Consider the following 115,343-nt stretch of genomic DNA (forward strand, 5'->3'; position numbering starts at 1 on the left):
TTCAGGCTTTCTTCGCCAGCGCTTCGTTCAAAGAGCGCACCTCTTCCCGTTCTTCAGGGCTGAGGCCGTGCGTGCGTGCGCGGGCGATCAATTGTTCCAGGCGTTGCTCCAGGATGGAGTCATAAAGGCTGGCCAGCGTGTCAACGAAAGTTGGCTGCACCATATCCTCAACAACCATGTGGTTCCACATTGCCAAAGTTTCAAGCTGCTGCGCGTATTTATTATCGCGATAGCGCTCAAGTAACTGGCCGGTGGTCAGCCCCGGATGCGCCAGGCACACTTCCACCAGTTCAATAAATAAAGGCAACCCCGGCAAGGAGTGCTCCCGTAACGCCTCAAGCGCGGGCACTTCACTCGCCAACTGCGGATTTTGCACCAGTAATCCTATCAGTATACGCATTGTCGTGCGTTTTAGCTGGGGCGCCTGATAACTATTGCCGCTTTCTGCCTGTGCTGGCATTAGCTTTTCGAGCTGGCTGTCATCTAAAATTCCCAGCTTCTGGCCGAGGGACTGGCGCAAATACAGCCGCAGCGTCTCTCCCGGCACCTGATTTATCAACGGCAGCGACAGGGCGCTGAGTTTGGTGCGGCCATCCGGCGTGCTCAGATCCACCCGCGGCATCAGGGTGTCGAACAAAAACGCCGACAGCGGCTGGGCCTGTTCAACCCGTTGCTCAAACGCTTCGCGCCCTTCTTTACGCACCAGCGTATCAGGGTCTTCGCCGTCAGGCAGAAACATAAAGCGCAACTGACGGCCGTCCGTTAAATAGGGTAGTGCAGTTTCCAGCGCGCGCCAGGCTGCTTCCCGGCCTGCGTTGTCCCCGTCGTAGCAACAAATCACGTTGTCGGTGGCGCGGAACATCAGCTGAATGTGTTCCGCCGTGGTGGACGTGCCCAGCGACGCGACGGCATAATCAATGTCGAACTGCGCCAGCGCCACCACATCCATATAGCCTTCGACCACCAACAGGCGTTCAAGCTGCGCATGTTTCTGCTGAGCTTCATACAGGCCGAACAGCTGGCGGCCTTTATGGAAAATTTCGGTTTCCGGCGAGTTGAGATATTTGGGCGTCCCGTCGCCCAGTACTCTGCCGCCGAAGGCGATAACCCGGCCGCGTTTGTCGCGGATGGGAAACATCACCCGGTCACGAAAACGGTCGTAGGTCCGGCCGTTGTCGTTGGTTACCAGCATCCCCGCATCGTTCAGCGCCGTACGCCCGGCGGGATTAGCGCCAAAACGCCTGAGCGCGTTGTCCCATCCCTCCGGCGCGTAGCCGATGGCGAAATGGTCGGTGACATCCTGGCTCAGCCCGCGCCGTTCCAGATACTGCCGGGCCTTTTGGCTGCCCGGCTGGCGCAGCGCCTGCTGATAAAACTGACTTAACTCGCCCATCAACTGATACAGGCTCTGGCGCTGATGGCGCTCGATCTGGCTGGGACCGCTCCCTTGTTCATAAGGGATCTCCAGCCCCGCCATGGCGGAAAGTTCCTCGATGCTTTCGACAAACTCCAGCCGATCGAAGTTCATTAAAAAATCGATGGCGTTACCGTGCGCGCCGCAACCGAAGCAGTGATAAAACTGCTTGTCGCCGTTAACGGTAAATGAAGGGGTTTTCTCATTATGGAACGGACAGCAGGCGTGATAGTTCTTACCCTGCTTTTTCAGCTTCACGCGCGCATCAATCAGATCAACGATGTCGATCCGGGCCAGAAGGTCATTAATAAATACGCGGGGAATTCGTCCAGCCATAAACCCTTACATTGGTTTGTGTTCGCCGCGCCGCGGAAAATCCGGGCAGGCAAACAGCTTTTCAGCCTGATGAACGAGAACAAGCCGCGCATTCCTTTCGGAAGGCACGGCCTTCGTATGCAATTGTCTAATTCTGATAATAAAACTGCTTTTACAACCAGTCGAGCAACAACTACATAATCTGTGGACTACTTCCCCGGAGACGAATCTCCGGGAGAAGATTAGTACAGACGGGTGCGGCGTGCGTTTTCGCGAGCCAGTTTCTTGGCGTGACGCTTAACAGCAGACGCTTTAGCGCGCTTACGCTCGGTCGTCGGTTTTTCATAGAACTCACGACGACGAACTTCAGCCAGAACACCTGCTTTTTCGCAGGAACGCTTGAAGCGACGCAGAGCAACGTCGAACGGCTCGTTTTCACGTACTTTAATTACCGGCATGTGCCTCTCACCTCGATAAAATCGGTCTTTACGCTGACCCAGAGTCAGCTTTATTCAAAAATGGTGCGGAATTTTAATCCAAACAACCCGGCTTTGTAAAGCGCAGTTTGCCGTTTTAGGCCGCCCGGCCCGCATACGGGGCGGTAACATTTTTCTTCCGCTCAGCGGAGCGCGTCAGTATAGCGAGATGTGCTATCATGCGCCACTTTGTTTCTGTTTTAACCATCAGTGGAGCCGTTAATGCGCATTCTTGGCATTGAAACATCCTGTGACGAAACCGGCATCGCCATCTATGACGATGAGCGAGGATTACTGGCGAATCAGCTCTACAGCCAGATAAAGCTGCATGCCGACTACGGTGGGGTGGTGCCGGAGCTGGCCTCGCGCGATCACGTGCGTAAAACCGTGCCGCTGATTCAGGCGGCCATGAAGGACGCTGGCCTGAATGCGGGCGATCTGGACGGCATCGCCTATACGGCGGGGCCGGGGCTGGTTGGCGCGCTGCTGGTCGGCGCGACCGTAGGGCGCGCGCTGGCGTTTGCCTGGAACGTGCCGGCGGTGCCGGTACACCATATGGAAGGGCACCTGCTGGCGCCCATGCTGGAGGACAACCCGCCGGCGTTTCCGTTCGTCGCCCTGCTGGTGTCCGGCGGGCATACCCAGCTTATCAGCGTGACCGGCATCGGCGAATATACTCTGCTCGGCGAATCTATTGACGACGCCGCCGGCGAAGCCTTTGATAAAACAGCCAAGCTGCTGGGGCTGGATTACCCCGGCGGCCCGATGCTTTCCAAACTGGCGCAGCAGGGAACGGAAGGGCGCTTTACGTTTCCGCGCCCGATGACCGATCGCCCGGGCCTGGACTTCAGCTTCTCCGGCCTGAAAACCTTCGCCGCCAACACCATTCACGGTAACGGCAATGACGATCAGACCCGTGCCGATATCGCGCGGGCCTTTGAAGATGCGGTGGTGGATACGCTGGCAATTAAATGTAAACGCGCGCTGGAGCAGACCGGATTCAAACGTCTGGTGATGGCCGGCGGCGTCAGCGCTAACCGCACGCTGCGCGCGCGTCTGGCGGAGATGATGCAGAAACGCGGCGGGGAGGTGTTTTATGCCCGTCCGGAATTTTGTACTGACAACGGCGCGATGATTGCGTATGCGGGAATGGTGCGGCTGAAAGGGGGAACGTCCGGCGAGCTGGGAATTACGGTACGTCCGCGTTGGCCGCTGGCGGAGTTGCCGCCGGTCGCCTGAATGCGATTAACCGGGGCGGCCCGCCGCCCTGTTACTCTTCTTTATTTTCGTCTGCCGTCGTTTTGTTCTTCCGGAGTTTTTTCCAGATCTTGCCTTCCTGGCCGCGCCACAGGCGCTGGATATTGTCATGATGACGCATCAGGATCAGGCAGGAAAGCATGGCGACCGGGAAAGTGAACTGCGGCTTGAACCACCAGACGTAAAACGGCGCGATGAGCGCGCTGACGATGGCGCCGAGGGAAGAGTAGCCGCTGAGCAGCACGGTAAGCAGCCAGGTGCCGGTCATCAGGCCGGTGAGATCCCAGCCGATCGGGGCAATGGCGCCGAAAGCCGTGGCGACGCCTTTACCGCCGCGGAAGTGAAAGAAAACCGGATAGATGTGGCCGAGGCAGGCGGCGATGGCGGTTAATCCCAGGTACAGCGGCGGCAGGTCGAGTTTGTACGCGAGCCAGACGGGGATCATGCCCTTGAGCACGTCAAACACCAGCACTGTCAGCGCCGCGCCGCGTCCGCCGATGCGCAGCACGTTGGTTGCCCCCGGATTGCCGGAACCATTTTCGCGCGGATCGGGCAGCCCGGCGATCCGGCACACCAAAATTGCGCTGGAAATGGAGCCGCACAGATACGCGAAAATAATCATGCCTAGCGCTGTAGCACTCATACGCAGTTCCGTCTATAAAGAGTCGTGTTCACAGGGACATCAGTGGATAATACGCATATTTCAGAGGAAGTGATACCTAACTTAACGCAAAATCGGGGATCTGATTATGGATATCGTGTTTATTGAGGAGCTGACCGTCATCACGACCATTGGCGTATATGATTGGGAACAAACAATTCGGCAGAAGCTGGTGTTCGATATCGAACTTGGTTGGGATAACCGCAAAGCGGCGCTGAGCGACGACGTTGCGGATTGTCTGAGCTATGCCGACGTCAGTGAAGCGGTGATCCACCACGTTGAGCCTAATCGTTTCGCTCTGGTTGAACGGGTGGCGGAAGAGGTGGCCATGATGCTGATGGATAAATTCAACAGCCCCTGGATACGCCTGAAAGTCAGTAAGCCGGGTGCAGTGGCGCACGCGGCCAGGGTTGGCGTGGTGATTGAGCGCGGAAAGCGTCTCGGTAACGTCTGATAATGTGGTTAACCGGATAAATTTGTCATCCCGTTGAAACTCCGGGCGGTTATACTGGTCGTAACAAGCAATTATTAACGGCATGGTTGATAAGATCGTGCCGTTTTTTTGTGCGGTTCAGCGAATGGCCGCAGGATTTTGTGGGTTGAGGGTACAGATATATGGATCTGCATACGCTGATTAATGCGTTCATTTTAGGCGTCGTTGAAGGATTAACGGAGTTTTTACCCGTTTCATCCACGGGGCATATGATTATCGTGGGGCACTGGCTGGGGTTTGAAGGCGACAAGGCGAAAACCTTTGAAGTCATCATCCAGCTGGGCTCGATTCTGGCCGTTGTGGTGATGTTCTGGCGCCGTTTGTTCGGTTTGATCGGTATCCATTTTGGCAAGCCGGTAGAACATGAAGGGCAAACCGGCGGTCATTTGACCCTGGGTCATATCCTGCTGGCGATGATCCCGGCCGTGGTGCTGGGACTGGTATTCCATGATTCGATTAAATCCCTGTTCCAGCCGCGCACCGTGGTTTATGCCCTGGTGGTGGGCGGCCTGCTGCTGCTGGCGGCGGAATGGCTGAAGCCAAAGACACCGCGCGCGGTCGGGCTGGATGACATCACTTACCGCCAGGCGTTCATGATCGGCTGTTTCCAGTGCCTGGCGCTGTGGCCGGGATTTTCACGTTCCGGTTCTACAATTTCCGGCGGGATGCTGATGGGCGTGAGTCGCTACGCGGCTTCCGAGTTCTCGTTTATTCTCGCGGTGCCGATGATGATCGGCGCCAGCGGGCTGGATCTGTACAAAAGCCTGTCGTTCCTGACCGTGGCGGACATTCCGATGTTTGCGGTAGGGTTTATCACGGCGTTCGTCGTGGCGTTGGTCGCGATTAAAACCTTCCTCACGCTGATTAAGAAGATCTCGTTCATTCCGTTCGCCATCTACCGTTTCGTGGTGGCAGCGGTCGTTTACGTGGTTTTTCTGTCGTAAGACGTTTGCGGAGTCCGCCCTGCGGCGGACTCCCGTCAGTTTTCCTGCTGTGCTTTCCAGTCGCTCAGCGCATTGAGCCGGCGTGCCTGAAGTTCGTCCCGGATCGCCTGCCCCTGAAATCCTTCCTCCACCACCTGACGTACGGAAACCGCATTCGCCACGTTCCAGGCAGCACGCAGATAGTCGCCCTGCGGATAAGGATTTTCTTCCCAGCCCGCGCGTCCGCGCGCGTCAGCTTCGCTGGTCAGAATAATTTGCTCCAGGCGCTCTGGCTTGCGCCAGACGTCAATGGCATCGAACATTTTCAACAGCGTCACCGGGCGCAGTTTCTCCACGGTATGAATCTGGTCATGATATTCCGCCACCAGCTTCGCCAGATCGCGTATCGGATTAGGAATGCGTAAACGCCGGCACATCTCGTCCACCAGCTTAACCCCCAGCGGGCCGTGCCCGTGGTGGTGCGGCCAAAGGTCCGGCGGCGTCAGTCCTTTACCGATGTCGTGGGTCAGCGCGGCGAAGCGTACGTCGATTTCCGGGCTGAGGCGGGCGGCGATCGCCAGCGTCATCAGGGTATGCACGCCGGTGTCGATTTCCGGATGCCATTTCTCCGGCGCAGGCACGCCGAACAGGCGATCAATTTCCGGAAACAGGATCGCCAGCGCCCCGCAGTCGCGCAGAACCTGAAAATAGACCTGCGGGCTTTGGCTGCCCAGCGCCTTCTCCGTTTCGCGCCACACCCGCTCCGGGGTCAGGTTTTCCAGCTCGCCGCTGGCCGCCATCCGGCTCATCAGGGCCATTGTTTCCTCCGCCACCTGAAAGCCGAGATGGGCGAAGCGGGCGGCGAAGCGGGCAACGCGCAGTACGCGCAGCGGATCTTCGCCGAATGCATCGGAAACGTGGCGTAAAATACGCTGATTAAGATCGTTCATGCCGTGATAGGGATCGACCAGCGTCCCATCGGCGCTTTCCGCCATGGCGTTGATTGTCAGGTCGCGGCGCAGTAAATCCTGCTCCAGCGTGACATCCGGGGAGAAATAGGTGGTAAACCCGGTGTAGCCGTGGCCTGATTTCCGCTCGGTACGCGCCAGCGCATATTCTTCTTTCGACTGAGGATGCAGAAATACCGGGAAATCCTTACCGACCTGCTGAAAGCCCTGCGCCAGCAACTCTTCCTGCGTGGCGCCTTCAACCACCCAATCCCGGTCGGTCACCGGCAAACCCAGATATTTGTCACGGACGGCGCCACCGACCAGATAAATTTTCAAAACACGCTCCTGACGAAAAAATCCGCCGCGCCGGGGGCACGGCAATATGAGACTCTGCGGCATAGCCCGCAAAAAATTCCTGTTTCCCCCATTATAAGCCACGCGCCGCGCCTTGCGGCCATAAAAAAACGCCGCAGAGCGACGTTCTTTCTTTTATCCGGCAGGTTCCGCTCAGTTCATCCAGCGGTCTTTCTTGCGGCGCGGAATCAGATGCGGCAACAGCAGCCCGAGGAGCAGACCGCCCCCGGCGACGCCGCCGCCGTATAAAAACCACTGCATGATAATGCCGCGCTTTTTATCATCTAACTGCGTATTTACCGCGTTCACGGTTTTTTGCGCGTTAACCAACTGATCTTTCAGCTTCTGATTTTCTTCTTTCAGGCTATCAATCACGCTGTCGCTGGAAGAGACTTTACGCTGCATTTCCGCCGTGCGCTGGTTCCAGCTGTCATCAATGTTGGCCAGCTTGTCCGTCAGGTTTTTCACCTGCAGCTCCAGCTCCGGTACGCGGGTGCGCAGGCTGGGGACTTTGCTGAGCTGATCAAGCGGCAGCCAGACGGTGCGCCCTTTGGCGTCCCGGACCTGCCCGTAGTTGGTGCCGTCGTTCACGCTGAGCAGCGTTACTTCCTCACCCGCATTCACGGTGCCGACAATCCGGTACTGGTTGCCCGGACCGCTGTGAACGTATGCATTCAGCTCATCAGAGATGTAACGCTTCTCTTCAGCATGCGCATTCAGCATAAAACATGCGGCAAACAGGGTAAGACAAATTAAGCGGAGTCTAGGCATCTGATTATCATGTATAAGTATATGGATGGGATAAGATAGTACGGGGAACAGTGTGGCGAAGCAATGAAAAAACCGATATGAGAACAGTCTGACTTGCACGGCCGGCGCGGCTTGCGGCGCGGAAGCGGCGTTTGAGACAGTGAATTTCACTGCGTTTGCGCCCGTTGGTTGCGGTAAGCTGGCGAAAAAGAGTATCACCCCTCACAGGCAGAAGGCGGCAAATCAGGTTATGACCGTTGAAATTGAACTGAAATTCATCGCGACGCCGGAAGCGGCGGCGCATTTGCCGGGCGCGCTGGGCGCCTGGCCTCATCAGCATACGCCGGCGCGCTTGCTGAGCAATACATATTATGAAACGGCGGAAAATACGCTGCGCGGTTACGATATGGGGCTGCGCATCCGTGGCGAAGACGGGCGTTATGAAATGACGCTCAAAACCAAAGGGCAAACCGTCGGCGGGCTGCATCAGCGCCCGGAGTACAATGTTCCCCTGGCCGGGCCGGCGCTGGATATCAGCCTCTTCCCCTCCGGTGTGTGGCCGGCCGGTTGCAACACGGCGGAATTACAGCAGGCGTTGCGGCCTCTGTTCAGCACCCATTTTCAGCGTGAAAAGTGGGTAGTCACTTACCGGCAGAGCCAGATTGAAGTCGCGCTGGATCAGGGCGAAGTCAAAGCGGGCGAGCTGGCGGAGCCATTGTGTGAAATTGAGCTGGAGCTTAAGCAGGGAGAACGCGACGATCTGCTGGCCTTTGCCGGGGTGCTGAGCGAGGACGGCGGATTGCGCCTGGGCAGCCTGAGTAAGGCCGCACGGGGTTACTATCTGGCGCAGGGGCGCCCTGCACAGGCGGTGCGGCCGGTTCCGGTTCTGCGGATGGCGGGGAAACCCAGCGTAGAGCAGGGCATGCAGGCGGCATTCATGCTGGGCCTGAATCACTGGCAATACCATGAAGAGCTGTGGCTGCGTGGCGAATCAAAGGCGCGGGCCGCGGTTGGCGAGGCCATTGCGTTGCTGCGCCAGGTTTTCACCCTGTTTGGCGGCCTGGTGCCGCGCAAGGCCAGCACGGATTTGCGCGCGGGCCTGACTTTACTGGAAGAGCGGCTGGCTGCGGACGATGCCGATGCCCGCACACTCTGCTTCAGTGCTGCTTATCTGCAAACCCAGTTAGCGCTTACTCGCTGGCTGGTGCTGGAAGAATGGCGCGCCTTCGTGGATGACAAAGCGCAAAGTAAGCTGTCCGGCTCTTTTAAACGATTCGCCGATATCATGCTGGGCCGTACCGGTGCGGAGCTGAAAGAGATGTTTTCCCATATTCATCAGGGGAGCGAATATCAGGACAAACTTACGCGCCTGTGTCATCTCTTACTGACCCTCCATTTGCTTGCCGGAGCGTATTCCGGCGAAGGTCCGCAGCACTATATTGGGTCATGGCGCGACCTGGCGCAGGCCATCGCCGATCCGGAACATGCATCGCCGGAAAGCGCCAGCCACCGGGCGCTGGCCCAGCCGGCATTCTGGCTGAACGGTTCACACTAATTCGCGTCCCGGCGCGCAGGCGCCGGATTAAAGGGAGTGTTTATGTCGCTATCATTACCTTTCCCCCTCTCGCCCGAACTGAAGGCTCAGGCCGCGCGGGCGGCGGAACGCCTCGGGCTGGCAGAGGCCGGTCTGTACGATGAGGCCCGCGCCGCGCTGGCGCTGAGCGATTTCATCAGCGATAACCTTGCGGCCTGCCCGGAATGGTGGCAACAGCTGAGCGCGACGCCGCCCGATCCGCAGGAGTGGCGCCATTATTCCGCGTGGCTGGCGCAAAAGCTGGAGCCGGTCACGGACGAAGCCGGACTGATGCGCGAACTGCGTCTGTTTCGCCGCCACATGCTGGTGCGCATCGCCTGGATGCAGGCGCTGGCGTTGAGCACCACCGGCGAATCGCTGGAATTACTCAGCCAACTGGCGGAAACGCTTATCGTGGCGGCGCGCGACAGCCTGTACCAAACCTGCTGCAACGAATGGGGAACGCCGTGCAATGCGCAGGGCGAGGCCCAGCCGTTGCTGATTTTGGGAATGGGGAAGCTGGGCGGCGGCGAACTGAATTTCTCCTCAGACATCGATCTGATCTTCGCTTACCCGGAAAGCGGCGTGACGCAGGGCGGGCGGCGCGAGCTGGACAACGCACAGTTTTTTACCCGTCTCGGCCAGCGGCTGATCAAAGTGCTCGATCAACCGACGGTCGACGGCTTCGTTTACCGGGTGGACATGCGTTTGCGCCCCTTCGGCGACAGCGGCCCGCTGGTGCTGAGCTTCGCCGCGCTGGAAGACTATTATCAGGAGCAGGGGCGCGACTGGGAACGCTACGCCATGGTAAAGGCGCGGGTGATGGGCGGTGAGGAAGGCGTATACGGCCAGGAACTGCGCAGTATGCTGCGTCCGTTTATTTTTCGCCGCTATATCGACTTCAGCGTGATTCAGTCGCTGCGTAACATGAAGGGCATGATTGCCCGTGAAGTGCGCCGTCGTGGCCTGAAGGACAACATCAAACTGGGCGCGGGCGGTATCCGTGAAATTGAGTTTATTACGCAGGTATTTCAGCTCATCCGCGGTGGGCGCGAGCCGTCGCTGCAACACCGCGCCTTACTGCCATCGCTGGAGGCGATTGGCCGTCTCGGTCTGCTAACGCCGGAGCAGGTAGAGACGCTGAGCACGGCCTACCTGTTTTTGCGTCGTCTGGAGAACCTGTTACAGGCTATCAACGACGAACAGACTCAAACGTTGCCGCAGGACGCACTGAATCAGGCGCGTCTGGCCTGGGGCATGGGCTTTCCCGATTGGGACGGACTGTTGCAGATGCTGGAACGGCATATGGACGGGGTGCGCCGGATTTTTAACGACCTGATTGGCGACGATGAAAGCGAATCCGCTGAAGATGACGATGATCGGGAGCGTTTCGCCGCGCTTTGGCAGGACGATCTGGATGAACGGGATCTGGCGCCGTTTTCACCGACCCTGGATGAAGAAGCGCGCAGGCAACTGGCGCGTATTATCCGCGACTTCCGCCACGATCTGGACAAACGTACCATCGGCCCGCGCGGGCGCGACGTGCTGGATCAACTGATGCCGACGCTGCTGGGCGAGGTCAGCGTCCGGGAAGACGCCGTGCGGCTGCTGCAACGCCTGACGCCGCTGTTGCTGAACATCGTAACGCGCACGACGTATCTGGAGCTGCTGGCGGAATACCGGGCGGCGCTGACGCAGTTGCTCCGCCTTTGCGCTGCGTCGCCGATGGTGGCGAATCAGCTGGCGCGCCACCCTATTCTGCTCGATGAGCTGCTTGATCCCGCCACGCTGTACCGTCCGATTGCGCAGGATGCCTATCGTGACGAACTGCGCCAGTACCTGATGCGGGTACCGGAGGATGACGAAGAGCAGCAGCTTGAGGCGCTGCGCCAGTTCAAGCAAACGCAGCAGTTACGTATCGCCGCTGGCGATATTTCCGGCGCGTTGCCGGTGATGAAAGTCAGCGATCACCTGACCTATCTGGCGGAAGCGATGATTGACGCTGTGGTGCAGCACGCCTGGGTACAGATGGTGGCGCGCTACGGCCAGCCCACACATTTGCAGGGGCGGGAAGAGCGCGGATTCGCGGTGGTAGGCTACGGCAAACTGGGCGGCTGGGAGCTGGGCTACAGTTCGGATCTCGATCTGGTCTTTTTGCTCGATTGCCCGCCGGACGTGATGACCGACGGCGAACGCAGCATCGACGGCCGTCAGTTTTACCTGCGCCTGGCCCAGAAAATCATGCATCTGTTCAGCACCCGTACTTCCTCCGGCATTTTGTATGAGGTCGATGCCCGCCTGCGGCCGTCCGGGGCGGCGGGAATGCTGGTCAGCACGATCGCGTCGTTCGCTGACTATCAGCGCGAAGAAGCGTGGACCTGGGAGCATCAGGCGCTGGTGCGCGCCCGCCCGGTGTATGGCGACGTTGCGTTGCACCAGAAATTCGACTCCATCCGGCGGGAAATTTTATGCCGGCCGCGTGAGGCGGACACGCTGAAAACCGAAGTACGCGAAATGCGTGAAAAGATGCGCCAGCATCTCGGCGGTAAGCAACGCGACAAGTTCGACATCAAAACCGACGCGGGCGGCATCACCGACATCGAGTTCATCGCCCAGTTCCTGGTGCTCAATTACGCCGCACAGGAGCCGCGTCTGACGCGTTGGTCGGATAACGTACGCATTTTCGAGCTGATGGCGAACTACGGCATCATGCCGGAAGAGGAAGCGATGGCGCTGACCCGCGCTTACGTTACCATGCGCGATGAAATCCATCGCCTGGCGTTGCAGGAGCAATCCGGTACGGTGGATCAAAGCGCGTTTGAAGCGGAACGCAGGCAGGTCACGGAGAGCTGGGCACGCTGGTTATCCTGAGCCGTGCCCGGCTGGGGGGTCAGTAACGTGAAGGCACGCCCTCAGGGCGGGTTTTGAAGCGCCGGTGCAGCCACATGTACTGCGTCGGCGCCAGCATGATCTCTTTTTCCACAACCTTATTCATGTAAGCGGCGGCGGCCACTTCGTCATCCAGCGGGAAGCCTTCAAGCATCGGCTGAATGTACAGGACGTAGCCGCTGTCGTCCGCCATGCGCACCGGGGTAAACGGCACGATAGACGGCTTGCTCATGCGCGCCAGAATATAGGTGCCCGTGGTGGTTGCGGCCTGTTCCACGGCAAATAAAGGGACGAAGACGCTGCTTTTCGGGCCGTAGTCGTGATCGGGGGCGTACCAGATGATTTCGCCCTGCTTCAGGGCGCGGATCATGCCTTTGACGTCTTTACGATCCAGCATGTACTTATTGGAGCGCAGGCGGCCCCAGGTTTGTATCCAGTCCATGACTTTGTTGTCGTTGGGACGATAGACGCCCACGCCGGGGTTTTTCATACCAAAAATCCGTGCGCCCAGCTCCAACGTCAGAAAGTGCAGGCCGATTAACAGTACGCCTTTGCCATCCTTACGCGCTGCAATCATGTTGTCGTAGCCTTCCACCCGGCACCAGCGCTCAATGCGCCAGTCCGGCCAGAACCAGGCCATGCCGGTCTCCAGCACGCCCATCCCGACGGATTCGAAGTTTTTCTCTACCCACTCCCGGCGTTCCTGCTCCGGCATATCGGGGAAACACAGCTCAAGGTTGCGGTGGGCGATTTTTACCCGGCGTTTCATAAAGCGCATAGCCAGCCGGCCCAGGCCTTTCCCCAGTTTATGCAGGCAAGGATAGGGTAACAGCACCACGGCATAGAGCACGCCCAGCCCCAGCCAGGTCAGCCAATAGCGCGGGCGCAGCATTGCGCGTTCGAATTCGGGGTAAACGTGGTTATCGGCCATAGCAGGTGGGCAGGTTCTCACAGGGATGATTTGGGAGGCCAGTGTAATAGATTTTGTAAGTTGTTCAAAATCACCGGTAGTAATGAAAGTTGGTATAAAATGCGTTTTTTCGCCTTCGCCGCTTTAATCGCCGTCGATTTGTGGACGGGGAGCGGCGAAGGAGTGTGATATTATCTGGCGCAATATAGACCTGTTGGGGAGTTTGGGGATGAAAGTAACCCTGCCTGATTTTCACCGTGCCAACGTTTTGGTGGTGGGCGACGTAATGCTGGACCGCTACTGGTACGGGCCGACCAGCCGTATCTCGCCGGAAGCGCCGGTGCCGGTAGTAAAAGTGGAAACCATCGAAGAACGTCCCGGCGGCGCGGCCAACGTGGCGATGAACATTGCCTCGCTGGGCGCCAATTCGCGCCTGGTCGGGCTGACCGGCATTGACGATGCGGCCCGTGCCCTGAGCGAGAAGCTCAGCAGCGTGAACGTGAAGTGCGACTTCGTTTCCGTTCCGTCACACCCTACCATCACCAAGCTGCGCGTGCTCTCCCGCAACCAGCAACTGATTCGCCTGGACTTCGAGGAAGGCTTCAGCAGCGTGGATCCGCAGCCGATCTTCGAGCGTATTCAGCAGGCGCTGCCAGCGCTGGGCGCGCTGATCCTGTCTGATTACGGCAAAGGCGCGCTGAATTCGGTGCAGCAGATGATTGCTCTGGCGCGCGGCGCCGGCGTACCGGTGCTGATCGATCCGAAAGGCACCGATTTTGAACGCTATCGCGGTGCGACCCTGCTGACGCCTAACCTGTCTGAATTTGAAGCCGTTGTGGGACGCTGCAAGGACGATGACGACCTCGTCGCGCGCGGCCTGAAGCTGATGAAAGACTTGGAGCTGACCGCCTTCCTGATCACCCGCTCTGAACAGGGGATGACGCTGTTGCAGCACGACAAGCCGCCGTTGCACATGCCGACGCAGGCGCAGGAAGTGTATGACGTCACCGGCGCCGGCGACACCGTTATCGGCGTGCTGGCGACCTCGCTGGCGGCGGGAACGTCGCTGGAGGAAGCCTGCTTCCTGGCTAATGCGGCGGCAGGCGTGGTGGTCGGCAAACTGGGCACCTCCACGGTGTCGCCGATCGAGCTGGAAAATGCCATCCGCGGCCGCAGTGAAACCGGCTTTGGCGTGATGAGCGAAGAAGAGCTGAAGGATGCCGTCGCCAAGGCGCGTCAACGCGGCGAGAAAGTGGTGATGACCAACGGGGTATTCGACATTCTGCACGCCGGTCATGTTTCTTACCTGGCTAACGCCCGCAAACTCGGCGATCGCCTGATTGTCGCAGTGAACAGCGATGCCTCCACCAAGCGCCTCAAGGGCGACGAACGGCCGGTAAACCCGCTGCCGCAGCGTATGGCGGTGCTGGCGGCGCTGGAGGCCGTAGACTGGGTGATCCCATTTGAAGAAGATACGCCGCAGCGGGTGATTTCCGAGATCCTGCCGGATCTGTTGGTCAAGGGCGGTGACTATAAACCGGAAGAGATCGCCGGCGGGGCGGAAGTGATCGCCGCGGGCGGGGAAGTCCGGGTGCTGAACTTTGAAGACGGGTGCTCAACCACCAACATTATCAAGACTATTCGCCAGGGACACTAACCCACGCCGGGAGGCGACGTGAACGGACTGAAACAAGAATTGGGGTTGGCGCAGGGCGTCGGACTGCTCTCTACTTCCCTGCTGGGAACCGGCGTGTTTGCGGTTCCCGCCCTTGCCGCGCTGGTGGCGGGCGACGACAGCCTGTGGGCATGGCCGGTATTGATTTTACTGGTGTTTCCCATTGCCATCGGCTTCGCCGCGCTGGGGCGACACTATCCCAGCGCCGGCGGCGCGGCGCACTTCGTGGGTATGGCGTTTGGGCCGCATATGGCCCGGGTGACCGGCTGGCTGTTTCTTTCCGTGATTCCCGTCGGGCTGCCGGCGGCATTACAAATCGCGACGGGCTTTTGGCAGGCGTTGTTCGGCTGGAGCGGCAGTGAACTGCTGTTGGTCGAGCTGGCGACGCTGCTGGTTATCTGGCTGCTCGGCACCCGCGGCGCCGGTTCCAGCGCCAATCTGCAAACTATCATTGCGGTGCTGATCGTCGCCCTGATCGTGGCGATCTGGTGGCGCGGCGGGATCGCGCCGACGGAGATTCCGTGGCCGTCTCCGGCGGAGGTGGATGCCGGCAACCTGTTCGACGCGCTGGCGGTGATGTTCTGGTGCTTCGTCGGCCTGGAGGCGTTCGCGCACCTGGCGTCGGAGTTTCGCGATCCGGAGCGGGACTTTCCGCGCGCGCTGTTGATCGGCCTGCTGGTGGCCGGCGCGGTTTACTGGGGCGGAACGGTCGCCGTGCTGCACTTCCACGCTTACGGCGAAGGCCGGGCTGCGGCGGCTTCTCTGCCGGGCATCGTGGTGGATCTGTTCGGCCAGCACGCGCTGTGGATCGCCTGCATCATCGGTTATCTGGCCTGTTTCGCCAGCGTCAATATTTACACGCAGAGCTTCGCCCGCCTGGTCTGGTCGCAGGCGCAGCAACTGCCGCAAAGCCGGCTGGGGCGCCTTTCTTCCCGCCAGGCGCCGGTCAACGCATTGAGCGCGGTGGTCGGGTGCTGCCTGCTATGCACGGTGGCGATCTATCTGCTTGATTTGCCGCTGGATGTGCTGATTGTTTATGCCAACGGCATTTTTATCCTTATCTATCTGCTGTGCATGCTGGCGGGATGCCGCCTGTTACAGGGGCGTTCGCGGCTGATGGCGATCGTTGGCTGCGTGTTGTGCCTGGGATTGCTGCTGATGGTGGGATGGAAAAGCCTGTACGCGCTCGGGATGCTGGCGGCGCTGTGGATATTGCTGCCAAAGCAGGCATTGGTAAGACAATAGAAACGAAAACGGGAGCCAGGCTCCCGTTTTTTACTGCTGTTCAGGTTCCTGCTTTATCGCCGGAACGTCACCGTTTTTGGCTTCCAGCGCACTCAGGCGTTGTTCCAGCAACGCCAGCTTTTCACGCGTACGCAGCAAAACCTGCGTTTGCACGTCAAAATCTTCGCGGTTAACCAGGTCAAGGCGGTTCAGCTGAGCCTGCAGGATCTGGCGGATTTTCTTCTCCAGATCATCGCCCAGCTCACGTAATCCTTTCGGCAGGGACTCATGCACCTGACGGGCAATTTGTTCAATTTTCTTCGGATCGATCATGGTGCGTTCCTTGATAACGGGGAAATTCGTTCGCGCATAGTGTAATACCTGAGAGGCGCGGGATAAACCTCCATACGCCGGGTAATGTGAGATGCGACCCCCGGCAGCGATATAACGCCGTCAATCACGCGGGACAGTAAAAAGAATAAAAATGATCGATGCGATCCAATTGCCCAAATCAATCATTAGCGTTATAGTCGTTGTGCTTATTCTCAGGGCGGGGTGAAAGTCCCCACCGGCGGTAAATCAGCAAGTTAGTGCTGAAAGCCCGCGAGCGCTCACGCCAGGTCCGGCGGGAGGTCAGCAGATCCGGTGTGATTCCGGAGCCGACGGTTAAAGTCCGGATGGGAGAGAGTAACGGTATCCTGCCGGGCTGAGTCCCGCTCGCGTTATTTACGGCAGTGCCGCCTTTCGACAGGCTGCTTTGCCGCTCCTCAAGCTTGCCCTGATTCTGGTAATCCATAAATTTAATGAGGTTTTTTTACCATGAATCAGACTTTACTTTCCGATTTCGGCACCCCGATGGAACGCGTTGAACGCGCCCTTGATGCTCTGCGCGCTGGTCGCGGCGTGATGGTGCTTGATGATGAAAACCGTGAAAACGAAGGCGATATGATCTTCGCCGCTGAGACGATGACCGAGGCGCAGATGGCGCTGACGATTCGCCACGGCAGCGGTATCGTATGCCTGTGCATTACCGAAGAGCGTCGTCAGCAGTTAGAGCTGCCGATGATGGTAAGCAACAACACCAGCCATTACGGCACGGCGTTTACGGTGACCATTGAAGCGGCCGAAGGCGTCACCACCGGCGTTTCTGCCCGCGATCGCGTGACGACCGTCCGTGCGGCGATTGCCGACGGCGCGAAGCCGTCCGATCTGCATCGCCCCGGTCACGTTTTCCCGCTGCGCGCCCAGCCGGGCGGCGTTCTGGCTCGTCGTGGTCATACAGAAGCAACGATTGACCTGGTTTCTCTGGCCGGTTTCCGTCCGGCTGGCGTACTGTGTGAACTGACCAACGATGACGGCACTATGGCGCGTGCGCCGGAAGTGATCGAATTCGCTAAGCAGCATGATATGCCGGTACTGACCATTGAGGATCTGGTGGCTTATCGTGAACAGCAGGCAAAAAAGGCCAGCTGATTGAATAAAAAACCCGGAGGCTTATCCTCCGGGTTTTCAGTTCCGGTCTGATATTCTTGTCATTATGACGTAGTAAGGGATTAAATCCCCCCCATCTGCAATAACGTTAAACTGAATCCCATCACCGCCATGCCGCATAATACGCCATAGCTCGGGTTGTTCTGCGGGTCGATCTCTTTCGCCAACGGCATCAGTTCATCAATGGAAAGCGCGACCATAATGCCCGCCACCGCGGCCATGACAGAAGCCATTAATACCGGTGAAATCATCGGCCCCAGCAGCAGGAACGCCAGCAGCCCGCCAAGAATTTCCGCGACGCCGGACAGCCCGGCCCAGAACAACGCCTTACGTTTCGAACCGCTTGCCGCATATACCGGACCGGCTACCGCCAGCCCCTCGGGAATGTTATGAATCGCCACCGCCAGCGCAATACCCAGACCCAGCTCCAGGTTGGTGCTGGCGGTGACGAAGGTGGCGATGCCTTCGGGAAAGTTATGCAGGCTCACGCCCAGCGTCAGTAATAACGCGGTACGGCGCAGATTACGCGGCTTGCGCTCCAGCGGAGGATGCATCAGATCGTGAGCGTGTTCGTGAGGGAGCAGACGGTCCAGCATGAAGTAGCCCACCAGCCCGATGATAAACATGCCATATCCCAATATCGGCGACATTCCTTCGGCAGCCAGCGCAGCCGGGAGCATTTCCATCAGGGAAATCAGCAGCATAATGCCGGCGGCAAACCCCAGGGCGAATGCCAGCATACGGTTTGACGGCTTTTGGCCGATGATGCCCAGCAAAGCGCCGATAAAGGTTGAGCCACCCGCCAGCAGCGTCAGAAGCAGAGGTACGGACATGTTAGCTCCATTTGATAATGATTCCTATTAATGATAATAACAAAGAAACGGAAAAATACGAGAGGGAAACAGCGATAGCATCCATTGTTAAAAGCAATATACGTAAAATGTTGTGCTGAGGCAGCAATAAGTAAACATGATCCGGGCAGAAGCATTCAAATTTCCTGAAGGACTTCATCACGTTTATCCGGCTGACTATCTGCGTCATTGGGCTTAATGTAGCGTCATACAAAGGCAACCGCCTTTTGCAATTACTCAAGGATAACGCTATGAACACAACCCGTATGCCAGCTTTGTTTTTGGGTCATGGCAGCCCGATGAACGTGCTGGAAGAAAATGACTATACCGCCGCGTGGCGTGAGCTGGGCAAGACCATGCCGCGTCCGAAGGCGATTCTGGCTATTTCCGCGCACTGGTTCACCCGGGGAACGGCGGTAACCGCGATGAAGAATCCCAAAACGATCCATGACTTCGGCGGCTTCCCGCAGGCGTTGTTCGACACCGAATATCCGGCGCCGGGTTCGCCCGAGCTGGCCCGTCAGGTGCAGCAACTGCTCGCGCCGGCGGAGGTTTATCTGGATGAAACCGAGTGGGGGCTTGATCACGGCGCCTGGGGCGTATTGATTAAAGTCTACCCCGATGCTGATATCCCGGTGGTACAGCTCAGCGTAGATGGCACCAAGCCCGCTTCGTATCACTATGCGTTAGGGAAAAAGCTGGCGGTGCTGCGCGATCAGGGCGTCATGATTGTTGCCAGCGGCAACGTGGTGCATAACCTGCGCATGGCGCAGTGGAAGGGCGATGCGGAGCCGTACCCGTGGGCGTTTAGCTTCGATAACTTTGTGCGCGAAAATCTGGCCTATAAAGGCGAAAACCATCCGCTGGTCAACTTTATGTCGCATGAGGGCGCCGATTTGTCTAACCCGACGCCGGAACACTTTCTGCCGTTGTTGTATGCATTGGGCGCCTGGGACGGGGAAGAATCCGTCACCGTACCGGTGGACGGTATCGTAATGGGCTCGCTGAGTATGCTGTCGGTGAAGGTAGGATAAGAAAGCAAAAAGCCGCCGGATTCCGGCGGCTTTTTTGATCCGGCGCGATCAGTCCAGGATGATGTGCGGATAGTAACGCGACAGATCCTGCGTTATCAGGCTGCGATCTTCACGCAGGCCGATCCCGGCAGGCTGATCGTTTACCAGCCAACTGCCAATCAGCGTGTAACTGTCGCCAAACATCGGCAGCGGATGGAACTGCTGGACGATCATGCCTTCTTCGCCGTACGGCCCGTCGGCGCTGGCAATCTCCTGCCCGTTATCCACGATGCGGATGTTCGCGCCCTCGCGGGAGAACAGCGGCTTAACCACAAAGCGATCGAGCGGCGGGTGATTATCCTCGGCAAAGTAGGACGGCAGCAGGTTCGGGTGGTTGGGGAACATTTTCCACAGCGTCGGCAACAGCGCCTTGTTGGAGATGATGCTCTTCCAGGCCGGTTCCAGCCAGCGCACGCCGGCATCTTCCAGCTTGGTGGAGAAGATGTCGCGCATCATGAATTCCCACGGATAGAGCTTGAACAGGTTACTGATGACCTGATCGTGCAGATCGGTAAACTGCCCCTTTTCGCCCAACCCGATATCTTCCATGAACAGGAACTCGTTCGGCAGACCCGCTTCCAGCGCGCAATCCTGTAAGTATTGCACGGTGCCGCGATCTTCCACGCTGTCCTGACAGCACGCCATATGCAGCAGGCCGAAGCCGTGGTTGTTTTTCAGCTCGGTGAAGCGATCGATCAGCTTCTCCTGCAGGCTGTTGAACTGATCCGCATTGGCGGGCAGCTTGCCGGCGTTGATCTGATCTTCCAACCACAACCACTGGAAAAACGCAGACTCATACAGCGACGTCGGCGTATCGGCGTTGTTCTCCAGCAGCTTGGCCGGGCTTTTGCCGTCGTAAGCCAGGTCCAGACGGGAATACAGCGACGGCTGGCGGGTGCGCCATGAAGTGCGTACGAACTCCCAGCAGTGCTTGGGAATGCGGAATTTCGCCAGCAGTTCCTCGTTTTCCACCACCAGATCCACCACCTGCAAGCACATTTGATGCAGTTCTGCGGTGGTCTCTTCCAGCTCTTCAATCTGCGCCAGAGTGAACTGGTAATACGCGTCCTCACACCAGTACGGCTCGCCGTACATGGTGTGGAACTGAAAACCAAACTCGGTTGCTTTTTCGCGCCAGTCAGGACGCTCGCTGATGGATTGACGGATCATGCGTGCGTATCAGCCCCCGAAACTGCGGCTGCTGCTGGAAGAGCGGGAAGAGGATGTCGCGCTGCTGCGCTGCATGGTGGCCTGCTTCGCTACGCTCTGGCCGAAGCCGCCGCGGGTAATGGTATTGGTGGTTGCCGGCTTGGGCGCCATGTCGGTTTTCGGCACGGTCATGGTGCGGCCGTAGCTGTTCGCGGAGCCAAAGCTTTTGCCTGATGCGTCAACGAATTTTCCGCGTGCCGGGCTGGCGGCGGATTTCGAGGTGAACAGCGGCTGTTGGGCATAGGCGCCGCCGCTCATCATGCGACCCATCATGTAACCGGCCATCAGCGGCATCCAGAAGCTGCCGCTCTGCTGTGCTTCGGCGTTGTTCGGCGCCATGCCGGCCTGTGCCGGAGACTGCGTGCACTGGCCTTCGCCGAATTCGGCGACGCAGTCTTCGCGCGAGGCGTATTTCGGCGCAGTTCTTTCAGCTTCCTTCAGGGCATTCTCATAGGTGGTTTTGCACTGCTCGCTCATCGACGGGTTAGCACGGCTGCAATCGTCGGCATTCTGATACAAGGAGACGGTTTCGTCCGCTTTTTCACAGGCAGAGAGCATAAAGACCGCGCTGATGGCGATAGCCAGATGCGCCGGGCGCAGCGACTTACGAAAAGCGGCGTGGTTGATGTTTTTAGTCCGTTTCATGAATTCAATTCCCCTTTTTTACCAACAGGCTTTGCCGGCTTCCTGCCGTGCGGCCCGATTCCTGATTCCCAGATAGGGCATAGGATAGGGGAAAAATGTCTAAAACTAAAGCAAATGCCGAGGGGGCGTGGACTTTTACGTTATCTGGGATCTCTGTCTGAAAATGGAATGTGCGGAATGTCTCTTTTTCTGGATCAGACGGTGCTGCGGCGTTTCATTATGAAACATTTTTGTGTTCTTTCTGTTTCATAATGAAACCTAATTACGCATTGCCCGTTGCTGTCTTTTTCGCCGTATAGTCAGTTCTCAGTGGCGGACGGACCGGCGCATCCCTTCCGGAATATCCGCATTTTGTTTCTTACTTTTACAGGAGTTTCATGATGCTGAAAGTGATTCAAGCCCCGTCTAAATATATCCAGGGTGCGGGCGCGCTGCGTTCCGTCGGCCAATACGCCGCGTTGCTGGGGCAAAACTGCCTGGTTATTGCCGATGATTTCGTGATGAAACTCACCTCCGACACGGTGGGCGCCAGCCTGGCTGAGCACGGCGTGAAAGGGCATTTTTCCCTGTTTGGCGGCGAATGTTGCCGTAAAGAGATTGACCGTCTCGGCGCCGAAGTCGGAAAACATGGCTGCCAGTGCGTTATCGGCATCGGCGGCGGTAAAACGCTGGATACCGCCAAAGCCGTGGCTTATTACCAGAAGCTGCCGGTCATCGTGGCACCGACCATCGCCTCCACCGATGCGCCGACCAGCGCGCTGTCGGTTATTTACAGCGAGCACGGCGAGTTTGAATCCTATCTGATTTATCCCACCAACCCGGACATGGTGCTGATGGACACCGAGATCATCGCCAAAGCGCCGGTGCGTCTGCTGGTGGCCGGGATGGGCGACGCGCTGGCCACCTACTTCGAGGCACAGGCCTGCTGGGATGCCCATGCGTCCAGCATGGCGGGCGGCGAATCGACCCTGGCCGCGCTGGCGTTAGCGCGCCTGTGCTACGAAACGCTGTTGGAAGAGGGTTACAAGGCCAAGCTGGCGGCGGAAGCCAAAGTGGTTACGCCGGCGGTAGAACGTATCGTCGAAGCGAATACTTATCTGAGCGGGCTGGGCTTTGAAAGCGGCGGGTTGGCCGCCGCGCATGCGGTGCATAACGGGCTGACGGTGCTGGAAGAGTGCCATCATATGTACCACGGCGAGAAGGTTGCCTTCGGTACGCTGGTTCAGCTGGTGCTGCAAAACAGCAGCTGTGAGCAGATTGAAACCGTGATGGATTTTTGCGTACAGGTCGGCCTGCCGATCACGCTGGCGCAACTGGGCGTGAAAGCGGGCGAAGGGCTGGAGAAAAAAATCATGGCGGTGGCCGAAGCCAGCTGCGCAGAAGGCGAAACCATTCACAACATGCCTTTCAACGTCACGCCGGAAGCGGTCTATGCCGCAATTTTGGCAGCGGATCGTCTGGGCCAGGCCTGGCTGAGCTAATCTCGATAACGGGGGACAATCGTTCCCCGTCTCATGTCTGAACGGAACGGAGAGGACAATGAAGAAGCTGATTAATCACGTTGAGAATGTCTTACAGGAACAGATCCTGGGGCTGACGCAGGCGTACCCGTCGCTGCGCCTGCACCGCGAGCCGGTATTCGTGACCCGCCATGACGCGCCGGTAGCGGGCAAGGTAGGTATTTTGTCCGGCGGCGGCAGCGGCCATGAGCCGATGCATGCGGGCTTCGTCGGTGAAGGTATGCTGGACGGCGCCTGCCCCGGCGAAATCTTCACCTCTCCTACGCCGGACCAAATGTATGAATGCGCCAGGACGATTGACGGCGGAGAAGGGGTGCTGTTGCTGATCAAGAACTACACCGGCGACGTTCTCAATTTTGAAACAGCCACGGAACTGCTGCACGGCGACGGTATTAAGGTTGGCGCCGTACTGGTGGACGACGACGTCGCGGTGAAAGACAGCCTGTACACCGCCGGCCGGCGCGGCGTAGCCAACACCGTGCTGATGGAGAAACTGCTGGGCGCCGCTGCGGCGCGCGGCGATGATCTGGATCGTCTGGTGGCGTTAGGGCACCGCCTGAATAACGACGGGCACTCCATCGGCATTGCGCTGCATGCCTGTACCGTCCCGGCTGCGGGCAAGCCGTCGTTTACGCTGGCGGAAAATGAGATGGAGTTCGGCGTGGGGATCCACGGCGAACCGGGCATTGAGCGCCGTTCGTTCAGTACGCTGGATGATACCGTAGACCAGATGTTCGACACCCTGATCGCGCACGGGCAGTATCAGCGCGTCATCCGGGCCTGGGATCGCGATGCCGGCGACTGGCAGGATCTGCATCAGGAAAAGCGGCCGCTGCAAAAAGGCGACCGGGTGATCGCCCTGGTTAACAACCTGGGCGCGACGCCGCTGTCGGAGCTGTACGGCGTTTATCATCGCCTGCAACAGCGTTGCGACGCGTTCGGGCTGGAGATTGCGCGCAGCCTGGTGGGATCTTACTGCACGTCGCTGGATATGCAGGGCGTTTCCATTACTCTGCTGAAGGCGGACGGGGAAATCCTCGCCCTGTGGGATGCGCCGGTGAATACGCCTGCGTTGCGCTGGGGGCGGTAGAGGAACACGACAATGACACTGAGCAAACAGCAAATCGTGGTGTGGTTGACGCGTTGCGGCGACGCCTTCAGCGCCCAAAAGGATTTCCTGACCCAACTGGACACCGAAATCGGCGATGCGGATCACGGGCTGAACATGAACCGTGGTTTCAGCAAAGTCATGGAGAAACTGCCCGCGGTGGCGGATAAAGACATCGGTTTCATCCTCAAAAATACCGGCATGACGCTGTTGTCCAGCGTCGGCGGCGCCAGCGGGCCGCTGTTCGGCACCTTCTTCATCCGCGCCGCTCAGAGTACGAATGCCAAACAGTGCCTGACGCTGGCGGAGCTGATTCAGATGCTGAAAGAAGGAACGGAAGGCATTGTGGCGCGCGGCAAGGCGGAGCCGGGCGATAAAACCATGTGCGACGTCTGGTGGCCGGCGATCGCCGCGCTGGAGGCGGCCGCAGATCGGGGAGACACCCTGCCGCAGGCGCTGGACGCCGCATTAGCGGAGGCGCAGCGCGCGCTGGAAGGAACAATCCCTATGCAGGCGCGCAAAGGCCGGGCAAGTTACCTGGGCGAGCGCAGCATCGGGCATCAGGACCCGGGCGCCACGTCGGCGATGCTGATGATTCAGGCATTGGCGGCCGCGGCCCGCGCCTGAAGGAGGGAAGATGGTAAATATCGTGGTGGTGTCGCACAGCGCCCGCCTGGCAGAAGGCGTGGCCGAACTGGCCGGGCAAATGCAGCATAGCGGTTGCCGCCTGCTGCTGGCCGCTGGCATTGAAGACCCAGACAATCCGATAGGAACGGACGCCATCCGGGTGATGCAGGCCATCGAAGAGGCATATACGCCGTCCGGCGTGTTGTTGCTGATGGACTTAGGCAGCGCCCTGCTGAGCGCCGAAACGGCGCTGGAGCTGATCGACCCCGGCATGCGGGCGAACGTCAGGCTGTGCGCCGCGCCGCTGGTGGAAGGCACGCTGGCGGCGGTAGTGGCGGCATCGGGCGGCGCGTCGCTGGCAGATACGGCAAAAGAGGCTGAACGGGCTTTACAGGCGAAACGGGCGCAGCTCGGCGAGCAGGATATGCCTGATGATGCAGATTCGGCTCCCGTTCTGGGCAACGATGCCGTGGAGGCCTGCTGGACGGTGCGCAACGCCGCCGGGCTGCATGCGCGTCCGGCAGCGCGTCTGGCCGCGGCGCTGGCGCCGTTCCATGCCGCGCTGGTGCTGCATAAAGGTGATAAGCATGCCGATCCGCGCAGCCTGAATCAGATTACGCTGTTGCAGGTTCGCCGGGGGGATGAAATACGGCTGCAGGCGCAGGGTGAAGATGCGCCGGCGGCGTTGCAGGCATTTGAGCAACTGGCGCAGGCGGACTTCGGCGATGAACCGACGCCGGAATCAGGCAGTACGCCCATACTGCGCGGGCGCGCCGTGGCCGTGCAGCGGATTACCGCGCCTGTATTCTGGATGCAGCGGGCGCATCCGGTGATTCCCGCCGGCCGTATTGCGCCGGAACAGATCGAGGTGGAGCAACAGCGCCTGCGTCAGGCCATCGCCGCCACCCTTAACGATCTCTCCCGGCTGGCCGAACGGACGCATCAGTTGCTGGGAAAACAGCACGCGGGTATTTTCGGCGCGCAGAGCATGCTGATAGACGATCCGGATCTGCAAACCGCGGCGTTTAACCTCATTACCCTGAAGCACTGTTGTGCGGCTGAGGCCTGGCGCACGGAGCTGGACGCAATGGCTCAGGCCTATCGCGAACTGGACGATCCCTATTTGCAGGCCAGGGAACTGGATGTCCGCGACTTGCTGTGGCGTACGCTGACGCATCTGACAAACGGGGGGCCGGAGGTCGCACAGCCGCCCGCGCCGTCGGTGTTGCTGGGCGATGAACTGTTTCCTTCCGAAGTGATGATGCTTGACCGTCGGTTAACCAAAGGCGTGGTGCTCAGTGCGGGAAGCCCGGTGTCGCACAGTGCGATACTGGCATCGGCGCTGGGAATACCGATGGTTGTTGAAACGGGCGACGGACTGAAAAGCCTGAAGGAGGGAGAGCGCATCACGCTGGATGCCGCACGGGGGGAAATTCTGCGCGCTAACGGATGAAACGTGACGCCACCGTTGGTACGGTGGCGTTAATCGTTAAGGGATCAGAAAACGTACTTCACGCCAAGCAGGCCGGAGGTGTTGTAATACCCCTGGTTGCCCACCTGATGAGAGACTTCGCCCCATACGGAAAGATTACGGCTTAGCTGCCCCTGCAGGCCGACTTTGGCCTCGCCGATATCTTTCGTACCCTGAAGCCGGAAGTCGCCGTTCTGTGCCGGAGTGGCGTACTGAACGCCGAAGTCGCTGGTGTTATGAATCCAGTTGACCTCCATGAACGGCTGGAAGATTTGCGCCCGGTTTACCGGCGAGCTGCCCCGCAGGTAGGTACGCAGGCCGAGGCGGGTCATGATGTTATCATCATCCGACTGGCTGACGCGCTGGCCCTGGGCATCGTTGAAATCATCCGCCTTGATGCCGCTCCAGACCACCTGAGCCTTGGGCTGGATAAACCACTCCTTGTTTTCCCCTTTATACATACTGAAGGTATAGCCGGATTCCAGCGAGGCGGTAAAGCCGTCGGAGTCGTAGGTTTCCCGCTCCAGGTAGTCGCCTTTAACCTCGTTGCTGAACCAGGAATACTGGAGCCAGGAATCGACGTACAGCCCGGTTTGTTCCAGCGCATTATTGTACCAGGTGCCGTAGACGCCGACGTTGTAGCCGTCTACGTTGCCTTTCGCGTTGTAATCGCTGAGGCGCGAGTGCGAATTGGTCCATGCCCGGCCCGCTCCGCCCATGATCCCCAGATGAAGACGATCGTTGTCTTCCCCGGTCCATTGCGCGATATCACCGCCCAACTGCACGACGGCGGTATTGGTTTGCAGCCTCAGCTGGCTGCCGGCGGCTCTGGCCTTGGTGTGATCGCCGGTAACCCGCAGCCACATGGCGGTGGGCCGTGCGGTATCTTCACGCAGCGCGTTGGTGAATTGCGGTTCCCCCAGACGTTGGTGCAGGGTATGCATAAACATCATGTTCGCCGCTAACTGGTTGCCGATGTACGCACCGACTTCCGGCGCTACCACTGCGGGCGGCGTGGGGTCTGAACCCGGATCCGGGGTGGGGGCGGGATCTGTTCCGGGATCAGGATCTGGCGTAGGGTTGGGCGTCGGATCAGGATCGGGGACAGGACCGTCATCCGGCGTCGGCAACTCAGAACGCAGATACCAGTTTCCGTCATTCTGCTTTGGCGTTCCCTGGTACAGGTAATATTCATAACCTCCTGCGGTGGCGCGGCCGCTCAGGGCAAATTTGCCGCTTGAGTCGCCCCCGACTTCCACGACTTCAATACCGTTGACGGTTAATGCTCCCGTACCGCCGGCATTGTTGATTTTCAGGTAGGAGCTGCCGCTGGAATCGCCGGTGATGATCAGCTTATCGGTTTGGGAATTGTCATCACCGAATACGGTGTTCATCGTCAGGGTTCCGCCGTTGCCGACGTAATTGCCTTCTACCGTTATCGTGCGGAAGTCGGCGCCGTTGTGCTCAATGACGATATTCCCGGCATTTGACAGTGATTTCAGAACCGAATTGTCGTTCATCGTCCACAAACCGCCCTGCTGAACGGCAACATCGGCCCCGTTCCCCAAGCCGGTCCAACTGGCGCCGGAGTCCAGCGTCAGGGTGGCATGGCTTGCGGCATCGGCATAAACCTGGCCGTTTAACTGCGCACCTGTGCCAGCCAGAACGCTGACGGTTCCCGCAACCGATGAAGCACCGCTCTGTGTAGCCGCGATGATCCGCCCCTGTTCGGAGGACAGCGTGGTGTTTTGGAGCGTGGCCGTCAGGATTGCGCTGTCGGCGCGCAGTACGTCTCCTTGTGCGCTGCTGATGCTTCCGCCGTTTTGGTTGAGGGTGATGGAAGCAGGGACAAGCACCGTGGAGGACGCGCCGTTGGCGTAAACTGCGTGGGCGCCGGCGCCTTGCGCTTCAATCAGGCTGGAACCGGCGGTGTTATCGATCACGATATTGCCGCCTGCGCCGGCATAGACCGCATGCGCAGCGTCGCCCTGCGTGATGATTTGGTTCGCATTCCCCTCGATCTGCACCAGACCGAGCACGTCCTGCCCGCCCAGCATGCCGCTGACGGCGGCGGCCGTTACGCCGTAGGCGTTGTTTCCGGTAGTGGTGATGATGTTGTTGTCGCCGCTCAGGACTATTCTGCCGTTGGTCGTGGCGCTGATGCCGGCGGCATTTTCTCCGGAGGTCGTAATGGTTACGGAGGCGGGGGCAGAACTGTTGCCCACCAAAATCAGCGAGCTGCCGTACGTTGTTGCACGGGTGGCTAAACCGGCGGAACCCGCGCCCGTGGTGGTGATTTGGTTCTGGGTTCCCGAGAGTTGCACTATGCCGCTCTTCGTGTTCTCCCAACTGCCGAGCGATGTACTGACGTCGTTTTCCACCACGATGGCAGCGCTGTTAACGCCGTGGGTTTGGATATTGATGTTGTTCGCCGTCACCCGCGTGTCGTTGTCCTGGGACGCGCCGTTGTTGACGTAAATCCCCTCAGCCTGTGTCAGCTGACTATTGCTGCCGGAGGTAATAATGGACGTGCCGTTGCCCAGGTTCGCCGTTCCTCCGCTGGTGACGACCACGCCTTTAGGGCCAGTGCCGCTGCCGGATGCGGATGAGTGGATGTTCAGCGAACCACCGTCGTTGACGTTCAGTACGCCGTTATTTTCTACATTGATGCCTACGGCGCCGGTATATGTCCCTAAATCGATATCCGCAGTTCCGTTAATGTCGGCAAAAGAATTGGTATCGGTGATATCAATGCCTTTTGCCGCATTAACCGTGACCATGATGGTGCTGGTTCCGTTTAATGTGGCTTCTCCTCCCTGTTCTACCTTCAGTGCGGAGGCGCCGGTTGTCGCAGAGCTATTGAAAAGTTGATCTTCAAACGTCGTTTTATTTGGGCCGGTAACCGTTGTTGCTGCATAAACCGGCAATCCGTTTAACAGAGCAAGAGATATCGAAATGGCGAACTTGCTTTTGGAGAACACTCTCTTTTTCACATAATACTCCTTTTATATAGAATTAATTCCTGAACCAAGTGCTATTTGTTTTGTGTTTAAACGCTCCGTAGATTGAGTTGTTGTGAGTTTTATAAACAGTGAGTTTGTATATTTATTGTCTATTTCATGCGCCAAATGAATGTATGCTCATGAGCTATTCCTGAGTGTGAAAATATAAATTAGTGCTTATCGTAATAGCGTTTTCCAGATAGCCTTGAGTACAACCTGATGCCTGGTATGCCGATGTTTACGGCCAAAAGTGCGCAGCGCCTGCGCTTAAGGTGCTGATATATCCATCTGTTTTTAGATTGGTGGCGTAAGGCGCTTTCGTCGGGTGATTTATATAGTAATTCTGAAAGGTGGCTTATGAAAAATATTTTTTAATGATGTTCTGATGTAATGAAATATTACCTGATTATTCAATTGATAGATAATATGTATCAGTAAGAATACTCTTGTATATGTATTAATAAATAACGTATTATCAGATCGGTTTAATAACGGTATTTACTGTTTAAACTGGCCGACGTCCAATTGATGTTGTTTTAGTTTTCTCCACAGTGTGGTTCTGCCAATGCCCAATAACAACGCCATTTCGTTAATCTTGCCTCCGGTCGCATGGGCCACGCGGATAATGGTTTGCTTCTCTGCGGCTTCCAGCGTCATGACCTGCTCCGGAAATGGATTTTCCGGCTCCAGCGCCAGTTTCTCCGCCAGCAGGTGCTCCGGCAAATCGGTCAGCCGGATGCGGTTATGCTGGCAAATCATTGCCGCCCGCTCGACGACGCCCTTCAGCTCCAGATCGTTGCCCGGCCAGGGGTAACAACACAGCTGGTGCATGGCGTCTTCGTCAATCTGATAGCGGTGGCGAAAGTGCCGCCCGAGGATTTGCAGGTGATGAGTGACCAGCAGCGGAATGTCCTGTTGCCTGCGCCGCAGCGGCGGGATCTGTAATTCGAAGGCCTGCAAGGTATAAAACAGCTGGCGGCGGAAGCGCCCCTGTTTGATCAACAAGGGCAGATCGGCGCTGGTAGCGACGATCAGGCGTACATCCACGGGGATCACCCGCGTGGAGCCCTGACGTATGACCACGCCGTTTTTGATGATTTGCAGCAGGGTTGACTGCATTTCCGGCGGCAGATATTCCACCTGCTCCAGATAAAGCGTACCGCCCTGGGCCAGCTCGAACTTGCCGGGATAACCCGCTTCGGCTTCGCTGGCATCGCGCCCGAGCAGTTCCCGCGCCATCTGTTCTTCGGCCAGCGTTTGGCAGTTCAGCGCCACATAAGGGCCGGCGGCCCGCTCGCTGGCGTTGTGAATGGCCTGCGCCAGCAGTTCTTTACCGACGCCTTCCTCGCCCTGAAGCAAAACCGGATGATGGCCGCGGGCCGCCTGGCGGCCGTAGCGCAGCAGGCGGCGCATGTCTGCCGAGCCGACGGGCATTTGCTCGAACGTCTGGCCCACCTTGCCGAACTGGTGGTGAATCAGTTGCCGCCACTGTTCCAGCGGATGGAGCAGGGCGATGAAGCTGCAATATTCGCCATCGGGAACCGGCTTGAGCGTCAGCAGCGTCGTGACGAAGTGTTGTTGCTGCGTTTCGAAGGTCACTTCCGCATGGCTGAGCGTAGTACGCTGGGCGATGGCATGCTGCAACAGAACGGGGAGCACCAGCAGCCCGGCAAGCGGCTGACCAAGGCTGTTTTGCTCATCGAGCTGCAGCATATGCGCCGCGCGGTGGTTGAGGTATTGCAGGCAGCCGTAATGATCCCAGGCCAGTACGCCATCCTCCACGCCGTCCAGCAGCGCATACAGCTCGTTCAGGTGACGATTGGTTTCCGCCAGCAGGATCCCGCTGTGCAGGGCGTTGCCGATCTCTTTGGCGATGCTCAGCGTCAGCGACAGATCGCTGGTGCAGAGATCGTCAGCCGCCGAGAGCAAAACGATCACCGCCCGCTGCCGGCCATTATTGTCATACACCGGAGTGGCGCTGCTGTTCCAGGCCCGTAGCGCCTGCTTGTAATGTTCGTCGCCGCATACCTGCGCCGGATTGCCGTTACGGATAGCCAGCGCCGCTGCATTGGTGCCGACATGCCCTTCCGCCCAGTAGCTGCCGGTGACGAATCCCAGGCTTTCCAGCGCTGAACGGGTGTGTGTATGGCCGCACTGCCACAGCAGGCAGCCGCTTTCATCGAGGATTTGCAGCACGCAGCGCCGTGACGCCATCAGTTCCCAGGCATCTTCCAGCGCAGCCTGCCCCAGCGTCAGCAGGTCGCTTTTGCGCTGGCGTACCGCATTCAGCGTTGCCGCGCCCGCGCGGTGGGGAAGACGCCATGGCGCAGGCTGCATCAGCTTTTGGCAGCGTAGCCAGGAGTCGTAAATCGTGGGCGCAGGCCGTTGCTCCGCCGGCAGGCTGCCACGGGAGAAAAACGCTAACCAGTCAGTCGGCAGGTTTTCGCTCAGGGAAGTCACAATGATACCGATCATCATGCGTTAAAGGATAAGCGCATGATAACGCGTGGCGGAGAGGATGTAATTCGCCCGAACGGCAAAAAAACAAAAGGGCGTCAGATGACGCCCTTTTATCAGCCGGAGCGGATTAACCGCGGAACGGGTTTTTACCCTTAGCTGGTTCGCTCTGCTTCACTGTTACCGGCTGAGGGGCCGGTTCGGCGGCAACGGTGTTGCTGCTGGTATTACCGTCGGCAACTGCGGCCTGAGCGTCATCACGTGGGGCGATGGAGTCCTGGGAGGTGGGAATGTTTTTACCCAAATCGTTGTTCAGCGCCGCCAGATCGCTCTGGTTCAGCGAACCTTGCGCATACTTCATGTTAAGCAGGCTGATCAGGTAATCGTAGCGCGCGGTGGACAGGTTCTGCTTGGCGCTGTACAGCTGCGTGGTGGCGTTCAGCACGTCCACGATGGTACGGGTGCCGACTTCATAACCGGCCTGCGTGGCGTCCAGAGAGCTTTGCGCAGAAATCACGGCCTGCTTGTAAGCCTCGACGCCGCTGATGGACGCGGTGATGTTGTTGTAGGATGAGCGGACGTTCTGCACCACGGCGCGGTGGGCGCTTTCCAGACCTTCGCTGGCGCCGACGAAGTTATACTGCGCCTGCTTGACCTGGGAATTGGTGGCGCCGCCGCTGTATAACGGCAGGTTGAAATTCAGCCCGATCTGGTTTTGCCCGTCATAGCTGCTCTTACCCGCGCTGGGGCTCAGCGTATTTTTGGGGTAGCTGTTGTAATCGGTGTTGCTGACGCCGCTGGAGGCCGACAGGCTGAGCGTCGGCATGTAGCCGGTCTGCGCCAGTTTGATCTGCTCGCGGGCCAGATCCTGGTTCAGGCGGGCAGTCAATAACTGCAGGTTGCGCTGCTCTGCGTCGCGCAGCAGGTTGCTGACGTTTTCCGGACGCTTGGTAGAGAAACGGTCAACGTTCAGCGAAGCGAGCTGCGAATAATACTGACCGGTAATCTGACGCAGATTTTCCAGCGAGTTATCCAGGTTATTACGGGCGGTCACTTCGTTAGCCAGCACCTGGTCATATTGCGCACGGGCGTTCTGCACGTCGGTAATCGCGACCAGGCCAACGTTGAAGCGCTGGGTGGTCTGATCCAACTGATGGTAGATCGCCTGCTTGTTGGATTCGGTATACGACAGGGCGTCAATGGCGCGCAGCACGTTGAAGTAGGCGGTGGCCGATTCCAGCATCAGGGTTTGCTGTGATGACTGATACGACACATCCTGAATGCCGGCCTGTTTCTCCGTCAGGGAGAGCTGACGCCATAACGACATATCAAAAAGCGTCTGCGTCAGGGACAACGTACCGCCGTAGTTCTTGGAGTTCAGGCCATCGCTGTCGCGCATGCCGTTGGTATAGGATGCGTTAGCGCCTAATCCCAATTGCGGAAGCAGCGGACTGCGTGATTCATTAATTTTTTCATATGCCGCGTCGCGCGTGGCTGCGGCCTTGCGCAGATCCGGGTTGCTGGCGAGCGCCTGCTGGTAGATCTCGACCAGGTTTTCCGCATGGCTCAGGGCGCTGACGCCACCCAGGCTCAGGCCAATAAGAATGGGGAGAAGTTTCTTCATTTGCATTCCTTGTTGTGCAGCAATGTTGCTATTGTAGCGCTGACGAAAGTCACATAGTCGCTGATTCTACCAGAGTCCGTTGCTTCGGGAAGATGGCTTTACGTGCCATCATTCCCAAATAATTCCAGATTATTTCATTTATCGGTTTGTCACAATAATGTGAGCTGCGATAGGCTTCTTTACTTCTTTTCACCCAGGCCCGTTTTACCCGGGACGCTGCCGTGAGTTTACTCTTTTGAAGATAAACGAACCATCTCAAGCCGATTAAGGGGATTTGTATCCATGAGCGACCCGAAGTCATCGCCCGTTACGCTGGGCAAAAGCGATGTGGAAATTATTGCACGGGAATCATTGTACCGCGGTTTTTTTTCACTGGAGCTGTACCGTTTTCGCCACCGGCTGTTCAACGGAGAAATGAGCGGCGAGGTGCGGCGCGAGGTTTTCGAACGTGGTCATGCCGCCGTGCTGCTGCCTTATGATCCGGTGCGCGACGAAGTCGTGCTGGTGGAGCAACTGCGCATTCCCGCGCTGGACTCCAGCCCGACGCCCTGGCTGCTGGAGATGGTGGCCGGCATGATAGAAGAAGGCGAGAGCGTCGAGGACGTGGCGCGCCGCGAAGCGATGGAGGAGGCCGGATTGACGGTGGGCCGCTGCGAGCCTGTGCTAAGCTATCTTGCCAGCCCCGGCGGCACCAGCGAACGTCTTTCCATCATGGTGGGCGAAGTCGACGCGACCACGGCCTCCGGCATCCACGGTTTACCGGAGGAGCACGAGGATATCCGCGTGCACGTGGTCAGCCGCGAACAGGCATACCGCTGGGTGGAAGAGGGCGCTATCGACAATGCCGCCTCGGTGATTGCATTACAATGGCTGGCGTTGCACCATGAGCCCCTGCGTCAGAGATGGTGCGGTTCCCGTTAGTCCGCTGTTGTCCATTTATTACGTTCCTGCCGGAGTTTAGATGAAGCGTTATTCCCCAGATTTCCCGCTGATGATGCGGCTGTGCGAAACCAACTATGCCCAACTGAGACGTTTATTGCCGCGCAGAGACGATGTCGGAGAGTCACAGGGATATCAGGTCAACGGAACGACATACCAGATCACCGTCACGGAATCGACCCGTTACACCTCGCTGGTGGACATCCGGCAGATGGCGCCGGAGCCGGCCCATTGGGGGCTGCCCTCCATGAGCGTGCGCCTGTATCATGACGCTATGGTTGCGGAAGTGTGTGCAAGTCAGCAGATCTCCCGCTTCAAGGCGCGCTATGATTACCCGAATAAAAAGTTGCATCAGCGCGATGAAAAGCATCAAATTAACCAGTTTCTCGCAGATTGGCTGCGTTATTGTTTAACGCATGGAGCAATGGCAATCCCGGTTTATCAGACAGACTAAAACGCCGGAGGACGCGGTTCCGCCGGCGCTGTATGTCTTTGTGCCGCCCGGAGACCGCTGCTGGGCATGCTGTATGCCGGGCGTACTTCTGAGCACGACCAAAGTCATGAAGGACATTATTTGGAAAGCCTGTTTCATCTGACCGTTGCAAGTGGGGCGCCGGTCAGAATTTTACAAATTACTGACACCCACCTGTTTGCGGGCGAACATGAGACGTTGTTGGGCGTGAATACTTACCGCAGTTATCACGCCGTGCTTGATGCCGTTCGGGATCAGAACCGTCCGTTCGATTTAATTGCTGCGACGGGCGATCTTGCTCAGGATCACTCCGTGGCGGCCTATGAACATTTCGCTGCGGGCATGGCCCGTTTCTCCCAGCCCTGCATCTGGTTGCCCGGTAATCACGACTTTCAGCCGGCGATGGTCGATACGCTGGCCGAAGCGGGCATCAACCCGACGAAGCACGTTCTGCTGGGGGATTCCTGGCAGGTGATTCTGCTCGACAGCCAGGTTTTCGGCGTGCCCCACGGCGAACTGAGCGACTACCAGCTTGAATGGCTGGACGCCGCGCTTGCCAAGCATCCTGAGCGCTATACCCTGACGCTGCTGCACCATCATCCCCTGCCATCCGGCTGCACTTGGCTCGATCAGCACAGCCTGCGTAACGCCCATATGCTGGGGGAGATACTGTCGCATTATCCGCGGGCGCGAACGCTGCTTTGCGGCCACATTCACCAGGATTTGGATTTGATGTGGAACGACTGCCGCATATTGGCTTCGCCCTCCACCTGTATTCAGTTCAAACCCTTGTGTACCAACTTCACTATTGATACGGTTGCACCCGGCTGGCGCTATCTGGATTTACATCCCGATGGTTCCGTCACCACGGAACTGCACCGTCTGACCGGAACGGAATTCCGGCCGGACCTGGACTCTGACGGCTATTGATGATGCCTACGCTGCTATATTTACACGGATTTAATAGTTCCCCCCGCTCGGTCAAGGCCACGGCGCTGAAACAATGGCTGAGCGAATACCACCCGCATGTCACCATGCTGGTGCCGCAGTTGCCGCCTTATCCGGCGGAGGCGGCGCAGATGCTGGAAGACATTGTGATGGAGCGTTCCGGGCGACCGCTCGGGTTGGTGGGATCCTCATTGGGCGGCTATTATGCAACATGGCTGTCTCAGTGTTTTATGCTGCCGGCGGTGGTGGTCAATCCGGCAGTCAAGCCGCATGAACTGCTGCTTGATTTCCTCGGTGCCAATGAGAATCCCTACACCGGCCAGCAATATGTGTTAGAGTCACGCCACGTTTACGATCTGAAAGTCATGCAGGTGGACCCGCTGGAATCACCAGATCTTATCTGGTTATTGCAGCAAACCGGCGATGAAGTGCTGGATTACCGCCAGGCGGTGGCTTATTACACATCATGCCGCCAGACCATTGAATCGGGCGGTAATCATAGTTTCGTCGGTTTCGAGCACTATTTTCCGCAGATCGTCGATTTTTTAGAACTGTCGGAGGGGTAACTCCCGGCCGGCGATAATCTCCGTTACTGATACGAATCAAACGATGACTCAATCCAGCTATAACGCTGAATCTATCGAAGTTCTCAGCGGTTTAGAACCTGTGCGCCGTCGTCCGGGAATGTACACCGATACGACGCGCCCGAACCACCTCGGTCAGGAAGTGATCGACAACAGCGTCGATGAAGCGCTGGCGGGTCACGCTTCCCGCGTCGAGGTGATTCTTCATGCCGATCAGTCGCTGGAAGTGATTGATGACGGCCGCGGCATGCCGGTGGATATTCACCCGGAAGAGGGTGTGCCCGCCGTAGAGCTGATCATGTGCCGCCTGCACGCCGGCGGTAAGTTCTCCAATAAAAACTACCAGTTCTCCGGCGGCCTGCACGGCGTGGGGATCTCGGTGGTGAACGCCCTGTCGAAGCGGGTGGAAGTGAACGTGCGCCGCGACGGGCAGGTCTATCAGATCGCCTTTGAAAACGGCGACAAGGTGGAAGACCTGCACGTCACCGGCACCTGCGGCCGCCGTAATACCGGCACCAGCGTGCACTTCTGGCCCGACGAACAGTTTTTCGACAGCCCGCGCTTTTCTGTTTCACGCCTGACGCACCTGCTGAAAGCCAAAGCGGTGCTGTGCCCCGGCGTGGAAATCGTCTTTAAAGACAAGGTTAACGACACCGAGCAGCGCTGGTGCTACCAGGCAGGACTGAACGACTATCTGATGGAAGCGGTCAACGGCCTGGTGACGCTGCCGGAGCAGCCGTTTACCGGCGCGTTTGCCGGCGACACCGAAGCGGTGGACTGGGCGTTGTTGTGGCTGCCGGAAGGCGGCGAGCTGCTGACGGAAAGCTACGTCAACCTGATCCCGACCATGCAGGGCGGCACGCACGTTAACGGCCTGCGTCAGGGGCTGCTGGACGCCATCCGCGAATTCTGTGAGTTCCGTAATCTGCTGCCGCGCGGGGTGAAACTCTCGGCGGATGATATCTGGGAACGCTGCGCCTACGTACTGTCGGTGAAGATGCAAGACCCGCAGTTCGCCGGGCAGACCAAAGAGCGCCTTTCGTCGCGCCAGTGCGCGGCGTTTGTTTCCGGCGTAGTGAAAGATGCCTTCAGCATCTGGCTGAACCAGAACGTCCAGGCGGCGGAGATGCTGGCGGAACTGGCGATTTCCAGCGCCCAGCGCCGCATGCGCGCCGCCAAGAAAGTGGTGCGTAAAAAGCTGACCAGCGGTCCGGCGTTGCCGGGCAAGCTGGCGGACTGCACCGCGCAGGATCTCAGCCGCACCGAGTTGTTCCTGGTGGAAGGGGACTCGGCGGGCGGCTCCGCCAAGCAGGCGCGTGACCGGGAATACCAGGCCATCATGCCGCTCAAGGGCAAAATCCTGAATACCTGGGAAGTGTCGTCCGATGAAGTGCTGGCGTCGCAGGAGGTGCATGACATCTCCGTGGCGATCGGCATCGATCCGGACAGCGACGACCTGAGCCAGCTGCGCTACGGGAAAATCTGCATCCTGGCGGATGCGGACTCCGACGGCCTGCATATCGCCACGCTGCTGTGCGCGCTGTTCGTGCGACATTTCCGCGCGCTGGTGCAAAACGGTCACGTGTATGTCGCAATGCCGCCGCTTTACCGTATCGACCTGGGCAAAGAAGTTTATTACGCCCTGGATGAGGAAGAGAAAGCCGGCGTGCTGGAGCAGCTCAAGCGCAAGCGGGGCAAGCCGAACGTGCAGCGCTTTAAAGGGCTGGGCGAAATGAACCCGCTGCAACTGCGTGAGACCACGCTTGATCCCAACACCCGTCGCTTGGTGCAGCTCACCATCGGCGAGGAGGACGTTGATCAAACGCTGGCGGTGATGGACATGCTGCTGGCGAAGAAGCGTTCGGAAGATCGGCGTAACTGGTTGCAGGAAAAAGGCGATCTGGCGGATCTCGACGTCTAGCGCTGAACGCCTGCGGGGGAAGGGCCGGACGGGCGTTTTCCCCCGAACTGCCCCGCCCGGCTGCGGGGCATCTTATCTGAAGTGCCCCTCTGTTTTTTCGCATTCAACTTCGTGTGGGTAAAAGATGCTTTACGCGGGTAATCAGCGCCTTCTTCTGGCCGCGGTTTGCGGCAGAACGCCGCGCCATGATTGTTGGACGGTAGCCGGTTGCATATACGATAATCACCGGTAATTCCCTTTGTGACAGCCGCCCGGAAGATAGGTTACTATGCGCGGATCAATCACGTGCGGGTTAAAGATATTACAATTCCATGCCAGCGTCGCATGATGGCTGCCGGAGCGTGTTCCGGCGGCGGTAAGAGGATAATGAATTGAGCGATTTGACTCACGACGGAACCGAGCGCGTTGCGCTGCATACGTTCACTGAAAATGCCTACCTGAACTACTCCATGTACGTCATCATGGACCGGGCGTTACCCTTTATCGGCGACGGCCTGAAGCCGGTTCAGCGCCGTATTGTGTATGCCATGTCCGAACTGGGGCTGAATGCCAGCGCCAAGTTCAAAAAGTCCGCGCGTACCGTGGGCGACGTGCTGGGTAAATACCATCCGCACGGCGACAGCGCCTGCTATGAAGCGATGGTGCTGATGGCGCAGCCGTTCTCTTACCGCTACCCGCTGGTGGACGGCCAGGGCAACTGGGGTGCGCCGGACGATCCGAAATCGTTCGCGGCGATGCGTTATACCGAATCGCGCCTGTCGAAATATGCGGAAGTGCTGCTCAGCGAACTGGGGCAGGGCACGGTCGACTATATTCCCAACTTTGACGGTACGCTGCAGGAGCCGAAGATGCTGCCTGCGCGCTTACCCAATATCCTGCTCAACGGCACCACCGGCATCGCGGTAGGGATGGCGACCGATATCCCGCCGCACAACGTGCGTGAAGTCGCGAATGCGCTGGTGGCGCTGCTGGAGAAGCCGGATACTTCGCTGGATGAGCTGCTGCAATACGTGCAGGGGCCGGACTTCCCCACAGAAGCCGAAATCATCACCCCGGCGGAAGAGATCCGTAAAATTTACCGTTCCGGGCGCGGCTCGGTGCGTATGCGCGCGGTATGGAAAAAAGAAGATGGCGAAATCGTCATTTCCGCGCTGCCGCATCAGGTGTCCGGCGCCAAGGTGCTGGAACAGATCGCCAGCCAGATGCGCGCTAAAAAGCTGCCGATGATCGATGACCTGCGCGACGAATCTAACCACGAGAACCCGACGCGCCTGGTGCTGGTGCCGCGTTCCAACCGTGTGGATCTGGATCAGGTGATGAACCACCTGTTCGCCACCACCGATCTGGAGCGCAGCTACCGTATCAACATGAACATGATCGGGCTGGACGGCCGCCCGGCGGTCAAGGATCTCAGCGTGATCCTGACCGAATGGCTGGCTTTCCGCCGCGACACCGTGCGCCGCCGTCTCTCCCACCGGCTGGAGCGGGTGCTGAAGCGCCTGCATATCCTGGAAGGTTTGCTGGTCGCGTTCCTCAATATTGATGAAGTGATCCACATCATCCGCACTGAAGATGAACCCAAACCGGTGCTGATGGCGCGTTTCTCGCTGACGGATACCCAGGCGGAAGCCATTCTGGAACTGAAACTGCGCCACCTGGCGCGGCTGGAAGAGATGAAAATCCGTGGTGAGCAGGATGAGCTGGCGAAAGAGCGCGATCAGTTACAGGCGCTGCTGGCCTCAGAACGTAAGCTCAACACCCTGATCAAAAAAGAAATTCAGGCCGATGCGCAAACTTATGGCGACGACCGCCGTTCGCCGTTGCAAGAGCGTGAAGAAGCGAAGGCGATGAGCGAGCACGACTTCGTGCCGTCTGAGCCGGTGACCATCGTGCTGTCGGAAGGCGGCTGGGTGCGCAGCGCCAAAGGGCATGACATCGATCCCAGCGGGCTGAGCTACAAGGCCGGCGACAGCTTCCGCGCCGCTGCGCGCGGCAAGAGTAACCAGCCGGTGGTGTTTATTGACTCCACGGGGCGCAGTTATGCGCTCGATCCGCTGTCGTTGCCTTCCGCCCGCGGGCAGGGCGAGCCGTTGACCGGCAAACTGACGCCGCCGCCGGGCGCCACCATTGAACAGGTGCTGATGGCCGGCGACGATCAAAAGCTGCTGATGGCCTCAGACGCCGGTTACGGTTTCGTCTGCACCTTCAGCGATCTTGTGGCGCGCAACCGTGCGGGCAAGGCGATGCTGACGCTGCCGGACAATGCCAGGGTCTTGCCGCCGCTGGAGATCCACGGCGAAGACAACATGCTGCTGGCGGTAACCAAAGCCGGCCGTATGCTGATGTTCCCGGTGAACGATTTGCCGGAGCTTTCTAAGGGCAAGGGCAACAAGATTATCTCCATTCCTGCCGCGCAGGCGGCATCTGGCGAAGATACGCTGATATGGCTGTTCGTCTTGCCGCCGCAAAGCTCGGTGACGCTGCACGTTGGCAAGCGTAAACTGACGCTGAAACCGGAAGACCTGCAGAAATTCCGTGCCGAACGCGGGCGTAAAGGTACGTTGTTGCCGCGCGGCCTGCAACGTATCGAACGTGTTGAGGTGGATACGCCTCAGGCGGCGCTGCGTCTGGATAACGGAAGCGGCGACAGCGAGGAATAAGCGGGAAAATGAAAACCTTCGCGAACCCTCCGGGGCTTCATGCCCCGCTGGCGCGTTACTCCCACCAGGCGGAAATCCGCGGCCCGCAGCGCTGGCTGGTTTTGTCAGGGCAGATCGGCATGACGCCTCAGGGCGCCGTGCCGGAGGACGCCGCCGCACAACTGGCGCTGGCGCTTGATAACGTCCTGGAAAATTTGCGCGCGGCGCAGATGCGACGCGAAGACCTGATCAAACTGACGTTCTATTTGGTTGCCCCCGACGACGCAGCGCGGCGGCGGCAAATCATCAGCGAGAAACTGGGCGAACATGAACCCTGCATGACGGTGGTTTACGTGGCGGGGCTGGCTTCACCGGCGCTGAAAGTTGAGATCGAGGGCTGGGCCTGTCGCGACGACGGGTAACCCGGTTCCGGTTTGCGTTGTTAACCGGCTTTGGCCGGGGGAATAACGCGTTTACGCTGCGGCTCACGGGAAGGTGAGTTTTGCGGTGAAGCCGGTATACTAATCCGGCGATAGGCTGATGAGGTTGTTATGCTACTAATTGTGCGCGTTGTACTGGTTACCCTGTACTCTGTTTTGGTCTGTATTCTTGGATCGCTGTATTGCCTGCTCAGCCCGCGTAACCCGAAGCACGTGGCTACGTTCGGGCATATGTTCGGCCGTCTGGCCCCGCTGCTGGGCCTGAAGGTGGAAACCCGGATACCGCCGGAGGCGAAGCATTACGGCAACGCGATCTACATCGCCAACCATCAGAATAATTACGACATGGTCACCGCGTCCAATGCGGTACAAACCAATACGGTGACCGTGGGGAAAAAAAGCCTGATCTGGATCCCTTTCTTCGGCCAGCTGTATTGGCTGACCGGCAACCTGCTGATTGACCGCGACAACCGTTCCAAAGCGCACGGCACCATCGCGCAGGTGGTGGAGCAGTTCAAGCGTAAAAAGATCTCGTTCTGGATGTTCCCCGAAGGCACCCGCAGCCGCGGGCGCGGCCTGATGCCGTTTAAAACCGGCGCGTTTCATGCCGCTATTGCCGCCGGTGTGCCGATTATCCCGATCTGCGTCTCCTCGACCAACGATAAAGTGAAGCTGAACCGTCTGAACAACGGACTGGTGATCGTGGAAATGCTGCCGCCGGTGGACGTCAGCCAGTTTGGTAAGGATCAGGTGCGGGCATTAGCGGAGCATTGCCGCAACCTCATGCAGGCCAAGATTGCCGAGCTGGATGCCGAAGTTGCACAGCGGGAAGCGGAAGCGAAAAAAACAGCCTGATCCGGGCTAACGGTTTCACACTATTGAGCGTTTGTCTGTGCAGCCGCTTTCCCTTCGCCGCCGGAAGCGGGTATCGCTTGTGGCGAAGGATGGCGTGAGTTCGCAGACAGAAATTTCATGGAGTTGGTATGTCACTCAGTCGACGTCGGTTTATTCAGGCTTCGGGGCTGGCGCTGTGCGCGACGACCCTGCCGCTGAAAGCGCGTGCGGCCGGCGCCTCTAATTTGTTACCCGTGCCCCCCCTGCTGGAGTCCCGGCGCGGCCAGCCGTTGTTTCTGACGTTGCAGTCTACCCACTGGGCATTTTCCGGCGGGCGTAAAGACAGCGTCTGGGGCATCAACGGCATGTATCTCGGCCCGACGGTGCGGGTGTATAACGGCGATGACGCCAAGCTAATCTACAGTAATCGCCTGGCGGAACCCGTGGCGATGGAGATCAGCGGCCTGCAACTGCCCGGCCCGTTGTCCGGCGGCGCGGCGCGGCTGATGTCGCCCGGCGTGGACTGGTCGCCGGTGCTGCCCATCCGCCAGCAGGCGGCGACCTGCTGGTATCACGCCAACACGCCCAACCGCATGGCGCAGCACGTCTATAATGGGCTGGCGGGTTTGTGGCTGGTGGAGGATGAGGTCAGCAAGACGTTGCCCCTGCCCAACCACTACGGCGTCGATGATTTTCCCGTCATTATTCAGGACAAACGGCTGGATACCTTCGGCTCGCCGGTCTATAACGCGCCGGCGTCCGGCGGTTTCTTTGGCGATACCCTGCTGGTCAACGGTATTGAAGATCCGTACGTGGAAGTCTCCCGCGGCTGGGTACGCCTGCGCTTGCTGAATGCCTCCAACGCCCGGCGTTATACTCTGCAGATGAGCGATAACCGCGCCTTCCACGTGATCGCCAGCGATCAGGGCTTTATGCCGGCGCCGGTAGAAGTCAGTTCGCTGACGCTGGCGCCCGGCGAACGGCGCGAAGTGTTGGTTGATATGTCGAAAGGGGAAGAGGTGACGATCACCGCCGGGGAAGCCGCCGGGCTGATGGATCGCCTGCGCGGCCTGTTCGAGCCTTCGTCGATTCTGGTTTCTACCTCGGTGCTGACGCTGCGCCCGACCGGGCTGCTGCCGCTGGTGACGGACAATCTGCCGATGCGGTTGGTGACGGATCAGATGATGAACGGCAACGTGGTGCGCTCACGCGATCTGGTGCTGGGCGACGGCGCTTCGCCGGGAATCAACGGAGCCTTGTGGGATCTGAACCGCACTGATATTCAGGCACGGCAGGGAACCTGGGAACACTGGACGGTTAACGCCAGCCTGCCGCAATCTTTCCATATTCAGGGCGTGCAGTTTTTGATTAAAAGCGTCAACAATGCGCCGCCGATGATGGAAGACCGTGGCTGGAAAGACACCGTGTGGGTCGATGGTCAGGTTGAGCTGCTGGTTTATTTTCCGCAGCCTTCTTCCCCGCATTTCCCGTTTATCTACTACAGCCAGACGCTGGAGATGGCCGATCGCGGTTCGGCCGGCCAGCTGGTGGTCGAGCCAGCGTCCTGACGCCCGCTATTCCGTCAGCGTACAGGGAACCGTCAGGCGGCGAACGGGCTGGCTGTCGTGCAGTTGCCCCATCAATTGCTGTATCGCCAGGCGTCCGGCTTCGGCGTTGCCGGGATCGACGGAAAAGGTTTGCGGGTAGAGAAAGTGCAGCAGGGCATTATTGCCGATGCCGCAAACCTGAATCGCCTCAAGCTGATGTTCGTGCAGGTATTTGCTGACGCCGATGGCGATGGTGTCTGACGCGCAGACAATGGCGGTGGTTTCCGGCGTGAGAACCTCGGGAACCCGCTGATAACCGCTTTGATAGGTCAGCTCGCCGAGTGAAGCGTCGGGCGTGAGGCCGTAATGGCGGCAGCGTTCCTGATAGGCGGCATGACGGCGGCTGCCGGTGGTGGCATCGGACTCTTTGACGCCGATAAAAGCGATGCGGCGGTGCCCCTGCTGATACAGTTTGTCCACCAGCAGCGTTATGGCGCCGGCGTCGTTATAGCAAACGGATGCGATTTCCGCATATTCCCGCGCCACCACGATCATCTTGTTACGCCAGGGATGCAGCATTTTTTCATCAAGCCCGGTAAAACCGAACAGCACCAGCCCATCGACGTTGCGCTGCGCCAGCACCGCCAGATGCTCTTTTACCCGCTGATTTTCAAAGCGACTTTCCAGCAGAATCGGATCATAACCCCGTTCATACAACAGCGGCAGCATGGCGCTGACGGACTGGTTTTCCGCATTGGAATCCATACGGGAAATAATGATGGCCACCACTTTGTCGCTCTGTCCGCGCATGGCGCGGGCGGACTTTGAGGGGGAAAAGTTTTGCTGGCGGATGATTTCCATCACCCGCTCGCGGGTGCGCTCGCTGACCCCTTCCTCCCGGTTGATCACGCGGGATACGGTAGATTTTCCGACGCCGCTGAGACGGGCGATATCTTTAATCGTCAGGCGATTTGATGACATCAGTACCTCTGAAAACGCAATGAACCGGGAAATTCCCGCCGTGAATTTGAACCTATTGTTGTCATTAAGCTGCTTAATAACAAGTTATTGGCGCATATTCGTCAGTCAAAAGTGGGGCTTTGCCGATTTTATCCTCTCATTTATCCGGTAAAACCCGTATAATCGCGCCCCTGTTTATGGTGATTTCTTCACCACTGCGCTTTTCCTCCGGTGACCGAAAGAGTAACTCATGAGTAGCATTAGCCTGATCCAACCCGAACGCGATCTGTTTTCTTACACGCCTTATTGGGCGGAATGTTTCGGCACCGCGCCGTTTTTGCCGATGTCGCGGGAAGAGATGGATACCCTGGGGTGGGACAGTTGCGACATCATCATCGTCACCGGCGACGCCTATGTTGATCATCCCAGCTTCGGGATGGCGATCATCGGCCGCATGCTGGAAGCGCAGGGCTTTCGCGTGGGAATTATCGCCCAGCCTGACTGGAGTAATAAAAACGACTTTATGCGCCTGGGCAAGCCGAACCTGTTTTTCGGCGTGACTGCGGGCAACATGGACTCGATGATCAACGGCTATACCGCCGATCGCAAACTGCGCCACGATGATGCCTATACGCCGGGCAACGTGCGCGGCAAGCGTCCGGATCGCGCGACGCTGGTCTATACCCAGCGGTGTAAAGAAGCCTATAAAGACGTGCCGGTGCTGCTGGGCGGCATCGAGGCCAGCCTGCGCCGCATCGCGCATTATGATTATTGGTCTGACACCGTGCGCCGTTCGGTGCTGGTGGATGCCAAGGCGGATATGCTGGTGTACGGCAACGGCGAACGTCCTATGGTGGAAGTGGCGCACCGCCTGGCGGCGGGCGAGGCGATCAGCGATATCACCGACGTACGTAATACCGCGATCATGCGCAAAGAAGCGCTGCCCGGCTGGAGCGGCGTGGACTCGACGCGGCTGGATAAGCCGGGACGCATCGATCCGATCCCCAACCCTTACGGCGACGATCTGGCCTGCATGCCGGCAAAAGACAAGAATGAAGCCCAGCCGGTTACGGTACGTGCGGCAAAGCCCAAGCCGTGGGAAAAAACCTATGTGCTTTTGCCCTCGTTTGAGAAAGTCAAAAACGACAAGGTGCTGTATGCCCATACGTCGCGCATTCTGCATCATGAAACCAACCCTGGCTGCGCCAGGGCGCTGATGCAAAAACACGGCGATCGCTACGTGTGGATCAACCCACCCGCGATTCCGTTGAGCACCGAAGAGATGGACAGCGTCTTCGCGCTGCCGTATCAGCGCGTGCCGCACCCTTCGTATGGTAAAGCGCGCCTCGCCGCTTACGAGATGATCCGTTTCTCTATCAACATTATGCGCGGCTGTTACGGCGGCTGCTCATTTTGCTCCATCACCGAGCATGAGGGGCGCATTATCCAGAGCCGTTCGCAGGAATCCATCATCCGCGAAATTGAAGAGATCCGCGACAGCGTGCCGGGATTTACCGGCGTGATTTCCGATTTGGGCGGGCCGACGGCCAACATGTACATGCTGCGTTGCCAGTCGCCGCGCGCGGAACAGACCTGCCGCCGCGCGTCGTGCGTTTATCCGGAGATTTGCCAGCACATGGACACTAACCATGAGCCGACGATCAATCTGTACCGCAAGGCGCGTGACGTGAAGGGTGTGAAGAAGATCCTGATAGCCTCCGGCGTGCGTTACGATCTGGCGGTGGAAGATCCGCGTTATATCAAAGAGCTGGCGACGCACCATGTGGGTGGCTATCTCAAGATTGCGCCGGAGCATACCGAAGAAGGCCCGCTGTCGATGATGATGAAACCGGGAATGGGGACATATCATCGTTTTAAAGAGCTGTTCGATATGTATTCGAAACAGGCGGGCAAAGAGCAGTACCTGATTCCGTACTTTATTTCCGCGCATCCGGGCACCCGCGATGAAGACATGGTAAATCTGGCGCTGTGGCTGAAGAAAAACCGTTTCCGGTTGGATCAGGTGCAGAACTTTTATCCGTCGCCGTTGGCAAACTCGACCACCATGTATTACACGGGGAAGAATCCGCTGGCGAAGGTGGATTATAAGAGTGAGGACGTGGTGGTGCCGAAAGGCGACCGCCAGCGGCGGTTACAGAAGGCGCTGCTGCGGTATCATGATCCGGCTAACTGGCCGTTGATTCGTAAGGCATTGGAGGAGATGGGGCTGAAACATTTGATCGGCGGTCGCCGGGAGTGTTTGGTGCCTGCGCCGTCGCTGGAGGAGCAGAGGGAGGCCAGACGGATGCAGAGGGGGACGCGGTTGGCGTTGACGAAGCATACGGGTAATCAGAACAGGGTTGGGAAAACTAAGGCGAAATTGAAATAGTTGGGGAGGGTTCCGTCCGCGTTGGCGGTGGTGCCAGATGTGGCCCCGCTGCGGCGGCCGGGCAAAGGGTGGCTGGGCGGCCACCCTCTGCACTCCCGCGCCTTAGGTGCGGGCCGCCTTTCCCGCCCGCTTCGCGGGTGCCTTCCTCACCCTTTGGCCCTATGGCACCGGCTGCGGAAGGGCATCCTGCCCATCCTCGCCTCTCGCCGCATCCATGCGGCGAGTGCCGGGCCAAAGGGTTCGTCAGCGATTCAGGAGGCCAGCGGCTCTTTAGTAGTCTTTGGGTGAGTATTTAAGTGAGCTTAACCAATTGATTTTAATATAATCTTTTTTATTTTTTCGAGCAGCTTTCCAATTTTTACAGCAACTCCTCTGTAATGTATTTCCCTCTATTCTTCTGCTGTGAATCTTGCGTTATTGTATTTCTGCTACGGCAAAATTCGTAGCCGGGATTGGAACCCCTGAATATCTCAGTGATTGGAAAAATGTTTATTTTTCCAGCGCCTGCCGGTGTGCAGAAAAATGGAGTGACCGCGTACGCGGTGATGGGGTTTCACAATCTTAGGAAATACGTTATGACCACGCATACATCCTCTATTGCGGCTTTTTGTGATTTGTTATCCAGTCTTAATTTCAGCCATTACGACGAGCTTGAGCTTGTTGATCTCAATGCCCTAACAGCCAGTATGGTTGAGGGGCTTAGTCATGGATTGCTGTTTATTGGAGAAACATTAGAAAGCGGCGCACAATTCCCGCCAGAAAGCCTGCTGCAACTGAGTGAAGTATTAACTGCTCACGCACACATATTACCGGCTTTGCACCTTATTGGAGACAAAGCCCTGATAGAACTAACCCACCGGCATGCATAACAAATGAAAGACAGCCGCTGAAACACTCTCCTCAAAAACAACACGAAAGCCGCTGGCCTCCTGAACCGCTGACGAACCCTTTGGCCCGGCACTCGCCGCATGGATGCGGCGAGAGGCGAGGATGGGCAGGATGCCCTTCCGCAGCCGGTGCCATAGGGCCAAAGGGTGAGGAAGGCACCCGCGAAGCGGGCGGGAAAGGCGGCCCGCACCTAAGGCGCGGGAGTGCAGAGGGTGGCCGCCCAGCCACCCTCTGCCCGGCCGCCGCAGCGGGGCCACATCTGGCACCACCGCCAACGCGGACGGAACCCTCCCCAACCCTAAATCTTCTCAAACAAATCCGGATCCGGCCCCAACCTCTTCCCGCAATCCATCTTCGCTATCTCCCCCAACTCATCCTTATCCAATCTAAAATCAAACACCTCAAAATTCTCTTTAATCCTCGCCGGGGTCACTGACTTCGGAATAACAATCAACCCGCTATCCAAATGCCACCGAATAACGATCTGCGCTGCTGTCTTCCCATATTTCTGCGCCAGCTTGCGGATAATTGCTGCATCAAATACGCCTTCGCCCCCTTGCGCCAACGGGCTCCATGACTCAGTCGCAATATGATGCGTAGCATTCCAGGCATGCATAGGTTTCTGCTGAAACAGCGGATGCAGCTCGATCTGATTAACGACCGGCGTAATCCCCGTCTCATCAATCAGCCTCTGCACGTGGGGAATGTTGAAGTTACAAACGCCGATGCTCTTAATCAGCCCCTGCTTTTTCAGCTCGGCGATTTTTTTCCAGGCTGCTACGTATTTGTCCTGCTTTGGCACCGGCCAATGAATAAGATAAAGATCCACGTAATCCAGTTGCAGCTTTTTCAGGCTTTCCGCCAGCGCACGTTCTACGTCGTCCTGGCGCTGGTTCCACAGTTTGGTTGTGATAAACAACTCTTCCCGCGGCAGTGAGGCATTCTTTAATGCCTGCCCGACGCCTTCTTCATTGGCGTAAATCGCTGCGGTGTCAATGGCGCGGTAGCCCGCCTCCAGCGCAACATCGATCGCTGACACTACCTGTTGATTACTTGCCTGCCAAACGCCCAGCCCTAACTGCGGCATAGCGTTGCCGTCACTCAGTTTAATGAAGGGTTGTGTTGTCATTGGGTATCTCCTTATCGGTTTCCGCGGCGGGGATTTCCCGCACCGGGAAATATCAGGTTAGCGCATATACCGTGTTCCGGCCTGGCCGTAACACTAATGGTTTTCGGAGGGGTAAGTATAAGACAATGAATCCCGCACGCGGCGGGATTCATTAGTTCATTAAATTATAAGGCTGCTTCGTAAATTTTGCGGCTGTCTTCCGGCGTGATATCGCCGTGTTCGCCCAGCGCCGTCATGCCGTGTTCCTGCAATTTCTCCAGCATGGCCGGGATGGTGCTGCCGTCCAGACCGTAGTCGCGCAGGTGGGTTTTGATGCCCATCTGCTCGAAGAAGTTGCGCGTCGCCGCGATGGCGCCATCAATGCGCTGATCTTCGCTGCCGTCGCGCAGGTTCCATACGCGCTCGGCGTACTGCAACAACTTGGCGTGTTTCTGCTGACGTTTGTATTGCATCATGACCGGCAGAATGACCGCCAGCGTCTGGCCGTGGTCCATGCCGTGCATGGCGGTTAACTCGTGGCCCAGCATATGGGTCGCCCAGTCAACCGGCACGCCGGTGGCAATCAGGCCGTTCAGGGCCATGGTGGCGCTCCACATGATGTTGGCGCGTACCGCGTAGTTTTCCGGCTCTTGCAGCGCTTTCGGGCCTTCTTCAATCAGGGTTTGCAGCAAACCTTCGGCGAAACGGTCCTGAACTTTGGCGTCTACCGGGTAAGTCAGGTATTGCTCCATGACGTGAATGAAAGCATCCACCACGCCGTTGGCGACCTGACGCGGCGGCAGGCTGTAGGTGTATTCCGGGTCCAGGATGGCGAATTTCGGCATCACGTGGCGTGAGAAGAAATGCTGCTTGTCACCGGTGGTACGACGGGTGATTACCGCGCCGGCGTTCATTTCCGAGCCGGTGGCCGGCAGGGTCAGTACGCTGCCCAGCGGGATCGCGCGGGTGATTTTACTGCCGACGGTTTCCATAATGTTCCACGGATCGCCTTCATAGTCAGCTGCGGCTGCAATGAACTTGGTGCCGTCCAGGACGGAACCGCCGCCGACGGCAAGCAGGAAGTCTATTTTCTCGTTACGCACCTGTTCTACGGCTTTCATCAGGGTTTCGTAAGCCGGGTTAGGTTCGATACCGCCGAATTCCGAGACGTGCATCCCGGCCAACGCGCTGTATACCTTGTCGAGCACGCCGTTACGTTTAACGCTGCCGCCGCCGTAGGTGATCAGAATGCGGGCGTCGGACGGCACTTCATTACGCAGGTTGCTGATCTGGTTTTTGCCAAACAGAACGCGGGTCGGGGTATGCAGGATAAAGTTTTCCATCGCAAGAGTACCTCAAAATAAGCAAACAAAAAGGCCGTGTGGCCACAGGGAAATCATTGACGGCTATTGTGGGCTTATCGCCGCCGCGTCTCAATGCACATTCCTGCCGATGACTTGCCTATTCCTGCAGGAGGCTGTAGAAATAGGAAGTGTTCTGGCATCATGTCTGCCAATTTCGTTGCGTAATCCGGAGCTGATTTATGTTGGTTGATGAACGAGGAAGCCTGCTCGCCGCCCGGCTTGTCCGCCAGGTAAAGGCCACCGGCGCGGGGCCGTCACCGGTCGAAGACGTCAGAATTATCTATACCACCGAGCATCACGCGCGCACGCCGGTAATGTATGAACCTTGCATAATCATCGTGTTTCAGGGGTACAAGGTCGGGTATCTGGGGGAGCGGATGTTCCGCTACGATCCGAATAACTACCTGCTGATGACGCTGCCGCTGCCCTGTGAATGCGAGACGTTCGCCTCGCCGGAAGAGCCGCTGGTGGGGATCTCGCTGCGCGTTAATACGGCGGTGCTCCAGGAACTGATGTTTGAAATGGGAGACGGGCTGGAGGATGCATCGCGTCGCCAGTCGCCGGGATTCCGTTCCGTCGCCCTGAATGAGGCGTTGTTCTGCGCCGCAGAACGGCTGATCGACGCGATGGAAGACCCGCTGGAAGCCAGGGTGCTCGGGCCGCAGATCGTGCGTGAGATGCTGTTTTACGTGCTGCGCGGCGAGGGCGGCGAGGCGTTGCAGGCGCTGGTCAACCGGCACGGCCATTTCAGCCAGATCGCCAAAGCGCTGAGGGTGATAGAGCAGCAGTACACCAGCAACCTGAATATCGATCTGCTGGCGCAGGAAGTGAACATGAGCATTTCCGCCTTTCATCACAACTTCAAGGCGGTGACCTCGACGTCGCCGTTGCAGTACATCAAATCCTACCGTTTGCATAAGGCGCGCATGCTGATGCTGCACGACGGGTTGAAGGCCAGCACGGCGGCGATCCGCGTCGGTTACGAAAGCCCGTCGCAGTTCAGCCGTGAGTACAAACGCTTTTTCGGTAATACGCCCAGCGAGCAGGTGGCCCGTTATCGTGAAGGCGGCCTGGTCGTTGAACGCTGATATAAAAAAAGACCCGCCGTCATGGCGGGTCTTGTTCATTACCGGAAAGGGTAATCAGAAGTAGTAGTTCACGCCGGCGGTAAAGTCATGGGTGCCGACTTTAACTTCGGAACCGTTGGCTTTGCCTTTACCCGCGTCGAGATATTTGTAACCTACGTCCAGATCCAGGTGGCTGTTGATGGCATAAGATACGCCGGTGCCTACGCTCCAGGCGAAGTTATCGTAGCTGCCGGAGTTGGTGTTGCCAGCCAGGCTCTGATCCAGTTTCACGTTGGCATAACCGATGCCCACGCCCACGTACGGAGTGAACGGCGTACCGGTTTGGATATCGTAGTAGTTGTTAACCATCACGCTCTGAACACGCACGCGGTTGTGGTTGGTGCCCAGGTTGCTGACGTTGTGGTAAGAGTCGGTGCCTTCACGGTAGGTATAATCCAGCTCGGTACGAATCGGCAGATTAAAGTCGTTCATGAAGTTATAACCGAATACCAGGCCGGCGTTACCGGCTTGTTTGGTATCACGCGGGATACCGGTGGTGCCGTTACCGGTGTTTACGCTCTGGCCATGCTGCTGTTCCAGGCTGATACCCATTTTAGCACCGGCATAAAAACCGGTATTATCTGCGGCGAATGCAAGCGATGAGGACGCAACCAAAGCGGCCAGTAACGACAATTTGGTAAAGTTTTTCATAATAGATTCCAGCTTATATATCTTTTATCTGTGAAATAATACCGTCATGTGACATTGGTCACAAAACTGAAGACGCAGCATTATGATAGATCCGGAAAAGAAAAAATAAAAACTATTTAAATTCAATTAAATCATAATGTTGAAATTAACTTTCATTTTGTTTAGTTCGTGTTGACTCAATATTGTTCGCTATAAGAAATATCTTATTTGATTGAAGTTTACGATGGGTTGTTATTTGAGCTAAATAAGGAAAGGGAGCAAATAGAATGTGTTAAGGTTATTTTTGGTCAGCTTTTGTATATTCAATAAATAATTTCTTACAAAAGAGTGTGTTTATTAAGAATAATCAAGTGAGTGCGGATACCTTATTTTATCAACCAGTTGGACATTAACGAAAATAGGGGCGCTGAAATTTTCAGCGCCCCGGAGCGGGCTTAACGCGCGTTCAGGCTTTCAAAACGCGCTTCCAGCGTTTCCCGCGAAGCCACTCGTGATTCTTCTGAAGTGCCGTAGCCGACTTCTTTTTCACCGGCGAGCAGTCGTTCCATCACCGAAGCCACGAACACTCCAACGTCCACGCCATCGTCATGAAGCCCGATGCCGCCCAGCTGGGTATTGACCGCCGGCGGAATGATTTCCATAACCTCCACGGAGGTTGATTCCAGCTCTTTACGAAGCACCCGCGTGTAAGCGTGCAGGCCGGCTTTTGTCGCGCAGTATACCGGTGCAAAACAGGCTGGCGTCAGGGCAAGGCCGGAGGAGACGTTGATGATAGTGGAAGACTTGTTTAACAGCATCGGAACAAACAATGCGCACAGATGCATCGGCGCTTCCAGATTAATGGCGATTTCAGCGGCGTGCTCGGACCAGGCGCGGGTGTCTTGCAACAGTGGCGCGCGCAGCTGGATACCTGCATTGTTCACCAGTATGTTGAGGTTCGGGTGTTTAGCCATTATCAATTCTGCCAACCGTACCCGTTCTGTTTCCAGGGCGAGATCGGCGGTGTAAGCGATGATTCCCGGATTTTCCTGTTGTACCGACTGCATTTTATCGGTGTGGGATGAACAGATAATGACGTCGTTGCCGGTACGGAGAAAATACTTCGCTATCTCCAGACCGATACCGGAAGAACCGCCGGTAATCAGTATGGTGTTGTCAGAAATTTTCATGATGTGCCCCGTGAGGTTTTGGCGGAAATTGCACTGCTTAGTGTATTTCTCGCCAAATTTTGAGGATGAAAAGACGCCCAGTCAAGCGATTATGCACTATATAGTGCATGTCATACGGGGCAATTGAAATGATGAAATCTTAGTCGGTTTTACCGGTAACCAAATAGCGGGCGATAAAGGTTTTTACCGCTTCATCAACCACTTTATGATACAAGGCGTCTCCCGGATCCTCGCCGATACCAATCAGGCGCAGCCAACGCAGAGGCTCCATAATCAGGCCGACGAACTGGCGTATGGCCAGCTCTTTATCGCCAAACGCCATTATCCCTTCGCTTTCCAGGCGGGCGAAATAGGCGCTCATACGTTCGAGCATTGGTGCTTTGCTCATGCGGTAGAAGTCTTCCGCCAGATGAGGAAAGCGATCGCCTTCCCGTACGATTAAACGCAGAAAGTCTTGTGTCTCAGGCGGTGCCCAGTGACGGGCAATGGTAAGGCCAATCTGATACAGATCTTTGGCGGGATCTTTCGTCATTTCTTTTTCTGGCGGCATATCGGGCGAGCCTAAGCGGAACCAGATACTTTCAATAACGGCCTGGAATAATATCTCTTTAGAAATAAATTGATTATATATAGTTCGCCTGGCGACACCTGACTCTTTAGCCAGCGTATCCATGCTGGTTCCTTCAAATCCGTCACGCAAAAAAACATCACGGGCTGTTTCCAAAACCTGCAACATTTTGGGCGTGTACTTCTTGCGTGGGGTGGCTTTTTGAGCTGGTGTTTTCGTCATAACAACAGATCCATAGTGATGAATAAGGTTGCACCGTTTGATACTAACATGCCGTGACTATGAATGCATTTGTCGGCATCTGATATGTGCTTATAAAATGACATACATTATGTTCCCGATATATTACTCAGCGGTACTCTTTAGTTTCGGCAGGTACGGGTCATTCTTTATATATAAAATACTGACAAATGACTGTTTTTTCGACATCTCATGCATGAGGTGGTATGTGATTTCTTTTTCTTTGTTTTGTTACTTCCTTGGTTGACCTTATATTTGATTAAGAAAAAATTCAAAATAATAGGCTTGCGTGATTTTAATGCTATTAACCGGGATGTGTTATATTTGTTTTATAGGTGAGATTAAGCGGTTTTTTGGGATTTATTACCTGTTTGGATCGGCCTGAATTCCTAAAAGTTAAGTGTTTTCTGTCTTTTTTCCTGGCGGGAGAGCGGGATTGCGTGTATTACACTACTTGTGGGAGGGGGGCTGTGACGCTAATATGGCATGGGCATTGGTTTATATCTGGTTACACATCCCAAATATACCACGGTTATAGCGAATAGCATCATAACCTAACCTTTATTGTTGGTTGCATGATTTATAATACATACTGTTTGCCGTAAAAGTGATACTATCCTGGTAAGTAAGAATTTTCTTGGTAATGTGCTATCAATGGATGCGTATTGAACGTTGATGTGGTAAGAAGGTATTGTCGAAACGAATAAGTATCGTCTTATATTGGTAGTATAATCAGTCAGGTTCTAATAATAAACCTAGTGAGATAATCAAAACGCAATGATAAAAAATACATTTATTCTATCCCAGTAGAAGTTTATTCTCATGCATGGTCAGATTAATCCGGCCGTACAATGCATACTACCGATTATATAACACGATCCGTATTCTCTGTAGCTATCAAAAGCAACAGAGAAAGGCATTTGTTCAGGACGGAACGGTTGTAGCAAAGGATGATTATGAGTAAAAAACAAGAGTTAATTGAAAAACTCTGCGCTTATGGTAATGGCATTAATGAAAATTCAGGTTTTGATGAGGCTGTAAAACGCCACTATGATTTAATGGCTAAAATATATGAGAAGAATTCATTGTTTTATAAGACGATCATCAGGGAGAGTCGGATTTATATCGTTATTGCAATATTATGCTTCTTTTATTCCCGGGGGAAAACCAGTCAGGCGGAGGTTCGTGAATATTGTAAGTCAATGAAATTTGCCAGCGGGAACAGCATAGATTCTCAGTTTTTCTTTTTGCGTGTCAGCGGTCGCCTGGAGGCGGTGAGAAACAGCGAAAATAAGCGCATTCTGATGATATCGCCCACGGAGAAATTATTGGCGGAAGAGCGGGAATATATAACCAGCGCCTTGTTGCCCTTGAATGTACTTTTTCCGGCGCTGCAATTGCCTCCGGATTTTATGAGCGATGAAGCAAACGTTGTCGCTATGCATCGCAATATGTATGAGTTGTTGATTAACCGGGTCATCATCAGCCAGGTTGTGCCGGAGGTACACCTGTTCACGGAAAAAGATTCCGGCCATATGATTTTCATCAGTCTTTATCTGGAAGCGCTGACTTACAAACGCAGGAATAATAACCAACCAGGTATCTTTGAATATCCGTATAACACGGTAAGCAAAACCCTGGCCGTTTCACGAACCCACGTGCGCCGTATCGTCAACGCAGCAGCGAAGGCGGGCTGGATGACGGTACATGACAATTCCCGCATTGAAGTCACCGCCGCATTTATGAAGTTGCTTCGCAATTATATGGCGCTCTACTTTGCCCTGGGCGTGTATTGCCTGGAGCTGGAGCCCGGTAACATTCGCCCCTGGGCAGAGCCGTAAACCACCGGGTTATTTTTATCCGGGTAATATTGACACGCATTTTTACCCGGATATAATTCTCCATAATTTCACTATGGAGATTTTTCTATGAACCCTGCACTTTCCCACTCCTGCAGCGCGTTTGCCGGTCACCGGCTGTTGAGCGCCGGCTCGCTGGCTGACGTTGCGCTGGCGGTCAGATCACTGCTGGCGCAGGATGCAACACAATCGGTACTGGTATTCGACGATGCCGATGGCCGCGTGATCGACCTGGATTTACGTGGCTCGGAACAAGAGATCCTGGCGCGTTTAGCGGTACAGGTTGAAAACGAAGCCGCCCGGCGGCGCGCGATGTCGACGCCTCCGGAAGTTGCCCGCGGCAAAGGGCGCCCGAAGCTCGGCGTTGTCGGGCGGGAAGTTACGCTGTTGCCCCGGCATTGGGAATGGCTGGCGGAGCAGCCGGGCGGTGCGTCCATTGCGTTGCGTAAGCTGATTGATGAAGCGAGAAAAAGCGGCGGCGAAACGGGGAGCCGGCGTGCAACCCAGGAAGCGGCATACCGTTTTATGCACGCGCTGGCGGGTGATTTACCGGGGTATGAAGAAGCAACGCGCCTGTTGTTTGCCGGCGATCTCGGGGGTTTTGAAAATCACCTGCAACCCTGGCCGGCGGACGTACGGGAGTACGCCATTCGGTTGGCAAAGGGGCAATAGAACGTTTTTAATGCACTGATAAATAATGATATTTATATAAAAATAGATCGTTCCGCAGCGTAGGTCCGCGCAATGAATTCCTGTATGCTGTATGCATAAACAGTAATGTGATTGTTTTCTACCGTCAAAGAGGAATCATCGTGGATATTTATTTCAGCAAATGTGTCGCGAAAAGTTACACCGCCAGCGAAGTCAGGATGGAGATGGAACTCTCAGGCTGTGATGAAAGCGGGATGATTTCATCAGTTTATATTCCGGAAATCCGGGTTCAGATCCATGGCAATGCGGATGATACGCTGTTGGATCTGTTCGAACTGGCGCAACAGCGAACGCAGGAGTTATTTACGTTTAAGATTAATCAGTCGTGAGCGCCGTAATACGGAGAAACGGGCATTGACGGCCGGATGCGGGAAGGCGGGATATCAGAGCCTTCCCGCATCCGGATTACAGTATTCCTTTACCCTTCGCCATGGCTATCCAGCCGGCAAACTCGACCAACAGCAGGTCATACAGTCGTTCATCGGAGAGCGTACGGAAGTCATCGATTGGGAAGAAGTCTGAGTTATCCAACAACCGATCGGTGAAATCATCCAGTTGTTCCAGAATGCCGTAGTTGGAGCCGCCCAGGCCGACGAATTTCCAGAAAATCGGATGATGCGACGAGCGCCGGATGGCGTCTTTGATCGCTTTGGTTTTGTTGATTCCGCCGTCGGTGATGAACACCACGTAAACCGGCTCTTTACTGTCTTTGAACGTATTGATGACGTCTTCCATCACCGGCGGCTCGTTGTTGACGCCACCCAAGCCGGGCAGCAGTTCCCACATCGATTTTTTGCCGCTTTTCTGGATGCGTTCCACATAACCGCCCAGGTTATCCAGCGTGACGTCATCGTACTTTTTGAATTTCTCGCCAAAGCCCCACACGTCCATCGCGCCATCGTCGTCGAACTGGACGGCCAATGCGGCGATACGCTCCAGCACGGCCTGTACGTTGCCGCTTTTGAACTGGCGTGCCATAGAGCCGGACGCATCGAGTACGAACGCGACTTTCGCGCGGGTTTGCTCAAGCTTGTGTTTGGTGAGGCTGACGGTGATGGATTTTGCCAGGTTGACCAAATGCGGCGCTTTCTCCTGCAGCTTTTTCTCCAGGCTGACGGTCGGAGCGGGGGCCGCAACCGGCGCTGCCGGTTCGTCGGCAACGTCAACGCCGAAGTTCATCGCCAGCGGCGCCAGCCCGCCGTTGAAGCCCTGGCCCAGCGCCCGTACTTTCCAGTTGCCCTGATGGCGATAAAACTGCGCGACGATCAGCGCTTTCTCGCTGCGTCCTTCCAGCGGCACGTCGAACGTGGCGACGCCCGGCGCGTTCAGCGTCAGTGCGCTGAGGTTAGCGACGGTATCGGGGCCGTCCACGACCAGCGTCAGCGCGATTTTTTCAATGGCCGGATCGACGCGCGCGAGATCGAGGGTAAAACGGCAACCATCCGGCTGCGGCGTCATTTCCACGCTGCCGTCGGCAGAGCGGGGCTGATTGTAGAAAATAAAGTCGTTATCGCCCCTGACCTTCCCGGCGCCGGTGAGCATAAACGCTGAGGCATCGATTTCACTGCGGAAAGCGGCGGGTTTGGTATAGCTGAGGGTGAGGCTGACTTGCGTGGTGGTGACCGGGGTATTCTGACCGGGCATCAGGTTCATGGGCAACTCCTTCGCGAAATAGGTCCGTCTGGCCATCAAAATCGAAAAAAAAGCCCCGCAGAAGGCGGGGCGGATTGCATGACCGGGATCAGACGTTCACGCCGTGCTGGGCAGCTAATGCGCCCAGGCCGCCGGCGAAACCCTGACCAACAGCGCGGAACTTCCACTCGGCGCCGTTGCGGTACAGTTCACCGAAGATCATCGCGGTTTCGGTAGAGGCGTCTTCAGACAGGTCGAAACGGGCAATTTCCTGGCCGTTGTCGTGGTTGACGACGCGCATGAAGCTGTTGCTGACCATACCGAAGTTCTGCTTGCGGTTTTCCGCGTCATAGATAGTGACGGAGAACACCAGCTTGCTGATGTCGGCAGGCACTTTAGCCAGTTCGATTTTGACCTGCTCGTCGTCGCCGTCGCCTTCACCGGTACGGTTGTCGCCCTGATGCGTAACGGAACCGCACTGGCTGACCTTATTGTTGAAGAAGATAAAACCGGCATCGGATTTCACCTTGCCATCGTCGCCGACCATGAACACGGAGGCGTCGAGGTCAAAGCCTTCGCCGTCCGTTACGCGCATGTCCCAGCCGAGGCCGACCATTGCCACGCTCATCGTGGGCGCTTCTTTGGTCAGGGAAACGTTACCGCCTTTTACCAGGGATACAGCCATTTACGTACTCCTTACATAAATTAGGTGCCGGCGCGGTGATACCCGCGCCGGAAGGATTATCAGGACGCGTTGATGCCGTACTGGGCACAAACGGAGGCCAGGCCGCCGGCATAGCCCTGACCAACGGCGCGGAATTTCCACTCGGCGCCGTGGCGATACAGTTCGCCGAACAGCATCGCGGTTTCGGTGGATGCATCTTCAGAGAGATCGTAACGGGCGACTTCTACCTTGGTGTCATCGTTGACCAGGCGGATAAACGCGTTGGAAACCTGGCCGAAGCTCTGGCGGCGGGCCTGCGCGTCATGGATGGTGACCACGAAGACGATCTTGTCGACGTCGGCCGGCAACTGAGGCAGTTTGATCTTCAGGGATTCGTCATCGCCGTCGCCTTCGCCGGTACGGTTGTCGCCGGTGTGCAGCACGGAACCGTCGGAAGACTTCAGGTTGTTGTAAAAGATAAAGTCGGCGTCACCGCGCACTTTGCCATTGCTGGCCAGAAGGAACGCAGATGCATCCAGGTCAAAGTCCTGCCCGTCCGTAGAACGCGCATCCCATCCCAGGCCGATCAGAACGTTGTTCATGGTCGGGTCTGCTTTGCTCAGTGATACGTTACCGCCTTTTGCGAGAGATACACTCATTGTAGCTTCCTCTGTTACATACTTTCGTTGAAGTTCCCGGGCTGCTTAGCTTTGCCCGTCGGAATTTTTGTGTTCAGCTTCTTCTTCCCCGTCTTTTTCCGGGAAAATGAAGCTGGCAATGATGCCTACTGCCAATACGCCGATCACCACGAACAGACTGGTGCTGGCGGAAATGGCTAAACCATGATGGAAGAAGTGGTCGGTTGCGTTCAGGGCCAGCTTGGCCGCAATGAAGAACAGCAGCACGATAACCGCTTTTTCCAGATGCACGAGATACTGTTTCAACGCTTCCAGCACGAAGTACAGGGTACGCAGGCCGAGAATCGCGAACATCATCGCACTATACACGATCAACGGCTCGCGGCTGACCGCAATAACCGCCGGCACGGAGTCGAAGGCGAACATTACGTCCGACAGCTCGATCACCGCCAGGCACAGCAGCAGCGGCGTGGCGTAAATCGCCGCTTTGCCGCCGCGGCCAATCTGCACATCGGCGTTTTCCGGCTTAGCCAGTTCGGCATCCACCTCTTTCTGGTTCAGTACGAAGTCATGACCTTTCAGCTTGGGCCAGATCGGGAAGAAGCGCTTCACCAGGCGGTACGCCAGATGCTGCGAATAATCCTCGATCTCGTCGTCATCGCCGCCGCTTTTCAGCATCATCACTGCCGTCCAGCCGACGATGGCGGCGAAAAGCAGCTCTACCCACGGGCCGAGCATCAGCAATCCGGTACCGATAGCGACGAAGACGCCGCGGAAGACGATAGCGCCGATGATCCCCCAATACAGCACGCGGTGACGGTAACGATCCGGCACCGAGAACCAGGAGAAAATCGCCATCATCACGAACAGGTTGTCGACGGAAAGCACCTTTTCCAGCGCATAACCGGTGATGAACAGGCTCGCCATCTCAGCACCGTGATGCACGTACAGGAAGCCGCCGAAAGCCAGCGAGACCAGCACCCAGAAGATCGACCATGCCGCGGCGCTCTTCAGGGAGATCGGCTGATCCTTACGATGCATAAAAAGATCGATAAAAATAGCGCCCAGCGACAGTACGACAAAAACAATGACTGTCTCAATAGGGAAGCCGAGATGGGTAGATTCCATATGTAAATATAGCCCTGTGAAAAATCTGAATTATTCGTTACAGCTGAAAATCCGCCGGCGCGAAACCCAGTGCCGAACAGATTTCCCGTGCGGCGGCTTGCTCCTGCGGGTCAAAATCGCCGTCGCTCTTGGCAACGGCAATCCCCACGCGCAACGCGAGCTGAGCCGCGTCGGGCTGGCCCTTGAGCGCGATGATGTACTTCATGGCTTCGCCTTTGCCGATATCGACATCGAACTCATAGCCTGACACCAGTTTGTTGAAGAACTCGATCACCTCATAGGTATCGAACACCTTCAGCTCCGGTGAGTTTTTGATGAACTGAATCATCTTCTGCTTTTCTTCATTGCCGACGCCGTTGCTGGCCATGGCGATATGCGCACAGACGGCCACGGTGCCTTCCATGAATTTCCGGTTTTTGAAGCGACCGACCTGATTGGTCAGCTCATCACGGCCGGCGCTGAGGGCGTTTTTCATTTTGTCGAAAAAGCTCATGCTTTGTTTCTCCTGCAATAATCGTTCTATTTGCTTCCGGCTTTCCAGCGGAAGCCCCAGCCAAAAGCCTGGTCCATCTCCTGGTGGTCGCCGAAATAACGGTTAATACGTTCGACTTTGATGCTTCCGCCTTCGTTCACCAGCCGGGCGACCGCGCACATGCTGCGGTTGTTGTTCCCTTCGGTGAGACGCGTTTCAATCGGCGGCTGGCCGTTGACGTAAATCGTGACGACCCCGTCGGTGCTGTCCCAGTTGGGCGCGCCTTCGTAGATGAACGCAAAAATCAGCACTTCTTTCAGGCGCTTCCACTCGCGGCCGTTGACGCGCATCCATTCGCCGTCGGTGACGTCGCCGGTGCGGTCATCGCCCTGCAACTGCACGTAAGGTTCGTAGTTCAGATCGCCGAAGCGGTTGCCCAGCGCCTGAATTACGGTGCGCTGGCCGTCGCTCAATTCGATAAAGGCCCCGAGATCCAAGTCTATGCCACCTGAGCCGCGTCCGCCGCTGCCGAACATATTCTGGAAGAAACCTTTGCCGCCGCCGCCCTGCGCGTTGCCGCGGTGCCAGTTCAGGTTGATGCGGATTTCGCCGAAGTCATCCTGCTTGCTCAGGCTGATGGTCGATTTTTCCTTGGTGAGCGATACCTTGCTCAGGCTGACCGGCGCTGCTGGCGGCGGTACGGGGGCAGGCGCTGCCGCCGGCGCAGGCGCTGGCGGGGGAGAGGCGGGCGCGTCGTCGCTGATATTCACGCCGAAATGCTCGGCCAGCGGGCGCAGGCCGCCGTTGAAGCCCTGGGAAACAAAACGGAACTTCCACTCGTCGTTGCGGCGGTACAGCTCGCCGACGATCAACGCGGCTTCCTGACGGCCGTTCAGGTCAACTTCGCCCTGTACCAGCACGTTGCCGTTATGCTCGACCTGGATCGCGAGGCGGCGCAGTTGTGAAACCGGGCTGACGCTGTCGCAGGTGGCGGTGAAAGCGATTTTCTGCACGTCAGAACGCATGCGGGGAAGATCGACGCTGAACAGCGTGTCGGACCCATCGGTGCGCTGGCTGACGGTGTTGTCATCGTTGGTCGGCTGACCGTAAAAGACCATGTCGGCATCGCCTCTGACCTTGCCGTCGGCGAAGAGGCGGAACGCGGAAACATCCACGGGCATACCGGACAAAACCTTAACGGTGAGCGCCTGTGCGGGAACGGGGGCGTTTCCCCCCGGCGTCAGGTTCATTAACGCACCACGATTTCAACGATTTGCGGCATCATTTCATCAATGATGCGGCCACGGGCGGCAACGCCGTGCGCGGTGAAATCCCACTGACCGCCGTTACGGCGCAGGGAGGAGATGATAATGCCGGTGTGGGCGCCTTGCTCGCTCAGCTCATAGCGGGCCATTTCTTTGCCGCTTTGATCGAGCACGCGGCAGAACGCGTTTTCAACGTCGTTGAAGGTTTGGCCGCGGAAACTGTTAACGGTAAAGGCAAGGTACTCGACGTTTGCGGGCAGACGCTGCAGGTCGACCATAATGACTTCGTCATCACCGTCGCCTTCGCCGGTCAGGTTATCCCCGGTGTGAACCACGGAACCGCAGCGCGATTCAAGCTGGCGGAACCAGACGACGTCGAGCGGCTCGCCGCTTTGATCGAGCAGTACGCAACTGGCGTCTAAATCGATGGAGTCATTGCCGCCGCCGCCGAACAAGCCGGAAAGGAACCCTTTCTTTTTCTTGGCGGCATCCCAGCCCAGACCGAACTGAACGCGGGAAATGGAAGGGCTTTGCTTAGCGAGTGATACGGACTGATTTTTGCTTAACGATACCATGTGACGTCCCTTGTTATTTTCTCGTTGAGGAAAAAAAACGGCAAATACCATTGCACTGAACTGAATCATATCATGATGAAGAAGTGATGCAACTAAAAAATCATATTATGATTGACATCTTTTCGCGCAGTACCTTAGACTGATCGGCGTACTTTTGCGATGCAGGGATATATGCTGAATGAATAAAAGAATTTGGTTCACGGAGGGTTTATCGTCGCAGAAAGACGTTATTTCCTGCGTTAAACACTTGGCCCACGCCTATCCCGGCGCCCTGACCGTCTTTGCTTCCCATCGTTATCCGAGGAATGAAATACTTTCCGCCGCGGACCATGCCTGCCTCGAACCGCAGTCAGCCGACGCGCGTTTTCCCTTTATCGAGTCGATGGTGCGCGAGCACGGCATCAGCGTTATTCACAGCGGTAAAAACAGCCTATGGTACGAGAGCCAGCGTGAGCGAATCAGCGCGTTGGGCGTGCGTTTAACCACCGGGGCGACGGGGGCACGCTGGTTTGAAATGGCTGACGATAAAGTCAGCTTCGCCCGTTTTATGGAGCAAAACGGACTGCCGGTCGTGCCTTCCCTGATTATTGAAAGCGCGCAAGCGCTGCGTCAGGCGTTGGCCGACGCGCCGTTCGGCGATCTTCCAGTGTGCATTAAGCCGGTGCGCGGAATCTACGGCATGGGTTTCTGGCGTTTCGACAGCGCGGCTTCGCCGATGAGCGCGTTATATAACCCGGATAAGCGCCGGATTCACCCCGATCTCTATTTGCACGCCATGGCGCAAGAGCCTGCGCCGGAGCCGATGGTGTTCATGCCTTATCTGCCCGGCCCGGAGTATTCCGTGGATATTCTGGCTGAGGACGGCGAACCCGTCGCTGCCGTTGCGCGCCGTAAAGAGGGCTCGCACCAGTATCTGGAAAATTCGGGCGCGGCGTATGAACTGGCGCTGGCCTGCGCCCGCTGTTTACACGCGGACGGCCTGGTCAACGTGCAAACCCGCAACGACCAGAACGGAAATCCCTTATTGCTGGAAATTAACCTGCGTCCTTCCGGCGGCATCGGTTATACCCGCTTCAGCGGCGTGAACCTGCCGGGGCTGTTTGCCCTGCGTCAGGCGGACATCATCGATCGCCAGGAGGCGGCGAACATGGCGCGCGCGGCGTTTAAGCCTGCCGTTGTACGTTCGTTTTCCGACGTGCAACCGTACGACGAGACGCTGCATAACCTGGTGGTGCCATCATGACGCATGATAACGATATTTATCGCCGCACCCTCTCTTCGGGTACGCTGACGGTGGTGCCCGCTGACGGCGGCGTGGCGTTGGACGCGCTGTTTGACATCGCGGAGCGGCGTAACCCCAAGCGGGCTTTTCTGTTCGTCAGCAAAGTGCTCGGGCGCCATATTCCCGTCAGCCCGGCGACGATGCGCGGCGTTTACCGGCAACTGGCCGGGCGGATCCCGGCGGATTTACCCTCGCCGCTGCTGTTTATCGGCATGGCGGAAACCGCCGTCGGCCTTGGCGCCGGTGTTTTTCAGACGGCGCGCGCGGCATACCCGGACTCCGTTTACCTGTCGTCCACCCGCCATCCGGTGGACGGCGAGCTGCTGTGCGAATTCAAAGAGAACCACAGCCATGCCACCGATCACCTGATTTACCGGCCCGCCGACGCGCAGATGCGCAGCCGGGCCGAGAATGCGCGCACCCTGGTGCTGATCGATGACGAGGCGACTACCGGCAATACCTTCATCAACCTGCTTGACGCGCTGCGTCAGGCGGGGCTGACGCAGGTGGAGCGCGTGGTGGTGGTTACGCTGACCGACTGGAGCGGCGACGGCATTGCGCAGCGGTGCCCGCTGCCGGTGACCACGATTTCCCTGGTGCAGGGAAGCTGGCATTGGGAGCCGGATCCGCAGGCGCCGCTGCCGCAAATGCCGGCGGTGAACGTCACGGCGCGGGGCGACGTCGCCATTACGGGCGCGCAGTGCTGGGGGCGGCTGGGCATGACGGAAAGCGACGTTACGTTCGGCGCCTGGCTGCATATGGAGCCAGGCGAGCGCGTTCTGGTGCTGGGGTCGGGTGAGTTCGTCTGGCAACCTTTCCTGCTGGCGGAACGTCTGGAGCGGCTGGGGACGCAGGTGCGTTTCAGCTGTACTACCCGCTCGCCGATTGCCGAAGGGTACGCCATCGCGTCGGCGATTTCTTTTGCCGACAACTACGGGCTGGGCATCCCCAACTTTTTGTATAACGTGACGCACCAGTCGTTCGACCGCGTGTTGTTGTGTATTGAAACCCCGGAAGAGTCGGTCGATCCGGCATTGCTGGCGCAGTTGCGGCGCGTTGCCCCGCGGGTGGAGGTGATTACCTGTGAGTAAACCGGTTTTTTTTGCCGATTTGGACGATACCCTGTTTCAGACGCGCCGTAAGATGCAAGATGAACTGGGCGAGACGCCGTTTCGCTGTGCGGCGTTGGATCGCAGCCTGGCGCCGCGCAGTTTCATGACGCAGGAACAGGCGATGATGGTGGACTGGCTGCTGGAGCACGCGGAGCTGATTCCGGTGACGGCGCGCGGAACGGAAGAAACCGCCAGGGTACAGATTCCGTTTCACTCCTGGCGGGTGATGACGCACGGCGCCGTGATCCTCACGCCGCAGGGCGAAGCCGATGCGGCGTGGCAGGCACACATGCTGGCCGGGCTGGCGCCCTACCGTGAACGGCTGCTGAGCATGGAGAGCGGGATCAACGCGCTGATGGCGCAGCGGGGTATCAATGCCTGGGCGCGGCTGAATTACGAATACGACGGCACGCCCGTCTACATGGTGATGAAGCACCGCGACAGCACCCAAACAGCCGAACTGTACGCGCTGGCGGACGAGCTGAAAGCGCAGTTCCCGACCGAAGGATTCTATTTTCACCGCAACGGCAACAACGTTGCCTGGCTGCCCGACTGCGTGGAAAAAGGGCAGGCGGTGATCTGGCTGCTGGAAAAACTGCGTGCGCAGCGCGGGGTATTCCCGGTGATGGGGCTGGGCGACAGCCTGAGCGACTACCGCTTCATGCGGCACTGCACCTGGTTTGGTATACCGCGCCGCAGTCAGTTTTCTCACTTTATTACCGAACATCTTTACGGGAAGGAATCCGATGATTAGTCAGAACCCTTTTTCCGGATCGTATCATCCTGACGACATTCGTTTTTTGCTGCGTCCGGTCGAGATCGACATGACGCCGACAGACGTGAAGGAGCAACTGATTCAGTCCGGCGCCCGCCATTATTCCGACATGCTCAGCCATGAACCGGCGCCCACGGCGTTCCATCTGGATATTTTCGCCAAAGCCCTGGAGCAGGGCGCGGACCGGCTGGCGCGCGAAGTGATGATGCTGGCGAAGGCGCTGACGGAACGCCTCGGCGACAGGCCGATCGTGCTGGCGAGTCTGGTGCGCGCGGGCGTGCCTCTCGGCGTGATGCTGCATCAGGCGCTGCGCGCGATGGGGCGGGTTTCTTACCACTACGGCATCAGCATTATCCGCGATCGCGGCATTGATGAAACAGCGCTGCGTTATATCGAAGAAAAACACGGTACGGACGGACTGGTGTTCGTCGATGGCTGGACAGGGAAGGGGGCCATCACCGGCCAGCTGCGCGCGTCGCTCGACGGGCGCCCCGGCTATGCGGGCATTCCGCGGCTGGTGGTGCTGGCCGATCCCTGCGGCTGTTCCTGGCTCTCCGCCACCGATGATGACTGGCTGATCCCCTTCGGCATCATGGGGGCGCCCGTCTCCGGGCTGGTATCGCGCTCGCTGTGGTCGCAGGAAGGGCTTCACGGCTGTGTGATTTGCGATCATCTGCGGGAATATGAATGCAGCCGCCATCTGGTGGACACCGTAGCGGCACGGCGCGGGCAGCTTGACGTTTCCGCCGTGCCGGCCAGCGACTGGAAGCCTGAAGAGAAGTCGCCGTTGCAGGCGCTCAGCCGGCGCGTGGTGGGCGACCTGGCGCGGGAGTATGACATCAGCAGCATCAACCGGATCAAGCCAGGGATAGCCGAAGCCACGCGCGCCGTGCTGCGCCGCGTGCCGGATCACGTGCTGGTCAGGGAGATAGACGATCCTGACGTCAGCCTGCTGGTCTACCTGGCGCGCCAGAAAGGGATTGCCATTACCGAAGCCGGCGATCGTCTCGGCCAATACCGTGCCGTAACCATAATCAAGAAGGTGATTTGATGAAAAGGACCCCGTCTCCTAACCGGCTCGGCGCCACGTTGTATATGCCGGCGACGCGGCCGGATCTCGCCGAGGTCGTGCTGCACAATAAGATCCCCGGCCTGCGTTCCCTGGTGTTCTGCCTGGAGGACGCGGTGAGCGACAAAGATGTCGGGATGGCGCTGGAGAACCTGCGCACGGCGCTGCCGACGCTGGCGGCGCAGATGTCGTCGTGCCCGGAGCGGCCGCTGCTGTTCATCCGCCCGCGTCATGCGGAGATGGGCGCACAACTGACCGGCGAGTTTTGCCTGGATGCCGTGGACGGCTTCGTGCTGCCCAAATTTACCCATGCCAGCATGGAAGCGTGGTGGCGTGTCATGGCGAATACGCACCTGTGCATGATGCCGACGCTGGAGACGGAGGAAGTTTTTGACGTCAAACAGATGACCGGGCTGGCGGATGCGCTGGACGCACACCCCTGCCATGAGCGCATCATCGCTCTGCGCATCGGCGGCAACGATCTGATGAACGTGATTTCCATGCGTCGCTCCCGTGATTTTACGCTGTATGACGGCCCGATGGGGTACATCATCAAGATGCTGGTGGCCGTGTTCGGCGCCCGTAATTATGCGCTGACCGCGCCGGTGTGCGAGCATATCGACGATCTTCAGTTGCTGAAGAAAGAGCTGGCGCTGGACGTCGCTCACGGGCTGGTTGGCAAAACGGCCATCCACCCGAACCAGATTGACGTTATTCAGCGGGCGCTGATGGTTACGCCCGGCGATCACGCCGATGCGCTGCGTATCCTGAACTCCACGCAGGCCGTGTTTAAATCGCAGGGGGCAATGTGCGAGCCCGCCACGCACAAGCGCTGGGCACTGACGGTGCTGGAGCGTGCCCAGCATTATGGGATCGTGAGCGCCAGCGGAGAAACGGCGAGGGTAGCGCCTGCAAAGTAGCGTGTGATTTAGCGCGCGTTGAGATTCTGGCGGGTAGAATCGCCGCCGGGCAGGATAGCTCTGCTGTCCATGCCTGAATCTGGGCGATGCGTGAAATACGTATTTTTCTGGTAAATAATTATATAAGCGTATTACGGATTGTACTTCATGATGTTTATACGCTATAAATCCCGGCTTGATGGCACGGAAGGGTTTTCGTGTATTAAGCTAAATATTTTAAGGTTATTCTGAGGCGCGTTAACTACCGATGTTATTAAATCATAAACAGCAACGACACTTTACGCTGGCCTTGTTATTGGGAACGGGAAAACCCGTCAGCGCGGAAAAAATCAGGCGGGAACTTGATTGTTCAGGGCCGACGCTGACCCGTACCTTAAAAGAAATCCGGGATACATATTCCGCAGAAATAAAATACAGTAAGAGTTCTCATTCTTATCAGCTTTCAGACAAAGGCTCGCTGAATGCCAAAGTGTTGCGCCGGATGCGGGATGAGCTGACGGAGCACATCACGCTGAAAAATCAGGGCAATGAACCCACCAACGCCATCACGCTGGATAAAGAAAAAAAGCGCGTGGTGTCGCTGTCGTTGCGTTTATCCGTGCTGCGTAAAATTGATACCACCGTGAACCTGCAGGAACTGACGCGCAGCGACGTCGTGGAGTATCTGGTTGAGAATTATATTGATGATCTGCTGATGCGGATGAATCAGGCTAAAATAAAACGTTGAGCAGCTTGTTTTACTCTTTCCCTGTCAATTCCTTCGTTTTTCATGAATCGTTTCCCTGCTAAAAAGTGGGGGGAATAAGAGACCATGCTGTTTTTCCCGCACAGAAAAAACGGTCATTTCATGTGCGTTTTTCATTCGAAACAAAACCGCTATAGATAAATAAGCAAGAATCATCTTTGCTTTGTATGAATATTTTTTATAAGTATGTAAGTATATTTATTGTAATTAATTATAAATACGGAATTTATATTTAAGACAACGCCATTTACCATCCCGTAACACAGGTGCAACGTGCCCTCCGCGATGTTTCCCCTTTTATCCGTTTGGCGGGGAAATGATGACCGATACAAAAAATCTTATTCCCTGGTTTTCCTTCCTTTTCATTGTGTTAATCCCACATTAAATGTGATGTTCATCATGTTTGGTGCATCAATCGTGTTGATAATCATTATCATGATCAGTTACATTTGCATTCCCGCGAGGAACTTCTCACGGCACTCACATAACGATAACGAATGTTCTATGAAAACCATTTACTGATATGGAGAAATGGATGTCAGTACGTAATGTAAAACCTTTGGTGAAGGCCGGACTTCTCACACCGCTTCTTGGCTTGGGTTTTCCCGCAGGCGCGGAAACCGAAGTGCAGGGGAATAATGATGATGTGATGGTGGTTACTGCATCGGCCATCGAACAACGGCTGAAATCCGCACCGGCGAGTATTTCCGTGATTACCGCGGAAGATCTTGAGAAAGACGTCGGTAAATCGGCGACTGACCTGGCTGACGTGCTTGAGCGGGTCGCCGGCGTTACAAAAGCTATCGGCACTGACGTCAGCTCCGGGGTGCAAATCCGCGGGATGCCGGCGTCTTATACCCTGCTGCTGGTAGACGGCAAACGCATTGGCTCCAGTAACGGCCTTAAATCGACACAGCAGAACTATTTTGACGATATTAACTGGATCCCGCTGGAGTCCATCGAGCGTATCGAAGTGGTGCGCGGGCCGATGTCCTCCCTCTATGGCTCTGACGCCATGGGCGGGGTGGTTAACATCATTACCAAAAAAAATGGCAAGAAATGGAGCGGCGCGCTGACCGTCGGCACCCGCCAGCCGGAAGAATCCAGCCGCGGCGACACCACCACCTACACCGGCAGCATTGGCGGCCCGCTGGGTTATGGCTTTGACCTGCGCCTCAACGGTTCATGGAACAAACGCGACGCTGACCGCACCGATACCGGCTCCCTGCGCTGGGGCAGCGGGCGTGAAGGTAAAAAAGTGTACAGCTACGGCGCGGAACTGGGCTGGGACATCAACGACAATCACCGGATCTCGGTTTCCACCCTGCAGGGTACGGAGCAGGGGATCCAGGGTTCCACCAATGATGGCGAACTGGTTGGCCTGCGCGGCGTTTCCCGTCTGGAAAGGGAAAACTACTCCGTGGATTACCGCGGCTTGTTTGATATCGGCAGCGCCAAGCTGGCCGCTTATGAAAACAAATACAAAAACTCCGCGTCTAACGTACCGATCGTCTCCAACGGTGTGGCGGTCGGCAGTGAAGACACCAAGTTGTGGGGCAAAGAAAAAATTATCGAAGGCGATTTCAACCTGCCGTTCGAATTCATTTTGCCGCACAGCCTGACCATTGGCGGTCAGTGGAAGAAAGAAGAACTGAACAACCCGCGTTCTATCGGTTCAAACCCGGATGCCTCCTCCACCTACGGCTCCCACTATGGCTCCACCATCAGCAAAGGGATTTTCGTAGAAGATCAGATCAACCTTCTGGATGAGCTGACCCTGACGCTCGGCGTGCGCCGTGACTTTACCGACTACGGAAACAACACGACGCCGAGAGCTTACCTGGCATGGGAAGCGACGGAGTACCTGACCCTGAAGGGCGGTTACTCCGAAGGCTTCAAGGCGCCGACCATCCGTCAGGCCAGCCTGGGCTTTATTGAGGAATCGAAAGGCGCGGGCTGTAATGGCTATGCGGATTATACCGGCGGCGGCTGCTACACCGTCGGTAACAGCAACCTGAAAGCGGAGAAGTCGGAGAACTGGGAAATCGGCGCGCTGTTCGACTATGAAGGCTGGGGAGCCGGGCTGACCTTCTTTGACAGCCGCTTTAAAGATAAGATCTCCTCGTCGCCCATCGGCTACATTCCCGGCGACACTTCAGGCCGCTACTGGCTGGAGCGTGTGAACCTGGACTCCGCCCGTACTCAGGGCGTAGAGGGCAGCCTGACGGTGCCGATCATCAGCGAGCCGGTAGCTCCCTGGCTGAACAAGCTGTCGCTGACCAACACTTTCACCCGCATGATCAAGGCGGAAGACTCGCAGGGCGTTATGCTGGTGACCACGCCGAAGCTGGCGACCTACTCGTCGCTGGACTGGCAGGTGAATGATGACATCAGCGCCTCCTTCACGGCCCAGTATTACGGTAAGATGCTGGGGCTGAACAGCAAGGCGGATCAGGCTTCGCGCGGCTCTACGGCGACCGCACGTATTCGTAACAGCTACTTCATTTACGGGTTGTCCGGGCAGTTTAAGGCAACGAAGAACCTGAAGTTTAACGCCGGTATCGATAACCTGTTCGATAAGGACCCGGTTACCGATAATCCGTCGGGCAGTGCGAGCAGCGGGAATAACTATTACATTCCCGGCCGGACGTTCTATGCGTCAATGACGGCGTCGTTTTAAGTCGCGGGCCGGGAGAAGGGCTACCCTCTCCCGGCTTTTTCTTTGTAAAGCCGCGACGTTCACATCCGGGATTCGTCCATGACATTTACAGGCCCAGCGAAGAGAGGCCGTTTCCGCCTTTGACGTATTCCTGAATTTTTCTGTGCGGGTTTCAACGGCTTTGCCGTGCGATAAATACAGTAATGGGTATTTTTTAACATAAATTCATCAGAGCGAATGATGAATTTGGCCGCTTCTCTGTTTGTTACCTTCCTCACAGTTTCCTTCTGACGACGACTTTATCCATATCGTTGCCGTTATCCTGCAACGCACTTTGCCGCTAATCAGAAAATAATCCTTCCATACCGTAACAGGAAGGAGACCTTCGATGGACAACAGTAAACTGTCGGTAAGAGAGAAAATTGGCTACGGCATGGGTGATGCGGGATGTAATATTATCTTCGGCGCCATCATGCTGTTCGTTAACTATTTTTATACCGATATCTTTGGCCTGGCGCCCGCCCTGGTCGGCGTGCTGCTGCTTTCCGTGCGTGTGATTGATGCGGTCACCGATCCGATTATGGGGGCGCTCGCCGACCGTACGCGCAGCAAATGGGGGCGCTTTCGTCCATGGCTGCTGTGGATTGCCTTTCCCTACGCACTATTCAGCGTACTGATGTTTACTACGCCGGACTGGAGCTACAGCAACAAAGTTATTTATGCCTTCGTGACGTACTTCCTGCTGTCGGTCACCTATACCGCCATCAATATTCCGTATTGTTCGCTCGGCAGCGTGATCACCAACGATCCCAAAGAGCGCGTCGCCTGCCAGTCTTACCGCTTCGTGATGGTGGGGATCGCGACGCTGATTCTGTCGCTCACGTTATTGCCGATGGCCGACTGGTTCGGCGGCGCTGACAAAGCCAAAGGCTACCAGATGGCGATGACCGTGCTGGCGCTGGTAGGCATGTGCATGTTCCTGTTTTGCTTCGCCACGGTGCGCGAACGCGTGCGTCCTGCGGTTCAGACCAACGATGAGCTGAAGCAGGATCTCAAGGACGTGTGGAAGAACGACCAGTGGGTGCGCATTCTGCTGCTGACGCTGTGTAATGTTTGCCCCGGCTTTATCCGCATGGCGGCGACGATGTATTACGTCACCTGGGTGATGCAGCAAAGCACCCAGTTCGCCACGCTGTTCATCAGCCTCGGCGTGGTCGGCATGATGATCGGCAGCATGCTGGCGAAGGTGCTGACCGACCGCTGGTGCAAGCTGAAGGTGTTCTTCTGGACCAACATCGCATTGGCGATTTTCTCCTGCGCTTTCTATTTCTTCGATCCGCAGGCCACGGTGATGATCGTCGTGCTTTATTTCCTGCTGAACATTCTGCATCAGGTGCCGTCGCCGCTGCACTGGTCGCTGATGGCCGACGTGGATGACTACGGCGAGTGGAAGACGGGCAAACGCATCACCGGCATCAGTTTTTCCGGCAACCTTTTCTTCCTGAAGGTAGGCCTGGCGGTGGCCGGCGCGATGGTTGGTTTCCTGCTCTCCTGGTACGGATACGACGCCGGCGCGAAGGTGCAGAGCGCCAGCGCGCTTAACGGTATTGTGTTGTTGTTCAGCATCATTCCGGGCATCGGCTATCTCATCACCGCGGGCGTGGTTCGCCTGCTGAAGGTGGATCGCGAGCTGATGCTGCGGATACAAACCGATCTGGAAAAGCGGCGCAATAATTACCGCGAGCTGAATGATTACCAGGAACTGAAAGCGACTGAAAACCTGAGGAAAGCGTAATGAACGACTGGCCGAATCCCTTTATTGAACAGCGCGCCGATCCGTTTATTCTGCGCCATGACGGAAACTACTATTTCATCGCCTCGGTGCCTGAGTACGATCGCCTGGAGATCCGCCGCGCGCCGACGCTTTCCGGCCTGCGCGCAGCCCAACCGGTGGTGGTGTGGCGTAAGCCGGAAAGCGGGCCGATGAGCAAGCTGATCTGGGCGCCGGAACTGCACGTTATCGACGGAAAATGGATCATCTATTTTGCCGCCGCCCATACTGAGGCGCTGGATCATCTGGGAATGTTCCAGCACCGCATGTTTGCGCTGGAGTGCGCCGACGCCGATCCGCTCAGCGGTCGCTGGACGGAAAAAGGTCAGGTGAAAACGCACCATGACACCTTCGCCCTGGACGCCACCACCTTCCGCCATCAGGGCAAGCAGTGGTACCTGTGGGCGCAGAAAGCGCCGGACATTCCCGGCAATTCCAATCTTTACCTGGCCGAGCTGGAAAACCCGTGGACGATTAAAGGCGAGCCGGTGCTGCTCAGCAAGCCGGAGTATGAGTGGGAGTGCCGCGGATTTCTGGTCAATGAGGGGCCGGCGGTGATTACCCACGGCGACCGGCTGTTCATCAGTTATTCCGCCAGCGCCACGGATGAAAATTACTGTATGGGGCTGCTGTGGATCGATCTTGCAGCGGACATGCGCGACGCGGCGAACTGGCATAAGTCCCCGCAGCCGGTGTTCGGCACCAGTTATGAAAACCGGCAGTACGGGCCGGGCCACAACAGCTTTACGCAAACGCCGCAGGGGGAAGATGTTCTGGTTTACCACGCCCGCAATTACACCGAAATTGAGGGCGATCCGCTGTATGATCCCAACCGCCACACGCGGCTGAAAATGGTGCGCTGGAAAGAGGACGGCATGCCGGATTTCGGCATTCCGCTGGCGGACTCCCCCTGATCCCCGTGCGCTGTGCTTTCGGGCGGCGCCGGGATAATTAAAATAAGGTTATCCTTTTGAATCCAGTTAGTTAAGTGCGAGCTGACGCCGTTGCAAATTTTTCTTTCAACGGCGATACTTCCGAAAAACGTTTGCAGGGAGAGGCAGGACACTATGCGACAGCTCGCAGCCGGCGAAAATATTGAATTACTCCACCCGGAAGGGACATGGTCGGTGGAGTGCGGCGTACCTTCTATGTTCGGGGCGCATGCGGCGGTAGCCCTGCTGCCCGTTGACGACAAAAAGCAGGCAACCGGCGCTCCTGCGTTGCTGCACGATGAACAGTCGTGGATGGAGTGGAGCGGCGACGCCAACAAGGTCAGCTGTTTCCTGCGTCCGGCCCAATTGCCGGGCAACAGCCAGCGCGTGCTGGTGGTGATTTATACCTATGCCTCCAAACGCCCGGTGCGCGATCTGCGCAGCATACACCTCAGCCTGCCGGATGATGTGGAGTACCGCGTTAATCTGGGTGAAAACGGCGAGTCGGCGATTATCATCGGCGAATTTTACCTGCGCCAGGGCAAGTGGAAATTCCGCGCGCTGGCGGAAGGTTCCGCTTACGGCCTTTCGGCGCTGGGGCGGCGTCTCAACCTGGAGATCAACGATCGCCGTCCGGGCGAGGAGTCGCCGGATTCTGAAGGCGGGCACGAACGTCCTTCTTCCGCCACAGGCACCGCGTTTGCCATTGACGGCACCCATCTGATGACCTGCGCGCACGTGATCGAAGATATGGAAACCCTGTACGTCCGTTCTTTCGACGGGCGCTTCAGGGTGGAGGCCGTTAAGGTCGATCCGCATAACGACATCGCCCTGCTGCGGATTCAGGGGGCGCCGGTGCTTAAGCCGGTCGTGTTCCGCGAGCGCGGTCATTGCGATCTGGCGGAAAATGTCATCGCCCTCGGCTTCCCGCTGTCCGGCATTTCCGGCGACGGCATTCAGGTTACGCAGGGCGGCGTGTCCGGCATGTTCGGCCCGGAAAACGACGTCACCAAGTTGCAGTTTACCGCGCCGATCCAGCCCGGCTCCAGCGGCAGCCCGCTGTTTGACGGCCAGGGACGGGTTATCGGCATGGTCACCTCGACGATCCGCGGCGCGCAGAACATGAACTATGCGGTGAAATCCGTGCTGCTGACCGCCTTCCTCGACGCCTGCCGTCTCTCACCGGGCTTCTCTTCCTCGCAGGATACGCTGAGCGCGGCGGAAGTGACCCGGCAGGTACAGAGCTCGGTGTGGTTGCTGGAAGCGAGTAACGGCTGAGGCGCGGATCAAAAGCCGGATTAGCGGATAACGCGTGGCCCGTCAGGGCCACGCGTGCATCTGGTTATCATTCATTCCCCGGCGCGGAGCCGGTTTCTGTCGGCAGTCAGCCGAATTTTTCGCTGAGCCTCGGCACTACGGACGCCAAATCGTCCTCATCCCAGTCTGTGTTGATATCTTCCGCATAATGGATTTCCGCGGTGATCTCCCGCAACTCATCGTCGCTCAGGGGATGCGCGTCATATTCCGTACGGAATTTAGTGTAGTCGCGCTGTGCCATATTCATTTTTTTGAAGTAGGCCATATAGCCCAGGCCAAGCATATCCTCATAAAAGGCTTCGTCCATTTCGACGTCAACGTCGGCCAGGCTGTCGGGATCGGCCAGCGCCTGCATGAACACCGCTTTTCCCTGTGCGGTCAGCCAGCCGCGGAAATAATCGAAACCGTCGTCGCTGCAACCGCCGTTAATGGTGTAAGCCGCTGCCCACAGCTTATTTTTGTATGACAGCCGCTGATAAGCATTGAATAACTGCTGCCAGCGCATGATGTCGCTTACGTCCAGTGCGGCGAGCCTGAGGGTCAGTACCGGAGCGATATCGTCGGACGGTGCGGCTTCGGCACGCGCATCGTCGATCATCTGCCAAAAACGTGATTTATCCATTTGAATAGCCTCATTTCCCTGTAAAAAGTTTCCTATAAATCTATAGCGTCGGGTGGCTCTCCTCAATCCGGCCCGTTCGGTTTTGCGTTCGTTATCTCACTTACATATTCACTACATATTCACCGCCTCTTTACGATGCCCGCTATGCCCGAAACGAAATCCGGCCTCCGGCTTTCCAAATCCTTCCTGCTTTTGTTACCTTCATTCCATAATCCCTTCCAAATCATTGCCTCCCCTCTATTCAGCGGCATGATAGACAAAACAGGATTGCTAAAAAGGCTGCAAAAAATGATAGGAGTCATCCTTGTTGACGACCATGTCGTCGTCCGCTCCGGCTTCGCCCAACTGCTCAGCCTGGAAGAGGACATCGAGGTTCTCGGCCAATACAGCAGCGCTGCCGAAGCCTGGCCGGCTTTGCTGCGCCCGCAGGTGGACGTGGCGGTGCTGGATATCGCGATGCCGGATGAAAACGGGCTGAGCCTGCTCAGGCGCCTGCGTCGTCAGCGCCCGGATTTTCGCGCCATTATTCTGAGCATCTACGACAGCGCGGCCTTCGTGCAAAGCGCGCTGGACGGCGGCGCCGGCGGTTACCTGACCAAGCGCTGCGGCCCGGAGGAGCTGGTGCAGGCGGTGCGTTCGGTCGGGCTGGGCGGGCACTATCTGTGCTCTGACGCGCTGCGGGCGCTGCGTGGCGATACCCAGCCGGCGAAAGTGCTGGAAGTGCTCACGCCGCGCGAACGCGAGGTTTTCGAGCTGCTGGTGAAAGGCGAAAGCGTCAAGGCCATTGCGGCGCAGCTGGATCTCAGCCATAAAACCGTGCACGTCCACCGCGCCAACGTGTTGGGCAAGTTGCAGTGCGCCACCACTATCGAGCTGGTGCACTTCGCCCTCGATCACCAGCTGCTGACGGGGCAATAGATGTCCTTTTTACGCCGCCCGCTGGTGCTGTCGCTGTTTATCATTCTGGCCTGGGGGCTGAGCTGGATTACGCTGTGGAGCGTCAGCTTTTACCTGACCCATAACGGCCAGCAGGCCGCGCTGTTGCTGCCGCACGGCGTTCATCTGGCTCTGCTGATCCTGCTGTCGCGGCGCTATTGGCCCGCGCTGCTGTTGCCGGAGATGCTGCTGTCCGTCTGGTTGCATCAGGAACAACTGATGGTTGGCTATCTGATGGCGCTGGCTCCGTTGATCGACCTGCTGCCCGCCTTGTTGGTGCAGCGTTACTGGCACCGTTTCCCGCTTTACTGGCAGCGGCTGATGCTGCTGCTGGCGGCGGTGACCGGGTCGGCGCTGCTGAACACCCTGCTGTTGTCCCCGTTTATCGCCAGTCCGGCGACCTATGTGCTGCTGGCGACGTTCACCGGCGGCGTGCTGCTGACGCCGTTTGCCTATCTGGTGTTTGAATATCTGCGCCATCAGCACCGTAATATTCTGCTGGGTATGGATACCCGTAATCCGCCGCTGCGCACCTCGCTGATCGTCTGGTGCAGTCTGTTTTTTATCATCGGCATCGGCACGCAGATGGTGCTGTCGCCGGAGATTGAGCGCCTGCTGTTGATCGTGGTGTTTTTGCCCAACGTGGTGATGGCGTGGAAATTCGGCTGGCAGGGCGGAGTGCTGGCGGCATTGCTTGGCAGCATGATGATCACCATTGCCCGTCAGATCGGCAGCGGGTTCAATGACCTGATGGAACTGGAGATTTTTCTCTCTACGCAGGCGCTGCTTGGCATCGGGCTGGGGATCGCGATCAGCCGCCAGGAGCATCTGGTCAGCAATCTCTACCACTACCGGCGGCGGCTGGAGGTTGAATTACAGGCGCGGCGCGAACTGACCGAAAAACTGGTGCATGCCGAAGAGAACACGCGTAAGCACCTGGCTCATGAACTGCACGATGAGATCGGCCAGAACATCACCGCCATTCAGATTCAGTCTCAACTGGTGAAACGCAGCGGGGAGCACCCCGGCGCGTTGCAGGCTGCCGAGCAAATCAGCGATTTGGCGCGCCGCATTCACCTTTCCACCCGCCAGCTGCTGCGCCAGTTGCGGCCTCCTATCCTCGACGAAATGGCGGCGGAAGACGCTCTGCACCACCTGGTGAAAGAGTTTGCTTTCGCCGAACGCGGCATCACCTGCCGCTTTAACTACCAGCTCGCCGCGCCGCCTGATAATGAAACGGTAACGTTTACCCTTTACCGCCTGTTGCAGGAACTGCTGAACAACGTGTGCAAGCACGCGCAGGCCAGTGAAGTAGAGATTACCCTGGCGGATCGTCCGGGCGGCATTTATCTGGAGGTGCGCGACAACGGCGTCGGCATCAGCCCGCAAAGCGCGCACAGTATTTCCGGATTTGGCATCCAGGGGATGAGCGAGCGGGTCAGGGCGCTGGGCGGCGAACTTCAGCTGGAAAACCGGAACGGCACGCGGGTGAGTGTTAACCTGCCCACACTTTTGCCACAAAAACCGCTCTAGCTAGGAAAAAGTCCTACCCCGCTCGGACATTCTCTCATCCCCTTTAACGCCGCGTTTCCTATAGTCAGCGAAAGACGGAGAAATATATGGATCAACCAGGCCTGTCCCGCAGCGACATTGACAGACGCTATCGTCACTGGCGGCTGCATCTGCTGTTTTCCATGGTGGTGGGATACGCCGCGTTTTACCTGACGCGCAAGAGCGTCAATTTCGTGTTACCCGCCCTGCAGCTCGATCTGGGATTGAGCAAAAGCGACATCGGGCTGATGGGATCGCTGTTTTACCTGACCTACGGCCTGTCGAAATTCGTCGCCGGCCTGTGGCATGACCATCGCCGCCGCAGCCGCTTTATGGGGCGCGGATTGCTGGCGACCGGGGTACTGAACATCCTGTTTGCGTTCGGCGATAACCTGGTTGTGCTGCTGATTATCTGGACGCTGAACGGCTTTTTTCAGGGCTGGGGGTGGCCGGCCTGCGCGCGCATCCTGACCCACTGGTACTCGCGTAACGAACGTGGCTTCTGGTGGGGATGCTGGAACATGTCAATCAACATCGGCGGCGCGGTTATTCCGCTGATTTGCGCCCTGGCCGCCCAGTGGTGGGGATGGCAGGCGGCGATGCTGGCGCCCGGCATCATCAGTTCGCTGATCGGACTGTGGCTGTGCAAGCAGTTACGCGGTACGCCGCAGGAGGAGGGGCTGCCCTCGGTGGGCGAGTGGCGGCGCGATCCGCTGGAACTGCGCCAGGAGCGGCTCAGCCCGCCGATGCCGCTGTGGCAGATGCTGCGCGCCACGATGTGGCGCAACCCGATGATTTGGCTGCTCGGCGCGTCATATGTTCTGGTGTACCTGATTCGTATCGCGCTTAACGACTGGGGCAATCTGTGGCTGTCGGAGGCGCACGGCGCCAATCTGCTGAGCGCCAACGCCACGGTAATGCTGTTTGAAATCGGCGGATTACTGGGCGCGCTGTTTGCCGGCTGGGGTTCCGACCTGCTGTTCAGCGGCCAGCGGGCGCCGATGATCCTGTTGTTCGCCCTCGGCCTGATGGGCGCGGTGAGCGCGCTGTGGCTGGCGCCGGTACACCATTACGGGCTGTTGGCGGTGTGCTTTTTCGCCACCGGTTTTTTCGTTTTCGGCCCGCAGATGCTGATTGGCCTGGCGGGAGTGGAGTGCGGGCACAAAGGCGCAGCCGGCTCGATTACCGGCTTTCTCGGCCTGTTCGCCTACCTCGGGGCGGCGCTGGCGGGATGGCCGCTGTCGCAATTGATAGAACATTATGGCTGGCCGGGCATGTTCATTCTGCTCTCGGTAGCCGCCGTGATGATTGGCTTACTGCTGATGCCGCTGTTAATGGCCGGGATCGGCACTCAGGACCGCAACGCCGCGGATTCGGCGAACATAACTCAGAACGCTTGATACATAAAAGGATAACGATAATGAAAAGAACCTCAGTTTCCCTCTTGGTCGCATCAGGACTCGCCCTTGCCATGCTGAGCGGCGCCGCTCACGCCAAAGGGCGTCTGGTGGTGTATTGCAGCGCCACAAACGAGATGTGCGAAGCGGAAACCAAAGCCTTCGGCGAGAAGTATGACGTGAAAACGTCGTTCATCCGCAACGGCTCCGGCAGTACGCTGGCGAAGGTTGATGCAGAGAAGAAAAACCCGCAGGCCGACGTCTGGTACGGCGGTACGCTGGACCCGCAGTCCCAGGCCGGTGAAATGGGCCTGCTGGAGGCTTACAAATCGCCTAATCTTGAGCAGATCATGACCCAGTTCCGCGATCCGGCCAAGTTGAAAGGCAACTACTCTTCGGCGGTGTACGTCGGCATTCTGGGCTTCGGCGTTAACACCCAACGCCTGAAAGAGAAGAACCTGCCGGTGCCGAAGTGCTGGAAAGATCTCACCAAGCCGGAATTCAAGGGCGAAATCCAGATTGCGGACCCGCAAAGCTCCGGCACCGCTTACACCGCGCTGGCGACCTTCGTGCAACTGTGGGGCGAAGATCAGGCGTTTGATTACCTCAAGCAGCTTAACGTCAATATTTCCCAATACACCAAGTCCGGTATCGCGCCGGCGCGTAACGCCGCGCGCGGCGAAGCCGCTATCGGTATCGGCTTCCTGCACGATTACTCGCTGGAAAAAGATCAGGGCGCACCGCTGGAGCTGATTTCTCCGTGCGAAGGCACCGGTTATGAAATCGGCGGCGTCAGCATCCTGAAAGGGGCGCGTAACATGGACAACGCCAAGCTGTTCGTGGACTGGGTGCTCTCTAAAGATGCGCAGGAACTCTCCTGGCAGAAAGGCAAGTCTTACCAGATTCTGACCAACACCACAGCGGAAACCTCACCGCTGTCGCTCAAGCTCGAAGACCTGAAACTGATCAACTACGACATGGATAAGTATGGTTCGACCGATGTGCGTAAGGCATTGATCAGCAAATGGGTTTCCGAAGTGAAGATGGGTAAGTAATCGCCGCGGGCGGCGCTGGCCGCCCGCTTCTTTTTCCTGCCCGGTGAGGCGCTTATGTCTGATACATTACTTTTGCGAACCACGCAGAAGCGGGATGCTGTTTTCTGGTGGATCGCGCTCGGCTGGTTGGCGTTTGCCCTGCTGCCCAGCTGGAGCCTGGATTATGGCCTGCTGGAATCGACCTCCGACGAGATTCTGGCATCCTATGGTTGGTCGGGGCTGAACGTCAGCCTGTTGTGGTACGTGCTGCCGAGCCTGCTGTTGCTGCGGCCGCTGCGTGAACCGGCGCGTGAACAACGCAGCCGTCATCGCCTGGATGCCGTTTGGGCGGTGATCTGTATGGCTTTTGTGGTGGTGAGCGCCACGCTGGAAGGGCGCGGCCTCGGCTACGCCACCATCGTGCTGTTCATCGCGCTTGGCGCGATCGTCACGCTGGCGCTGACCCGGCTGGAGTGGCTGGGCGGCGACCGTTTCGTGATCGGATCGCTGATCGCCATTATTGCGCTGATCGGCGTGTTTATCGTTTGGCCGAGCGTGGCGATCTTTATCCCCATGTTTACCACCGACACCGGAGAATTTGCGCCGCTGGCGTTTATGAACGTGCTGTCGCAGGCGCATATCGTTCAGGTCATTATCAACTCGATCCTGTTGTCGATCGCGGTGGGCATCGGTTGTACCTTCTTTGGCCTGGTGCTGGCGATCTATACCACCCGTATCGCCAAGCGCAGCGCTATTATCGGCCGCGTGTTTTCCATTCTGCCTATCGTTACGCCGCCGTTCGTGGTCGGGCTGGGGGTGACGCTGATGATGGGGCGCTCCGGCTATGTCACCGAGTTTATGGCGACCTGGTTCGGGTTAACCAACACCAACTGGCTGTATGGCTTTACCGGCATCTGGCTGGCGCAGGTGCTGGCGTTTACCCCGATGGCGTTTATGATCCTCGACGGGGCGATCAAAACCATTCACCCGTCACTGGAAGAAGCCTCCTACACCCTGCGCGCCAACCGCTGGCAGACCTTTACCCAGGTATTCCTGCCGCTGCTGAAACCGGCGCTGGCTAACGCGTTCCTGATCGTGATCGTGCAATCGCTGGCGGACTTCAGTAACCCGCTGGTGCTGGGCGGTAACTTTGACGTGCTGGCGACCCAGATTTACTTCTACATCACCGGTTCGCAGCTCGACTATCAGGCCGCCAGTACCCTCGGCGTGTTCCTGTTGCTGTTCTCACTGCTGGTGTTCTGCATTCAGTACATGTGGATCGGCAAACGTTCTTACGTCACCGTATCCGGCAAGTCTTACCGCGGTGACGTGCAGCCGCTGCCGGTGGTGCTGGTGTGGAGCGTGGTGGCGTTACTGGCGGTCTGGATTGCCTTCAACGCCCTGCTGTACGGCAGCATTTTCTACGGCAGTTTCACCGTCAACTGGGGCGTGGACTACACGCTGACGCTGGACAACTTCATCAAGCTGTTCGGCCAGGGCATGAGCGACGGCGCATGGCCTTCACTGCTTGATACCCTGTTGTATGCCGGCATCGCCGCGCCGATCACCGCATTCTTCGGCCTGTTGATCGCCTGGGTTGTGGTGCGCCAGCAGTTTACCGGTAAGAAAGCCATCGAGTTCACCACCATGCTGTGCTTCGCTGTGCCGGGCACCGTAGCGGGCGTCTCTTACATTCTGGCGTTCAACAGCGCGCCGGTGTACCTGACGGGCACCGCGGCGATCGTCATCATCTCGATGGTGATGCGTAACGTGCCGGTGGGGATTCGTGCCGGGATTGCCGGGCTGGGGCAGATCGATAAATCGCTGGATGAGGCGTCGCTCAGCCTGCGCGCCGGATCGCTGCGCACCATCATCAACATTCTGTTGCCGCTGTTGCGCCCGGCGATCCTCTCCGCGTTGATTTACAGCTTTGTACGCGCCATTACCACGGTCAGCGCCATCGTGTTCCTGGTCACACCGGACACCCGCGTTGCGACGGCGTACATCCTGAACCGCGTGGAAGACGGCGAATACGGGGTAGCGATCGCCTATGGCTCGATCCTGATCGTCGTGATGCTGGCGATCATCTTCATCTTTGACTGGCTGATCGGCGAAGCGCGCGTTTCCCGCTCGAAAGCCAAGAACCAGGCTTAATCACGGAGCTTAACCATGACACAACACCACTTTGTTGAATTACGGAATGTCACGAAACGGTTCGGCACCAACACCGTGATTGACAATATTAACCTGGCTATCCCGCGCGGCGAGATGGTGACCCTGCTCGGCCCGTCAGGCTGCGGCAAGACCACCGTGCTGCGCCTGGTAGCGGGGCTGGAGAAGCCCAGCGAAGGGCAGATCTTTATCGACGGCGAAGACGTGACCCAGCGTTCCATCCAGCAGCGCGATATCTGTATGGTGTTCCAGTCTTATGCCCTGTTCCCGCATATGTCGCTGGGCGAGAACATTGGCTACGGCCTGAAAATGCTCGGTACGCCGAAGGCGGAGATCCGCGAGCGGGTGAAAGAAGCGCTGGCGCTGGTGGATCTGGAAGGGTTCGGCGATCGTTATGTCGATCAGATCTCCGGCGGGCAGCAGCAGCGCGTGGCGCTGGCGCGCGCGCTGATCCTCAAGCCGAAGGTGCTGTTGTTTGACGAGCCGCTCAGTAACCTCGACGCCAACCTGCGCCGCAGCATGCGCGATAAGATCCGCGAGTTGCAGAAGCAGTTTGATATCACTTCGCTGTATGTCACCCACGATCAGAGCGAAGCGTTCGCCGTTTCGGATCAGGTTCTGGTGATGAACAAAGGCCACATCATGCAGATTGGTTCGCCGCAGGCGCTGTACCGCCAGCCGGCCTCGCGTTTTATGGCCAGCTTTATGGGGGATGCCAACCTGTTTCCAGCGCGTTTCAGCGAGGCGAGCGTGGAGATCCATGGTTACCGTTTGCCGCGTCCGGCGCACTTCCGCGCCCAGGGCGAGGGAACGGTCGGCGTACGCCCGGAGGCAATAACGCTGGGCAGTCAGGGCGAAGAGAGCCAGCGCTGCGAGATCCGCCATGTCTCCTACATGGGGCCGCAGTACGAGGTTATCGTGGCGTGGCACGGGCAGGAAATCCTGCTGCAGGTGAATGCCACCCGCCTGCAGCCGGAAGCCGGTGAAAGCTACTTCCTGGAGATTCACCCCTATGGCATGTTCGTTTTGGAGGATGCCGCCTGAGTCTGACCCGCCCCTCTCCATCCCGGAGAGGGGCTACCGTTTACGCATTTTGCCCCACAGCCGCACCATGTTGCCCACCACGGCCAGAACAATCAGCCCGTAAAACAGCCAGTGGAAAGCCACGCTGGTTTTCCGGTACACCGTCTTCGCCTGCAATAATTCCCGGTGAGCGGGCGGCGTCAGTTTCCCGTTACGTACCAGTTTGCGAATCACCGAAGTACCGATATCTGCGGGCTGCAGGAGCGCCAGGGTCTCCCGGTCAGCGATGCGATAAATCGGGCCGGAATCGGTCAGGGTGTCGCCTGTCAGGTCGAAATACCAGAGCGATGCTCCATTCTGCCAAAGTGAGCCAAAAACACCTCCGCGAACGTCGCCGATTTTCTGCCATTCTCCGGTTAGCTCGTCCATGAATTGGTAGATATGCGTAGAACGGGATATCAGACCGGGGTTGCGGCGAGAACCCCAGCGCTCCGATGCCTGAAGGTAAAGCAGGTGCTGACCGTCCCAAAAAATATAAGGAGAGAGGGCGGTAAAATCCCCGGTCGCGGCGGTATCGCCATGGGTGAAAATATTATCGCCCATCCGTTTAACCTCGCCGCTTTGCCCGTCGTAATAGAAAAGCCCGTCCCTGCTGGTGAATAACAGATGATATATGTGTTGCTCGGCGCGGGTCAGCGGGTAGTACGGTTGATGAGTGCTATCAAACGGCAGGTCCGCGGCGTAAACAGCGCCGCTGCGTGGATCATAAAGGTAGGGCGTCTGGCTGGTAAGACGGCTGACGTTAAGTTCCTGCAGCTCCCGGTGCCCGGCGAGCGCCAGCCGGGCAGCGTGATGGTAAACATTCCGGCCGTCGGTGAAATAGGTGCTGCTGGGGCGTTCACCGCTGCGGGAGGGCGCCATAACAGGCCGCAGGGCTGCCGGATCAGCCTGTTCCATCAGTTGTCCGCGGTAATAAGCCCGTGTTCCGTCGGTGATCAGGTTCGCGCCAGGCAATGGGCGGTATGGAACCTCACTTTCCGGCAACAGCGCGAACGGATAAAGATAGCTTTGCGGCTTCGTGCCGTATCCCCACTGATGAAGGATGATCTGTAACGCCTCCTCCAGTTTGCCGAGTTCAGGATTGCGGGTTGTTGAGTAACTGCAATACGCGCTTTGTTTGCCATCACTGAAATAATTATTGCCCAGAACGCGGACATGTGTCGCATCCAGCCCGGGTATCACCCGGTTACCGCAATAGACATGGTTTTTATCTTTACCGACCTGATGATCGGAATGGGTCGCGCCGGGCAACAGCGTGAACGTGTCAGGATCCGCGATATCGATTTTGTAATAACCGTTGCTGGGAACGGCGGCATAGACGCTGCCCTTGTAACGTTTATAAATCCCGCCGTAGTTTTCGCCTGACTGGCTGATGTCGTGACTCTCATTGTTTTTTACCGATAAGAATAATGAGCAAAACAGCAGGACAGAAAAGCCACACGCCAGCAGCACTAAACCTATCGCTATCCTTTTCGAAACGGGTTTCATATTGGTCTTCCTTGCAATGGGAGCCATGGCGCGCCAAATGCGCCAGGCTCTTTTTTCATCATACCTCTTGGCGTCAGATTGGCGTGCTAAAAATTATTTAAATGTATGAGTTAAAAATTCAATAAAGTTTCTCTTAAGTTTATATATAAGAAAGTGGCGCTTTTTACGGTGGGGGGAATATTGGATTGTTGCGGAGTTAAAATATATGAAACTTATATTTTCACAATGGCATGTGTTGTTCTTTTTGATATGGGTAAGCAAGGTTTACTTAGCAGGCCAATAATCCTTAATGATATAGTACCACCCAATTCAAACGGCTTAGGATAATTCTCATGTTGTGAGGAATTTCCTATAACGAATTGATTTTAATGAATTTTTAATTTTAATTGTTTGTGGTTGGTGTTAGTAAAGCATTATTTGTCAGACGTTTCTCGTATTTGCTTTCTTTAAAGATTTATATTCTTAATTTATTTCTTTTTAAAGACTAAATGTTGAAAATTAATTAAAGGTTGTTATTATTTATTGCCTCTTGTGAGCAAGAAAGCAACAAACCGCACTTTTTTTTATCTCCCGTCGGTTACGTTGGTTCATCATCGTTCTCACAGGTAATAAAACCTGAATAATCCGGCGTGAATATATTCTCATGCGGGAAAAGGTTTATTTTAAATACGTGTAAGGCTGAAGTTTGCGTTTATTTACGCAGGGGCTTCTTTTAGCAAAATGACAGCCTTGCCAAGGACAAAATAACGCGAGAGTCGCGTATTATCAGGAGCAAAAAATGAAAAAGACATTTGTGGCAGCAATGGTTGCAGGGATCTCCGCGATGGCTGCTGTCCACAGTGCCAGTGCTGCAACGGTTAATGGAGGAAACGTTAGTTTTAAAGGTGAGGTGGTGAATGCCGCTTGCGCCGTGGATTCCAACTCCAGCAATCAGACTGTCAACATGGGGCAGGTACGTCTGGCCGAACTCGGCAAAGCCGCAGGTACGCAAGCCAGCTCCCGTACGCCGTTCTCCATTCAGTTGAACGACTGCGATCCAACCGTTTCTGCTGCGACGCAGGTTGTTTTTAACGGCATTCCGGCAGAAAGCAATCCGTCAGTATTGCACGCGGGGCAGGGCAGTTCATCCGCCACCGGCGTTGGCATTCAGATCTTCGACAACAGTGGCAAACCCGTCGCGTTGGGTAAGCCATCTGGCAAAGTGACGCTGATTGATGGCGTGAATGTGCTGCAATTCCAGTCCGGGTTCATCTCTACTTCCGATGCGCCGACCGCTGGTGACGCCAGCGCAACGGCTAACTTTACGCTGACCTACTCGTAATAGAACGGCGCAGGCCGGGAGTGTGGCTTCCGGCTCGCCGCACGGAAAGCAAGAACATGAAAACGGGAAATCACGGTCGGGTTATGGCGGCGCTGATGTCGCTGTTTTGTGTTCCGGCGCCGGCATTGACCGTACACGGCGGCAGCGTCAATTTTCGGGCCGACGTCGTGGACGCGCCCTGCAGCGTGGCGCTGGAAAGCCGTGAATTGCAGGTCGATCTCGGCCAGGTCAGAAGTAATCAGTTTGGCGCGATGGGAAGTTACAGCGGCATAACGCCGTTTACTCTGGTGTTGGAAAACTGTTCTGCCTCAGTAAGCACTCAGGTAGGCGTCGGGTTTTCCGGCGTGGCAGACGGTAAAGATCCGCTGATCCTGGCGGCGGGCAAAGGCAGTAATGCCGCGCACGGAATTGGCATCGGCATTTTCGATCACCGGGGTGATCTGATCCCTATCAATACAGAAGCCTTCTCGCCGGTCGCGTTGCAGGAAGGGGAGAACCGGCTTCAGTTTTTCGCCCGCTACCGCTCAACCGCGCGTCAGGTAACGGCCGGCGACGCCAGCGCGGTGGCCAGTTTCAATCTGACCTATCAGTAAGCCGCGGCTGAATATATTCAGCCCGGTAATCAGCATTTATACGTATGGGTATCATTATGCAAAGGATGACAGGGTACATGGCAGGGCTGCTCGCCGCCTGTTTTATTTTTTCCTCGCAATCTCAGGCCGGAGGCGTGGCGCTGGGGGCGACGCGCATCGTTTATCCTTCCGACAGCAAGCAGGTTTCCCTACCGGTGACCAACAGCGACGGGCAGAATTTTTTCTTGATCAATAGCTGGATCGAAGACGAGAAGGGGACGAAGTCGACGCATTTCGTCATCACGCCGCCGCTGTTTGTGATCAAGTCCGGCAAGGAAAATACCCTGCGCATCATCCACAGCGGCCCCGCGTTGCCGCAGGATCGGGAAACGTTGTACTGGCTGAACGTCAAAGCGATCCCGGCGGTGGACAAAGATAAGAAAAACGGCAATACGCTACAGTTGGCGATCACCAGCCGCATCAAGTTGTTTTATCGTCCGGGCGGGCTGGCGCAGGGCGCCGACAGCGCCGTAGACAGCATCACGCTGAACCGTCAGGGAAATGAACTCATCTTCAAGAATCCGACGCCCTATTACATCTCACTGGTGAACCTGCGTGCCGGCACCCGTATGCTGCCGAACACCACGCTGGCGCCGCTGCAAAGTACCTCGCTGACGCTGCCCGCGGGCGCCGGCAACGAGATTGGCTATCGTAACATCAATGACTACGGATCGGTGTCAGCGGAAAAGACGCTGACGTTGTAATGACCTACAGAAGGTCTAGCGAGAAAAGGAATTATGTTCCGACCCTCTTTATCCGGCGGCGCATTGCGCAACCTGCCGGCGAAAACGGGGCAGCATCTGCTGATGTTGATGGTCTTGCCCTTATATACCGTCTCAGGCCAGGCGGCGATGACGTTTGACGCTTCGTTTCTTTCCGACGACCCGGAAAAGGTGGCGGATCTTTCCCGCTTCGAGCAGGGAAATGACATGCTGCCCGGCGTTTACCGGGCGGACATCTTCCTTAACGGGCGTTTCGTGGAGACCCGTGATGTGCGCTTTGCCGCGCCCGAAAGCGCGCCGGACAGCGTGGCGGCAATGGAGCTGCAACCCTGTATCGGCACGAAGGAACTGGCGTTGTTCGGCATTGATATGAACGTGTTCAACAACCTGCGGGAAAGCCGCGGGGGCGGTGACGGCTGTAATATGCTGGCGATCGTGCCGGACGCCGGGTTTGAATTCGACGCTGAACGGCAGCGGCTGGATATTTCCCTGCCGCAGATGCTGCTCAGCCAGAGCGCGCGCGGCTATATTCCGCCGGAACAGTGGGATGACGGTATTCCCGCCGCGCTGATTAATTACGGCTTTAGCGGGTCGCATACCCGTTCGCAGGGTAAAGAGAGCAGTAACTATTTTCTTAACCTGCAAAGCGGCGTGAATCTCGGCGCCTGGCGGCTGCGTAACTACTCCACCGCCAGCTACGCCCGGCAGCAAGGGGCGCCCAACCGGTCACAATGGAATAACGTCAGCACCTATGTCGAACGGGCGGTGATCGCCCTGCGCAGCCAGCTGACGCTGGGCGACAGCTATACGCCCACGGACATATTCGACAGCCTGGGATTTCGCGGTGCGCAGTTGGCGTCGGACGACAGCATGTTGCCGGACAGCCTGCGTGGTTTCGCGCCGGTGGTGCGTGGTATCGCCCGCGGCAACGCACGGGTGACCATCAGCCAGAATGGTTACACCATCTACCAAAGCTATGTGTCTCCCGGTGCGTTTGAGATCAGCGATCTTTATCCGACGGCGTCGAGCGGGGACTTGCAGGTGTCGGTGCGTGAAGCCGATGGCAGCGTTAACACTTTCAGCGTGCCTTACTCGGCGGTGCCGCTGTTACAACGTGAAGGACAGCTCAAATATGCCGTCACGTTCGGGCGATTTCGCGGCAATTCACAGCAAAATGATCCGTTGTTCACTCAGGGGATGTTGCTGTTCGGCCTGCCGTACGGGTTAACGGCCTACGGCGGCGGGCAGTGGGGAGAGAACTATGCCTCCGTGGCGCTGGGAATGGGGAAAAACTTCGGCTGGCTGGGGGCGATTTCGGCGGATATCACCCATGCGCTCAGCACCCTGAGTGACGGCAGCCGCAATGAAGGGCAGTCGGTGCGTTTCCTGTACGCCAAATCCCTGAGCGAAACCGGGACCAACTTCCAGCTGCTGGGCTACCGCTATTCCACCCAGGGCTTCTATACCCTGGACGAAAGCGCGAACAAATATATGAGCGGGACGGGTAACGAAGGAACCGATCCGCAGACGCCGGAGTACGGCGGTTACTACAACCTGAGATACCCCAAGCGCGGCAAGGTGCAGCTCAATATATCCCAGCAGATTGGCGACGCCGGTTCATTGTTCATTACCGGCAGCCGCCAGAGCTACTGGCGAACCGGCGATACCAACGATCTGTTGCAGCTCGGCTATAACGGCGCGATTGCCGACGTTAATTACAGCCTGACCTACAGCTATAACCGCAATCCGTGGATCAGCGGTTCCGACCGGCTGATCTCGCTGATGGTTTCGCTGCCCATCGGGAAATGGCTGCCGTTCGGCCAGCGCGAGGGCAACGTGAATCAGGCGGGCAACCCGGCTTATCTGACGTTCGGCGGCAGCCGGGACAATGAAGGCCGCGTCAATATGACGGCGGGGATCAACGGGACGCTGTTGGAAAGCAACAATCTGAACTACAGCGTGCAGCAGAGCCACGGCAATAAAGGCGACGGCAACAGCGGCAGCGCGGGCCTGGGCTACCGCGGCGGCTACGGCAGCCTGAACCTGGGTTACAACTACAGCGCGGGGAACCGCCAGATCAACTACGGCGCCAGCGGCGGCATTGTGCTGCATGCCAACGGCGTCACCTTCAGCCAGCCGCTGGGGGAAACCAACGTGCTGATTAAGGCGCCGGGCGCCAACAACGTCAGCGTGGAGAACACCACCGGCGTGCGTACCGACTGGCGCGGCTATGCGGTAGTGCCTTACGCCACCGTTTACCGGGAAAACCGCGTCGCGCTGGAAACCGCGCACCTGGGCGATAACGTCGATCTCGACGCCGCAGTGGCGCAGGTGGTGCCGACCAAGGGCGCGTTAGTGCGCGCGGACTTTGACGTTCGGGTCGGCGCGCGCGGGCTGTTTACCCTGCGTTACCGGGGCGACGCAGTACCCCTGGGCGCCTCGGTGACGCTGGAGGACGGGAACAGCGCGTCGATTGTCGGCGAGGAAGGGCAGGTGTATCTCTCCGGTCTGCCGCAGCGCGGAAAGCTCGACGTCTCCTGGGGCGGGAGCGCGTCACAGCGCTGCCTGGCGCCGTATGTGCTGCCCGGGGCGGAAGCCCGTCAGGCGATCAGCACCGTAACGCTGAGGTGTGAATGATGAAACGAATCCGGGGAGGCACAGTGGCGCTGGCGGCCTTGCTCTATACGCCGGTGTGGGCTTATGACGTCAGGATCGACGTAACGGGGAATATTACCAGCAGCACCTGCACGGTGGATGCCGGGTCGCGCAATCTCGTCGTCGATATGGGTACCATCGATAACCGCCGGTTGAATACGGTGGGCGAGGTCACGGGGATACGGCAGTTTGATCTGGTGCTGGTGGGGTGTGGCCCGGCGGCGAAGGCGGTCAGCGTCATGTTTAAAGGCGATGCGGATCGTGATGATCCCAATTTGCTTAAGTTGAAAGAAAACGGCGCCGGCGGGCTGGGAATCGAGATTTTGGACAATAAACGTACGCCGGTGCCAATAAATCAGTCAACGGAGGATTATGCGCTTATCGCCAACGCCGATAACCAACTGACGTTTCACGCACAGTATAAGATCACCCGTTTGCCGGTGACGCCGGGTGTTGCGGACGCCGTGATGGATTTTACCCTGGAGTATCAATAGTGAAGATGAAAAGGACTCAATGGCTGATGCTGTTCCTGCTGGGATACCCGTTGCTGGGATACTGCGCACCGGCGGCGGCGAAGGTGGTGATGGCGAACCTGCGTATGAATCCGGGCGGGCCGTTTAATTATAAAGGCCCTGCGGATCCGGCGCCGGTCGGGGAACAGTTGGGCAACGGCTGGTCCGGTGAGAAAGAGGAGCGGATCATCTTCGAATGCCCGAGACAGGAGTATTGCATCACATATGCCGAGATCCGGCCGGTAAAGGCGGCATTGCCGGGCATTAAGTACACCGATGGCTATAACCAGTATGACGTGTATGAAAGCGGAGTACCGGGGATCGGCTACGTCCTGGGTATCCGCGACCCGAACGCCAATCGTTTTATTCCCGGTAATGCGCCGGTCACCCAGACTTTCCCGGCTGACGGCACCAATCAGAGCGCGCCGAACATCGGTTACCGGGGGCGCATTATTTTCGTTATCAGCGGCAGCCACCTGCAGACCGGAACGTTCACCATCCCGGCGCAAACCGTGGCTTACCTGCATGCCCGCGGAAAGGGGGTAGACGATCAGTCTTTGCTGAGTATCAGCGCGGTGACGATCAAAATTGCCGCCCGCGGCTGCGAGATCTCATCCAGCAAATCCTTCGCCATCGATCTGGGGGATGCGCCGATGAACGCTTTTCCGGCCATCGGCAGCCGTTACGGCGGTAAGGATCTGGAAATTCAGCTGAAATGCGACACGGGCACCCGGCTGCATGCCGTGATGACCGATCAAAGTCAGCCCGGTAACACCAGTAATATTTTAACGCTGACGCCAGATTCCGGCGCCAGCGGCGTCGGGATTCAGTTCTTCTACGATAATCAGGGAACTCCCCTGTCGTTCGGACCAGACCTGAGCTCGACCGGTGTACTTAATCAATGGTTTATCAAGGAGGCGATCCGCGACGGCGAATCTATTCGCGTGCCGCTGACCGCCAGATATGTCCGTACCGGCGAAGTCACGCCCGGCAGCGCTAACGGCCGGGCCAGCATTACGTTTTCATATCAATAATGAGGACGCGGCGGGAAGGAAACGCCGTCCCGAAGGACGACGGGGAATAGCTTATCATGACGAGGTAAGTTTATGCTGGTTGCAACCATACTTGACGATAACCAGATTTATGCGCACGGAATAGCCCATTTGCTTTCGGAGTATTTCGCCCGTAAAAATTGGAATATTCGTTTTCATATCAATGATATTGAATGCCTGGCAGACAGCGACATCGTATTTAAGAGCGAAAGCTATCGCCTGCCTTACGTGGCCGACAGCGAGCGCTTTACCCGCTCGGTAAATGCTTTTCATATCGTACTGATGTTTGGCGATTATCAACTGAATCAGGATAACCTGATATTCCGTCATGACCCCATCAGTACGATTCAGGATAAGCTGACGCGGACGCTGTATGGCAACGGCCATGATGCATGCGGGAAGCCGCCGTTTTCGTTCTGGGGCGTTGTCAGCCACGGTACGGAGAAGCTGACCCATGTGGAGATGCAGGTGCTTACCCTGATGGCGGCGGGTAATACGCAAATGGAGGTGGCGCGCAATCTGCGCAAGAGCGTGAAAACCATCAGCCGGCAAAAGCGGGCGGCGATGAAGAAGTTGGGGCTGCGCAATAATATGGAGTTTTACCGCTATATACGCAGCCGGGAGAATCTTCCGCTGTTCAGCACGCTGAGCGAAATGCCGCGCGGGATAAACTGAACACGCCTGTCTACCGCTGAACGGGCAACTGAATCGGCCTCTGGCTGTATTTTTCACGGGAGGTCTGTCATTTTTACCGGGATTGCAGGCGCTCTGCCGCCAGCGTCCCGATCACATCTTTAGCCTGCCTGATTAACGTGTCATGGTGCGCCGGCAGATCCGGCGTATCTTCTTCAACGCCGGGCGTGTTGTACAGGTAAGTCACCGTTGAATCCTTGATGCCGCCGTAGCCTGCGATGCTGTCGTTGAGCAATGTGTTGATGTGTTTGTCATTCCCGCGGCGCCCGAATTTTTCCTGAATTCCGCCGACCAGGGCGGAGAAACGTTTTTCATGCTTCAGCCAGCGCCTGCCGGATGAGTAACCGGGCGCCCCATGACGTCAGATCGGTGATCTCTTCCTGCGTCAGCCCGAAGGTATCTTTGAGCACCACCAGGGCCTCGGTGCCATACAGAACGGAGAGCAGCATCACCAGACGGTTTCGCGTGTCTTCGGGCAATGATGGCGCCAGGGGTTCCAGCGCCTGCGTCAGTGACGCCTTGCGGTTGCTTTTCTTCAGCATGGAACCCGATATTTCTTCCTGTACGCCGTTGGCCAGCCAGCGTTGCTGGGAAATACGCAGGGCATCGCGCATCAGGGCTTCGTGCTTTTCAATTTCGCCATATCCCCAGTGCAGCAGGTTTTCCACATTTTCTTCTGCATTCTTTCCCATTGGCGGCGTTACAAACGAGCCAATAACTTGCTTAACCACATACTCAATAAATTCGCTATGTGAGGAAAAATAGCTTTTCAGGGTGACTTTGGCGTAGTCCGCCTCCTGCGTAATTTCCTCCGGCGTCGGGAATTTCTTCTCCTGATAGAGCTTAAGCGCCGCATTGGTCAGGCGTTCCAGCGTACGGCGTCTGACAGGAGAAAGGTTACTTTCGTCAAATAAAATCATTGAAATTCCTTATGCTTACTTAAAAAATATCCAACAGGATAAAAAATCCTTGAAGGATATCAAATATTAGCATAGCTTACTTGTGCATAATTCTTAATCACAGCAGATCTCGCTACTCTTTACATCTCATGGAGTGAGTTGCAATGTCTAAATTCGTTTACGTCATAGGAACTGCCGATACCAAGCTCGATGAGATGGCTTGGGTCAAATCTTGCATGCACGCCGCCGGCGTGGATGCTTATATCATTGACGTGTCTACGTCATCCCCTGCCTGCTCACAGGGAAGCGAGCAGATTGATATTAATGCCGGGCAAATCGCGGATTATCATCCCGCGGGCAGGGAACACGTCTTTTGTAACGATCGCGGAAAGGCGATTAGCGCCATGTCCGAGGCGTTGCTCCGCTTTTTGGTCGCTACCGTTGACGACATTTCCGGGGTGCTCGGTTTGGGCGGCTCGGGCGGTACGGCGCTGATTACGCCAGGGATGCAGGCTCTGCCGACGGGCATCCCGAAAATCATGCTTTCTACCATGGCGTCCGGCAACGTTGCGCCCTACGTCGGCGCCAGCGACATCGCCATGATGTATACGGTAACCGACCTCAGCGGCCTTAACCGGGTGTCGCGTATGGTGCTGACCAATGCGGCCAACATGATGGCCGGCGCGGTGAACCATGCCGCCACGTTCCAGAATCAGGATCGTCCCTCGCTCGGGCTAACCATGTTCGGCGTGACGACGTCCTGTATTAATCAACTGACCTCCGTGCTCAACGCCGACTACGACACGCTGGTGTTCCATGCCACCGGCAACGGCGGCATGTCGATGGAAAAACTGATTAAGGACGGCGAACTGGCCGGCGTGCTGGACATCACCCTGACGGAGATCGACGACCTGTTGTTCGGCGGCGTGCTGGCCTGCCCGGAAAGCCGCCTGGACAGCGTGGCGGAAAGCCAGATTCCGTGGATTGGCAGCGCCGGGGCATTAGACATGGTGAACTTTGGCGCCCGCGCCAGCGTGCCGGAGCGCTATCAGGATCGTCACTTCGTTGAGCACAATGCTCAAGTCACACTAATGCGAACCACGCCGGAAGAAAACCGGAAGCTCGGCGTTTGGATTGGTAACAAGCTTAACCGCTGTAACGGCCCGGTGTGCTTTATCGTGCCGGAGGGCGGCTTTTCCGCACTGGATTGCCCCGGCCAGCCTTTCTGGCTGCCGCAGGCCACGGAGGCGTTTATCGACGGGCTGGAAAGCACCGTCAACGTTACCGACAACCGCCGCATTATTCGTACCCCCGCACACATCAACTCCCCGGAGTTCTGTGCGTTGGTGATCAAGATTTTTAGTGAAATGATGCAACACCAGGGAAACACCAAATGAAAAATTATAATGAGTTAGTCGAGCACCTCCGGGCCAAAGCCGCCCATGGAGAACCCATCATCGGCGCTGGCGCAGGGACGGGCTTGTCCGCCCGCTGCGAGGAAGCCGGCGGTGTGGACTTGATTGTGATTTATAACTCCGGCCGCTATCGCATGGCCGGACGCGGCTCTCTGGCGGGCCTGCTGCCTTACGGCAACGCCAACCAGATCGTACGCGAGATGGGCAGCGAAGTGCTGCCGGTGGTGAAAAATACGCCGGTGCTGGCCGGTGTATGCGGCACCGATCCGTTCTGTAACCTGTCGCCGTTCCTCGATGAGCTGAAAATGATGGGCTTCGCGGGCGTGCAGAACTTCCCGACCGTCGGGCTTATCGACGGTAAATTCCGCCAGAATCTGGAAGAAACGGGAATGGGCTATGGCCTGGAAGTGGACATGATCCGCATGGCGCACCAAAAGGGCATGCTGACCACGCCGTACGTGTTTAACACGGACGATGCGGTGGCGATGACCGAAGCCGGTGCAGACATTATCGTGGTGCATATGGGGCTGACCACCGGCGGTGATATCGGCGCCGGTACGGCGAACGATCTGGAGTCCTGCGTGCCGGTGATCAATGCCTGCGCCAAAGCAGCAAAAGCGGTGCGTGAAGGCGTTATCGTGCTGTGCCACGGCGGGCCGATTTCGGAACCGGAAGATGCGGCGTTTATTATGAAGCATTGCCCGGACTGCGACGGTTTCTACGGCGCCAGCTCAATGGAGCGCTTGCCGACGGAGAAAGCCATTCGTCAGACGGTAGAAGAATTCAGAAAGATCGGGCGCTAAGCGCTTTCGTAAAAAGGCCCGGAGCCTATTCCTGCTCCGGGCCTTTTTTATTGGCTGCGGGCGTCTTAAATTATCTCAAAAACACCGGCAGTTTTTCCTCATAGTCCGCAATCGCCGCTTCATGCTGTAACGTCAGGCCGATGCTGTCCAACCCGTTCATCATGCAATGCCGGCGGAAGCCGTCAATGTCGAACGGGTAGGTTTTCCCGCCTGCCTGAACGGTCTGCGCTTCCAGATCCACGGTGAAGGTGACGCCTTCGTTTGCTTTTACCAGCGCGAATAATTCATCTACCTGTGCTTCGCTCAGCGTGACGGGCAGCAGCTGGTTGTTGAAGGAGTTCCCGTAAAAGATATCGGCAAAGCTGGGCGCGATAACAACCTTGAAGCCGTAGTCGGTCAGCGCCCACGGCGCGTGCTCGCGTGAGGAACCGCAGCCGAAGTTTTCCCGCGCCAGCAAGATGCTGGCGCCTTTATAGCGCGGCTGGTTCAGGACGAAGTCCGGGTTGGGTTGCTGGCCCGCGTCGTCGAGGAAGCGCCAGTCGTTGAACAAATGCTGGCCGAAACCGGTACGGGTGACCTTCTGCAAAAACTGCTTGGGAATGATCGCGTCGGTGTCGACGTTTGCCGCGTCCAAAGGAACGACGATGCCGGTGTGCTGAATAAATTTCGCCATGATGTCGCTCCTTAGTTTGCCGCAGTGGTGAAGTCGCGGATATCCGCAAAGTGTCCGCTGACCGCAGCGGCGGCGGCCATTGCCGGGCTGACCAGGTGCGTGCGTCCGCCGCGGCCCTGACGGCCTTCAAAGTTACGGTTGCTGGTAGACGCGCAGCGCTCGCCCGGATTCAGGCGGTCGTTGTTCATCGCCAGACACATGGAACAGCCGGGCAGGCGCCATTCGAAACCGGCGTCGATGAAGATTTTGTCCAGCCCCTCGGCTTCCGCCTGGGCTTTGACCGGGCCGGAACCCGGCACGACGATAGCCTGTACGCCCGGCGCCACTTTGCGCCCTTTGGCGATGGCGGCGGCGGCGCGCAGATCCTCAATGCGCGAGTTGGTGCAGGAGCCGATAAAGACTTTATCGATGGCGACGTCGGTCAGGCGAATGCCGGGCTTCAGATCCATGTAGGCCAGCGCTTTCTCCGCGGAGGTGCGCTCTACCGGATCGCTGAAGGACTCCGGCGCCGGGATGGCCTGATTGACGTTGATCACCTGACCGGGGTTGGTGCCCCAGGTTACCTGCGGCGCGATCTCGGCGGCGTCCAGCGTCACTACGCTGTCGTAATGCGCGCCCGGATCGGTTTTCAGCGTGCGCCAGTAGGCGACTGCGTTCTCCCAGTCTTCGCCCTGCGGCGCGAACTGGCGTCCTTTCAGGTAGGTGAAGGTGGTGTCGTCCGGAGCGACCAGACCCGCTTTGGCGCCCATTTCGATCGCCATATTGCACAGGGTCATCCGGCCTTCCATCGATAACGCCTCAACGGCGCTGCCGCAGAACTCCACTACGTGGCCGGTGCCGCCGGCATGGCCGATTTTGCCGATGACCGCCAGAACGATGTCTTTGGCGGTGATGCCCGGCGCGGCCTGACCGCGAATCTCAACCTTCATGGTTTTGGCGCGGCCCTGCTTCAGGGTCTGGGTCGCCAGCACGTGTTCGACTTCGGAGGTGCCGATGCCGAAGGCCAGCGCGCCGAACGCGCCGTGGGTGGCGGTGTGGGAGTCGCCGCAGACGATGGTGTTGCCCGGCAGGGTCATGCCTTGCTCCGGGCCGATGACGTGCACGATGCCCTGATAGGGATGGTTCAGGTCATATAACTGCACACCGAATTCGGCGCAGTTTTTGATCAGCTCCTGCATCTGGATGCGCGCCATCTCGCCGCAGGCGTTGATGTCTTTCGTCTGGGTCGAAACGTTGTGATCCATGGTGGCGAACGTTTTACCTGGCTGACGCACCGGGCGGCCCATGGCGCGCAGGCCGTCGAAGGCCTGGGGAGAGGTGACTTCGTGCACCAGATGGCGATCGATGTATAACAGCGGGGTTTCGTTTTCCGCTTCATAAACCACGTGGGCGTCGAATAACTTCTGATATAAGGTCTTCGCCATTTCAGGCCCCCTGAGCGACAAAGCGCGCGATGACATCACCCATTTCAGACGTTGAAATGGCTTTTCCGTCTCCCGCCAGGTCGGCGGTGCGGTACCCTTGTTCCAGCGCTTTATTGATCGCGTCTTCGATGGCGTTAGCCGCGTCATCGGCGTTCAGGCTGTAGCGCAGCAGCAGGGCGAAGGAGAGGATCTGGGCGATGGGGTTGGCGATGTCTTTACCGGCGATGTCCGGCGCGGAGCCGCCGGCCGGCTCGTACAGGCCGAAACCCTGCTCGTTCAGGCTGGCTGAGGGCAGCATGCCCATGGAGCCGGTAATCATGGCGCATTCGTCAGACAGAATATCGCCGAAAATATTGGAGCACAGCACCACGTCGAACTGGGACGGATCTTTGATCAACTGCATCGTCGCGTTGTCGATGTACATGTGGTTCAGTTCTACGTCCGGGTAGTCCTTGCCGATCTCGCTGACGATTTCACGCCATAAAACGGAGCTTTGCAGTACGTTGGCCTTGTCGATGGACGTCACCTTGTTGCGGCGCTTGCGGGCGGCCTCAAAGGCGATACGGGCGATGCGCTCGATTTCGAAGCGGTGATAAACCTCGGTGTCGAATGCGCGTTCGTGCATGCCCTGACCTTCACGGCCTTTGGGCTGACCGAAATAGATGCCGCCGGTCAGCTCGCGAACGCACAGAATGTCGAAGCCGCGCGCGGCGATGTCGGCGCGCAGCGGGCAAAAGGCTTCCAGGCCTTCATACAAACGCGCCGGGCGCAGGTTGCTGAACAGTTTGAAATGTTTACGCAGCGGCAGCAGCGCGCCGCGCTCCGGTTGCTCCGCCGGCGGCAGGTGTTCCCACTTCGGGCCGCCCACCGAGCCGAACAAAATGGCGCTGGCCTGCTCGCAACCGCTGACGGTGGCGGCCGGTAACGGAGTGCCGTGTTTGTCGATGGCGGCGCCGCCAACGTCATATTCGCTGGTGCTGATACGCATTCCGAAACGCTGACGGACGGCATCCATGACTTTGTATGCCTGCGCCATAACTTCCGGACCGATACCGTCTCCGGGTAAAACGGCAATATGGTATGTCTGACTCATGATTACACAGCTTCCTGATTAGAATGGGACTGATGTTGTTGTGTTTTTGTATCGGCGTTCAGGCGTTGTTTTTCTTTTTCGACCTGCTGCGCACGCCAGATGTTATTTAATACGTGAATTAAGGCCTGGGCGGAAGACTCCACGATGTCGGTGGTCAGCCCCACGCCGTGGAAACGGCGGCCGTTGTAGTTGGCGACGATGTCCACCTGGCCCAGTGCGTCTTTCCCCTGGCCCTTGGCCGATAACTGATATTTAACGATGTCCACGTTGTAACCGGCGATGCGGTTGATGGCCTGATAGACCGCGTCGACCGGGCCGTTGCCCGTGGCGGCTTCAGATTTGACTTCCCCGCCGCAGGCCAGGCGCACGGAGGCGGTTGCCATCACGCTGGTGCCGGACTGCACGCTGAAATAATCCAGGCTGAAGTATTCCGGTTCTTCCTGCTGCTTGTTGATGAAGGCCAGCGCTTCCAGATCGTAATCAAATACCTGGCCTTTCTTGTCTGCCAGCTTCAGGAACGCCTCGTACAGGTGATCCAGGTTGAAATCCGTATCTTCGCGGTAGCCCATTTCTTCCATGCGGTGCTTGACCGCCGCGCGGCCGGAGCGGGAAGTCAGGTTCAGCTGGATCTGATTCAGGCCGATGGATTCCGGCGTCATGATTTCGTAGTTTTCGCGGTTCTTCAGCACGCCGTCCTGGTGAATGCCGGAAGAGTGCGCGAAGGCGTTGCTGCCGACGATTGCTTTGTTACCGGGGATCGGCATGTTGCACAGTTGGCTGACCAACTGGCTGGTGCGGTAGATTTCCTGATGTTTAATGCCGGTGTGCACGTTCATCAGGTCATGGCGGGTGCGGATTGCCATGATGACCTCTTCCAGCGCGCAGTTGCCGGCGCGCTCGCCGATGCCGTTAATGGTGCCTTCCACCTGACGTGCGCCCGCCTGGACGGCGGTGATGGAGTTGGCGACGGACATGCCCAGATCGTCGTGGCAGTGCACGGACAAAATGGCTTTGTCGATGTTCGGCACGCGCTCACGCAGGGTGGTGATAATGCCGCCGAACTGGTAAGGCGTGGTGTAACCGACGGTATCGGGAATATTGATGGTGGTAGCGCCGGCGTTAATCGCGGCTTCCACGATGCGGCACAGGTTGTCGATGGGGGTGCGGCCGGCGTCTTCGCAGGAGAACTCCACGTCGTCGGTGTAGTTGCGCGCACGCTTGACGGAGTGCATTGCCATCGCCATCACTTCGTCAAATGAACGTCTCAGTTTAGATTCAATATGCAGGGTGGAAGTAGCCAGGAAAACGTGGATGCGGAAAGCTTCGGCGACGCGCAATGCTTCGGCGGCGACGTCGATGTCTTTATCGACGCAGCGCGCCAACCCGCAGACCCGGCTGTTTTTGATGGTGCGCGCGATGGTTTGCACAGATTCAAAATCGCCCGGCGAGGAAACCGGAAATCCGACCTCCATGACGTCGATGCCCATGCGCTCCAGGGCCAGGGCAATCTGTAATTTTTCTTTCACGCTCAGACTGGCCTGTAACGCCTGTTCACCGTCGCGCAGGGTGGTATCGAAAATAATGACTTGTTGGCTCATTAACGTCTTCCTCTGTATTGGTGTGGCGCCTGCGAGGTTTTTAGAGATAAAAAAAAAGCCCGCGCATTGGCGCGGGCTTTCTGCTATTCGGACGGAATCAGACTCGACTGCCGCCAACAGGCATACCGCGCACCGGAGATGCGAGAAGTAGTAGGCCTAGGAGACGGGTAATCTGATACATGTGTGTTCCGTTTCGTACAATCGTAAATTTGGGTGTTATCAACACCGGATACCTAAAAGAGATACTGGATCTGCCCGCCGTTGTCAACAAACAATCTGCCGTAGATGAGGGGCGGGGATTGGCCTGGGCCAGTGATTAATTTTGCCAATATTCTCAATATTAATATTAACTCTCGATTGTGATGGTTAATGTGGGGGTAATGCATAAAATGAGTTTGTTCTTAAGTGAGATATAACCCCATGGTATATTAGGGAAATATTTTTAAAGTCGATTTTATAATAGATGATATTACCCTATTGAATAGATAATGATTAAATATTCCTTCTTTGAATTTTAAGTACAGCTAAATGTCATTTCTGATTTAATAAGCCCATTGAATTAAAGTGCAGGCTTGGCTTTCAATTTAGACGAACGCATTCACCGGGAGTAGGATAAGAGCCCTCTTGTAAAGCAAGAGACTAATCCTAAATGTGAGTGTTTTTTATAACGTAAGTCATCATAGTAAACAGATCCTGAATTATTCAGGTTGAGGGAAGATGGTCGGCGTGTAAATTTCCGGGGCATCAGATAATGCAGCAGCCGGGAGTGAACAAACGCAGCTAACGAACCCGCGGCGTGAAGTATGACGGAAGTAAACGAATCTATTCTTATTACCGATTCATTTTGCCTTTCTCTTTTTTTGGAATGGCGTTTACGCAGCCTGATGACTTGCAATGTAAACAAACAGTACCGTAATAATCACTCAGTAAGCGGTTTGTTTAAAAACAGGCGGGATTGAATATGTCAGAACATTTCGATGTTGCATTATCAGTTGAGAAAAGAAAAATCAGAGAACCCGTGCGCAATGCGGATGAGGTTCATTTACGCAGCGTGGATCTTAATCTGTTGACTGTCTTCGATGCTGTAATGCAAGTACAGAATATTACCCGCGCTGCAGAGTCGCTGGGGATGTCCCAACCGGCGGTAAGCAACGCGGTGGCGAGGCTGAAGGTGATGTTTAATGATGAGCTGTTTATGCGCTACGGGCGCGGTATTCAGCCGACTCACCGCGCTTGTCAGCTGTTCGGCCCGATTCGCCAGGCGCTCCAGTTGGTGCAAAATGAGCTGCCGGGTTCAGGGTTTAACCCGATGACCAGTGAACGCTCATTTGACATCGTTGTGAGCAGCCCTCTGGATATTCGTTTAACGGCCAGGCTTTTCGCGCAGGTAAAAGAGCGTGCTGAAAATGTTCAGTTGCTGATGGGGTCTGCCGTTAATTCCGGAATCAGCCGTGAGCTGCGTTATCAGGAAAAAGATTTTTTAATTAGCTATAACATGCTGGAAGGCGATGATTTTATTTGTGAGCCGCTGTTCAATGATGAATTTGTGCTGGCCGTAGCGAAAGATCATCCGCGAATTAAAAACAGCGTAACGAACCAGCAACTGTTGTTTGAACAGCATGCCATCGTTTCCCTTGAGCAGTTTTCTTCGCTCAGTAAGTCCTATTACGAAAATAGCGAGTTCAGCCGCTGCGTTGCTTATCAGGGAACGGATATGAGCAGCGTATTAAGTCTGGTTTCGAAAACGGAACTGGTCGCGATTGCGCCGCGTTGGCTGGCTGAAGAATATGCCGAATTACTCGGTCTTTCCGTGGTTAATCTGATGAATATGGAGAAACAACGGACCTGCTATTTAATATGGCATAACACGTCGGAACGCGATCGCGGCCATCAATGGATGAAATCCGTTCTCATTGAATTCGGCAGCCAATTCTGAGCGTGCTAACACGAAAAAAGAGCGTGAAACTCTTTTTTCGTGTTTTCTTCCGGAATGACTTCCGTTTTTCCCGTTTTTCTTCTTGTTAAATCAGCATGATAACAGGAAGGGGGCTGAAAAGTCCGTGCGGAATGCCGTCTCTCCACCGCTGACCATGAGTGCCCTTTCAACAGATGACGGGGATCTCAAGTCACAGATGTAATGATTGACCCGCTCGTCAGAATGAGTAGACTGCGCGAAAATGGCGAACACTTGTAAGCTGAAAAAAATCGTTCACCGGTGTGCGCCACTTTCTCTACACCTACTTTCGTTGACGGGTTATATGACCAAACAGTTAGAGCAGTACCATCTGGTTGACCGTATCCAAACGCAAATTCAAACCCTTTCCTCACATGTTGCGCTGCGCGAATGGCACAGCGACAGGCCGGAAGAGAGCCTGACCTGGCGACAGACCGGGGAGCGGATTGAGCGCATCGCGCTGGCGCTGGCCGCCCTGAACGTTGATGTGCAGGAGCGTATCGCCGTTTTTGCCCATAACTCCCTGAACTGGTCGCTGGTTGATCTGGCGATTTTGCACCTGCGCGCGGTGTCCGTGCCGGTTTATGCCACCAATACGGCAGCACAGGCGGCGTTTATCCTGAATGACGCCGACGTGCGCGTGTTGTTCGTCGACGGTCCGGCGCAGTTTGCGGCGGCGCAGGCGCTGCGCGGCGTTTGTCCGCAACTGAAACATATTATCGTGATGTCCCCGGAGATTGATATTTCCGGCTGCGACATCGCCTGCCATCTTGCCTCATTCGAAAACGGCGCCTCGGAGACGTACCTTCCGCTGCTGCGGGAGCGGATCGCGCAGCGTGAGCTGAACGATCTCTTTACCCTGATCTATACCTCCGGTACGACCGGAGAGCCGAAGGGCGTCATGCTGGACTACCGTAACCTGGCGGCCCAACTCTGCCTGCATGACGACCGTTTAACGCTGACGCCGCAGGACGTTTCCCTGAGCTTTTTGCCGTTGTCGCATGTGTTTGAGCGCGCCTGGTCCTTCTTTGTCATGCATACCGGGGCGCAAAACGTTTATTTGTGCAGTACCGATCTGGTGCGTGAAGCAATGGCGGCGGTGCGGCCGACGGTAATGTGCGCGGTGCCCCGTTTTTACGAGAAAATTTTCAGCGCGATTCATGAACGCGTCGCCCGTGCGCCGCTGCATCGGCGCGCTTTGTTCCGCAGCGCCGTATGGTGCGGAGAGCGGCGTTTTCTGGCCGCGCGGGCGGGGCGTAAAACGTCGCCGGTCTTCAATGCCCTTCATCGTCTGGCCGATCGCCTGGTGTTGAGCAAGCTGCGCAACGTGCTGGGCGGGCGGGTGCGTTTTCTCCCGGCCGCCGGCGCCAAGCTGGACGATAACGTGATTCTGTTTTTCCAGTCGCTTGGGATCAACATTAAGTACGGTTACGGCATGACAGAAACCTGCGCTACGGTATCCTGCTGGGAAGAGCATGATTTTCGTTTCGGTTCCATCGGCAAACCGTTGCCGGGCGTGGAAGTCCGCATCGGCGCAGAGAATGAAATTCAGGTGCGCGGGCCAATCGTCATGCGCGGTTATTACAACCGGCCGCTGGAAACGGCGGCGACGTTCACCGCGGATGGCTGGCTGAAAACCGGAGACGCCGGTGCTCTGGACGAGCGGGGCAACCTGTTCATTACCGAGCGCCTGAAGGATCTGATGAAAACCTCCAATGGCAAATACATTGCGCCGCAGATGGTGGAAGGCGCGCTGGCGCAGGATCGCTTCATTGAACAGGTGGCCGTCATCGCGGACGCGCGTAAGTTCGTCTCTGCCCTGATCGTGCCCTGCTATGAAGCGCTGGAGGAGTATGCGAAGTCCATCAACCTGGCTTATCACGATCGCCTGGAACTGCTGAAACACAGTCAGATCGTGGCGCTGTTTGAACAGCGCCTGCAGGACGTTCAGAAAGAGCTGGCCCGTTTTGAACAGGTGAAACGCTTTACGCTGCTGCCGCAGGCGTTTTCGATGGAACAGGGCGAACTGACGCCGACGCTCAAGCTGCGCCGCAAGGTGATCAACCTGCGCTACCAGCGCGAAATCGATGCGATGTACCTGGAGTCCTGATCGATTCCGGCCTCAGCGCCCGCGACAGCGGGCGCTGCTTTTCCGCTTCTCTCCCGATTTCTTACCGTAATTTCCTCTTTTCAAGAAATAAGCCTGTCAAGCTGCCTCCGGTTGCTAGCGTTTTATTTTCTAAATCTCCCTGATTACAGCAAAGTTGCGAAACCCGTGCGCGATAGCGGAGAACGCTGTTTGCGTACCCGTATTTCAGACGTTAAGGTAATTGTACTGTTTTGTGCGGCGGGTGATAGGTGATGCCCGTGAATTCCGCGGCGCGTGGCGCCGTCGTCTGAATCTGAAGTGAGTCTGGAGGAAAACCGATGGAGATGTTATCAGGCGCCGAGATGGTGATCCGATCGTTGATTGATCAGGGCGTCAAACATGTGTTCGGCTATCCCGGCGGCGCGGTACTGGATATTTATGATGCGTTGCACACCGTAGGCGGCATCGATCACGTCCTGGTGCGTCATGAACAGGGGGCGGTGCATATGGCGGACGGCTATGCGCGGGCGACCGGCGAGGTCGGCGTCGTGCTGGTGACCTCCGGCCCCGGCGCCACCAATGCGATTACCGGCATCGCCACGGCGTATATGGACTCCATTCCCTTAGTGGTGCTTTCCGGACAGGTCGCCACTTCCCTGATCGGCAACGATGCGTTTCAGGAGTGCGATATGGTGGGAATTTCCCGCCCGGTGGTGAAGCACAGCTTCCTGGTTAAGCACGCGGAAGAAATTCCTGAGGTGCTGAAGAAAGCATTTTATCTGGCGGCGAGCGGGCGGCCCGGCCCGGTGGTGGTGGACCTGCCTAAGGATGTCGTGAATCCGGCGCTGAAATTCCCTTACGCCTACCCGCAGGAAGTAAAAATGCGCTCCTATAACCCGACGGTACAGGGGCACCGCGGGCAGATCAAACGCGCGCTGCAGACGTTGCTGGCGGCTAAGCGCCCGGTGATTTATGCCGGCGGCGGTGTGATTAACGCCGGCTGCCATGAGGCGCTGAAAGCGCTGGCGGAAAAACTCAATATTCCCGTTACTACATCATTGATGGGCCTGGGCGCTTTCCCTGCCTCCCATGCACAAAGCGTGGGTATGCTGGGGATGCACGGTACCTACGAAGCCAACATGACGATGCATTGCGCCGATGTGATTTTTGCCGTAGGCGTGCGTTTTGACGACCGTACCACCAATAATCTCGCCAAATACTGCCCCGACGCCACCGTGCTGCACGTCGATATCGATCCGACGTCGATTTCTAAAACTGTGGATGCGGATATTCCTATTGTCGGCGATGCCGGCGAAGTGCTGGCGACGATGCTGGAGCTGCTGGCCCAGGGGGAGAACCGGCAGGATTTCGACGGACTGCGCGACTGGTGGCAGCAAATCGCGCAATGGAAGGCGCGCCAGTGCCTGAAGTACGACGCCAACAGCGGGCGGATCAAGCCGCAGCAGGTTATCGACACTTTACATCGTCTGACCGGCGGGGACGCCTACGTCGCGTCCGATGTCGGTCAGCATCAGATGTTCGCCGCGCTTTATTACGGTTTCGACAAGCCGCGCCGTTGGATCAATTCCGGCGGGTTGGGCACGATGGGGTTCGGTTTGCCGGCTGCGTTGGGCGTGAAGCTGGCCCTGCCGCAGGAAACGGTGATTTGCGTGACCGGCGACGGCAGTATTCAAATGAACATCCAGGAGCTTTCCACCGCGATGCAGTACGATTTGCCGGTGGTGGTGGTTAACCTGAACAACCGTTATCTGGGGATGGTGAAGCAGTGGCAGGACATGATCTATTCCGGCCGCCATTCGCAGTCCTATATGAATTCGCTGCCGGATTTCGTCAAACTGGCGGAGGCGTACGGACACGTCGGCATTGCCATTCGCACGCCGGAAGAGCTGGAAGGTAAACTGCGCGAGGCGCTGGAAATCAAAAACCGCCTGGTATTCGTTGATATTACGGTGGACGAAACGGAGCACGTCTATCCCATGCAGATTCGCGGCGGGGGAATGGATGAAATGTGGCTGACCAAGACGGAGAGGACCTGATTATGCGCCGGATATTATCAGTATTGCTGGAAAACGAATCGGGCGCGTTGTCGCGGGTGGTCGGGCTTTTTTCCCAGCGCGGCTACAACATTGAAAGCCTTACGGTGGCGCCGACTGACGATCCCACGTTGTCCCGGATGACGATTCAGACCGTAGGCGACGCCAGGGTGCTGGAGCAGATTGAAAAGCAACTGCACAAGCTGGTGGACGTGTTGCGCGTCAGTGAATTAGTCCAGGGCGCACACGTTGAGCGGGAGATCATGTTGGTGAAGGTGCAGGCCAGCGGCTACGGGCGTGAAGAGGTTAAACGCTGCACGGATATTTTCCGCGGCCAGATCGTGGACGTCACGCCGGCGCTGTATACCGTCCAGCTTGCCGGCACCAGCGATAAGCTGGACGCCTTCCTGAACGCCGTGCGCGAAGTGGCGGAGATCGTCGAGGTAGCGCGCTCCGGCGTGGTCGGCGTTTCGCGCGGAGACAAGATTATGCGCTGACGTAGCGCAAGCAGACGCCGTTTGATGTGCAACGAGGCTCAGCATTGTGCTGAGCCTCTTATTTTCTCTTGTTTGCTGATGCCTTTCAGCAAAACCGGTTGCCAGTATCGCGGCGTCCACGCACAATGAAGCTGGTAAGGAATAATATTGCGGAATAAAACAGACGAGCGATGGATTGTTTCGTACGTATTCCGGGTTTGATTGATAAAGGGGGGGGAAACGTGAAGCTGGATGAAATCGCGCGTCTTGCGGGAGTGTCGCGTACGACCGCCAGTTATGTCATTAACGGAAAGGCTAAGCAGTATCGCGTCAGTGACAAAACTGTAGAAAAAGTGATGGCCGTGGTCAGGGAGCACAACTATCACCCGAATGCCGTAGCCGCCGGGCTGCGTGCCGGCCGGACCCGCTCTATTGGCCTGGTTATCCCGGATCTGGAGAATACCAGCTATACCCGTATTGCCAACTACCTGGAACGTCAGGCCCGGCAACGGGGCTATCAGTTGCTGATTGCCTGCTCGGAAGATCAGCCGGACAACGAGATGCGTTGTATTGAGCATCTGCTGCAGCGCCAGGTTGACGCCATCATCGTTTCGACATCACTGCAACCGGAGCATCCGTTCTATCAACGCTGGGTTAACGACCCTCTGCCGATTATTGCGCTGGATCGGGCGCTGGATCCGGAAAACTTTATCAGCGTGGTGGGGGCCGACCGTGAAGATGCTGAGATGCTGGCCGCCGAGCTGCGTAAGTTCCCGGCGGAGTCGGTACTGTATTTGGGCGCGTTGCCGGAACTTTCGGTCAGTTTCCTGCGTGAGCAGGGTTTCCGCGCGGCATGGCTTGACGATCCGCGTGAAGTGAAATACCTCTACACCAACAGCTATGAGCGTGAAGCGGCCGCGGCGGCGTTCACCCAGTGGCTGCGGGATCACGAAATGCCGCAGGCGTTGTTCACCACATCCTTCCAGCTGTTGCAGGGCGTACTGGACGTTACGCTGAAGCAGCAGGGGCACTTGCCGAAAGAGCTGGCTATCGCGACGTTCGGCGATCATGAGCTGCTGGATTTTCTGGAGTGCCCGGTGTTGTCGGTGGCCCAGCGTCACCGCGACGTAGCGGAGCGGGTGCTGGAGCTGGTGCTTGCCAGCCTGGATGAACCGAAGAAACCAAAGCCGGGGCTGAACCGTATGCGCCGCGTTTTGTTGAAACGCGGCCGCTTGAACCGCATGTGATTTTTACGTTGCCGTATATGCAAACGCCGGGTAAAACCCGGCGTTTTTCTTTTCTGTGCAAGCCGTCAGATGCGGGCTTTGGCGTATCCCTCCACGCGGAACAGGCGGCGGCAGTAGTCGAGGAAATAGCCGTAAGCTACGCCCATCATCATAGAGATCAACGCGTTGCTGGTGACTGCGGCGACGATCTGTTGCGTGTCCGCCCCGACTGACCACAAAATGGCGGCATAAACCGGTGACTGAAACGTCACGTAAGCCAGCAGGTCGGCCAGGTTCTTCGCCCAACTGGCCATGCTGAAGCGGCGGGCGAAGCGGATGAACGCATCGCGGTAGAGGCCATAAGGCCAGGCAATCAGAATGTTAACCGGAATAGAAACCAGACGGGACGAGAGCGATTGCCCGAATGTCATGCCGGAGAGCAAAACCTCGATCAACATGCCGACGACGAAGCAATAGACAACCAGCGCAAAAGTATCTGCGGCCGCATTACGTAAACGCGAGGTAGAGGAAAACATGACGGCATGCTCCGTGTTAAAATTCGGTTGTTAAGTCTGGTGTGTTTTCAGTTTGTGGTTAACTAAACTGGGTTTTTCGCTGATTCATAGAATACATTCTCGTGTTTTATATTTTAACTAGCTAAAAATTTTTATTTAATGAGCGATTTTTGATTAAATGCTAAGCAATGTGCCCTTTGGAACTATTTGCCTGATTTATGTTTGCAGGAAGGCATTTTGTGTTGAATATCAGCGTGTTATTCCGGGTATGTACCTGCCTTTGTAATCCATCCTGAAGTGAAAGGATAAAATCCTGATTTATGGCGGCGTTTTATTTCCTGATAGAATTATCCGCTGCGTTGTTTTGCTTACCTTGCGGTATCTCTTTGTCTTTTGCCTGAAGCACGTGGCATTGCTGACCTTATTTGGTAAGGTCATCCCAAGCTGCTTATTTTTTGAAACGAAGGTTTAAATGCCTTGCTGAATGTTGGGATATTTTGACGCGCGTTCCCGGAGAGCTGTCGTTCAGAATTATGGCTAAACGCTAATTTGCGGAATGATGTTTACGACACCACGGGATATAAATAAAAATTTATCTTTCAAAAAAAAGTGGTTAGGTAAATCTGTTAAAAGTCGTTATTCAGGAGGGAAAAGATAGGCTAGAATGTGCCGCGTTTTATGTCGTTAACATAATCTTGCAACCGTTTGATTCTGAATGACTTTAAATTATGGAAGATGAAAAGTCCCTTATATTCAGATGTTTCGTTTAGCGCGGTAAAAAATAAATGTCAGAGGCTAAATTGGTCAAAATGAGAGCTGTATTGCAGATCCGGGCTAAAAATTTCATTTTGACAAATTTGCCGGTTTTATCCCGCACATTTTTCCCCGGAGAAAATTTCCCTTAATTAATCATAACGTTAATTCTCTCTTATCCGCTTGAGAGTATTCCCAATGCTTTTTTCAGTTCTGCTAAAGTTCCGAAATAATGCCAAACCGCATCCGCTCTGGCTTGACAAGGTTTTCCTCCCCTCCGTAAACTTCATTGTGTGGGAATTTGTGGGGTAAAGTGGTGAAGATAGTCACCGAGGGGTAGCTCAGGCCATGTTTCGTGGTGCGACGACGATTAATCTCGACAGCAAAGGACGCCTGGCCGTCCCGACCCGATACCGGGATTTGCTGGTCGAAGAATCTCAGGGTCAGATGGTTTGCACCATCGACCTGCACCAGCCGTGCCTGCTGCTTTATCCCCTCCCGCAGTGGGAAGTGATTGAACAAAAGCTTTCCCGTCTGTCGAGTATGAATCCCGCCGAGCGCCGCGTTCAGCGTTTACTTTTGGGTCATGCCAGTGAGTGTCAGATGGATAATGCGGGCCGTTTGCTGATTGCCAATACGTTGCGTCAGCATGCCGGTCTGACGAAACAAGTGATGCTGGTCGGCCAGTTCAATAAATTTGAGCTGTGGGATGAAGAGACCTGGTATCAACAAGTCAGGGAAGATATCGAAGCTGAACAATCCGCTGTGGAGCCTCTGTCCGAGCGGTTACAGGACTTGTCATTATAGTCATGCAGGAAACTTATCAGCACAAAACGGTGCTGCTGGACGAAGCGGTCAACGGACTGGGTCTGCGCAGCGATGGCATCTATATTGACGGCACTTTTGGCCGTGGGGGACACTCACGCCTGATTTTGTCTCAGCTCGGTCCTGAAGGGCGTTTGATCGCCATCGATCGCGACCCCCTGGCGATTGCCGCCGCCGCCGAAATTACCGATCCCCGTTTTTCTATTATTCATGGCCCTTTTTCCGAGTTAGCCGGCTACGTGCGTGAGCGCGGTCTGGAAGGCAAGATCGACGGCATTTTGCTGGATCTGGGCGTTTCTTCCCCGCAGCTGGACGATCCCGAGCGCGGTTTCTCTTTTATGCGCGACGGCCCGTTAGATATGCGCATGGACCCCACCCGCGGTATTCCGGCATCGGAATGGCTGAGAAATGCCGAAGAAGAGGACATTGCCTGGGTGCTGAAAACCTTCGGCGAAGAGCGTTTCGCCAAGCGCATCGCCCGCGCCATCGTGGCGCGCAGCAGCCTGGAGCCGATGACCCGCACGCGCGAACTGGCGCAGTTAATCGCTGAAGCCAGTCCGTTTAAAGAGAAGCACAAGCACCCGGCGACCCGCAGTTTTCAGGCCATCCGTATTTATATCAACAGCGAGCTGGAAGAGATCGAGCGCGCGCTGGACGGGGCGCTGGAAGTTCTTGCGCCGCAGGGGCGCCTTTCGGTCATCAGCTTCCATTCACTGGAAGACCGGATGGTCAAACGCTTTATGCGCCAGCACAGCCGCGGCCCGCAGGTTCCCGCCGGCATTCCGCTGACGGAAGAACAACTGCGCAGCCACGGTGTGCGCCGGCTGAAGGCCTTGGGGAAGATGATGCCTTCAGACGCCGAGGTTGAGCAAAATCCGCGCGCGCGCAGTTCCGTGCTGCGCATTGCCGAGAGGACGGCGGAATGATTGGCAATGAGCGCCATTCGCTGGTTTCCGTTATCGGCGAGGACATGCTGCGTCATGGCAAATTGCCGTTGTTGCTGTTGGTAGCGGTTGTGGTTTCGGCGGTGATGGTGGTGACGACCACCCATAAAACCCGCCTGCTGACGGCGCAGCGCGAACAACTGGTGCTGGAGAGGGATGCGCTGGATATCGAATGGCGCAACCTGATTCTGGAAGAAAACGCGCTGGGCGACCACAGCCGTGTTGAACGTATCGCGACGGAGAAGTTGCGGATGCAGCATGTTGATCCTTCGCAGGAAAATATTGTGGTTAAGCAATGATCGCAACCATATGAGTATCACGTGCAGGTGAAGATGACATAGATGAAAGCAGTGCGACTGAATAAGCAAAAAAGACAGGGAGATCAGGCCAGCTTCGTAAGCTGGCGTTTTGCGTTGCTCTGCGGATGTATTTTCATTGCGTTGGCTGGCTTGCTGGCGCGCGTCGGTTACCTGCAAATCATCAATCCGGAAGAGTTGGTGAAGGAGGGCGATGCACGCTCTCTGAGAACGCAGGAGGTTCCCACTTCCCGCGGCATGATTACCGATCGTCAGGGGCGTCCGCTGGCGGTCAGCGTTCCGGTTGATGCGATATGGGCGGACCCCAAAGAAATTAACGAAAAAGGCGGGATTACGCTGGACACCCGCTGGAAAGCGCTGGCCGATGCGGTGGGCATGCCGCTGGACAAGCTTTCTGCCCGTATTAACGCCAACCCGAAAGGCCGCTTCGTTTACCTTGCGCGCCAGATGAATCCTGCCATGTCGGATTACGTGCGGCAACTCAAACTGCCGGGCGTTTTTCTGAAACGTGAATCGCGCCGTTATTACCCCGCCGGGCAGGTTACAGCGCACATTATCGGCGTCACCAACATCGACGGCGAAGGCATCGAAGGCGTGGAGAAGAGCTTTAACCACTGGCTGACCGGTCAACCCGGCGAGCGCACGGTGCGCAAGGATCGCTTCGGCCGCGTCATTGAGGATATCTCCTCCGTTGACAGCCAGGCGGCGCATAACCTGGCGCTCAGTATTGATGAACGCCTGCAGGCGCTGGTCTATCGCGAGCTGGACAACGCGGTGGCGTTCAACAAGGCGGAGTCGGGTACGGCAGTGCTGGTTGACGTCAATACCGGCGAAGTGCTGGCGATGGCCAACAGCCCTTCCTATAACCCGAATAACCTGACCAATACGCCGAAAGACACCATGCGTAACCGCGCCATCACCGACATTTTCGAGCCGGGCTCCACCGTGAAGCCGATGGTGGTGATGACCGCGTTGCAACGCGGGGTGGTGAAAGAAAACAGCGTGCTGAATACGGTGCCGTACATGATCAATGGTCACGAAATCAAAGACGTGGCCCGTTACCCCGAGCTGTCGATTACCGGGGTATTACAGAAGTCGAGTAACGTCGGTGTTTCCAAGCTGGCGTTAGCGATGCCCTCCTCGGCGTTAGTAGAGACTTACTCTCGTTTCGGGTTGGGGAAAGCGACCAATTTGGGGTTGGTCGGAGAAAGCAGTGGCATATACCCAAAAAAACAACGGTGGTCTGACATAGAGAGGGCCACCTTTTCTTTCGGATACGGGCTGATGGTAACGCCGTTACAGTTAGCGCGTGTCTATGCAACGATCGGCAGCCGGGGAATTTACCGCCCGCTGTCGATCACCCGTGTTGACCCGCCGGTAGCCGGGGAGCGCGTGTTCCCGGAATCGCTGGTCGGTAAAGTCGTGCACATGATGGAAAGCGTCGCGTTACCCGGCGGCGGCGGCGTTAAGGCGCGCATCAAGGGGTATCGCATCGCGATTAAAACCGGTACGGCGAAGAAGGTTGGCCCGGACGGCGGCTATGTAAACAAATATATCGCCTATACCGCGGGCGTGGCGCCGGCGAGCAATCCCCGTTTCGCGCTGGTTGTGGTCATTAACGACCCGAAAGCGGGCAGCTACTACGGCGGCGCGGTTTCTGCGCCGGTCTTCGGCGCGATCATGGGCGGCGTGCTGCGTTCGATGAACGTCGAGCCGGATGCGTTGCCGACGGGTGATAAAAACGATTTGGTAATTAATGCAAAAGAGGGTTCAGGTGGCAGATCGTAATTTGCGCATGCTTTTGGCTCCCTGGGTGGCGGACGCCCCGGAGCGCGTTTTGCGGGAAATGACGCTGGACAGTCGCGTAGCGGCGGCCGGCGATCTGTTCGTGGCGGTGGTCGGCCATACGGCTGACGGGCGCCGCTTTATCCCGCAAGCGATAGCGCAGGGCGTTGCCGCGGTGATTGCTGAGGCAGACGGGGAAGCCCCGGACGGCACGGTGCGTGAAATGCACGGGGTGCCGGTAATCTACCTGAGCCAGTTGAATCAGCGCCTGTCGGCGTTGGCTGGGCGTTTTTACCAGCAGCCGGGCAGTGACCTGCGCCTGGTCGGCGTCACGGGCACCAACGGCAAAACTACCACCACGCAGTTGCTGGCCCAGTGGGCGGCATTGCTGGGCGAAACCAGCGCCGTGATGGGCACGGTGGGGAATGGTCTGCTGGGGCAGGTGCATCCGAGCGAGAACACCACCGGTTCTGCGGTGGACGTCCAGCATCTGCTGCGCAGCCTGGTTGAACAGGGCGCGACGTTCGCCGCGATGGAAGTCTCTTCCCACGGGCTGGTGCAGGATCGCGTGGCGGCCTTGCCGTTCGCGGCGTCGGTGTTTACCAACCTGAGCCGCGATCATCTGGACTACCACGGTGATATGGCGCAGTACGAACAGGCCAAATGGTTGCTGTTTTCCACGCATCAGAGCGGTGAAAAAGTGATTAACGCCGACGATGACGTCGGGCTGCGCTGGCTGGAAAAAACGCCGGACGCCGTGGCGGTCACTATGACGCAGCGCCTTCCCGCCGGCTGGCAGGGGCGTTGGGTTTGCGCCAATGAGGTGAACTATCACGACGGCGGTGCGACGGTCCGCTTCTCTTCCTCCTGGGGGGACGGCGTGCTGGAAAGCCGCCTGATGGGGGCGTTCAACGTCAGTAACCTATTGGTGTCGCTGGCGACCTTGCTGGCGCTGGGATACCCGCTGGATGCGTTGTGTCAGGCATCGGCACAGCTACAACCGGTTTGCGGCAGGATGGAAGTCTTCAGCGCGCCGGGTAAACCTACCGTGGTCGTGGATTACGCTCACACGCCGGATGCGCTGGAGAAAGCGCTGGAAGCGGCGCGCCTGCATTGCCAGGGGCAACTGTGGTGCGTATTCGGCTGCGGCGGGGATCGTGACAAAGGTAAGCGCCCACTTATGGGGGCGATTGCAGAACAACTGGCCGACCGCGTGATCGTCACCGACGACAACCCGCGCAGCGAAGAACCCCACGCCATCGTGGCGGATATTCTGAACGGCATGCTTGACGCCGGACGTGCGCAGGCGGTGCA

98 protein-coding genes, 1 pseudogene and 1 riboswitch (1 of these 100 cut by a window edge) are annotated in these 115,343 nt (G+C 57.1%); of the genes and pseudogenes, 63 read left to right on the forward strand and 36 right to left on the reverse strand.

Annotated elements, in window-relative coordinates:
• Nucleotide 1: 1 nt before the first annotated feature.
• Together dnaG and rpsU are read right to left on the reverse strand one after the other, a co-directional pair.
• Nucleotides 2-1,750 carry a DNA primase gene (gene dnaG, locus C8D90_RS05820; RefSeq protein WP_115457485.1) on the reverse strand — a complete coding sequence of 583 codons (1,749 nt, stop codon included), beginning with the start codon at nucleotides 1,748-1,750 and terminating at the stop codon, nucleotides 2-4.
• Between the two features lie 221 nt (nucleotides 1,751-1,971).
• Nucleotides 1,972-2,187 carry a 30S ribosomal protein S21 gene (gene rpsU / locus C8D90_RS05825; RefSeq protein ID WP_001144069.1) on the reverse strand — a complete coding sequence of 72 codons (216 nt, stop codon included), beginning with the start codon at nucleotides 2,185-2,187 and terminating at the stop codon, nucleotides 1,972-1,974.
• Between the two features lie 240 nt (nucleotides 2,188-2,427).
• On the opposite strand from rpsU, the gene tsaD reads away from it, so the two are divergent.
• A complete protein-coding gene (gene tsaD, locus C8D90_RS05830) occupies nucleotides 2,428-3,444 on the forward strand; it encodes a tRNA (adenosine(37)-N6)-threonylcarbamoyltransferase complex transferase subunit TsaD (RefSeq protein WP_115457486.1) in 1,017 nt (338 codons plus the stop codon).
• A gap of 31 nt (nucleotides 3,445-3,475) precedes the next feature.
• On the opposite strand, the gene plsY is transcribed toward tsaD, so the two are convergent.
• The gene (gene plsY, locus C8D90_RS05835; RefSeq protein ID WP_115457487.1) at nucleotides 3,476-4,105 is read right to left on the reverse strand and encodes a glycerol-3-phosphate 1-O-acyltransferase PlsY; all 630 of its coding nucleotides are present in this window, start codon (nucleotides 4,103-4,105) and stop codon (nucleotides 3,476-3,478) included.
• A 106-nt stretch (nucleotides 4,106-4,211) separates the two neighbouring features.
• Here plsY and folB point away from each other — a divergent pair, with 106 nt between their 5' ends.
• Both folB and bacA read left to right on the forward strand, forming a co-directional pair.
• Nucleotides 4,212-4,577 carry a bifunctional dihydroneopterin aldolase/7,8-dihydroneopterin epimerase gene (folB, locus tag C8D90_RS05840; protein ID WP_115457488.1) on the forward strand — a complete coding sequence of 122 codons (366 nt, stop codon included), beginning with the start codon at nucleotides 4,212-4,214 and terminating at the stop codon, nucleotides 4,575-4,577.
• Nucleotides 4,578-4,738: 161 nt separating this feature from the next.
• Nucleotides 4,739-5,560 carry an undecaprenyl-diphosphate phosphatase gene (bacA, locus tag C8D90_RS05845; RefSeq protein WP_115457489.1) on the forward strand — a complete coding sequence of 274 codons (822 nt, stop codon included), beginning with the start codon at nucleotides 4,739-4,741 and terminating at the stop codon, nucleotides 5,558-5,560.
• 35 nt (nucleotides 5,561-5,595) lie between these two features.
• Here the strand turns inward: bacA and C8D90_RS05850 are convergent, their stop codons facing one another.
• Nucleotides 5,596-6,825 (reverse strand): multifunctional CCA addition/repair protein, encoded by a 1,230-nt coding sequence (locus C8D90_RS05850; protein WP_115457490.1) that lies wholly within the window; start codon nucleotides 6,823-6,825, stop codon nucleotides 5,596-5,598.
• A gap of 171 nt (nucleotides 6,826-6,996) precedes the next feature.
• Complete coding sequence (locus C8D90_RS05855) at nucleotides 6,997-7,614, reverse strand: TIGR04211 family SH3 domain-containing protein (RefSeq protein WP_115457491.1); 618 nt, start codon at nucleotides 7,612-7,614, stop codon at nucleotides 6,997-6,999.
• Between the two features lie 229 nt (nucleotides 7,615-7,843).
• Between C8D90_RS05855 and C8D90_RS05860 the strand changes: the two genes are divergently transcribed.
• A complete protein-coding gene (locus C8D90_RS05860) occupies nucleotides 7,844-9,148 on the forward strand; it encodes a CYTH domain-containing protein (RefSeq protein WP_115457492.1) in 1,305 nt (434 codons plus the stop codon).
• A gap of 42 nt (nucleotides 9,149-9,190) precedes the next feature.
• Nucleotides 9,191-12,037, forward strand: a complete 2,847-nt coding sequence (gene glnE / locus C8D90_RS05865) for a bifunctional [glutamate--ammonia ligase]-adenylyl-L-tyrosine phosphorylase/[glutamate--ammonia-ligase] adenylyltransferase (protein WP_115457493.1) — start codon at nucleotides 9,191-9,193, stop codon at nucleotides 12,035-12,037.
• 19 nt (nucleotides 12,038-12,056) lie between these two features.
• On the opposite strand, the gene C8D90_RS05870 is transcribed toward glnE, so the two are convergent.
• Nucleotides 12,057-12,986 (reverse strand): Kdo(2)-lipid IV(A) acyltransferase, encoded by a 930-nt coding sequence (locus C8D90_RS05870; RefSeq protein ID WP_115457494.1) that lies wholly within the window; start codon nucleotides 12,984-12,986, stop codon nucleotides 12,057-12,059.
• A gap of 208 nt (nucleotides 12,987-13,194) precedes the next feature.
• Here C8D90_RS05870 and hldE point away from each other — a divergent pair, with 208 nt between their 5' ends.
• Together hldE and yjeH are read left to right on the forward strand one after the other, a co-directional pair.
• Nucleotides 13,195-14,622 carry a bifunctional D-glycero-beta-D-manno-heptose-7-phosphate kinase/D-glycero-beta-D-manno-heptose 1-phosphate adenylyltransferase HldE gene (hldE, locus tag C8D90_RS05875; protein ID WP_115457495.1) on the forward strand — a complete coding sequence of 476 codons (1,428 nt, stop codon included), beginning with the start codon at nucleotides 13,195-13,197 and terminating at the stop codon, nucleotides 14,620-14,622.
• A gap of 18 nt (nucleotides 14,623-14,640) precedes the next feature.
• Nucleotides 14,641-15,885, forward strand: coding sequence for an L-methionine/branched-chain amino acid transporter (yjeH, locus tag C8D90_RS05880; RefSeq protein ID WP_115457496.1), 1,245 nt, complete (start codon nucleotides 14,641-14,643; stop codon nucleotides 15,883-15,885).
• 30 nt (nucleotides 15,886-15,915) lie between these two features.
• Here yjeH and ubiK read toward each other — a convergent pair whose 3' ends face one another.
• Nucleotides 15,916-16,197, reverse strand: coding sequence for a ubiquinone biosynthesis accessory factor UbiK (gene ubiK, locus C8D90_RS05885; RefSeq protein ID WP_115457497.1), 282 nt, complete (start codon nucleotides 16,195-16,197; stop codon nucleotides 15,916-15,918).
• Between the two features lie 204 nt (nucleotides 16,198-16,401).
• Nucleotides 16,402-16,557, forward strand: a riboswitch (FMN riboswitch).
• A gap of 126 nt (nucleotides 16,558-16,683) precedes the next feature.
• On the opposite strand from ubiK, the gene ribB reads away from it, so the two are divergent.
• Nucleotides 16,684-17,337, forward strand: a complete 654-nt coding sequence (ribB, locus tag C8D90_RS05890; protein WP_115457498.1) for a 3,4-dihydroxy-2-butanone-4-phosphate synthase — start codon at nucleotides 16,684-16,686, stop codon at nucleotides 17,335-17,337.
• Between the two features lie 80 nt (nucleotides 17,338-17,417).
• Here ribB and zupT read toward each other — a convergent pair whose 3' ends face one another.
• Complete coding sequence (gene zupT, locus C8D90_RS05895; RefSeq protein ID WP_115457499.1) at nucleotides 17,418-18,188, reverse strand: zinc transporter ZupT; 771 nt, start codon at nucleotides 18,186-18,188, stop codon at nucleotides 17,418-17,420.
• Nucleotides 18,189-18,457: 269 nt separating this feature from the next.
• Between zupT and ygiD the strand changes: the two genes are divergently transcribed.
• Complete coding sequence (ygiD, locus tag C8D90_RS05905) at nucleotides 18,458-19,240, forward strand: 4,5-DOPA-extradiol-dioxygenase (protein ID WP_115457501.1); 783 nt, start codon at nucleotides 18,458-18,460, stop codon at nucleotides 19,238-19,240.
• A 48-nt stretch (nucleotides 19,241-19,288) separates the two neighbouring features.
• On the opposite strand, the gene C8D90_RS05910 is transcribed toward ygiD, so the two are convergent.
• The gene (locus tag C8D90_RS05910) at nucleotides 19,289-20,449 is read right to left on the reverse strand and encodes a glutathionylspermidine synthase family protein (RefSeq protein ID WP_115457502.1); all 1,161 of its coding nucleotides are present in this window, start codon (nucleotides 20,447-20,449) and stop codon (nucleotides 19,289-19,291) included.
• Between the two features lie 9 nt (nucleotides 20,450-20,458).
• Nucleotides 20,459-21,133, reverse strand: coding sequence for a DUF1190 family protein (locus tag C8D90_RS05915; RefSeq protein WP_115457503.1), 675 nt, complete (start codon nucleotides 21,131-21,133; stop codon nucleotides 20,459-20,461).
• Nucleotides 21,134-21,513: 380 nt separating this feature from the next.
• Here C8D90_RS05915 and C8D90_RS05920 point away from each other — a divergent pair, with 380 nt between their 5' ends.
• From C8D90_RS05920 to dhaM, 4 genes are read left to right on the forward strand one after another with little or no spacing between them, the layout of a single operon-like run.
• The gene (locus C8D90_RS05920) at nucleotides 21,514-22,614 is read left to right on the forward strand and encodes a glycerol dehydrogenase (protein ID WP_115457504.1); all 1,101 of its coding nucleotides are present in this window, start codon (nucleotides 21,514-21,516) and stop codon (nucleotides 22,612-22,614) included.
• A 58-nt stretch (nucleotides 22,615-22,672) separates the two neighbouring features.
• A complete protein-coding gene (gene dhaK / locus C8D90_RS05925; RefSeq protein WP_115457505.1) occupies nucleotides 22,673-23,743 on the forward strand; it encodes a dihydroxyacetone kinase subunit DhaK in 1,071 nt (356 codons plus the stop codon).
• A 12-nt stretch (nucleotides 23,744-23,755) separates the two neighbouring features.
• Complete coding sequence (dhaL, locus tag C8D90_RS05930) at nucleotides 23,756-24,388, forward strand: dihydroxyacetone kinase subunit DhaL (protein WP_115457506.1); 633 nt, start codon at nucleotides 23,756-23,758, stop codon at nucleotides 24,386-24,388.
• A 10-nt stretch (nucleotides 24,389-24,398) separates the two neighbouring features.
• Nucleotides 24,399-25,841: a dihydroxyacetone kinase phosphoryl donor subunit DhaM gene (gene dhaM / locus C8D90_RS05935; RefSeq protein WP_115457507.1), complete on the forward strand. Its 1,443-nt coding sequence runs from the start codon at nucleotides 24,399-24,401 to the stop codon at nucleotides 25,839-25,841.
• Between the two features lie 44 nt (nucleotides 25,842-25,885).
• On the opposite strand, the gene C8D90_RS05940 is transcribed toward dhaM, so the two are convergent.
• The 3 genes from C8D90_RS05940 to tolC form a co-directional block, all read right to left on the reverse strand.
• Nucleotides 25,886-28,852, reverse strand: a complete 2,967-nt coding sequence (locus C8D90_RS05940) for an autotransporter outer membrane beta-barrel domain-containing protein (protein ID WP_147291328.1) — start codon at nucleotides 28,850-28,852, stop codon at nucleotides 25,886-25,888.
• A 507-nt stretch (nucleotides 28,853-29,359) separates the two neighbouring features.
• Complete coding sequence (gene dhaR / locus C8D90_RS05945) at nucleotides 29,360-31,339, reverse strand: dihydroxyacetone kinase operon transcriptional regulator DhaR (protein WP_260503109.1); 1,980 nt, start codon at nucleotides 31,337-31,339, stop codon at nucleotides 29,360-29,362.
• 109 nt (nucleotides 31,340-31,448) lie between these two features.
• Nucleotides 31,449-32,942, reverse strand: a complete 1,494-nt coding sequence (gene tolC / locus C8D90_RS05950; RefSeq protein ID WP_115457509.1) for an outer membrane channel protein TolC — start codon at nucleotides 32,940-32,942, stop codon at nucleotides 31,449-31,451.
• Nucleotides 32,943-33,224: 282 nt separating this feature from the next.
• Between tolC and nudF the strand changes: the two genes are divergently transcribed.
• The 9 genes from nudF (at nucleotide 33,225) to ftsP (ending at nucleotide 43,287) form a co-directional block, all read left to right on the forward strand.
• Nucleotides 33,225-33,863 (forward strand): ADP-ribose diphosphatase, encoded by a 639-nt coding sequence (gene nudF, locus C8D90_RS05955; protein ID WP_115457510.1) that lies wholly within the window; start codon nucleotides 33,225-33,227, stop codon nucleotides 33,861-33,863.
• Between the two features lie 40 nt (nucleotides 33,864-33,903).
• On the forward strand, nucleotides 33,904-34,335 hold the full coding sequence (locus C8D90_RS05960) for a DUF1249 family protein (RefSeq protein ID WP_115457511.1): 432 nt from the start codon (nucleotides 33,904-33,906) through the stop codon (nucleotides 34,333-34,335).
• Nucleotides 34,336-34,455: 120 nt separating this feature from the next.
• Nucleotides 34,456-35,283, forward strand: coding sequence for a 3',5'-cyclic-AMP phosphodiesterase (gene cpdA / locus C8D90_RS05965; RefSeq protein ID WP_115457797.1), 828 nt, complete (start codon nucleotides 34,456-34,458; stop codon nucleotides 35,281-35,283).
• A gap of 2 nt (nucleotides 35,284-35,285) precedes the next feature.
• Nucleotides 35,286-35,867 (forward strand): esterase YqiA, encoded by a 582-nt coding sequence (gene yqiA, locus C8D90_RS05970; protein ID WP_115457798.1) that lies wholly within the window; start codon nucleotides 35,286-35,288, stop codon nucleotides 35,865-35,867.
• A 43-nt stretch (nucleotides 35,868-35,910) separates the two neighbouring features.
• On the forward strand, nucleotides 35,911-37,806 hold the full coding sequence (gene parE / locus C8D90_RS05975; RefSeq protein WP_115457512.1) for a DNA topoisomerase IV subunit B: 1,896 nt from the start codon (nucleotides 35,911-35,913) through the stop codon (nucleotides 37,804-37,806).
• 371 nt (nucleotides 37,807-38,177) lie between these two features.
• Entirely contained in the window at nucleotides 38,178-40,466 is a 2,289-nt protein-coding gene (gene parC, locus C8D90_RS05980; protein WP_115457513.1) for a DNA topoisomerase IV subunit A, read from the forward strand.
• An 8-nt stretch (nucleotides 40,467-40,474) separates the two neighbouring features.
• Nucleotides 40,475-40,867: a RidA family protein gene (locus C8D90_RS05985; protein WP_115457514.1), complete on the forward strand. Its 393-nt coding sequence runs from the start codon at nucleotides 40,475-40,477 to the stop codon at nucleotides 40,865-40,867.
• A gap of 129 nt (nucleotides 40,868-40,996) precedes the next feature.
• A complete protein-coding gene (locus C8D90_RS05990; RefSeq protein WP_115457515.1) occupies nucleotides 40,997-41,740 on the forward strand; it encodes a 1-acylglycerol-3-phosphate O-acyltransferase in 744 nt (247 codons plus the stop codon).
• Nucleotides 41,741-41,868: 128 nt separating this feature from the next.
• Complete coding sequence (gene ftsP, locus C8D90_RS05995) at nucleotides 41,869-43,287, forward strand: cell division protein FtsP (RefSeq protein WP_115457516.1); 1,419 nt, start codon at nucleotides 41,869-41,871, stop codon at nucleotides 43,285-43,287.
• Nucleotides 43,288-43,293: 6 nt separating this feature from the next.
• Here ftsP and treR read toward each other — a convergent pair whose 3' ends face one another.
• Nucleotides 43,294-44,247 carry a trehalose operon repressor TreR gene (gene treR / locus C8D90_RS06000; RefSeq protein ID WP_115457517.1) on the reverse strand — a complete coding sequence of 318 codons (954 nt, stop codon included), beginning with the start codon at nucleotides 44,245-44,247 and terminating at the stop codon, nucleotides 43,294-43,296.
• A gap of 229 nt (nucleotides 44,248-44,476) precedes the next feature.
• Between treR and C8D90_RS06005 the strand changes: the two genes are divergently transcribed.
• Together C8D90_RS06005 and C8D90_RS06010 are read left to right on the forward strand one after the other, a co-directional pair.
• Nucleotides 44,477-46,615 carry a YgiQ family radical SAM protein gene (locus tag C8D90_RS06005; RefSeq protein WP_115457518.1) on the forward strand — a complete coding sequence of 713 codons (2,139 nt, stop codon included), beginning with the start codon at nucleotides 44,477-44,479 and terminating at the stop codon, nucleotides 46,613-46,615.
• Between the two features lie 575 nt (nucleotides 46,616-47,190).
• Entirely contained in the window at nucleotides 47,191-47,484 is a 294-nt protein-coding gene (locus C8D90_RS06010) for a hypothetical protein (RefSeq protein WP_147291329.1), read from the forward strand.
• A gap of 317 nt (nucleotides 47,485-47,801) precedes the next feature.
• Here C8D90_RS06010 and dkgA read toward each other — a convergent pair whose 3' ends face one another.
• Together dkgA and yqhD are read right to left on the reverse strand one after the other, a co-directional pair.
• Complete coding sequence (dkgA, locus tag C8D90_RS06015) at nucleotides 47,802-48,632, reverse strand: 2,5-didehydrogluconate reductase DkgA (RefSeq protein WP_115457520.1); 831 nt, start codon at nucleotides 48,630-48,632, stop codon at nucleotides 47,802-47,804.
• Between the two features lie 164 nt (nucleotides 48,633-48,796).
• Nucleotides 48,797-49,954 (reverse strand): alcohol dehydrogenase, encoded by a 1,158-nt coding sequence (gene yqhD / locus C8D90_RS06020; protein WP_115457521.1) that lies wholly within the window; start codon nucleotides 49,952-49,954, stop codon nucleotides 48,797-48,799.
• A 200-nt stretch (nucleotides 49,955-50,154) separates the two neighbouring features.
• Here yqhD and C8D90_RS06025 point away from each other — a divergent pair, with 200 nt between their 5' ends.
• Nucleotides 50,155-51,063 (forward strand): AraC family transcriptional regulator, encoded by a 909-nt coding sequence (locus C8D90_RS06025; RefSeq protein ID WP_115457522.1) that lies wholly within the window; start codon nucleotides 50,155-50,157, stop codon nucleotides 51,061-51,063.
• Nucleotides 51,064-51,117: 54 nt separating this feature from the next.
• Here C8D90_RS06025 and C8D90_RS06030 read toward each other — a convergent pair whose 3' ends face one another.
• The 4 genes and pseudogenes from C8D90_RS06030 to C8D90_RS22475 form a co-directional block, all read right to left on the reverse strand.
• Nucleotides 51,118-51,753 (reverse strand): outer membrane protein, encoded by a 636-nt coding sequence (locus C8D90_RS06030; protein ID WP_115457523.1) that lies wholly within the window; start codon nucleotides 51,751-51,753, stop codon nucleotides 51,118-51,120.
• A gap of 434 nt (nucleotides 51,754-52,187) precedes the next feature.
• Nucleotides 52,188-52,922, reverse strand: a complete 735-nt coding sequence (locus C8D90_RS06035; protein WP_115457524.1) for an SDR family oxidoreductase — start codon at nucleotides 52,920-52,922, stop codon at nucleotides 52,188-52,190.
• 139 nt (nucleotides 52,923-53,061) lie between these two features.
• Nucleotides 53,062-53,454 carry a TetR/AcrR family transcriptional regulator C-terminal domain-containing protein gene (locus C8D90_RS22225; RefSeq protein WP_230472961.1) on the reverse strand — a complete coding sequence of 131 codons (393 nt, stop codon included), beginning with the start codon at nucleotides 53,452-53,454 and terminating at the stop codon, nucleotides 53,062-53,064.
• A 66-nt stretch (nucleotides 53,455-53,520) separates the two neighbouring features.
• Nucleotides 53,521-53,712 (reverse strand): annotated as a pseudogene (locus C8D90_RS22475) (TetR/AcrR family transcriptional regulator); the annotation flags it as partial.
• A 974-nt stretch (nucleotides 53,713-54,686) separates the two neighbouring features.
• Here C8D90_RS22475 and C8D90_RS06045 point away from each other — a divergent pair.
• The 3 genes from C8D90_RS06045 (at nucleotide 54,687) to C8D90_RS06055 (ending at nucleotide 56,629) form a co-directional block, all read left to right on the forward strand.
• On the forward strand, nucleotides 54,687-55,571 hold the full coding sequence (locus tag C8D90_RS06045; RefSeq protein ID WP_147291330.1) for a hypothetical protein: 885 nt from the start codon (nucleotides 54,687-54,689) through the stop codon (nucleotides 55,569-55,571).
• 87 nt (nucleotides 55,572-55,658) lie between these two features.
• The gene (locus C8D90_RS06050; RefSeq protein WP_115457527.1) at nucleotides 55,659-56,261 is read left to right on the forward strand and encodes a DUF2239 family protein; all 603 of its coding nucleotides are present in this window, start codon (nucleotides 55,659-55,661) and stop codon (nucleotides 56,259-56,261) included.
• A gap of 140 nt (nucleotides 56,262-56,401) precedes the next feature.
• Nucleotides 56,402-56,629, forward strand: coding sequence for a hypothetical protein (locus C8D90_RS06055; protein ID WP_115457528.1), 228 nt, complete (start codon nucleotides 56,402-56,404; stop codon nucleotides 56,627-56,629).
• Nucleotides 56,630-56,705: 76 nt separating this feature from the next.
• Here the strand turns inward: C8D90_RS06055 and C8D90_RS06060 are convergent, their stop codons facing one another.
• From C8D90_RS06060 to C8D90_RS06090, 7 genes are all read right to left on the reverse strand, one after another.
• Nucleotides 56,706-57,953 (reverse strand): vWA domain-containing protein, encoded by a 1,248-nt coding sequence (locus C8D90_RS06060; protein ID WP_115457529.1) that lies wholly within the window; start codon nucleotides 57,951-57,953, stop codon nucleotides 56,706-56,708.
• Between the two features lie 88 nt (nucleotides 57,954-58,041).
• Nucleotides 58,042-58,617, reverse strand: a complete 576-nt coding sequence (locus C8D90_RS06065) for a TerD family protein (RefSeq protein ID WP_115457530.1) — start codon at nucleotides 58,615-58,617, stop codon at nucleotides 58,042-58,044.
• 59 nt (nucleotides 58,618-58,676) lie between these two features.
• Entirely contained in the window at nucleotides 58,677-59,255 is a 579-nt protein-coding gene (locus tag C8D90_RS06070; RefSeq protein ID WP_115457531.1) for a TerD family protein, read from the reverse strand.
• A gap of 45 nt (nucleotides 59,256-59,300) precedes the next feature.
• On the reverse strand, nucleotides 59,301-60,362 hold the full coding sequence (locus tag C8D90_RS06075; RefSeq protein WP_115457532.1) for a TerC/Alx family metal homeostasis membrane protein: 1,062 nt from the start codon (nucleotides 60,360-60,362) through the stop codon (nucleotides 59,301-59,303).
• Nucleotides 60,363-60,399: 37 nt separating this feature from the next.
• Nucleotides 60,400-60,855 (reverse strand): tellurite resistance TerB family protein, encoded by a 456-nt coding sequence (locus C8D90_RS06080; RefSeq protein ID WP_115457533.1) that lies wholly within the window; start codon nucleotides 60,853-60,855, stop codon nucleotides 60,400-60,402.
• Between the two features lie 26 nt (nucleotides 60,856-60,881).
• The gene (locus C8D90_RS06085; RefSeq protein ID WP_115457534.1) at nucleotides 60,882-62,084 is read right to left on the reverse strand and encodes a TerD family protein; all 1,203 of its coding nucleotides are present in this window, start codon (nucleotides 62,082-62,084) and stop codon (nucleotides 60,882-60,884) included.
• Nucleotides 62,084-62,674 (reverse strand): TerD family protein, encoded by a 591-nt coding sequence (locus tag C8D90_RS06090; protein WP_115457535.1) that lies wholly within the window; start codon nucleotides 62,672-62,674, stop codon nucleotides 62,084-62,086. The genes C8D90_RS06085 and C8D90_RS06090 overlap by 1 nt, the downstream gene beginning before the upstream one ends.
• Before the next feature lie 178 nt (nucleotides 62,675-62,852).
• On the opposite strand from C8D90_RS06090, the gene C8D90_RS06095 reads away from it, so the two are divergent.
• The 10 genes from C8D90_RS06095 (at nucleotide 62,853) to C8D90_RS06140 (ending at nucleotide 75,277) form a co-directional block, all read left to right on the forward strand.
• Nucleotides 62,853-63,917 (forward strand): ATP-grasp domain-containing protein, encoded by a 1,065-nt coding sequence (locus tag C8D90_RS06095; RefSeq protein ID WP_115457536.1) that lies wholly within the window; start codon nucleotides 62,853-62,855, stop codon nucleotides 63,915-63,917.
• Complete coding sequence (locus C8D90_RS06100) at nucleotides 63,911-65,047, forward strand: phosphoribosyltransferase domain-containing protein (protein WP_376744979.1); 1,137 nt, start codon at nucleotides 63,911-63,913, stop codon at nucleotides 65,045-65,047. The genes C8D90_RS06095 and C8D90_RS06100 overlap by 7 nt, the downstream gene beginning before the upstream one ends.
• Entirely contained in the window at nucleotides 65,040-65,822 is a 783-nt protein-coding gene (locus tag C8D90_RS06105) for an HAD family hydrolase (RefSeq protein WP_115457538.1), read from the forward strand. Before C8D90_RS06100 ends, C8D90_RS06105 begins: the two co-directional genes overlap by 8 nt.
• Nucleotides 65,815-66,894: a cysteine protease StiP family protein gene (locus C8D90_RS06110; protein ID WP_115457539.1), complete on the forward strand. Its 1,080-nt coding sequence runs from the start codon at nucleotides 65,815-65,817 to the stop codon at nucleotides 66,892-66,894. Before C8D90_RS06105 ends, C8D90_RS06110 begins: the two co-directional genes overlap by 8 nt.
• Nucleotides 66,894-67,832 carry an HpcH/HpaI aldolase/citrate lyase family protein gene (locus tag C8D90_RS06115; protein WP_115457540.1) on the forward strand — a complete coding sequence of 313 codons (939 nt, stop codon included), beginning with the start codon at nucleotides 66,894-66,896 and terminating at the stop codon, nucleotides 67,830-67,832. The genes C8D90_RS06110 and C8D90_RS06115 overlap by 1 nt, the downstream gene beginning before the upstream one ends.
• 247 nt (nucleotides 67,833-68,079) lie before the next feature.
• Nucleotides 68,080-68,559, forward strand: coding sequence for a tellurium resistance protein TerW (locus C8D90_RS06120; RefSeq protein WP_115457541.1), 480 nt, complete (start codon nucleotides 68,080-68,082; stop codon nucleotides 68,557-68,559).
• Nucleotides 68,560-69,112: 553 nt separating this feature from the next.
• Entirely contained in the window at nucleotides 69,113-71,257 is a 2,145-nt protein-coding gene (locus tag C8D90_RS06125) for a TonB-dependent receptor domain-containing protein (protein WP_230472962.1), read from the forward strand.
• A gap of 367 nt (nucleotides 71,258-71,624) precedes the next feature.
• Nucleotides 71,625-73,031 (forward strand): glycoside-pentoside-hexuronide (GPH):cation symporter, encoded by a 1,407-nt coding sequence (locus C8D90_RS06130; protein WP_115457543.1) that lies wholly within the window; start codon nucleotides 71,625-71,627, stop codon nucleotides 73,029-73,031.
• Complete coding sequence (locus tag C8D90_RS06135; protein ID WP_115457544.1) at nucleotides 73,031-73,981, forward strand: glycoside hydrolase family 43 protein; 951 nt, start codon at nucleotides 73,031-73,033, stop codon at nucleotides 73,979-73,981. The genes C8D90_RS06130 and C8D90_RS06135 overlap by 1 nt, the downstream gene beginning before the upstream one ends.
• A 153-nt stretch (nucleotides 73,982-74,134) precedes the next feature.
• Nucleotides 74,135-75,277 carry a trypsin-like peptidase domain-containing protein gene (locus C8D90_RS06140; protein WP_115457545.1) on the forward strand — a complete coding sequence of 381 codons (1,143 nt, stop codon included), beginning with the start codon at nucleotides 74,135-74,137 and terminating at the stop codon, nucleotides 75,275-75,277.
• Between the two features lie 106 nt (nucleotides 75,278-75,383).
• On the opposite strand, the gene C8D90_RS06145 is transcribed toward C8D90_RS06140, so the two are convergent.
• A complete protein-coding gene (locus C8D90_RS06145) occupies nucleotides 75,384-75,938 on the reverse strand; it encodes a DUF4240 domain-containing protein (RefSeq protein ID WP_115457546.1) in 555 nt (184 codons plus the stop codon).
• 288 nt (nucleotides 75,939-76,226) lie between these two features.
• Between C8D90_RS06145 and C8D90_RS06155 the strand changes: the two genes are divergently transcribed.
• The 6 genes from C8D90_RS06155 (at nucleotide 76,227) to fbpC (ending at nucleotide 84,072) form a co-directional block, all read left to right on the forward strand.
• On the forward strand, nucleotides 76,227-76,856 hold the full coding sequence (locus C8D90_RS06155) for a response regulator transcription factor (protein ID WP_115457548.1): 630 nt from the start codon (nucleotides 76,227-76,229) through the stop codon (nucleotides 76,854-76,856).
• Complete coding sequence (locus C8D90_RS06160; RefSeq protein ID WP_115457549.1) at nucleotides 76,857-78,407, forward strand: MASE1 domain-containing sensor histidine kinase; 1,551 nt, start codon at nucleotides 76,857-76,859, stop codon at nucleotides 78,405-78,407.
• An 86-nt stretch (nucleotides 78,408-78,493) separates the two neighbouring features.
• Entirely contained in the window at nucleotides 78,494-79,825 is a 1,332-nt protein-coding gene (gene uhpC, locus C8D90_RS06165) for an MFS transporter family glucose-6-phosphate receptor UhpC (RefSeq protein ID WP_115457550.1), read from the forward strand.
• A 20-nt stretch (nucleotides 79,826-79,845) separates the two neighbouring features.
• Entirely contained in the window at nucleotides 79,846-80,877 is a 1,032-nt protein-coding gene (locus C8D90_RS06170) for an ABC transporter substrate-binding protein (RefSeq protein ID WP_115457551.1), read from the forward strand.
• A 54-nt stretch (nucleotides 80,878-80,931) separates the two neighbouring features.
• The gene (locus C8D90_RS06175) at nucleotides 80,932-83,010 is read left to right on the forward strand and encodes an ABC transporter permease (RefSeq protein WP_115457552.1); all 2,079 of its coding nucleotides are present in this window, start codon (nucleotides 80,932-80,934) and stop codon (nucleotides 83,008-83,010) included.
• Nucleotides 83,011-83,025: 15 nt separating this feature from the next.
• On the forward strand, nucleotides 83,026-84,072 hold the full coding sequence (gene fbpC / locus C8D90_RS06180) for a ferric ABC transporter ATP-binding protein (protein WP_115457553.1): 1,047 nt from the start codon (nucleotides 83,026-83,028) through the stop codon (nucleotides 84,070-84,072).
• A 33-nt stretch (nucleotides 84,073-84,105) separates the two neighbouring features.
• Here fbpC and C8D90_RS06185 read toward each other — a convergent pair whose 3' ends face one another.
• Complete coding sequence (locus C8D90_RS06185) at nucleotides 84,106-85,599, reverse strand: DKNYY domain-containing protein (RefSeq protein ID WP_162844368.1); 1,494 nt, start codon at nucleotides 85,597-85,599, stop codon at nucleotides 84,106-84,108.
• Nucleotides 85,600-86,377: 778 nt separating this feature from the next.
• Here C8D90_RS06185 and C8D90_RS06190 point away from each other — a divergent pair.
• The 7 genes from C8D90_RS06190 (at nucleotide 86,378) to C8D90_RS06220 (ending at nucleotide 93,168) form a co-directional block, all read left to right on the forward strand.
• On the forward strand, nucleotides 86,378-86,920 hold the full coding sequence (locus C8D90_RS06190; RefSeq protein WP_115457555.1) for a fimbrial protein: 543 nt from the start codon (nucleotides 86,378-86,380) through the stop codon (nucleotides 86,918-86,920).
• 56 nt (nucleotides 86,921-86,976) lie between these two features.
• Nucleotides 86,977-87,513 (forward strand): fimbrial protein, encoded by a 537-nt coding sequence (locus C8D90_RS06195; protein ID WP_115457556.1) that lies wholly within the window; start codon nucleotides 86,977-86,979, stop codon nucleotides 87,511-87,513.
• A 56-nt stretch (nucleotides 87,514-87,569) separates the two neighbouring features.
• Nucleotides 87,570-88,256, forward strand: coding sequence for a fimbria/pilus periplasmic chaperone (locus C8D90_RS06200; RefSeq protein WP_115457799.1), 687 nt, complete (start codon nucleotides 87,570-87,572; stop codon nucleotides 88,254-88,256).
• Nucleotides 88,257-88,289: 33 nt separating this feature from the next.
• On the forward strand, nucleotides 88,290-90,911 hold the full coding sequence (locus C8D90_RS06205; RefSeq protein WP_147291331.1) for a fimbrial biogenesis usher protein: 2,622 nt from the start codon (nucleotides 88,290-88,292) through the stop codon (nucleotides 90,909-90,911).
• Entirely contained in the window at nucleotides 90,908-91,423 is a 516-nt protein-coding gene (locus C8D90_RS06210; RefSeq protein WP_115457557.1) for a fimbrial protein, read from the forward strand. Before C8D90_RS06205 ends, C8D90_RS06210 begins: the two co-directional genes overlap by 4 nt.
• A 5-nt stretch (nucleotides 91,424-91,428) precedes the next feature.
• A complete protein-coding gene (locus C8D90_RS06215; protein ID WP_147291332.1) occupies nucleotides 91,429-92,475 on the forward strand; it encodes a fimbrial protein in 1,047 nt (348 codons plus the stop codon).
• Nucleotides 92,476-92,547: 72 nt separating this feature from the next.
• The gene (locus C8D90_RS06220; RefSeq protein ID WP_115457559.1) at nucleotides 92,548-93,168 is read left to right on the forward strand and encodes a helix-turn-helix transcriptional regulator; all 621 of its coding nucleotides are present in this window, start codon (nucleotides 92,548-92,550) and stop codon (nucleotides 93,166-93,168) included.
• A 73-nt stretch (nucleotides 93,169-93,241) separates the two neighbouring features.
• Here the strand turns inward: C8D90_RS06220 and C8D90_RS22380 are convergent, their stop codons facing one another.
• Complete coding sequence (locus tag C8D90_RS22380; RefSeq protein WP_260503108.1) at nucleotides 93,242-93,373, reverse strand: hypothetical protein; 132 nt, start codon at nucleotides 93,371-93,373, stop codon at nucleotides 93,242-93,244.
• 124 nt (nucleotides 93,374-93,497) lie between these two features.
• Nucleotides 93,498-94,106: a TetR/AcrR family transcriptional regulator gene (locus tag C8D90_RS06230; RefSeq protein WP_115457561.1), complete on the reverse strand. Its 609-nt coding sequence runs from the start codon at nucleotides 94,104-94,106 to the stop codon at nucleotides 93,498-93,500.
• Nucleotides 94,107-94,249: 143 nt separating this feature from the next.
• Between C8D90_RS06230 and C8D90_RS06235 the strand changes: the two genes are divergently transcribed.
• Both C8D90_RS06235 and C8D90_RS06240 read left to right on the forward strand, forming a co-directional pair.
• Nucleotides 94,250-95,482 carry a Tm-1-like ATP-binding domain-containing protein gene (locus tag C8D90_RS06235; RefSeq protein WP_115457562.1) on the forward strand — a complete coding sequence of 411 codons (1,233 nt, stop codon included), beginning with the start codon at nucleotides 94,250-94,252 and terminating at the stop codon, nucleotides 95,480-95,482.
• Nucleotides 95,479-96,303, forward strand: coding sequence for a phosphoenolpyruvate hydrolase family protein (locus C8D90_RS06240; RefSeq protein WP_115457563.1), 825 nt, complete (start codon nucleotides 95,479-95,481; stop codon nucleotides 96,301-96,303). Before C8D90_RS06235 ends, C8D90_RS06240 begins: the two co-directional genes overlap by 4 nt.
• Before the next feature lie 70 nt (nucleotides 96,304-96,373).
• Here the strand turns inward: C8D90_RS06240 and leuD are convergent, their stop codons facing one another.
• The 4 genes from leuD to leuA are packed head-to-tail and all read right to left on the reverse strand — an operon-like array spanning nucleotide 96,374 to nucleotide 101,091.
• A complete protein-coding gene (gene leuD / locus C8D90_RS06245) occupies nucleotides 96,374-96,979 on the reverse strand; it encodes a 3-isopropylmalate dehydratase small subunit (RefSeq protein ID WP_115457564.1) in 606 nt (201 codons plus the stop codon).
• Between the two features lie 8 nt (nucleotides 96,980-96,987).
• A complete protein-coding gene (leuC, locus tag C8D90_RS06250) occupies nucleotides 96,988-98,400 on the reverse strand; it encodes a 3-isopropylmalate dehydratase large subunit (RefSeq protein WP_115457565.1) in 1,413 nt (470 codons plus the stop codon).
• A gap of 1 nt (nucleotide 98,401) precedes the next feature.
• The gene (leuB, locus tag C8D90_RS06255; protein ID WP_115457566.1) at nucleotides 98,402-99,493 is read right to left on the reverse strand and encodes a 3-isopropylmalate dehydrogenase; all 1,092 of its coding nucleotides are present in this window, start codon (nucleotides 99,491-99,493) and stop codon (nucleotides 98,402-98,404) included.
• A gap of 2 nt (nucleotides 99,494-99,495) precedes the next feature.
• Nucleotides 99,496-101,091 (reverse strand): 2-isopropylmalate synthase, encoded by a 1,596-nt coding sequence (gene leuA / locus C8D90_RS06260; protein WP_115457567.1) that lies wholly within the window; start codon nucleotides 101,089-101,091, stop codon nucleotides 99,496-99,498.
• A 961-nt stretch (nucleotides 101,092-102,052) separates the two neighbouring features.
• On the opposite strand from leuA, the gene leuO reads away from it, so the two are divergent.
• The 5 genes from leuO (at nucleotide 102,053) to cra (ending at nucleotide 108,911) form a co-directional block, all read left to right on the forward strand.
• Nucleotides 102,053-103,027, forward strand: a complete 975-nt coding sequence (gene leuO, locus C8D90_RS06270; protein WP_115457569.1) for a transcriptional regulator LeuO — start codon at nucleotides 102,053-102,055, stop codon at nucleotides 103,025-103,027.
• Nucleotides 103,028-103,349: 322 nt separating this feature from the next.
• On the forward strand, nucleotides 103,350-105,155 hold the full coding sequence (locus C8D90_RS06275; RefSeq protein WP_115457570.1) for an AMP-dependent synthetase/ligase: 1,806 nt from the start codon (nucleotides 103,350-103,352) through the stop codon (nucleotides 105,153-105,155).
• Between the two features lie 317 nt (nucleotides 105,156-105,472).
• Complete coding sequence (ilvI, locus tag C8D90_RS06280) at nucleotides 105,473-107,191, forward strand: acetolactate synthase 3 large subunit (RefSeq protein WP_115457571.1); 1,719 nt, start codon at nucleotides 105,473-105,475, stop codon at nucleotides 107,189-107,191.
• A gap of 2 nt (nucleotides 107,192-107,193) precedes the next feature.
• On the forward strand, nucleotides 107,194-107,685 hold the full coding sequence (gene ilvN / locus C8D90_RS06285) for an acetolactate synthase small subunit (protein ID WP_162844375.1): 492 nt from the start codon (nucleotides 107,194-107,196) through the stop codon (nucleotides 107,683-107,685).
• A gap of 221 nt (nucleotides 107,686-107,906) precedes the next feature.
• On the forward strand, nucleotides 107,907-108,911 hold the full coding sequence (gene cra, locus C8D90_RS06290; RefSeq protein WP_115457802.1) for a catabolite repressor/activator: 1,005 nt from the start codon (nucleotides 107,907-107,909) through the stop codon (nucleotides 108,909-108,911).
• Nucleotides 108,912-108,976: 65 nt separating this feature from the next.
• Here the strand turns inward: cra and C8D90_RS06295 are convergent, their stop codons facing one another.
• Nucleotides 108,977-109,426 (reverse strand): L-alanine exporter AlaE, encoded by a 450-nt coding sequence (locus tag C8D90_RS06295; RefSeq protein WP_115457572.1) that lies wholly within the window; start codon nucleotides 109,424-109,426, stop codon nucleotides 108,977-108,979.
• A gap of 1,080 nt (nucleotides 109,427-110,506) precedes the next feature.
• On the opposite strand from C8D90_RS06295, the gene mraZ reads away from it, so the two are divergent.
• The 5 genes in view from mraZ to murE are tightly spaced (at most 42 nt apart) and all read left to right on the forward strand, a layout consistent with a single transcriptional unit that may run on beyond the window.
• Entirely contained in the window at nucleotides 110,507-110,965 is a 459-nt protein-coding gene (mraZ, locus tag C8D90_RS06300; protein ID WP_115457573.1) for a division/cell wall cluster transcriptional repressor MraZ, read from the forward strand.
• A gap of 2 nt (nucleotides 110,966-110,967) precedes the next feature.
• A complete protein-coding gene (gene rsmH, locus C8D90_RS06305; protein WP_115457574.1) occupies nucleotides 110,968-111,909 on the forward strand; it encodes a 16S rRNA (cytosine(1402)-N(4))-methyltransferase RsmH in 942 nt (313 codons plus the stop codon).
• Entirely contained in the window at nucleotides 111,906-112,226 is a 321-nt protein-coding gene (gene ftsL, locus C8D90_RS06310) for a cell division protein FtsL (protein WP_115457575.1), read from the forward strand. The genes rsmH and ftsL overlap by 4 nt, the downstream gene beginning before the upstream one ends.
• A gap of 42 nt (nucleotides 112,227-112,268) precedes the next feature.
• Nucleotides 112,269-114,032 (forward strand): peptidoglycan glycosyltransferase FtsI, encoded by a 1,764-nt coding sequence (locus C8D90_RS06315; RefSeq protein WP_115457576.1) that lies wholly within the window; start codon nucleotides 112,269-112,271, stop codon nucleotides 114,030-114,032.
• Nucleotides 114,019-115,343 carry the 5' portion of a UDP-N-acetylmuramoyl-L-alanyl-D-glutamate--2,6-diaminopimelate ligase gene (gene murE / locus C8D90_RS06320; protein WP_115457577.1) on the forward strand. 163 nt of this gene lie beyond the right edge of the window, so 1,325 of the gene's 1,488 nt are visible here — the first part of the coding sequence; its start codon is at nucleotides 114,019-114,021; the stop codon falls past the right edge of the window. The genes C8D90_RS06315 and murE overlap by 14 nt, the downstream gene beginning before the upstream one ends.

The organism is Enterobacillus tribolii, assembly GCF_003363015.1.
Classification (GTDB): Bacteria; Pseudomonadota; Gammaproteobacteria; order Enterobacterales; family Enterobacteriaceae; genus Enterobacillus; species Enterobacillus tribolii.

Bases quoted from the DNA above. Each gene is read 5' to 3' on its own strand.
- dnaG (WP_115457485.1), bottom strand. From the start codon at position 1,750: ATGGCTGGACGAATTCCCCGCGTATTTATTAATGACCTTCTGGCCCGG.
- rpsU (WP_001144069.1), bottom strand. From the start codon at position 2,187: ATGCCGGTAATTAAAGTACGTGAAAACGAGCCGTTCGACGTTGCTCTG.
- tsaD (WP_115457486.1), top strand. From the start codon at position 2,428: ATGCGCATTCTTGGCATTGAAACATCCTGTGACGAAACCGGCATCGCC.
- plsY (WP_115457487.1), bottom strand. From the start codon at position 4,105: ATGAGTGCTACAGCGCTAGGCATGATTATTTTCGCGTATCTGTGCGGC.
- folB (WP_115457488.1), top strand. From the start codon at position 4,212: ATGGATATCGTGTTTATTGAGGAGCTGACCGTCATCACGACCATTGGC.
- bacA (WP_115457489.1), top strand. From the start codon at position 4,739: ATGGATCTGCATACGCTGATTAATGCGTTCATTTTAGGCGTCGTTGAA.
- C8D90_RS05855 (WP_115457491.1), bottom strand. From the start codon at position 7,614: ATGCCTAGACTCCGCTTAATTTGTCTTACCCTGTTTGCCGCATGTTTT.
- C8D90_RS05860 (WP_115457492.1), top strand. From the start codon at position 7,844: ATGACCGTTGAAATTGAACTGAAATTCATCGCGACGCCGGAAGCGGCG.
- glnE (WP_115457493.1), top strand. From the start codon at position 9,191: ATGTCGCTATCATTACCTTTCCCCCTCTCGCCCGAACTGAAGGCTCAG.
- C8D90_RS05870 (WP_115457494.1), bottom strand. From the start codon at position 12,986: ATGGCCGATAACCACGTTTACCCCGAATTCGAACGCGCAATGCTGCGC.
- hldE (WP_115457495.1), top strand. From the start codon at position 13,195: ATGAAAGTAACCCTGCCTGATTTTCACCGTGCCAACGTTTTGGTGGTG.
- ubiK (WP_115457497.1), bottom strand. From the start codon at position 16,197: ATGATCGATCCGAAGAAAATTGAACAAATTGCCCGTCAGGTGCATGAG.
- ribB (WP_115457498.1), top strand. From the start codon at position 16,684: ATGAATCAGACTTTACTTTCCGATTTCGGCACCCCGATGGAACGCGTT.
- zupT (WP_115457499.1), bottom strand. From the start codon at position 18,188: ATGTCCGTACCTCTGCTTCTGACGCTGCTGGCGGGTGGCTCAACCTTT.
- ygiD (WP_115457501.1), top strand. From the start codon at position 18,458: ATGAACACAACCCGTATGCCAGCTTTGTTTTTGGGTCATGGCAGCCCG.
- C8D90_RS05910 (WP_115457502.1), bottom strand. From the start codon at position 20,449: ATGATCCGTCAATCCATCAGCGAGCGTCCTGACTGGCGCGAAAAAGCA.
- C8D90_RS05915 (WP_115457503.1), bottom strand. From the start codon at position 21,133: ATGAAACGGACTAAAAACATCAACCACGCCGCTTTTCGTAAGTCGCTG.
- C8D90_RS05920 (WP_115457504.1), top strand. From the start codon at position 21,514: ATGCTGAAAGTGATTCAAGCCCCGTCTAAATATATCCAGGGTGCGGGC.
- dhaK (WP_115457505.1), top strand. From the start codon at position 22,673: ATGAAGAAGCTGATTAATCACGTTGAGAATGTCTTACAGGAACAGATC.
- dhaL (WP_115457506.1), top strand. From the start codon at position 23,756: ATGACACTGAGCAAACAGCAAATCGTGGTGTGGTTGACGCGTTGCGGC.
- dhaM (WP_115457507.1), top strand. From the start codon at position 24,399: ATGGTAAATATCGTGGTGGTGTCGCACAGCGCCCGCCTGGCAGAAGGC.
- dhaR (WP_260503109.1), bottom strand. From the start codon at position 31,339: ATGATGATCGGTATCATTGTGACTTCCCTGAGCGAAAACCTGCCGACT.
- tolC (WP_115457509.1), bottom strand. From the start codon at position 32,942: ATGAAGAAACTTCTCCCCATTCTTATTGGCCTGAGCCTGGGTGGCGTC.
- nudF (WP_115457510.1), top strand. From the start codon at position 33,225: ATGAGCGACCCGAAGTCATCGCCCGTTACGCTGGGCAAAAGCGATGTG.
- C8D90_RS05960 (WP_115457511.1), top strand. From the start codon at position 33,904: ATGAAGCGTTATTCCCCAGATTTCCCGCTGATGATGCGGCTGTGCGAA.
- yqiA (WP_115457798.1), top strand. From the start codon at position 35,286: ATGCCTACGCTGCTATATTTACACGGATTTAATAGTTCCCCCCGCTCG.
- parE (WP_115457512.1), top strand. From the start codon at position 35,911: ATGACTCAATCCAGCTATAACGCTGAATCTATCGAAGTTCTCAGCGGT.
- C8D90_RS05985 (WP_115457514.1), top strand. From the start codon at position 40,475: ATGAAAACCTTCGCGAACCCTCCGGGGCTTCATGCCCCGCTGGCGCGT.
- C8D90_RS05990 (WP_115457515.1), top strand. From the start codon at position 40,997: ATGCTACTAATTGTGCGCGTTGTACTGGTTACCCTGTACTCTGTTTTG.
- ftsP (WP_115457516.1), top strand. From the start codon at position 41,869: ATGTCACTCAGTCGACGTCGGTTTATTCAGGCTTCGGGGCTGGCGCTG.
- treR (WP_115457517.1), bottom strand. From the start codon at position 44,247: ATGTCATCAAATCGCCTGACGATTAAAGATATCGCCCGTCTCAGCGGC.
- C8D90_RS06005 (WP_115457518.1), top strand. From the start codon at position 44,477: ATGAGTAGCATTAGCCTGATCCAACCCGAACGCGATCTGTTTTCTTAC.
- C8D90_RS06010 (WP_147291329.1), top strand. From the start codon at position 47,191: ATGACCACGCATACATCCTCTATTGCGGCTTTTTGTGATTTGTTATCC.
- dkgA (WP_115457520.1), bottom strand. From the start codon at position 48,632: ATGACAACACAACCCTTCATTAAACTGAGTGACGGCAACGCTATGCCG.
- yqhD (WP_115457521.1), bottom strand. From the start codon at position 49,954: ATGGAAAACTTTATCCTGCATACCCCGACCCGCGTTCTGTTTGGCAAA.
- C8D90_RS06025 (WP_115457522.1), top strand. From the start codon at position 50,155: ATGTTGGTTGATGAACGAGGAAGCCTGCTCGCCGCCCGGCTTGTCCGC.
- C8D90_RS06030 (WP_115457523.1), bottom strand. From the start codon at position 51,753: ATGAAAAACTTTACCAAATTGTCGTTACTGGCCGCTTTGGTTGCGTCC.
- C8D90_RS06035 (WP_115457524.1), bottom strand. From the start codon at position 52,922: ATGAAAATTTCTGACAACACCATACTGATTACCGGCGGTTCTTCCGGT.
- C8D90_RS22225 (WP_230472961.1), bottom strand. From the start codon at position 53,454: ATGACGAAAGATCCCGCCAAAGATCTGTATCAGATTGGCCTTACCATT.
- C8D90_RS06045 (WP_147291330.1), top strand. From the start codon at position 54,687: ATGAGTAAAAAACAAGAGTTAATTGAAAAACTCTGCGCTTATGGTAAT.
- C8D90_RS06050 (WP_115457527.1), top strand. From the start codon at position 55,659: ATGAACCCTGCACTTTCCCACTCCTGCAGCGCGTTTGCCGGTCACCGG.
- C8D90_RS06060 (WP_115457529.1), bottom strand. From the start codon at position 57,953: ATGAACCTGATGCCCGGTCAGAATACCCCGGTCACCACCACGCAAGTC.
- C8D90_RS06065 (WP_115457530.1), bottom strand. From the start codon at position 58,617: ATGGCTGTATCCCTGGTAAAAGGCGGTAACGTTTCCCTGACCAAAGAA.
- C8D90_RS06070 (WP_115457531.1), bottom strand. From the start codon at position 59,255: ATGAGTGTATCTCTCGCAAAAGGCGGTAACGTATCACTGAGCAAAGCA.
- C8D90_RS06075 (WP_115457532.1), bottom strand. From the start codon at position 60,362: ATGGAATCTACCCATCTCGGCTTCCCTATTGAGACAGTCATTGTTTTT.
- C8D90_RS06080 (WP_115457533.1), bottom strand. From the start codon at position 60,855: ATGAGCTTTTTCGACAAAATGAAAAACGCCCTCAGCGCCGGCCGTGAT.
- C8D90_RS06085 (WP_115457534.1), bottom strand. From the start codon at position 62,084: ATGAACCTGACGCCGGGGGGAAACGCCCCCGTTCCCGCACAGGCGCTC.
- C8D90_RS06090 (WP_115457535.1), bottom strand. From the start codon at position 62,674: ATGGTATCGTTAAGCAAAAATCAGTCCGTATCACTCGCTAAGCAAAGC.
- C8D90_RS06095 (WP_115457536.1), top strand. From the start codon at position 62,853: ATGAATAAAAGAATTTGGTTCACGGAGGGTTTATCGTCGCAGAAAGAC.
- C8D90_RS06110 (WP_115457539.1), top strand. From the start codon at position 65,815: ATGATTAGTCAGAACCCTTTTTCCGGATCGTATCATCCTGACGACATT.
- C8D90_RS06115 (WP_115457540.1), top strand. From the start codon at position 66,894: ATGAAAAGGACCCCGTCTCCTAACCGGCTCGGCGCCACGTTGTATATG.
- C8D90_RS06120 (WP_115457541.1), top strand. From the start codon at position 68,080: ATGTTATTAAATCATAAACAGCAACGACACTTTACGCTGGCCTTGTTA.
- C8D90_RS06125 (WP_230472962.1), top strand. From the start codon at position 69,113: ATGTCAGTACGTAATGTAAAACCTTTGGTGAAGGCCGGACTTCTCACA.
- C8D90_RS06130 (WP_115457543.1), top strand. From the start codon at position 71,625: ATGGACAACAGTAAACTGTCGGTAAGAGAGAAAATTGGCTACGGCATG.
- C8D90_RS06135 (WP_115457544.1), top strand. From the start codon at position 73,031: ATGAACGACTGGCCGAATCCCTTTATTGAACAGCGCGCCGATCCGTTT.
- C8D90_RS06140 (WP_115457545.1), top strand. From the start codon at position 74,135: ATGCGACAGCTCGCAGCCGGCGAAAATATTGAATTACTCCACCCGGAA.
- C8D90_RS06145 (WP_115457546.1), bottom strand. From the start codon at position 75,938: ATGGATAAATCACGTTTTTGGCAGATGATCGACGATGCGCGTGCCGAA.
- C8D90_RS06155 (WP_115457548.1), top strand. From the start codon at position 76,227: ATGATAGGAGTCATCCTTGTTGACGACCATGTCGTCGTCCGCTCCGGC.
- C8D90_RS06160 (WP_115457549.1), top strand. From the start codon at position 76,857: ATGTCCTTTTTACGCCGCCCGCTGGTGCTGTCGCTGTTTATCATTCTG.
- uhpC (WP_115457550.1), top strand. From the start codon at position 78,494: ATGGATCAACCAGGCCTGTCCCGCAGCGACATTGACAGACGCTATCGT.
- C8D90_RS06170 (WP_115457551.1), top strand. From the start codon at position 79,846: ATGAAAAGAACCTCAGTTTCCCTCTTGGTCGCATCAGGACTCGCCCTT.
- C8D90_RS06175 (WP_115457552.1), top strand. From the start codon at position 80,932: ATGTCTGATACATTACTTTTGCGAACCACGCAGAAGCGGGATGCTGTT.
- fbpC (WP_115457553.1), top strand. From the start codon at position 83,026: ATGACACAACACCACTTTGTTGAATTACGGAATGTCACGAAACGGTTC.
- C8D90_RS06185 (WP_162844368.1), bottom strand. From the start codon at position 85,599: ATGAAACCCGTTTCGAAAAGGATAGCGATAGGTTTAGTGCTGCTGGCG.
- C8D90_RS06190 (WP_115457555.1), top strand. From the start codon at position 86,378: ATGAAAAAGACATTTGTGGCAGCAATGGTTGCAGGGATCTCCGCGATG.
- C8D90_RS06195 (WP_115457556.1), top strand. From the start codon at position 86,977: ATGAAAACGGGAAATCACGGTCGGGTTATGGCGGCGCTGATGTCGCTG.
- C8D90_RS06200 (WP_115457799.1), top strand. From the start codon at position 87,570: ATGCAAAGGATGACAGGGTACATGGCAGGGCTGCTCGCCGCCTGTTTT.
- C8D90_RS06205 (WP_147291331.1), top strand. From the start codon at position 88,290: ATGTTCCGACCCTCTTTATCCGGCGGCGCATTGCGCAACCTGCCGGCG.
- C8D90_RS06210 (WP_115457557.1), top strand. From the start codon at position 90,908: ATGATGAAACGAATCCGGGGAGGCACAGTGGCGCTGGCGGCCTTGCTC.
- C8D90_RS06215 (WP_147291332.1), top strand. From the start codon at position 91,429: ATGAAAAGGACTCAATGGCTGATGCTGTTCCTGCTGGGATACCCGTTG.
- C8D90_RS06220 (WP_115457559.1), top strand. From the start codon at position 92,548: ATGCTGGTTGCAACCATACTTGACGATAACCAGATTTATGCGCACGGA.
- C8D90_RS06230 (WP_115457561.1), bottom strand. From the start codon at position 94,106: ATGATTTTATTTGACGAAAGTAACCTTTCTCCTGTCAGACGCCGTACG.
- C8D90_RS06235 (WP_115457562.1), top strand. From the start codon at position 94,250: ATGTCTAAATTCGTTTACGTCATAGGAACTGCCGATACCAAGCTCGAT.
- C8D90_RS06240 (WP_115457563.1), top strand. From the start codon at position 95,479: ATGAAAAATTATAATGAGTTAGTCGAGCACCTCCGGGCCAAAGCCGCC.
- leuC (WP_115457565.1), bottom strand. From the start codon at position 98,400: ATGGCGAAGACCTTATATCAGAAGTTATTCGACGCCCACGTGGTTTAT.
- leuB (WP_115457566.1), bottom strand. From the start codon at position 99,493: ATGAGTCAGACATACCATATTGCCGTTTTACCCGGAGACGGTATCGGT.
- leuA (WP_115457567.1), bottom strand. From the start codon at position 101,091: ATGAGCCAACAAGTCATTATTTTCGATACCACCCTGCGCGACGGTGAA.
- leuO (WP_115457569.1), top strand. From the start codon at position 102,053: ATGTCAGAACATTTCGATGTTGCATTATCAGTTGAGAAAAGAAAAATC.
- C8D90_RS06275 (WP_115457570.1), top strand. From the start codon at position 103,350: ATGACCAAACAGTTAGAGCAGTACCATCTGGTTGACCGTATCCAAACG.
- ilvI (WP_115457571.1), top strand. From the start codon at position 105,473: ATGGAGATGTTATCAGGCGCCGAGATGGTGATCCGATCGTTGATTGAT.
- ilvN (WP_162844375.1), top strand. From the start codon at position 107,194: ATGCGCCGGATATTATCAGTATTGCTGGAAAACGAATCGGGCGCGTTG.
- C8D90_RS06295 (WP_115457572.1), bottom strand. From the start codon at position 109,426: ATGTTTTCCTCTACCTCGCGTTTACGTAATGCGGCCGCAGATACTTTT.
- mraZ (WP_115457573.1), top strand. From the start codon at position 110,507: ATGTTTCGTGGTGCGACGACGATTAATCTCGACAGCAAAGGACGCCTG.
- rsmH (WP_115457574.1), top strand. From the start codon at position 110,968: ATGCAGGAAACTTATCAGCACAAAACGGTGCTGCTGGACGAAGCGGTC.
- ftsL (WP_115457575.1), top strand. From the start codon at position 111,906: ATGATTGGCAATGAGCGCCATTCGCTGGTTTCCGTTATCGGCGAGGAC.
- C8D90_RS06315 (WP_115457576.1), top strand. From the start codon at position 112,269: ATGAAAGCAGTGCGACTGAATAAGCAAAAAAGACAGGGAGATCAGGCC.